89 protein-coding genes and 5 tRNA genes are annotated in these 100,375 nt (G+C 31.2%); 48 read left to right on the forward strand and 46 right to left on the reverse strand.

All coding sequences use genetic code 11. The features are described 5' to 3' along the window. Positions 1-238: 238 nt before the first annotated feature. The 9 genes from C8N26_RS12715 to C8N26_RS12760 all read left to right on the forward strand — a co-directional run bounded on the left by C8N26_RS12715 (position 239) and on the right by C8N26_RS12760 (position 9,474). Positions 239-925: a hypothetical protein gene (locus tag C8N26_RS12715; protein ID WP_120187591.1), complete on the forward strand. Its 687-nt coding sequence runs from the start codon at positions 239-241 to the stop codon at positions 923-925. 129 nt (positions 926-1,054) lie between these two features. Further along, entirely contained in the window at positions 1,055-1,711 is a 657-nt protein-coding gene (locus C8N26_RS12720; RefSeq protein WP_120187592.1) for a peptidase associated/transthyretin-like domain-containing protein, read from the forward strand. A 118-nt stretch (positions 1,712-1,829) separates the two neighbouring features. Continuing rightward, positions 1,830-2,390: a helix-turn-helix domain-containing protein gene (locus tag C8N26_RS12725; RefSeq protein WP_120187593.1), complete on the forward strand. Its 561-nt coding sequence runs from the start codon at positions 1,830-1,832 to the stop codon at positions 2,388-2,390. Between the two features lie 86 nt (positions 2,391-2,476). After that, entirely contained in the window at positions 2,477-4,891 is a 2,415-nt protein-coding gene (locus tag C8N26_RS12730; protein ID WP_120187594.1) for a heavy metal translocating P-type ATPase, read from the forward strand. A 156-nt stretch (positions 4,892-5,047) separates the two neighbouring features. Continuing rightward, positions 5,048-5,269: a heavy-metal-associated domain-containing protein gene (locus C8N26_RS12735; RefSeq protein ID WP_099214139.1), complete on the forward strand. Its 222-nt coding sequence runs from the start codon at positions 5,048-5,050 to the stop codon at positions 5,267-5,269. Between the two features lie 793 nt (positions 5,270-6,062). Further along, positions 6,063-6,587 (forward strand): TetR/AcrR family transcriptional regulator, encoded by a 525-nt coding sequence (locus C8N26_RS12745; RefSeq protein WP_120187596.1) that lies wholly within the window; start codon positions 6,063-6,065, stop codon positions 6,585-6,587. A gap of 7 nt (positions 6,588-6,594) precedes the next feature. Beyond that, on the forward strand, positions 6,595-7,005 hold the full coding sequence (locus C8N26_RS12750; protein WP_120187597.1) for a nuclear transport factor 2 family protein: 411 nt from the start codon (positions 6,595-6,597) through the stop codon (positions 7,003-7,005). A gap of 240 nt (positions 7,006-7,245) precedes the next feature. Then, complete coding sequence (locus C8N26_RS12755) at positions 7,246-7,833, forward strand: aspartyl/asparaginyl beta-hydroxylase domain-containing protein (RefSeq protein ID WP_028892818.1); 588 nt, start codon at positions 7,246-7,248, stop codon at positions 7,831-7,833. 78 nt (positions 7,834-7,911) lie between these two features. Beyond that, positions 7,912-9,474, forward strand: a complete 1,563-nt coding sequence (locus C8N26_RS12760; protein WP_120187598.1) for a hypothetical protein — start codon at positions 7,912-7,914, stop codon at positions 9,472-9,474. 71 nt (positions 9,475-9,545) lie between these two features. Here C8N26_RS12760 and trxB read toward each other — a convergent pair whose 3' ends face one another. Further along, positions 9,546-10,484 carry a thioredoxin-disulfide reductase gene (trxB, locus tag C8N26_RS12765; RefSeq protein ID WP_120187599.1) on the reverse strand — a complete coding sequence of 313 codons (939 nt, stop codon included), beginning with the start codon at positions 10,482-10,484 and terminating at the stop codon, positions 9,546-9,548. Positions 10,485-10,648: 164 nt separating this feature from the next. On the opposite strand from trxB, the gene C8N26_RS12770 reads away from it, so the two are divergent. From C8N26_RS12770 to C8N26_RS12785, 4 genes are all read left to right on the forward strand, one after another. Then, positions 10,649-10,723: transfer RNA gene (locus C8N26_RS12770), tRNA-Pro, on the forward strand. Between the two features lie 127 nt (positions 10,724-10,850). Then, entirely contained in the window at positions 10,851-11,714 is an 864-nt protein-coding gene (locus C8N26_RS12775; protein WP_120187600.1) for an AraC family transcriptional regulator, read from the forward strand. A gap of 84 nt (positions 11,715-11,798) precedes the next feature. After that, positions 11,799-12,431 (forward strand): class I SAM-dependent methyltransferase, encoded by a 633-nt coding sequence (locus tag C8N26_RS12780; protein WP_120187601.1) that lies wholly within the window; start codon positions 11,799-11,801, stop codon positions 12,429-12,431. A 203-nt stretch (positions 12,432-12,634) separates the two neighbouring features. Further along, the gene (locus C8N26_RS12785; RefSeq protein ID WP_120187602.1) at positions 12,635-14,302 is read left to right on the forward strand and encodes a helix-turn-helix domain-containing protein; all 1,668 of its coding nucleotides are present in this window, start codon (positions 12,635-12,637) and stop codon (positions 14,300-14,302) included. Between the two features lie 139 nt (positions 14,303-14,441). On the opposite strand, the gene C8N26_RS12790 is transcribed toward C8N26_RS12785, so the two are convergent. The 5 genes from C8N26_RS12790 to C8N26_RS12810 form a co-directional block, all read right to left on the reverse strand. After that, positions 14,442-14,828, reverse strand: a complete 387-nt coding sequence (locus C8N26_RS12790; protein WP_028892815.1) for a hypothetical protein — start codon at positions 14,826-14,828, stop codon at positions 14,442-14,444. A 15-nt stretch (positions 14,829-14,843) separates the two neighbouring features. Beyond that, the gene (locus tag C8N26_RS12795) at positions 14,844-15,263 is read right to left on the reverse strand and encodes a GreA/GreB family elongation factor (RefSeq protein WP_028892814.1); all 420 of its coding nucleotides are present in this window, start codon (positions 15,261-15,263) and stop codon (positions 14,844-14,846) included. Between the two features lie 12 nt (positions 15,264-15,275). Then, on the reverse strand, positions 15,276-16,577 hold the full coding sequence (locus C8N26_RS12800; RefSeq protein ID WP_028892813.1) for a Glu/Leu/Phe/Val family dehydrogenase: 1,302 nt from the start codon (positions 16,575-16,577) through the stop codon (positions 15,276-15,278). A gap of 497 nt (positions 16,578-17,074) precedes the next feature. Next, entirely contained in the window at positions 17,075-18,400 is a 1,326-nt protein-coding gene (locus C8N26_RS12805) for a sigma-54-dependent transcriptional regulator (protein ID WP_120187603.1), read from the reverse strand. A gap of 5 nt (positions 18,401-18,405) precedes the next feature. Then, the gene (locus tag C8N26_RS12810) at positions 18,406-19,503 is read right to left on the reverse strand and encodes a sensor histidine kinase (protein ID WP_028892810.1); all 1,098 of its coding nucleotides are present in this window, start codon (positions 19,501-19,503) and stop codon (positions 18,406-18,408) included. Between the two features lie 111 nt (positions 19,504-19,614). Between C8N26_RS12810 and C8N26_RS12815 the strand changes: the two genes are divergently transcribed. From C8N26_RS12815 to C8N26_RS12830, 3 genes are all read left to right on the forward strand, one after another. Further along, a complete protein-coding gene (locus C8N26_RS12815; protein WP_120187604.1) occupies positions 19,615-20,226 on the forward strand; it encodes a DUF4230 domain-containing protein in 612 nt (203 codons plus the stop codon). Between the two features lie 249 nt (positions 20,227-20,475). Then, complete coding sequence (locus C8N26_RS12825; RefSeq protein ID WP_120187605.1) at positions 20,476-20,841, forward strand: MmcQ/YjbR family DNA-binding protein; 366 nt, start codon at positions 20,476-20,478, stop codon at positions 20,839-20,841. A 6-nt stretch (positions 20,842-20,847) separates the two neighbouring features. Further along, entirely contained in the window at positions 20,848-21,396 is a 549-nt protein-coding gene (locus C8N26_RS12830; RefSeq protein ID WP_120187606.1) for a 5-formyltetrahydrofolate cyclo-ligase, read from the forward strand. Between the two features lie 45 nt (positions 21,397-21,441). On the opposite strand, the gene rho is transcribed toward C8N26_RS12830, so the two are convergent. Continuing rightward, positions 21,442-23,055 (reverse strand): transcription termination factor Rho, encoded by a 1,614-nt coding sequence (rho, locus tag C8N26_RS12835; RefSeq protein WP_120187607.1) that lies wholly within the window; start codon positions 23,053-23,055, stop codon positions 21,442-21,444. A 201-nt stretch (positions 23,056-23,256) separates the two neighbouring features. On the opposite strand from rho, the gene C8N26_RS12840 reads away from it, so the two are divergent. From C8N26_RS12840 to C8N26_RS12855, 4 genes are all read left to right on the forward strand, one after another. Beyond that, positions 23,257-23,694, forward strand: a complete 438-nt coding sequence (locus tag C8N26_RS12840; RefSeq protein WP_120187608.1) for a DUF4293 domain-containing protein — start codon at positions 23,257-23,259, stop codon at positions 23,692-23,694. A gap of 217 nt (positions 23,695-23,911) precedes the next feature. Next, positions 23,912-24,565, forward strand: a complete 654-nt coding sequence (locus tag C8N26_RS12845) for a response regulator (protein WP_028892803.1) — start codon at positions 23,912-23,914, stop codon at positions 24,563-24,565. Between the two features lie 270 nt (positions 24,566-24,835). Next, positions 24,836-25,516, forward strand: coding sequence for a hypothetical protein (locus tag C8N26_RS12850; protein ID WP_120187609.1), 681 nt, complete (start codon positions 24,836-24,838; stop codon positions 25,514-25,516). 14 nt (positions 25,517-25,530) lie between these two features. After that, a complete protein-coding gene (locus tag C8N26_RS12855; protein ID WP_120187610.1) occupies positions 25,531-27,327 on the forward strand; it encodes a tetratricopeptide repeat-containing sensor histidine kinase in 1,797 nt (598 codons plus the stop codon). Here the strand turns inward: C8N26_RS12855 and C8N26_RS12860 are convergent. Further along, entirely contained in the window at positions 27,310-27,807 is a 498-nt protein-coding gene (locus C8N26_RS12860) for a metallophosphoesterase family protein (protein ID WP_120187611.1), read from the reverse strand. The two genes, C8N26_RS12855 and C8N26_RS12860, sit on opposite strands and share 18 nt — an antisense overlap. A gap of 281 nt (positions 27,808-28,088) precedes the next feature. Here C8N26_RS12860 and truA point away from each other — a divergent pair, with 281 nt between their 5' ends. The 3 genes from truA to C8N26_RS12875 all read left to right on the forward strand — a co-directional run bounded on the left by truA (position 28,089) and on the right by C8N26_RS12875 (position 31,126). Next, positions 28,089-28,823 (forward strand): tRNA pseudouridine(38-40) synthase TruA, encoded by a 735-nt coding sequence (gene truA, locus C8N26_RS12865; protein ID WP_120187612.1) that lies wholly within the window; start codon positions 28,089-28,091, stop codon positions 28,821-28,823. Continuing rightward, on the forward strand, positions 28,823-30,589 hold the full coding sequence (locus C8N26_RS12870) for an ABC transporter ATP-binding protein (protein ID WP_120187613.1): 1,767 nt from the start codon (positions 28,823-28,825) through the stop codon (positions 30,587-30,589). The genes truA and C8N26_RS12870 overlap by 1 nt, the downstream gene beginning before the upstream one ends. A 69-nt stretch (positions 30,590-30,658) precedes the next feature. Then, complete coding sequence (locus tag C8N26_RS12875; RefSeq protein WP_051435924.1) at positions 30,659-31,126, forward strand: hypothetical protein; 468 nt, start codon at positions 30,659-30,661, stop codon at positions 31,124-31,126. A 54-nt stretch (positions 31,127-31,180) separates the two neighbouring features. On the opposite strand, the gene cdaA is transcribed toward C8N26_RS12875, so the two are convergent. Together cdaA and folP are read right to left on the reverse strand one after the other, a co-directional pair. Beyond that, positions 31,181-31,963, reverse strand: coding sequence for a diadenylate cyclase CdaA (gene cdaA, locus C8N26_RS12880; RefSeq protein WP_120187614.1), 783 nt, complete (start codon positions 31,961-31,963; stop codon positions 31,181-31,183). A gap of 61 nt (positions 31,964-32,024) precedes the next feature. After that, positions 32,025-32,843, reverse strand: a complete 819-nt coding sequence (gene folP / locus C8N26_RS12885; protein ID WP_120187615.1) for a dihydropteroate synthase — start codon at positions 32,841-32,843, stop codon at positions 32,025-32,027. A gap of 80 nt (positions 32,844-32,923) precedes the next feature. On the opposite strand from folP, the gene C8N26_RS12890 reads away from it, so the two are divergent. From C8N26_RS12890 to C8N26_RS12905, 4 genes are all read left to right on the forward strand, one after another. Next, on the forward strand, positions 32,924-33,469 hold the full coding sequence (locus tag C8N26_RS12890) for a DUF1599 domain-containing protein (RefSeq protein ID WP_120187616.1): 546 nt from the start codon (positions 32,924-32,926) through the stop codon (positions 33,467-33,469). 18 nt (positions 33,470-33,487) lie between these two features. Next, a complete protein-coding gene (locus C8N26_RS12895; RefSeq protein WP_120187617.1) occupies positions 33,488-34,459 on the forward strand; it encodes a DoxX family protein in 972 nt (323 codons plus the stop codon). A gap of 139 nt (positions 34,460-34,598) precedes the next feature. Beyond that, a complete protein-coding gene (gene crcB / locus C8N26_RS12900; protein ID WP_120187618.1) occupies positions 34,599-34,991 on the forward strand; it encodes a fluoride efflux transporter CrcB in 393 nt (130 codons plus the stop codon). Positions 34,992-35,061: 70 nt separating this feature from the next. Further along, complete coding sequence (locus C8N26_RS12905) at positions 35,062-35,766, forward strand: crotonase/enoyl-CoA hydratase family protein (protein WP_120187619.1); 705 nt, start codon at positions 35,062-35,064, stop codon at positions 35,764-35,766. 34 nt (positions 35,767-35,800) lie between these two features. Here C8N26_RS12905 and C8N26_RS12910 read toward each other — a convergent pair whose 3' ends face one another. After that, on the reverse strand, positions 35,801-36,409 hold the full coding sequence (locus C8N26_RS12910; protein WP_120187620.1) for a DUF1684 domain-containing protein: 609 nt from the start codon (positions 36,407-36,409) through the stop codon (positions 35,801-35,803). 361 nt (positions 36,410-36,770) lie between these two features. On the opposite strand from C8N26_RS12910, the gene C8N26_RS12915 reads away from it, so the two are divergent. The 11 genes from C8N26_RS12915 to C8N26_RS12965 all read left to right on the forward strand — a co-directional run bounded on the left by C8N26_RS12915 (position 36,771) and on the right by C8N26_RS12965 (position 47,507). Next, complete coding sequence (locus tag C8N26_RS12915; RefSeq protein WP_028892791.1) at positions 36,771-37,001, forward strand: hypothetical protein; 231 nt, start codon at positions 36,771-36,773, stop codon at positions 36,999-37,001. A 147-nt stretch (positions 37,002-37,148) separates the two neighbouring features. Beyond that, positions 37,149-37,223 (forward strand) — tRNA-Pro (locus C8N26_RS12920). A 151-nt stretch (positions 37,224-37,374) separates the two neighbouring features. Then, positions 37,375-37,448 (forward strand) — tRNA-Thr (locus C8N26_RS12925). A gap of 98 nt (positions 37,449-37,546) precedes the next feature. Beyond that, positions 37,547-38,152 (forward strand): uridine kinase, encoded by a 606-nt coding sequence (gene udk, locus C8N26_RS12930; protein WP_120187665.1) that lies wholly within the window; start codon positions 37,547-37,549, stop codon positions 38,150-38,152. Between the two features lies 1 nt (position 38,153). Next, on the forward strand, positions 38,154-38,477 hold the full coding sequence (locus tag C8N26_RS12935) for an FtsB family cell division protein (protein WP_028892789.1): 324 nt from the start codon (positions 38,154-38,156) through the stop codon (positions 38,475-38,477). Continuing rightward, a complete protein-coding gene (locus C8N26_RS12940; RefSeq protein WP_120187621.1) occupies positions 38,470-39,816 on the forward strand; it encodes a methylmalonyl-CoA mutase subunit beta in 1,347 nt (448 codons plus the stop codon). Before C8N26_RS12935 ends, C8N26_RS12940 begins: the two co-directional genes overlap by 8 nt. Further along, the gene (gene scpA, locus C8N26_RS12945) at positions 39,809-41,872 is read left to right on the forward strand and encodes a methylmalonyl-CoA mutase (RefSeq protein ID WP_120187622.1); all 2,064 of its coding nucleotides are present in this window, start codon (positions 39,809-39,811) and stop codon (positions 41,870-41,872) included. The genes C8N26_RS12940 and scpA overlap by 8 nt, the downstream gene beginning before the upstream one ends. A 5-nt stretch (positions 41,873-41,877) precedes the next feature. Next, the gene (locus C8N26_RS12950) at positions 41,878-42,756 is read left to right on the forward strand and encodes a phosphatidylserine decarboxylase (RefSeq protein ID WP_120187623.1); all 879 of its coding nucleotides are present in this window, start codon (positions 41,878-41,880) and stop codon (positions 42,754-42,756) included. A gap of 105 nt (positions 42,757-42,861) precedes the next feature. Next, positions 42,862-46,008: a cytochrome c biogenesis protein CcsA gene (gene ccsA, locus C8N26_RS12955; RefSeq protein WP_120187624.1), complete on the forward strand. Its 3,147-nt coding sequence runs from the start codon at positions 42,862-42,864 to the stop codon at positions 46,006-46,008. A gap of 61 nt (positions 46,009-46,069) precedes the next feature. Beyond that, positions 46,070-46,585, forward strand: coding sequence for a DUF2892 domain-containing protein (locus C8N26_RS12960; protein ID WP_120187625.1), 516 nt, complete (start codon positions 46,070-46,072; stop codon positions 46,583-46,585). A 70-nt stretch (positions 46,586-46,655) separates the two neighbouring features. Beyond that, positions 46,656-47,507, forward strand: a complete 852-nt coding sequence (locus C8N26_RS12965; RefSeq protein ID WP_120187626.1) for an N-acetylglucosamine kinase — start codon at positions 46,656-46,658, stop codon at positions 47,505-47,507. Here C8N26_RS12965 and C8N26_RS12970 read toward each other — a convergent pair. Together C8N26_RS12970 and gldJ are read right to left on the reverse strand one after the other, a co-directional pair. Continuing rightward, positions 47,504-48,757 carry a UDP-N-acetylmuramoyl-tripeptide--D-alanyl-D-alanine ligase gene (locus tag C8N26_RS12970; RefSeq protein WP_120187627.1) on the reverse strand — a complete coding sequence of 418 codons (1,254 nt, stop codon included), beginning with the start codon at positions 48,755-48,757 and terminating at the stop codon, positions 47,504-47,506. The two genes, C8N26_RS12965 and C8N26_RS12970, sit on opposite strands and share 4 nt — an antisense overlap. A 63-nt stretch (positions 48,758-48,820) precedes the next feature. After that, a complete protein-coding gene (gldJ, locus tag C8N26_RS12975) occupies positions 48,821-50,524 on the reverse strand; it encodes a gliding motility lipoprotein GldJ (RefSeq protein ID WP_028892777.1) in 1,704 nt (567 codons plus the stop codon). A 360-nt stretch (positions 50,525-50,884) separates the two neighbouring features. Here gldJ and porV point away from each other — a divergent pair, with 360 nt between their 5' ends. The 5 genes from porV (at position 50,885) to C8N26_RS13000 (ending at position 57,260) form a co-directional block, all read left to right on the forward strand. Next, a complete protein-coding gene (porV, locus tag C8N26_RS12980) occupies positions 50,885-51,985 on the forward strand; it encodes a type IX secretion system outer membrane channel protein PorV (RefSeq protein ID WP_028892776.1) in 1,101 nt (366 codons plus the stop codon). Positions 51,986-52,066: 81 nt separating this feature from the next. Next, positions 52,067-52,549: a cytidine deaminase gene (gene cdd / locus C8N26_RS12985; RefSeq protein ID WP_120187628.1), complete on the forward strand. Its 483-nt coding sequence runs from the start codon at positions 52,067-52,069 to the stop codon at positions 52,547-52,549. 173 nt (positions 52,550-52,722) lie between these two features. Beyond that, positions 52,723-53,787, forward strand: coding sequence for a 3-oxoacyl-ACP synthase III family protein (locus C8N26_RS12990; protein WP_028892774.1), 1,065 nt, complete (start codon positions 52,723-52,725; stop codon positions 53,785-53,787). A 71-nt stretch (positions 53,788-53,858) separates the two neighbouring features. After that, a complete protein-coding gene (gene guaA, locus C8N26_RS12995) occupies positions 53,859-55,394 on the forward strand; it encodes a glutamine-hydrolyzing GMP synthase (protein ID WP_120187629.1) in 1,536 nt (511 codons plus the stop codon). Positions 55,395-55,427: 33 nt separating this feature from the next. Next, positions 55,428-57,260, forward strand: a complete 1,833-nt coding sequence (locus C8N26_RS13000; protein WP_120187630.1) for an amino acid ABC transporter substrate-binding protein — start codon at positions 55,428-55,430, stop codon at positions 57,258-57,260. A 142-nt stretch (positions 57,261-57,402) separates the two neighbouring features. Here C8N26_RS13000 and rfbB read toward each other — a convergent pair whose 3' ends face one another. The 30 genes from rfbB to C8N26_RS13155 form a co-directional block, all read right to left on the reverse strand. Continuing rightward, complete coding sequence (gene rfbB, locus C8N26_RS13005; RefSeq protein WP_120187631.1) at positions 57,403-58,449, reverse strand: dTDP-glucose 4,6-dehydratase; 1,047 nt, start codon at positions 58,447-58,449, stop codon at positions 57,403-57,405. Position 58,450: 1 nt separating this feature from the next. After that, positions 58,451-59,320 (reverse strand): dTDP-4-dehydrorhamnose reductase, encoded by an 870-nt coding sequence (rfbD, locus tag C8N26_RS13010; RefSeq protein WP_120187632.1) that lies wholly within the window; start codon positions 59,318-59,320, stop codon positions 58,451-58,453. A gap of 6 nt (positions 59,321-59,326) precedes the next feature. Next, positions 59,327-59,878, reverse strand: a complete 552-nt coding sequence (rfbC, locus tag C8N26_RS13015; RefSeq protein WP_120187633.1) for a dTDP-4-dehydrorhamnose 3,5-epimerase — start codon at positions 59,876-59,878, stop codon at positions 59,327-59,329. A 4-nt stretch (positions 59,879-59,882) separates the two neighbouring features. Beyond that, entirely contained in the window at positions 59,883-60,755 is an 873-nt protein-coding gene (gene rfbA / locus C8N26_RS13020; RefSeq protein ID WP_120187634.1) for a glucose-1-phosphate thymidylyltransferase RfbA, read from the reverse strand. 982 nt (positions 60,756-61,737) lie between these two features. Continuing rightward, on the reverse strand, positions 61,738-62,748 hold the full coding sequence (gene galE / locus C8N26_RS13030) for a UDP-glucose 4-epimerase GalE (protein WP_120187636.1): 1,011 nt from the start codon (positions 62,746-62,748) through the stop codon (positions 61,738-61,740). Between the two features lie 39 nt (positions 62,749-62,787). Then, positions 62,788-63,720 (reverse strand): sugar transferase, encoded by a 933-nt coding sequence (locus C8N26_RS13035; RefSeq protein WP_120187637.1) that lies wholly within the window; start codon positions 63,718-63,720, stop codon positions 62,788-62,790. A 174-nt stretch (positions 63,721-63,894) separates the two neighbouring features. After that, entirely contained in the window at positions 63,895-64,758 is an 864-nt protein-coding gene (locus C8N26_RS13040) for a glycosyltransferase (RefSeq protein WP_211327811.1), read from the reverse strand. Between the two features lie 627 nt (positions 64,759-65,385). After that, a complete protein-coding gene (locus tag C8N26_RS13045) occupies positions 65,386-66,588 on the reverse strand; it encodes a glycosyltransferase (RefSeq protein ID WP_170141657.1) in 1,203 nt (400 codons plus the stop codon). Between the two features lies 1 nt (position 66,589). After that, the gene (locus C8N26_RS13050) at positions 66,590-67,549 is read right to left on the reverse strand and encodes a glycosyltransferase family 52 (RefSeq protein ID WP_120187639.1); all 960 of its coding nucleotides are present in this window, start codon (positions 67,547-67,549) and stop codon (positions 66,590-66,592) included. 2 nt (positions 67,550-67,551) lie between these two features. Next, on the reverse strand, positions 67,552-68,550 hold the full coding sequence (locus tag C8N26_RS13055) for an EpsG family protein (protein ID WP_120187640.1): 999 nt from the start codon (positions 68,548-68,550) through the stop codon (positions 67,552-67,554). Next, positions 68,547-69,236: an acylneuraminate cytidylyltransferase family protein gene (locus C8N26_RS13060; protein ID WP_120187641.1), complete on the reverse strand. Its 690-nt coding sequence runs from the start codon at positions 69,234-69,236 to the stop codon at positions 68,547-68,549. Before C8N26_RS13060 ends, C8N26_RS13055 begins: the two co-directional genes overlap by 4 nt. Further along, a complete protein-coding gene (gene neuC, locus C8N26_RS13065) occupies positions 69,233-70,360 on the reverse strand; it encodes a UDP-N-acetylglucosamine 2-epimerase (RefSeq protein WP_120187642.1) in 1,128 nt (375 codons plus the stop codon). The genes C8N26_RS13060 and neuC overlap by 4 nt, the downstream gene beginning before the upstream one ends. Continuing rightward, a complete protein-coding gene (locus C8N26_RS13070) occupies positions 70,353-71,396 on the reverse strand; it encodes an N-acetylneuraminate synthase family protein (RefSeq protein ID WP_120187643.1) in 1,044 nt (347 codons plus the stop codon). The genes neuC and C8N26_RS13070 overlap by 8 nt, the downstream gene beginning before the upstream one ends. A 12-nt stretch (positions 71,397-71,408) precedes the next feature. Beyond that, positions 71,409-72,896 carry an asparagine synthetase B family protein gene (locus tag C8N26_RS13075; protein ID WP_120187644.1) on the reverse strand — a complete coding sequence of 496 codons (1,488 nt, stop codon included), beginning with the start codon at positions 72,894-72,896 and terminating at the stop codon, positions 71,409-71,411. Further along, on the reverse strand, positions 72,896-74,131 hold the full coding sequence (locus C8N26_RS13080; RefSeq protein WP_170141658.1) for an oligosaccharide flippase family protein: 1,236 nt from the start codon (positions 74,129-74,131) through the stop codon (positions 72,896-72,898). The genes C8N26_RS13075 and C8N26_RS13080 overlap by 1 nt, the downstream gene beginning before the upstream one ends. Positions 74,132-74,262: 131 nt before the next feature. Further along, on the reverse strand, positions 74,263-75,366 hold the full coding sequence (locus C8N26_RS13085) for a Wzz/FepE/Etk N-terminal domain-containing protein (RefSeq protein WP_120187646.1): 1,104 nt from the start codon (positions 75,364-75,366) through the stop codon (positions 74,263-74,265). A gap of 12 nt (positions 75,367-75,378) precedes the next feature. Next, positions 75,379-77,730, reverse strand: a complete 2,352-nt coding sequence (locus tag C8N26_RS13090) for an SLBB domain-containing protein (protein ID WP_170141659.1) — start codon at positions 77,728-77,730, stop codon at positions 75,379-75,381. 94 nt (positions 77,731-77,824) lie between these two features. Further along, positions 77,825-78,841: an NAD-dependent epimerase gene (locus C8N26_RS13095; protein ID WP_120187648.1), complete on the reverse strand. Its 1,017-nt coding sequence runs from the start codon at positions 78,839-78,841 to the stop codon at positions 77,825-77,827. Next, positions 78,841-80,166 carry a UDP-glucose dehydrogenase family protein gene (locus C8N26_RS13100; protein ID WP_120187649.1) on the reverse strand — a complete coding sequence of 442 codons (1,326 nt, stop codon included), beginning with the start codon at positions 80,164-80,166 and terminating at the stop codon, positions 78,841-78,843. The genes C8N26_RS13095 and C8N26_RS13100 overlap by 1 nt, the downstream gene beginning before the upstream one ends. 11 nt (positions 80,167-80,177) lie before the next feature. Next, positions 80,178-81,110, reverse strand: a complete 933-nt coding sequence (locus C8N26_RS13105; protein ID WP_120187650.1) for a Gfo/Idh/MocA family oxidoreductase — start codon at positions 81,108-81,110, stop codon at positions 80,178-80,180. After that, positions 81,110-82,390 (reverse strand): nucleotide sugar dehydrogenase, encoded by a 1,281-nt coding sequence (locus C8N26_RS13110; protein WP_120187651.1) that lies wholly within the window; start codon positions 82,388-82,390, stop codon positions 81,110-81,112. Before C8N26_RS13110 ends, C8N26_RS13105 begins: the two co-directional genes overlap by 1 nt. 106 nt (positions 82,391-82,496) lie before the next feature. Then, a tRNA-Val gene (locus C8N26_RS13115) sits at positions 82,497-82,571 on the reverse strand. A 28-nt stretch (positions 82,572-82,599) separates the two neighbouring features. After that, a tRNA-Val gene (locus C8N26_RS13120) sits at positions 82,600-82,674 on the reverse strand. A 70-nt stretch (positions 82,675-82,744) separates the two neighbouring features. Further along, a complete protein-coding gene (locus C8N26_RS13125; protein WP_120187652.1) occupies positions 82,745-83,953 on the reverse strand; it encodes a bifunctional folylpolyglutamate synthase/dihydrofolate synthase in 1,209 nt (402 codons plus the stop codon). A gap of 23 nt (positions 83,954-83,976) precedes the next feature. Then, a complete protein-coding gene (locus C8N26_RS13130; RefSeq protein WP_120187653.1) occupies positions 83,977-84,795 on the reverse strand; it encodes an energy transducer TonB in 819 nt (272 codons plus the stop codon). Then, a complete protein-coding gene (locus tag C8N26_RS13135; RefSeq protein WP_028892747.1) occupies positions 84,796-85,188 on the reverse strand; it encodes an ExbD/TolR family protein in 393 nt (130 codons plus the stop codon). Further along, the gene (locus C8N26_RS13140; RefSeq protein ID WP_028892746.1) at positions 85,188-85,874 is read right to left on the reverse strand and encodes a MotA/TolQ/ExbB proton channel family protein; all 687 of its coding nucleotides are present in this window, start codon (positions 85,872-85,874) and stop codon (positions 85,188-85,190) included. Before C8N26_RS13140 ends, C8N26_RS13135 begins: the two co-directional genes overlap by 1 nt. 112 nt (positions 85,875-85,986) lie before the next feature. Further along, a complete protein-coding gene (gene nhaB, locus C8N26_RS13145; RefSeq protein WP_120187654.1) occupies positions 85,987-87,462 on the reverse strand; it encodes a sodium/proton antiporter NhaB in 1,476 nt (491 codons plus the stop codon). Between the two features lie 18 nt (positions 87,463-87,480). Continuing rightward, positions 87,481-88,707 carry a Glu/Leu/Phe/Val dehydrogenase dimerization domain-containing protein gene (locus C8N26_RS13150; protein ID WP_120187655.1) on the reverse strand — a complete coding sequence of 409 codons (1,227 nt, stop codon included), beginning with the start codon at positions 88,705-88,707 and terminating at the stop codon, positions 87,481-87,483. Between the two features lie 182 nt (positions 88,708-88,889). Beyond that, positions 88,890-89,954 carry an anhydro-N-acetylmuramic acid kinase gene (locus C8N26_RS13155; protein WP_120187656.1) on the reverse strand — a complete coding sequence of 355 codons (1,065 nt, stop codon included), beginning with the start codon at positions 89,952-89,954 and terminating at the stop codon, positions 88,890-88,892. Between the two features lie 94 nt (positions 89,955-90,048). Here C8N26_RS13155 and C8N26_RS13160 point away from each other — a divergent pair, with 94 nt between their 5' ends. Then, positions 90,049-91,191: an acyl-CoA dehydrogenase gene (locus C8N26_RS13160; RefSeq protein WP_120187657.1), complete on the forward strand. Its 1,143-nt coding sequence runs from the start codon at positions 90,049-90,051 to the stop codon at positions 91,189-91,191. A 49-nt stretch (positions 91,192-91,240) separates the two neighbouring features. Here C8N26_RS13160 and C8N26_RS13165 read toward each other — a convergent pair whose 3' ends face one another. The 3 genes from C8N26_RS13165 to C8N26_RS13175 all read right to left on the reverse strand — a co-directional run bounded on the left by C8N26_RS13165 (position 91,241) and on the right by C8N26_RS13175 (position 94,389). After that, the gene (locus tag C8N26_RS13165; RefSeq protein ID WP_120187658.1) at positions 91,241-92,029 is read right to left on the reverse strand and encodes a tRNA pseudouridine synthase A; all 789 of its coding nucleotides are present in this window, start codon (positions 92,027-92,029) and stop codon (positions 91,241-91,243) included. 112 nt (positions 92,030-92,141) lie between these two features. Then, entirely contained in the window at positions 92,142-93,641 is a 1,500-nt protein-coding gene (locus C8N26_RS13170; protein ID WP_120187659.1) for a sensor histidine kinase, read from the reverse strand. Positions 93,642-93,648: 7 nt separating this feature from the next. Continuing rightward, positions 93,649-94,389, reverse strand: a complete 741-nt coding sequence (locus C8N26_RS13175; RefSeq protein WP_120187660.1) for a LytR/AlgR family response regulator transcription factor — start codon at positions 94,387-94,389, stop codon at positions 93,649-93,651. Between the two features lie 369 nt (positions 94,390-94,758). On the opposite strand from C8N26_RS13175, the gene C8N26_RS13180 reads away from it, so the two are divergent. Genes C8N26_RS13180 through C8N26_RS13195 form a run of 4 tightly spaced genes read left to right on the forward strand, consistent with a single transcriptional unit; the run spans position 94,759 to position 100,230 of the window. After that, positions 94,759-97,833: a thiol-activated cytolysin family protein gene (locus C8N26_RS13180; RefSeq protein ID WP_120187661.1), complete on the forward strand. Its 3,075-nt coding sequence runs from the start codon at positions 94,759-94,761 to the stop codon at positions 97,831-97,833. A gap of 13 nt (positions 97,834-97,846) precedes the next feature. Then, positions 97,847-98,719 carry a DUF4412 domain-containing protein gene (locus C8N26_RS13185; protein ID WP_170141660.1) on the forward strand — a complete coding sequence of 291 codons (873 nt, stop codon included), beginning with the start codon at positions 97,847-97,849 and terminating at the stop codon, positions 98,717-98,719. 12 nt (positions 98,720-98,731) lie between these two features. Further along, positions 98,732-99,622 (forward strand): hypothetical protein, encoded by an 891-nt coding sequence (locus C8N26_RS13190; protein WP_147418512.1) that lies wholly within the window; start codon positions 98,732-98,734, stop codon positions 99,620-99,622. An 11-nt stretch (positions 99,623-99,633) separates the two neighbouring features. Further along, positions 99,634-100,230: a hypothetical protein gene (locus tag C8N26_RS13195; protein ID WP_120187664.1), complete on the forward strand. Its 597-nt coding sequence runs from the start codon at positions 99,634-99,636 to the stop codon at positions 100,228-100,230. The last annotated feature ends 145 nt before the right edge of the window (positions 100,231-100,375 follow it).

The raw sequence follows: 100,375 nt of genomic DNA on the forward strand, positions 1-100,375 counted from the left end.
TGACGAAATCTAGGTTTCAACGTATAACATAACCTTACTCTACGCTTTTTTCTTTCTGATTTATATTACTAAATTTAAACAATTGCTAACTTAAGCCGTATAAAATTAATTGCTAGTAAAAGCCATTTTACGAAAGTCCTCGCGGACTTTCTATCTGTGATTTATTTGCCAACTTTAGTGCTTAAAACACGCAACTAATCTTATACAACAACGTTAGGCAACATTAAAACCAAACATTATGAACTGTTACAACTGCGGAATTGAATTGACAGACGAAACTAACCACGTTGAACATATTCCTGCCAAGAATTTATTTAGCACATATCCGCCAGAATACAAAGTTAATTTATTGACAGTTCCTGCTTGTTATGATTGCAACATTGGACTTTATTCGAAAATTGACCAAGAAATAAGAGATGCTGTTGGAGTTTTAAATGAAAATGATGATTTGAAAAATGAAATGACGGCTAAAGCTGTGCGTTCAATAATGAGAAAAAGTAATTGGAAAGAAAGAGTTTTCAGTATTGATGAGGGAAAATCATTTGAAGTTAGTTTCAGTTATAATGACATTGAAAAATTACACGTTAAAAATTTCAAAGGATTATTTTATGCTAAATATGGACAACAAATATCAGATGAATATCAAATTAGAATAATTGCAGAAGGAGACGAAGAAAACGAAAAACTACAAAAGGTAAATGGATATTTTCGAGAATTTATTGACTACGAAACGGATTGGAGCCATATTGGACATCCCACTGTTTTTAAATATAAACTTAAGGCTATGATTCCTGGAGAAGATGATATGTTTTATGACGGAGAAAATATTGAAGACGCTATTGGATTTGTATGTACAATGGAATATCACGGAGCTTTGAAACCACTTGTTATTGCTCAATCGAATGAGTTTATTACTGAAAAATAACGTTGCCTAACACCGGCTATAAATAATTGCTTGTTCTCGCCTACTTCTGAAAAACAGTAGTTTTCTTATTCAGTTCGTATTCATTAAATTAGAGCTTTAAAAACACAACTAATTTTATACGAATACGTTATGTATCTTTCTAAATACCAAACACTAAAACACTATTTAGGAGCACTTTTTTTAATGCTAATTGTAACTTCCTGTAAAGGGCAAACACAAACAAACATAGAAAGAAATGTGGGTGGAGGTTGCCAAGACTGTAAGGCTTTATTGGATTATAAAATGCTTAATATAAATCCTAAGTCAGTTGACACCCTGCCTGGTTTTCATGAAAATGAACCAAAACTAAAAATAACGGGTACTGCATTTAAAAAAGACGGAAAAACACCGGCTAAAAATGTTATACTCTACATTTATCACACAGACAGAAATGGAATTTACCAACCCAGTGACAAACCTGTAGGTTCGGAAAAAAGACACGGACAATATAGAAACTGGCTAAAAACAGGTAACGATGGAAAATTTACTTTTTACACATTCAGGCCAGCATCTTACCCAAATACACAAGAACCAGAGCACATTCATATTTATGTAAAAGAGCCCAATACCGTACCTTATTATATTGACAGCTATCAATTTGAAAGCGACCCTGCTCTTACTGAAGAAAAAAAGCAATCAGAAAAAAACAGAGGTGGTTCTGGAATCATACAACTTAAAAAAGAAGATGGTATTTGGACTGCCAACAGAGATTTAATTTTAGGATTGAATATTCCTGATTATGAGTAAAAAATCATCAATGATTACCTATTCTCCCTTACTTCAAAAACAATAAAACCTAAAAAATAAAACTACTGTATTCTCTTAGAACTGTATCTTTACAAAAAATAGAAGCAAGAAAAATACGATGACTCTTTTTATCAAAAACATGGTTTGCAATCGCTGTATTATGGTAATTCAAAATGAATTAGACAAACTAGGTGTGGGTGTAAAGAATATTAAATTAGGTGAAGTTACACTTGAAAAAGAGCTTACTTCCGAAGAAAGAGAACATTTAAACAAAACCTTACTTAGCTTAGGGTTTGAGATTATTGACGATAAAAAAAGTCGCATTATTGAAAAGATTAAAAACCTAATCATCAACTTAGTGCATCATCAAGACAGTGAAACAAAAATCAATTTATCTGAATTATTAAGCAACAAACTACATCACGATTACAACTACCTATCTAACCTTTTTTCTGAAGTAGAAGGCACTACTATTGAAAAGTATTTTATTGCCCAAAAAATAGAAAAGGTAAAAGAGTTACTTGTTTACGATGAATTATCGTTGAGTGAAATTGCTTTCCGTTTGCACTATTCAAGCGTAGCATATTTAAGCAATCAGTTTAAAAAAGTAACAGGATTAACCCCGAGTCACTTCAAAAAAATCCGTAAAGACAAACGCACTCCGTTAGACGAGGTGTAAATCTTATAAATCAATTACAAAATTCCACAATAAATTTTCTTTAACTTATAGCCAACTTTGTAGTATACAAATTCATACAAGAAAAAATGGCAACAAATAATAAAGATATCATTTACCTACCCTTAGAAGGTGTGGAAAGTGAACACTGTGCTTTAATCGTTGAAAAAGGCTTAGCACATGTTGAAGGAATTGAAACCCATAAAGTAGAACTAAACAACCGAAGAGCTGCTATTACAGTTAGTAACGAAGAAGTTCTTGCTAATGCCGTTACTACTATAAAAGATTTGGGGTACGGTGTTACTACTGTTAAAAAAGTTTTTCCAGTATTAGGTATGACCTGCGCCTCTTGTGCAGGAAGCGCTGAAAGTATTGTTAGCTTTGAACCAGGCGTAGTAAATGCTTCAGTAAATTTTGCTAGCGGAAACTTAACGGTAGAATACCTTCCTAATATGACCAATGCTACAAAACTGCAAAAAGCTGTACAAGGTGCGGGTTATGATTTGTTAATTGAAGACGAAACCAAACAGCAAGAAACCTTAGAAGCAATTCACGAAAAGAAATTCAACCAATTAAAAACTAAAACCATTTGGTCGGTAATACTCTCGTTACCTGTGGTTATTATTGGTATGTTTTTTATGAATATGCCCTATGCAAACCCTATAATGTGGGCCTTCACTACCCCAGTGTTGCTATGGTTTGGTAAAGACTTTTTTATCAATGCATGGAAACAAGCCAAACATCGTTCTGCAAATATGGATACCCTAGTAGCCTTAAGTACGGGTATAGCTTATATATTTAGTGTATTTAACATGTTATTTCCTAAGTTTTGGGAATCTAGAGGATTAGAAGCACATGTATATTTTGAGGCTGCTTCAGTTATTATTGCATTTATTCTTTTAGGAAAATTATTGGAAGAAAAAGCTAAAGGAAATACCTCATCTGCCATTAAAAAATTGATGGGTTTACAACCTAAAACAGTTGTTGTGATACAACCTGACGGAACGGAAAAGCAAACTGCTATTGAAGAAGTGAACGTAGGTGATATTATTCTTGTAAAACCAGGAGAAAAAATTGCGGTAGATGGTATGGTTACTACAGGAAGCTCGTATGTAGATGAAAGCATGTTAAGTGGTGAACCTGTTCCTGTACTAAAAGAAGAAAATGAAAAAGTATTTGCAGGAACCATTAATCAGAAAGGAAGTTTTCAATTTAAAGCTGTTAAAGTTGGAAAAGAAACCATGCTTGCTCAGATTATTAAAATGGTACAAGATGCACAAGGTAGTAAGGCTCCTGTACAAAAATTAGTCGATAAAATCGCCAGTATTTTCGTACCTGTAGTTATGAGTATTGCTGTTATTACATTTATTATATGGTTTGTTTTAGGTGGAGATAATGGAGTTATTCAAGGATTATTAGCTGGTATTACGGTACTGGTTATTGCATGCCCTTGTGCTTTAGGACTTGCTACCCCTACTGCTATTATGGTGGGTGTGGGTAAAGGTGCTGAAAACGGTATTTTAATTAAAGATGCTGAAAGCCTTGAATCTGCTAAAAAAGTAAACGCTATTATTTTAGACAAAACAGGAACTATTACCGAAGGAAAACCTGAAGTTACAGGTATATCTTGGCTACGTAATGATGATACTACTAAAAACATACTTTTAAGTATTGAGAAAAAATCTGAACACCCATTAGCAGAAGCTGTTGTAAAGTTTTTAGGAGATACTGCCACTACTCCACTAACAAATTTCGACAGTATTACAGGTAAAGGTGCTAAGGCTGATTATAATGAGGAAACCTTTTTTGTGGGTAATAAAAAGTTATTGGCTGAAAATAAGGTTACCATAGCGGAAGAACTTTTAAAACAGGCTAATGAATGGAGCAAACAAGCCAAAACAGTTATTTGGTTTGCTAATAATAAGGAAGCACTTTCTGTACTTGCTATTTCAGATAAAATAAAAGAGACCTCAGTACAAGCTATTAAGGAGCTACAGGCTATGGATATTGAGTTATATATGCTTACAGGTGATAACGAAGCTACTGCAAAATCTATCGCTGAAGAAACAGGTATTCAACATTATAAAGCTGAAGTATTACCACAACATAAAGCCGATTTTGTAAAAGAATTACAACAACAAGGAAAAACTGTTGCTATGGTAGGTGATGGTATTAACGATAGTACTGCGTTGGCTACTGCTGATGTTAGTATTGCCATGGGAAAAGGTAGTGATATTGCAATGGATGTTGCTAAAATGACCATTATATCATCCGATCTAAGTAAAATTCCGCAAGCCATAAAACTATCAAAACAAACGGTGGCTACCATTAAACAAAACCTATTTTGGGCATTTATTTATAACCTTATTGGTATTCCTATTGCAGCTGGTATTTTATATCCAATTAATGGTTTCTTATTAAATCCTATGATTGCTGGTGCAGCTATGGCTATGAGTAGTGTTAGTGTGGTTAGCAATAGCTTACGATTAAAGTGGAAAAAGTAACAAGTATTTCTGCACTAGTTAGTGTCGGAATATTTCAAACCTTACTTAGTAAATAAATCTGTAAATCTCATAAATCAATCTTTAAATTGTACAACAAAAAATAACGGTGTTGTGCTGAAATTTGTAGTATTCAATAACAAATAAATTTTTAATATAATGGAAAGTAATAAAGAACTAAAATTTAAAACTAACCTTAACTGTGGAGGATGTGTATCAAAAGTACAAGCTGATTTAGATAATGCTGAAGGTATTTGCCATTGGAATGTAGATACTAATTTTGATGATAAAATTCTTACTGTAAGTTCTAAAGGAATTACTGCGGATGAAGTAATTGCTATTGTAAAAAGTAAAGGTTTTAAAGCAGAGCCTTTAGTATAAAAAGCATTTATAATATTATGATGCGCTAAAGAACATCATAACTATTTCACAAGCTGTTAGCGTAACTTTCTTATAATTTTATACATAAATACACTCTTCCTTGGAGTGTATTTTTCTTTTATATTTGAAAGAATAAAATTGCAAAAACTACTTCGTTATTCTACTATAAAAAGAAATATATTAGTAAGTTTTTTTCTTTATAAACTAGTTACATATATTTTAGAGAATCTTTGAATGTTTTTAATTAATCATGAAACAATTAAAATTTATATATAATCCAAAAATTACTTCAATTCTAATAATTGGAATTTGTTTAACAGGAATTTTATTAGGAAATTATATACAAATTTTCCGGGTTTCAAATTATAGATGGGCTTATCAATATGGTAATTACCTTAATTTTGTTATGGTTTTAAGCTCTGTTGGATGGTCTTTCTTTCATCCTCTAATAATTTTATCTGATCGAAAATCTCAGAATAAAACAAAATGGAAAGAACAATTTATATGGAGTTTAGTTGGATTCATACCATTCTTATATTTTTTAATCGGAATAATTATTTCTTCTATTAAAAAAAAAAATTGAGTAAAACACATAATCTTATGATATATAGGTTTTACTTAAGATTCTGTGACATTTCTGATGAATCTTATTTACCGTTAAACTTATAACAACTAATTTTTTAGAGTTGACACTCTATTAAACTTTATTTCATTCAAATCTTAAAATGTTAAAAATACATACAGACTTGTCTGTTCTTTATTTGTTCTATAACTTTGTCAAAAAATAAGAAATATGAGCAATCCTAAAGAACGAATATTAGAAACCGTTTCATACCTATTTCATCAACAGGGTTATAATAGTACAGGAATCAATCAAGTTATTAAAGAAGCTAAGGTTGCAAAAGCTAGTTTTTACCAGCATTTTAAATCTAAAGATGCTTTATGTATTGAATTCTTAAACAACAGGCACGAGTATTGGTTTAAGGAGCTTTTTAAATTCACTTCAAAAGGTAAAAACTCAAAAGATAAAATACTACTCGCTTTCGATTTTGTAATTCACATGAACACAAAAGAGAATTTTAGAGGCTGTAGTTTTCTTAATATTTTATCAGAGATTTCTAAAGAACAAGAAGCTATTTTAACTGTTATTCAACTACACAAAAAAGAGTTAAACTCATTTTTTTTACAACTAACCAATAATGATTTATTAGCTACTCATGTATACTTACTTTTTGAAAGCTCTATCATAGAAAGTCAACTGTTTAAATCAAACGAAATAATAGAAAAATCTAAAACAATTATAAACGAAATATTATAACATATTTATGGAACAAAAACACCCGCTTCCACCATTTACACTTGAAACAGCGAAACAAAAAATTCAAATGGCTGAAGATGCTTGGAATTCTCAAAACCCTGAAAAGATAGCATTAGCTTACACTATTGATAGTGAATGGAGAAATAGAGACACCTTTGTAAATGGTAGAGAAGAAATTATTGGTTTCTTGGCTAAAAAATGGCATAATGAACTTAATTATAAACTAAAAAAAGACTATTGGTCACATAGTGAAAACAGAATTGCTGTACGCTTTGAATATGAATATCAAAACAAAGAAGGAAAATGGTTTAGAGCTTATGGCAATGAAAATTGGGAGTTTGACGAAAACGGATTAATGAAAAAAAGATATGCGAGTATTAATGATCTTGAAATAGAAGAGCACGACACCTATCTTTAAAACACTTATTTAGCTTAATTATAACAGCGACTTTGATACTCTTTCATAGTCGCTGTTGTATTTATTAGAATACAAGGTTAGAGAATTAAACTTACAATAAAACTCATTGTGACCTATAAAATCTACTTTCATAAATTAAAGCAAAAAAACTACCTTTATCTAATTACATCTTCTACGAAGAATATGTAAGATATATAGCGTCACCAAACACTAACCAAAACTTTTTATTAATTAATTTCTATGGAAACAACTAACATTACTACCGATCGAATTAAATTACCTTTTAATTTTGATGTTGTTAAAATGCTTGAAGAAACTAAAATTTTACAATCAGGTAATTTTGAATACTATGATGTAATTCCTTTACGGTCACCTGCTCATTTAGTAGATACATCATTACCTTTTCCTCCTCCTGCTGAAGATTATGCAGATGGTTCATGGACGGATTGGTTAGACACCTCAGCTTTAAATAAATCTCCTTACTTAACCAGTATTGTTAACTTTTTTAAAGAACATACAACTGTAAACCTTGTCAGACTGCTTAGGTTAGCCCCACATGCTACCGTTAAAGAACATACCGACCCTACTTTAGGTTTGGAGATTGAAAAATCAGTGATTCGTCTTACCATTCCTATTCTTAATAATGAAAATGTAACTTTCTACTTGAATAATACTCCTGTATTAATGAAACCTGGAGAATGTTGGTATATGCGTCTTACCGATCCTCATAAAGTTATAAACAACGGCAATGAAGAAAGAATAAACCTAACTATTGATATAATTCCTAATGACTGGATTAAACAAGTTATTAAAGAAAGTGAATCATAATTGTGTGTTTTTCTCCTTCTAGTTCTTAATTATTACTTCTTAATCTTATTATTTTTGTAAGATTATTTAATTAACTTAATGATGTTTAAAAAAATTGCTTTAAAAATTATACTATTGTATACAGTTATTGGCGTAGCTCAACGAAAAGTACAGATTGATTTTTCTCCTAAACTGAATAAAAAATACGAATATAGTACACACACCCACAGTAAGGTGTCTTCCCAAAAAATTACTACTAAAATAAAAAATACCATTTTATTTTCTAAAGAGAAAGAAAGCTATAAAGTACTACAAGAATTTACCGATGTTCAATTAATTGAGGGTGATGATCTTCTTTTCTTTCTAAATCAACCTGCTGACTCCGTTAGAGACTACAAAACTTATTCCCTAAAAAAGTTTTTAACTGAAAAAAAACTTTCCTTTAAACTTGATAATAATGGAAACATTATTCAAAATAATAATGATACTTTCTTTGAAGAAACTCCTTTTTTAAAAAGAAGAGAAAAAAAGTTTTTTAAAGAATTTCTTAATAACTCTAGTCTTAATACTTTCAATTACTTTTCTGGTAAAACTTTCACTGTAGGCGAGTCTTTTACGATAAAAACTATTAATCAATATCATTTTGATAAAAATCAATCGGTTCAAGCAAAATTATTAGCTGTAGTTGATAATAAGGCCATTTTTAAACTCTATTCTGAACCTTATACATTGGCTGAAAATGAAAATAAAGATTCTAATGAAATGGTGGGTATCTTTGTAATTAACACTAAAGATGGTATGCCTTTACAAATGAGACTGTTTTTAAAGAATCATTCTCTAATTCTTAGGTTAAAAGGAGAACCTGAAGTTGACGTCGTTCAATTAAGAAAATCACATCTTTCTAGTGGAGATTACGAAATTACTAAGGTCCCTGAATTGTTAAAAAAAACTAACCGAGATTCTTTAATAACCTTTTACAGTAAAATCCTTTTTGATTCAAAGAAAACAGCAAAAACTACCTTGCAAAACTTGCAACCTCTTAGCTTAAACTATACTAAAAACTGTATTCAACTTAACTTGAATACGTATACTAATTCTGCGCCTGTATTTATTAAAATAAAAAATATAAGAGCCTATAATTCTTCAAAAGAATTGATTCTTGAACAAAATGTTCATTTAGATTTTAATCTTACTAATTATGAAGACTCTTCTATAAAAGAGCTTCCTATTGGTTACGAACTTTGCAAACTCCCCATTTCTTTTTTAGAAGTTGACATAGAATTACTAGCTCCTTATGGTGATACACAAATAATTTCTTTAACCCGTAAAAACAGTAAAAAGTACGATATCGTACAATGGAACGACAAAGACATTCAAACTCGAAATTTTGGTGATTTTCACATGTTTTATGATGAACATAAAAATATAGTTCCTATTAAGAAAATTATAGTTAAGGGCTATTCCTCTTCGCTTCCATTTTTAAAAGACACTAAAGAGCGAGAAATGCTACTTCTTTACTATAATTTATTAGATAATAGTGTTGATAATAGAGGATTCCATTTATACTTTGACAAAGAGATAAAATATATAGACAAAATAGCGCCCAAAGGAGAATTTAAAGTTTCTAAAACCATAAAATTATCTGTTAAACAAGAAGAATAAAAAATGGTATTTTTCCATAAAAAAAAGAGCTCTTAAATTAAGAGCTCTTTTTTTTTCTTTTTTACTAGTTTTTATGCTAACGCACCTAAATAACGTTCTGCATCTAACGCAGCCATACAACCTGTACCTGCTGCTGTTACAGCTTGACGGTACTCTTTATCTTGGACGTCACCAGCAGCAAAAACTCCTGGTAAATTCGTTTTTGTAGACTTTCCTTTAGTAATTAAATATCCTGTTTCATCCATATCTAACACTCCTTTAAATAATTCTGTGTTAGGTTTGTGTCCGATGGCAACAAACACTCCTGTTACAGGAATCTCAGTTTTCTCTCCTGTTTCATTGTTTACAGCACGAACACCTTCAACAACATTTTCTCCTAAAACTTCATCTATTTCAGTATTATACATTACTGTAATGTTTTCTGTTTTATTTACACGGTGCTGCATTGCCTTTGAAGCACGCATATGATCTTTACGTACTAACATAGTTACTTTACTACAAATATTCGCTAAATACGTTGCCTCTTCAGCAGCAGTATCTCCTGCTCCAACTACAACAACTTCTTGTCCTTTATAAAAGAAACCGTCACAAGTAGCACAAGCCGAAACCCCACCACCTATTAAACGTTGTTCACTTTCTAATCCTAAATATTTAGCAGTAGCCCCTGTAGAGATAATTACTGTTTGCGCTTCGATCTCTGTTGATTCATCTACGGTTACCTTATGAACGCCTCCTTCTTTATCAGAGAACTCTACTTTAGTCACCATTCCAAAACGAACATCAGTTCCAAAACGCTCTGCTTGACTTTTTAAATCTTCCATCATTGCTGTACCATCAGTTCCTTTAGGGTATCCTGGAAAGTTATCAACTTCAGTTGTAGTTGTTAACTGACCTCCCATTTGCATTCCTGTATACATAACTGGTTTCATATCTGCTCTTGCTGCATAAATTGCTGCAGTATATCCTGCAGGACCAGATCCAATAATTAAACATTTAATTTTTTCTGCCATTATCTTGAATTTTTGAAGTTACAAATGTAATTTTTTTTTATTTCTAGTTATCTGCTTTTAAATATATTTTAACTATCGTCTTATAAAATCAAATTATTTAATAAATATTTCATTTTTTTATTTGTTGTTTGCTTTTTTTTTCTACATTTGCAGTCCCAATTATTCGGGGTGTAGCGTAGCCCGGTCATCGCGCCTGCTTTGGGAGCAGGAGGTCGCAGGTTCGAATCCTGCCACCCCGACGAAAATCCTGTAAGTCTTATGATTTACAGGATTTTTTATTTGACTAATTATTCTTTTTACTAAGCTTATTTTTCTTCTTCCTATTTTCTAATTAATTTCACGCAGTTTTAGTTCCATCATTATACCATGAAAGCCATACCTGTAAGACATTTAAAAGCTTCTCAAAAAGAGCCAAACCTATCTGGTGATTTTATGATTAAAAGCCTTCTAGAACTTCTTAACGGGAAAAATATGGTTCATAAACTTCATAGACACGATTTTTTCTTCTTTTTGGCTTTGAAAAAAGGTACAGGAAATCACGAAATAGATTTTGTTAATTATGATGTTACCGATTATACTATTTTTATAATCCGACCTGGTCAAGTTCACAAATTAGATTTAGACAGTAATTGTGAAGGCTACATGATTCAGTTTAATACTGAATTTTACTATTCAATTCAAAAAGAGTTAAATTCTTTGTTGCAAAAAGCAAGTGCTATTAATTATTATCAATTAAAAAAAGATGATTTTTTAAAATTAAATCTATTACTAACATCTATTTTCACCGAATATAAAAACAAAGCTCTAGCATATAAAGAAGTTATAAAATCTAATCTTCATATTCTTTTTATAGAATTGATAAGGTTAAAAAACACCAACAACAAAACACTCAATACCAAAGACTTATATATTCAAGAGCGTCTTGAAGAGTTTTTGCATTCATTAGAAACTAATATTATAAAAATTAAGCAAGTGTCTCAATATGCAGACATGCTAAACTTATCTAACTATCAATTAAATACAATAACCAAACAAACTTTAGGTAAAACTGCATCCCAGCTTATTAACGAACAAATTATATTAGAATCTAAAAGATACCTTTTAGCATCTTCCAATCAAATAAATCAAATAGCATATCATTTAGGCTATGAAGATGTTTCTTATTTTATACGTTTTTTTAAGAAACATACTGGTTACTCTCCTGAAGCTTTTAGAAAAAAGCTAAAATAAGTACAACACTATTTTGCATTTATCCTATCATTGAGGCTTGAACTCAATATACTTTTACATCGTATAAATTAAATTAAAAACACGATGAAAAAAAGCGATTTAAAGTATATAGATTTTTGGAATGAAAGATATCAAGACCTTAACTTTGCCTATGGTAAAGAACCAAACTTATTTTTTAAAAAAGAGCTTCAAAAATTAAAAACAGGATCAATTTTATTACCTGCCGACGGAGAAGGTAGAAATGGTGTGTATGCTTCAAAATTAGGTTGGGATGTTACTGCCACAGATTTAAGTACTGAAGGAAAAAGTAAAGCTCTAAAGTTAGCCAACGAGTTTGATACAAATTTAAAATATGTTGTAGGTGATATACAAGACCTTGAATTTCCTAAAGAATCTTTTGATGTTATTGGTTTAATCTACGCACATTTTACAGCTTGGAAAATTTCTGCAATTCATCAAAAATTAGTTACACTTCTTAAATCTGGAGGATACATCATATTCGAAGCGTTCAGTAAAAATCATTTAAAGTATCAGACTGACAATCCAAAAATAGGTGGACCAAAGGATATAAATATGCTTTTTTCCATAGAACAAATACAACAAGATTTTACTGGATTTGAAATTCAAACTTTAGAAGAAAAAGAAGTCTTTTTAAATGAAGGAAACTCCCATAACGGCAAAGGAAGTGTGATTCGCTTTATAGGTAAAAAACTCTAGACAATGGTGAAAAAGTTGCTAGCTGTAGTTTTTGTATTTTCATTAATGTTAAGCTTATTATACAAAGTTGATTTTAGAAAGAAAAAGAAACCATTTAGTTTACTATAATTTTTAGAAAAATAAACACAAACACCTTACATTTGTGTTTATTTTTTTTTACAATTACTCACTAGAAATAGTTCTAATAATAATACTTAATTAGTATGATAATTAATTCCCTTATCTCAAAACTAAAAACTGTATATTACTTTATTTTCTGTGTATTATCACTTTCTTCTTTTATTATCCAAGCTCAAGAGAATCAACCTTCACCTAACAACACCATAGCTAATATTGATTTAGCTAAAAAAAAGTGTAACTATTACCTAAACCTCTCTCGAAAAGCCTATAATGAAGCTAATATTGAAGATTTTAAAAAATATAACGACTCTATTTTATTAATTACTCAAAATTCTGAAGAGTTAAAAGGTTTAGAAATAAAATCTATTATAAATCATGGTATCTACTATAATGTTACTGATTCCTATGAAAAAGCTCTTATAGAGTTCCTCAAAGCTCTTGATTTTAATAAATCTAACTTCAACAACGAAGTTACTGAAATAAATATACTAGTTAATCTTGCTAATGTTTACAGTCAAATAGACAAGCCTGATAAAGTAATTACTTACATGGAAAAAGTACTTGCTTTAGTTGAAAAAAATAATGTATCAGATATTATTAAACTAGCGGCATACAACGGACTAGGTAATAGCTATACTAAAAAAGAAAATTACGAGAAAGCATTAACCTATTTACATAAAATGAAAACCTTAGCTGAAAGTATAAACAATGTTCAAGCTGTTAATACCGCTCTTGATAATATTGGATATTCTTATATTCAACAAGAAAAGTGGGATGAGGTAATTAAAACAGCAGAAGAATCCTTGACTTACTCTGAAAAAAATGGATTAGCTAAAAGACCTGTTGCTCTCCTTAACTTGGGAATGTCTTACGTTAAAAAACAAGAAGCTAAAAAAGCCATACCTCTATTAAATGAAGTTGTAGTAATCGCTACTAATAGAAAAGATCTTGAACTAGAAAAAGAAGCTCACCTACACTTAGCTAAGGCTTATGAGTTATTAGGGAATTTTAAAAACTCTCATAAAGAACAGAAAAGTTATGCTGAAATAATGAAGATTTTATTAAAAGAACAGTCAAATGCAGCCCTTCTTGATTTAAAACATGATTCCGATACAGAAAAAAAGGACATTGAGTCTAAATTAGATTCTCTTACTCATATAGATAATAAAAAAAGTAAAATACTTATAGGCAGTGGAGTTTCTATTATTTTTTTAAGTACTTTATTGTTTTTCTACATACGAAGAAAAAAGACTATTGAAGCTGATCGTGAATACTTTAAAAAAACAAACATATTACTTAAGGATGAAAATAAAGCTTTAAAAACAAAAATGACTGAATTTGCTGTTAAAAAACAACAAAACTCTAAAACTATACAATATAAAAACTCTTCTTTAACAGAAAAAGATAAAAACTACTACATGAAGCTTATTCTTGATTATATGGAAAAAAATAAACCTTTCCTAGATTTTGATATTAATCAATCTGAATTAGCCTCTCAGCTTTCAATGAGCAAACACCACCTCTCTGAAGTTTTAAACATTTGTTTTGATCAAAACTTTTACCAATTCATTAATCTTTACAGAGTAAATGAAGCTCAAAAAATAATGAAAAATCATGACTACAAAGATTATAAAATATTAGCTATTGCTTATGAAGCTGGTTTTAAAAGTAAAACTTCTTTTAATCGCGTTTTCAAAAACCATACTAAACTTACCCCTTCAGAATTTAGGAAACAGCTATTAAAGCCTTAGACTTGTAAGTTATCAAATTATTATACTTATATTTTTTGTTAATTAAAATTTCTGTGGTAAAAACAGAAACCTTGGGATTCTCATCCCAAGGTTTATCAACTAAATCTACTAATCTAACAAACTTGCTTTCACAAGTATGTTATTCTTTTCTTAGAGCCTCTTCAAACAACTTATCTTTTAGTTGTTGGTAAGCCTCTAAATTATCTTTATAATTTTCTCGTAATCTATCATACTCTCCTAAATATGCCATATCACATTGAATGTCATCACATTCTGCAACATTAGTATACGTGATTGAATATGGTAGCACTTTTTCGTAAAGCTCTTTGTTTAATTTTTTTCTTTCAGAGAAAAGTTCTTGTATTCCTGCTGGTATACTTTTTTCTCCTAAAGAGTTTGCATATAAACTTAAAAGGTTATCAATCTCTCTATCTATATACTGTAGTTGATCTACCCATCCTTTTAGTTCTACATGATTGTACTTGTGTACTACATCTATATCGCTATCGTGATTATTAAGTGTCATAACTTTTATAGTATTTTAAATTATGGAATTGATATTTTCACTTCCTACTTCTTGAGTAACCTTTAAGATTTTAACTTCCTTATTTCCTCCTGGAAACTCCCAATGAACAACATCGTTTAATGCATATCCAAATAGGGCTATTCCGATTGGAGTTAATATAGAAACCTTATTATTTTTTAGGTCTTTCTCTGTTGGTTTTACAATCTTTATAGTTTTTTCCCAAACATCACCAGAAGCTACAGTAACCGTACTGTTTAAGCGTACTACATCATCTAACATTTCTTCTTCATCTAAAATGATTGCTGTTTTTAATTCTTCAGCAAACTTTATTAATGATTTTTGAACTTGATGACCTTCAGAATGCTCTGAAACATTTAGTAAACTCTTAATATATACGTACTCTTTTTTCTCTAAAATTAAACTTCCGTGCTTCATTTGTAATACTCTTTATGGGAAAATTCCACGTTGAACATAAGCCTTTTCTATTCGTTGAATAGCTATACAATATGCTGCTTTACGCATATCAATTCCTTCTAACTTAGCGTAATCAGAAACTTTTGTATATGACTCTTTTAACTTCTTATCTAATCTTTCAATTACTTCTTCCATGTTCCATAATTCACCGTTACGGTTTTGAAGCCACTCAAAGTAACTTGTAATAACTCCTCCTGAATTACATAAAATATCTGGAATAATTGTCACCCCTTTTTCTAAAAGGATTTTCTCTCCTTCAACATTTATTGGACCGTTTGCTCCCTCAGCTATTAAGTTAGCTTTTATTAAGTGAGCATTTCCCTCAGTAATTTGATTTCCTAAAGCTGCTGGAATACAAATATCACAATCAAGTGCAAAGAAATCTTCCTTTTCCATAGCCTCAGACTCTGGGTAACCAACTAAGCTCCCGTTGTTAGCTTTTGTATAGTTGAAAAGATCTTCTACTTTAATTCCGTTACCATTCTTAATACTTCCATAAGCATCTTGAACTCCTATCATTTTAGCTCCTTCTTTTTCTAAGAAATAAGCTGCCCAGTATCCTACGTTTCCAAATCCTTGAACAATAAAAGTTTTACCTTCTAAAGTTTCATTATTTTCTTCTATCCAAAATTTGATAGTTAAGAAAACACCGTAACCAGTAGCTCTATCTCTTCCTTCAAGACCTCCACTACCTATTGGCTTTCCTGTAACTACGTGTTGGTTCATTGAACGCGCAGCAGGAGCTTTAGTACTCATATACGTATCAGCCATCCACGCCATTGTTTGCGCGTTTGTATTAACATCTGGCGCAGGAATATCGTGCTCTGGCCCAATGTTGTCTCCTAAAGCAAATGTGAAACGTCTAGTGATACGCTCTAATTCATCTTTAGAGTATTTAGAAGGATCTAATTGTATACCTCCTTTACCTCCTCCGTATGGTAAACCTGCTAATGAAGTTTTCCAAGTCATCCACATAGCTAAAGCTCTAGCTGCATCGATATCTACCGTTGGGTGGTAACGTAAACCTCCTTTATAAGGTCCTAGTGCATTGTTGTGTTGTACACGGTATCCTTGAAAAATTTCAACGTCTCCGTTATCCATTTTTACAGGAAAGTTAACAATGACTTCGTTATTAGTAATACTTAATATTTTACGAATATTTGGGTGTAACCCTATTTGGTCTGATGCACTATTGAATTGCTCTAGTACATTATCAACCATACCTCTAGCATTTTTAGGCTTCGCTGGTACTTTTAACTCTTTTGTTAATGTCATCTCTTTTGTATTTGAGTTCGATTCTCTATCTGAAATTTCACTTTTTGTATTCTTCATACATTCATAATTTAGTAAGTCTGTTTTTTAAGGCTGCTAAAGTAAAAAAACTGTTATTGAGTCTTTAACTTATTTTTTTTGTTTTTTACACTAATTCTACCTCTTTTTCAGTCATTACCTCTTTCTGAATATCTTCTTTGCATTCTACCTCATTATATTCACTACATGACCAAACTTTTTCTTTTGATTTGGTCAATACACATGTGTTTAAATATGCACACGAGGGACAAATATTGAAAGGATTTGCATTCATAAAATTGTTTCGTTTAATTTCTGTTCCATTAAAGGCAAATGATATGCCGTTAAATGTGCCAAAAAACACAAAAAAGCAAAAATCCCTTTAAAATAAAGGGATTGAGATGTTCGATGAAATTTATGATAAAATTTATACTGGGGAATTTTTCCTCGGGTGAGTAAAAAATCTCCATGAAGTTAACTTCTTATTCTTTGAGTTTTTCTCGTAAAGTTTTTCGATCAATTTGAAGAATTTTAGCTGCCTGTGTTTTATTATTATTAGTGGCATTTAAAACATGTTGTATATGTCGTTTCTCCATCTCTTTCAACGAAATTAATCCTTCTTCAGAAAAATTAACGTTATATTTTAATGAATCTGGCAAATGCTCTACCTCTACCACTCTATCACACATAATTACCGCACGCTGTATAATGTTTTCTAACTCTCTAATATTACCTGGCCAATCATAACGCATTAAAACATCTAGGGCTTTCGGACTCATTTTTACAAATCTATCCTTATACTCAACTCCATATTTAAAAAGAAACTTTTCTGCCAACATTGAAATATCTTCTTTTCGTTCTCTTAATGGAGGTACTTCTATCTCAACTACTGTTAACCTATAAAACAAGTCTTCTCTGAAAGAACCTTCTTGAATCATTTCTTTTAAATTATTATTTGTTGCTGCAATGATCCTAACATCAACTTTCTCGGCTTTTTGCGCCCCTACTTTTACCACCTCTTTTTCCTGAAGTGCTCTTAACAATTTAGCCTGTACATTTAATGAGGCATTCCCTATTTCATCTAAAAAAATAGTTCCCCCATTTGCCGCCTGAAAAAAACCATCTCTATTTTTATCTGCTCCTGTAAAAGCTCCTTTTACATACCCAAACAATTCAGACTCTAACAAGTTCTCTGGAATTGCCCCGCAATTCACTGCTATATAAGGTTCTTTTGAAAACTTCCCTTCATAATGTATTGCGCGAGCCACCAGCTCTTTACCTGTCCCGCTTTCTCCCCTAACAGAAACAGTTGCTTTGTTATTTTTAACACGATCGATAATCTGAAATATTTCATTAATTTTTTCAGAAGCTCCTATCATGTCTCCATAAAAATCTTTGTGTTCTTTTTTTTGTGTATTAGAATCTTGTACTGTTTTCGATTTTTTAAGAGCATCATCCATCGCATCTTTTAACTCACTTTTTGTAAAAGGCTTAGTTAAATAAGCTACCACTCCAGATTTAATCGCTTCAAGAGAGTCTTGTACAGAAGGATATCCTGTTACAATAAGTTTAGGCAATTTAGGATAATGTTCAGAAACAAACTTTACAAGTTCGAAACCATCTACCTCTGGCATTTTTAAATCAGTAATTAATAAATCTATTGATGTATCTCTTAAAATCGCCACTGCTTCTTTCACTGAAACAGCCTTATAGGTGTGGTAATTCCAAGATTGTAAATGCCTGTGCAACAATTCTAGAATATGAATATCATCATCTACTATAAGTATATTTTCTTTTTTTAGTTGCATTTCTTCTATTTTGGTAACCTCACTTCAAAGATAGCACCTTTTTCGATGCCATTTTTAGCTGTTATGGTTCCTTTATGACTTGATACAATTCCATGCACAACACTCAAGCCTAAACCAGTGCCTTCTCCCGTTGGCTTTGTAGTAAAGAAAGGTTGAAATACTTTTTCTAGAGCTTCTTGTGTAAGTCCTTTCCCTTCATCAGAAATTCTAAGAACTACTTCTTTATCTGTTTGAAATGTTTCTATAACAACCAACCCGTTTTTAGGCGAAAAATAAATTGCATTTATTGTAAGGTTAAAAATTATTTGTGTTAATTGTACTGTATCTGCTCGTAATAACAATTCTTCATCTTCAACTTTTACAATATACTTAACTCCATGTTTTCTAAATGTAGCGTCTAATAAATCTATAGCATCTTTTATACTAGGAACTATATTTACTTGTTTCATTTCATTTGGCATTTCACAAGCAAAATACATTAACTTTTTAACTACCTCTCTAGAGAAAATAGCGCTTTGAATAATTTTTTCTACATCTTCTAATGCCTTGTTATTTCCTTTTAAATCTGCTTTCAACAATTCTGAAAAACCTAAAATATTAGCCAAAGGGGTATTTAATTCATGAGCTATACCTGCTGTTAATTCTCCTAAAATAGATAATCGATCTGCGTGCTCCATCTTACGCCTCATCGATAGCTCATTTTTCTTTATCTCTATTCGTTCTAAAAGTCCCCCAATTTTTATAGCTACCGAATCAAATAATTCTTGCTCTTCTTTTAAATATAAATTTTCTTTAAACTCTTTTCCTTTGATATAAGCCTCGATTTTACCTTTTGGTAAATTAAACACAGGAATATTACTCGAAATAATACAAATACTACCCTCTACCTTCTTATCTTCTATAACATCACCTTCTATTTCAATAACCACCTCCGTATTTTCAGGAAATTGAAGTGCTTTTTTTAAACTATAGGCTATTGCTTTTAAAGTAATATCTATCTGCTCAAGATCTGCACTTATTATTAAAGAAGTTACTTTATAAAGACATGTTAACTCTTTAATACGTTCGTGTAATTCTGCTTCTGTAGTACTGGATACTCTCATCTATTTTTTAAGATTTTATTAAAACAACTATAAAACAATAGCCGTATAAAAATACAAAATTACTACCCAAGAGACATTCAACACTAATTCTTTTTATGTAAATTCGTTGTTATGGAATTACTATTTTTAGGTTTAGCAGGAGGCGCTATCATCTCCTATTACATTTTTAAAAAATTCACCTCAGTAAAAAGAAAAAATTTAACCGAAAAACAATCAGTAGTATTGTTAGATAAAATTAAGAAAGTATCTAAATTAATTACTGTTGAAGGAGAGTTTGCTGAGATTTATCATCACGAAAACACCAAAGAGAAGTTTTTAGGACTTGTTACTAGCAAGAAAAAAGCCATTATTTTAATCAATGCCAAAGTACATATTGGTTTTGATTTCAGGAAAATAAAAATGCATACGGATACTAAGAAGAAAGTATTAGTTCTTTCTGAATTTCCGCAACCTGAAGTTTTTTCGATAGAACCTAACTTACGTTTTTATGATATTCAAAACGGATTACTTAACAAGTTTAATTCAGAAGATTTAACCGAAGTAAACAAGGAAGCGAAAGAACATATTCTTCAAAAAATACCTGAAAGCAACTTAATGCAAACCGCCAACAAAGAAGCTTTAGAAGCTGTTACTTTAATGCAAAATTTAGTGGAAACTATTGGATGGAAACTAGATTATTCTGCTTTAGAAATACCTGAAGTTGAACAAAATTTGATTAATTAAATTATATATGAATTATTCTAAGACCTTAAAACTGACATTGCTTTCTTTAATTTCATGGCTATTATATTTTTGGATAGAAAATGCAAAAATTATTGAAAACTTTTCAGATAAACTAGATCGAGTTTATTCAACAAGGGGTTTAGGAATTTTGATTTTCATGTATTTAGGAAAATATTTCTTATTTCTTTTAGCAGTGATATCGATTATATTTCTTTTTAAAGTTTTTTTAACTAAAAAAACTATTAACTAATGCACATAGAAAATTACCGAGAATATTGCTTACAAAAAAAAGGTGTAACTGAACACTTCCCTTTTGATGATAATGTATTAGTTTTTAAAGTAATGAATAAAATGTTCGCTTTATCGGGTTTAGATAGTTGGGAACAACAAGAGCCTAAGGTTAATTTAAAATGTGATCCTGAACGTGCTTTAGAATTAAGAGCTGAGTATGAAAGTATTAATCCAGGATTTCACATGAGTAAGAAACATTGGAATACAGTTACTTTAAACAATGATGTTTCTGATACTTTTGCTTATGAGCTAATTGATCATTCCTACGAACTTATAGTGAAAGGACTAACAAAAAAACTGCAAGAAGAACTAAAATCAATGTAATTAAACATGCTGAAATCAGAACTTAGAAAACTATATAAACAAAAAAGAAATGCTCTTACAATAACTGAAAAAGAAAAATTACAAGAGAGTATTTACCAACAAATATTCGAGTTAGAAACTGATAATATTAGTACTGTACATTTGTTTTTATCCATGCGAAAGTTTAATGAAATAGACACACTTCCAATTATCAATTTCTTTAGAGAAAAAGGAAAAAGAATTATTGTAAGTCGCTGTAATTTTGAAGATGACACCCTTTCTCATTTCTATTTCGACAAAGACACACAATTAGAACTCAATAAATTTGGAGTACCTGAACCAGTTAATGCAGAAGAAGCAAATGTAAAAGATATCGACTTGGTTTTTGTACCTATGTTAATTTCTGATGAGGAAAACTATCGAGTTGGTTACGGTAAAGGGTTTTATGATCGATTTTTATCAGAATGTAGAGAAGACACTCAAACTATCGGACTCAACTTCTTTTCTCCTATCAAAAAGATAAAAGATACCCATGAATTTGATGTCCCACTAAATTCTGTGATATATCCAAAATAAAAAATCCCGCTCTTAGCGGGATTTTTTATTTTATATAACTAACGATTATCCATTCATTGAAATTAGGAACTCATCGTTATTTAATGATCTTTTAATTCTGTCTTGAATAAACTCCATTGCTTCAATAGGGTTCATATCTGCTAAATACTTACGTAATACCCACATACGTTGTACTGTCTTTTCATCTAATAATAAATCATCACGACGTGTACTCGATTTAATTAAATCAATAGCAGGATAAATTCTACGATTGGCAATATTACGTTCTAATTGTAACTCCATGTTACCTGTTCCTTTGAATTCTTCAAAGATAACTTCATCCATTTTCGAACCAGTTTCGGTAAGTGCAGTAGCAATAATAGTTAACGAACCACCATTTTCAATGTTACGAGCTGCACCAAAGAAACGTTTTGGTTTATGTAATGCATTCGCATCGATACCTCCTGATAAAATTTTACCAGATGCAGGAGCAACTGTGTTATAGGCTCTTGCTAAACGAGTAATTGAATCTAACAAAATCACAACATCGTGTCCACATTCTACTAAACGTTTTGCTTTTTCTAAAACAATATTAGCTACACGAACATGTTTATCAGCTGGCTCATCAAAAGTAGACGCTACAACTTCACCACGCACACTACGTTGCATATCGGTAACTTCTTCAGGACGCTCATCAATTAATAAAACAATTTGATAAACTTCTGGATGATTTGCTGCTATTGCATTAGCTACATCCTTTAACAACATTGTTTTACCTGTTTTAGGCTGTGCTACAATCATACCACGTTGTCCTTTACCTATTGGAGAAAACAAATCGATGATTCTTGTAGAAAGAGAACTTCCTTTTTCTGCTAAGTTGAATTTTTCATCAGCAAAAAGTGGAGTTAAATGTTCAAAAGACACTCTATCTCTTACTATATTCGGATTTAATCCATTGATTTTTGATACTCTAATTAACGGAAAGTATTTTTCACCTTCTTTTGGTGGACGTACATTACCACGAACAGTATCTCCTGTTTTTAACCCAAATAATTTAATTTGAGATTGAGATACGTAAATATCATCAGGTGATGATAAATAGTTATAGTCAGAAGAACGTAAGAAACCATATCCGTCAGGCATCATTTCTAACACACCTTCACTTTCAATAATTCCATCAAATTCAAAATCAGGATCACGATACTTGTTTCCACTTTTATGATGCTGTTTAGATGTATTTTGATTTTGATTTTGGTTCTTATTACTCTTATTACCTCTATTTTGGTTTTTAGTATGTTGTTTTTGAGGTTGCTGTTGTTTTTTATCCTCATTAGACTGACTTTGTGGATACTGTTTTTTGTCTTCAACCTTTTTTACGGGGTTATTAACTACAGTCTCAGTCTTTTCTACCTCTTCTTTAGCCTCTACCTTTTTTACAGGATTATTATCTTGCTGTTGCTTTGAAGTATCTCTAGGGGCATCATCTTTAGCTATTCTTTTTCTTTTAGGTTTTTCTGCCTTTGGCTTAGCTTCATTAGCACTTGCTTCGGCTTGCGCATCTAAAATTTTATATACTAAATCTAATTTCTTTAACTGACTAAACTTAGTTAATCCTATAGTTTTGGCAATAACCTGTAAATCAGCTAATTTTTTAGTTTTTAATTCCGAAATTTCGAACATTCGTTAAATAGTTAAGTTACTTAAAATTCTCTGTGTGTAAAGAATTGATTTTGTATTAAGTTTTGTTTTGAGTGCTAATTATATAGGGGCTATATAATAATCTTGTGCGGTTACATACAAGGCAAATATATACAAATATTTTAACTTCTAATATTTCTTTTTAAAAAAAGAAGTATTACATTTGCTTCCCGATAAAAAATTATGATACAAAGAATACAATCTATATACTTATTAGTTGCTGGAATTATTTCTGGAGGCTTAACTCTATTAGTTAACCTTTGGAGTACTTCTAATGCAAACTTACCAGTATTTATTCTAGATTTATTTTCGAGCAATTCTTTACTTGAAAAATCAATTCCTGTATTATTTTTTTCTTCCGCATTAATATCAATTGTAGCTATCTTTTTATTTAATAATCGTCAGTTACAATTTGTAATTAATCGCTTAAACATATTGATAAACCTTTTTTTATTAGGAATATTGATATATTTATCACAAACGTTATCTGGAGAAGCTTCGGTTTCTGAGAAAGGTATTGGGATGTTCTTTCCTGTCATTGTTATTTTGCTTTTATTTTTAGCAAATAGAGCCATTAAGAAGGATGAAGATCTTGTAAAATCTGTTGATAGATTACGATAAGCCTAACATCTTAGTATATTTAGTGCGAAAAAACCGAGATTTAAATCTCGGTTTTTTATTTTTGAAAAACTCTGTATTTACTTAGCCTTTAAACTAAAATGTTAAAGAAATGTTAAAGAAAACTCAGGGTTATCCCTATATTCAAAATGAAACAAATAGGGATACTGTGTATTGCACACACTTGTTTTATACTATAGATTTGTAACTGTAAACGACCATGAATTACAAGATTAAAGTTCACATAGCAGATGACCACAAGATATTAATAGACGGAGTCATTGCTTTATTAAATACTGAAGATGACATTGAAGTTGAAGGATTCTCTTTAACAGGAAGGCAAGTCGTTAATTGGTCCTCAAACAATACAGCTGATGTATTAGTTTTAGACATTAACATGCCAGAAATGGATGGTATAGAAGTTTTAAAAACGTTTAAAAAGCGTAACACAAAAGTTAAAACTATCATACTCTCTAGTTTAAGCGACCCTAAACTTGTACAAGAAATGATAGCATTAGGAGCTAATGGTTTTGTAGATAAAAGTCGTGCTAATGAACAAATAATTGATGCCATAAAAGTTGTTCACAACGGCATACAATACATTAGTGAAGACATAAAAGTAAAACTATTAGACTTATATGCTACAGATGCAAAAGAAATTGAAGAGCCAAAATTTATCCAAGAAGATTTAACAGAGCGAGAAATTGCTGTATTAAAATTAATTGCGGAAGAAAAAAGCTCTTATGAGATTGCCGAAAAATTAAATGTTAGCTTAAAAACAGTAGAAACATATAGAAGTAATTTATATAAAAAATTAAAAGTAAAAAACGTAGTAGGTTTAGCGATGTATGCTGTGAGAAACAAAATAGTGTAAAGATATTATCAACCCTTCAATTTTTCTTTAGTCCCCCAGATTAAGAAGAAGCCCCCCGAGTCTATACATTATCATACATCGCTTAACAACTACTACAAATGAAAACAATAGCGATGTACGCGTTATTAAACATAGTATAGAAAACCCCTTCATTTTGTTTTCTTTTATATCCCCTAAGAGATATGATCCCCCGTCTCTTAATACCTATCCTAAGTACATCGCTATTTTATAAAACATTAACATAAAATAGTATAATTTATAAATTTAGTCATGAAAAAAATCACTCCTTATTTCCTTGCTTTAAGTTTAAGTTTTTTATTTGCATCTTGTTCATCAAACGAAACAGAGGTGGTTGAAGGTACTCCTGAAAACTTATTACAATCGTATACTCTTAAAAGAGACGCTACTGGTGCTTACTCTATTGATTTTAACACAACTAATAATACAGATGTGACCACTGTAACTAATGCAGATAATTCAAAAGAAATTATATTAGCTGAGGTTGCTCAAAAAACAGCCACTAAACATAGTAATGATTTCTCAATAGAAAACGATCAGTTAAAAATCGGTTTTTTAGAAGCTAACAGAGGGAGAACAACTAAAATATATGTTGAAGACGATAATATCACCTTCGCAAAAGGAGTCACCGAGTTTTTAAATTCTTATAGCATTACAGCAAATGGAGATGGAACATATCAATTAAACTTTACAGTTAATGATAATGTAATTACTGATTTTGTTTACAATGAAAATATAGAAACTTATGAAGTACATTTGTCAAATGGAGAAACTCAACAAAAAATATTTTCTAGACAACTAGAAAAAAACTCTAGTAAAACTTTAAACATTAATTTTGTTAACCATAAACAACTGTTAAACAAAGGAGAAAGTATTGAAAGCCTAGTCACTACAAGGCCTATTATAATTCTTGACGACCCTACTATTCTCTAAATAATTTTTATCAAATGGCTTATAAGCTTTCTATTATTTTTATTTTTTCTTTTTCACACCTCTTCTTTTACCCTAATGAATCCGTTAAAGAAAAAGAAGAAGTGTACTTTCAAAAAGATAAAGACTCTATTTTGAAGTCTAAATATAATTATTGCTACAAGCTTTATAAAAGTGAAGATTATGCAAAGGCTCTTCAAGAAACTCTAAAATTCCTTGAACATGTTAAAAATCAAGAACATAATGAATATATAACTTCTTCTCATATACTTATTGCTAAAATATTCTCTAGTTTTAATAATAATGAAAAAGCCATTTATCATTTTAAAAAGGCCTTACAAACAATAGACTCAAAAAAAAACATAGATAAACTAAACTCAATAAACTTAAGTTTTGATTATGCTGAAATCCTTTTAGGTTTAGGAACTAAATACCAGCTAATAAAAAAAATAGACAGCGCTGAATACTTTTATAATAAAATAGCTTCTATAAACTCCCTAAACCCCAAAATTCAATCTATTAGAGCCAAATCTTATAATAACCTTGCTGGTATATACATTGATAAGTCCGATTTTAAAACAGCTAAAAACTATACTGAAAAAGCAATTGAAATACATCAAAAAACAAACAACAAAGTATCTGAAGCTTCTTCTTTAAATAATTTAGCTAGTATTTACCTTTTAGAAAAAAACTACCTAAAAGCAAAACAGACATACTTTGAGGGTATTAGGTTAATTGAAAAGAATGATAATTACAAAGCCATAAAGTTTAAAAAAGATTTATATTTAAACATAGCATATATATTATACCTTGAAAAAGATTATAAAGCTTATGATTACCAAGAAAAATCTTACATCATTAAAGATAGTTTAAGAGATAAAGAATTTAGAGCTGTGATGGAACAAATTTATGTTCAACATAAAGTAGACATTCAAAAAGAAAAAGCAAACTTAATTAAAGAACAACGTAAATTAGAGGAAGCTCAAGAAGCCAAAACTTCGTTGCTTTTTGGAACTCTGAGTTTCTTAGTTTTAATTGTTTCAGGAGTAATCATCTACAACTATAAATTACGTCAAAAAAACCTTCACCTCAAACTATCTGAAAGCAAACTTATTCAGCAACAAAGCATTGAAAAATTAAAATCTGAAGCACAAATAAAAATATTAAACGCTACAATAGATGGGAAGGAGACCGAACGCAAACTCATAGCAGAAATACTACACGATAATGTTAGCGCTTTACTATCTTCTGCTAACATGCATTTAACAGCTACCAAGAAACAATTCAATGGGGATACTCCTCAAGAAATTGATAAAACTCAAGCTATCATTTCTGAGGCCTCGCAAAAAGTAAGAGACTTATCACACAACCTAGTATCGTCTATCTTATTAAAGTTTGGATTAGAATACGCTATTAAAGACGTTACTAAGAAATATTCTAATAGCCAACTTAAGTTTGAAGTTTCTGCTCAAAATATCAATCGATATAATCAAGAATTTGAAATAAAAATATTTAATGTTATTCAGGAACTTATTAACAACATTTTAAAGCATAGTAAAGCTCAACATGCCGAAATAATATTGAAAGAGGAAGAGGATCAACTAACCGTTCTCGTTAAAGATGATGGGGTAGGTTTTTCTACCTCATCTTCTTCTTTTTCAGATGGTATTGGTCTAAATCAAATTGAGGCAAGAATTCACATCATGAGTGGGAAATTAACTATTAATTCAAAAGAAAATATTGGAACTTCTATTTATATTTCTGTACCTATTTTAAAACAACAAAAAAACTTTAAATTAACTTCTGTTAGCTAGTTCAATTATTTCCATTTTTTTTATTTCTCCTTTATCTATTTCAAAGCGAAGCATCGTTCTAACCTTATGGAAACCATGTTTTCCCGCTGCTCCAGGGTTTAGGTGAAGTAAATTCAGTTTTTCATCATACTGAACTTTTAAAATATGCGAATGTCCACAAATAAATAATTTAGGAGGGTTTCTTTTTAATTCTTCCTGAACTCTATAATTATATTTATTAGGATACCCTCCAATATGTGTAATCCAAACTGACACCCCCTCAATTAAAAATCTATTATCTAGCGGGAACTCTGCTCTAGCATTATTATCATCGATATTTCCATAAACTGCCCTTAGTGGTTTAATATCTTTTATCATATCAGTAACGTGCAAATCACCAATATCACCTGCATGCCAAACTTCATCCGCTTGCTTTACAAACTTTAAAATTTGAGCATCAATAAAACTATGTGTATCTGAAAGGAGCAAAATTTTCTTCATCAAGACAAAACTAATGAATTACAAACTAAAAAAATCCATAATTAAACATTATGGATTCTTTAGAATAAGGGGTAATTAATGAAAGGGGAATTCACTATTATTTAGATAATGAAATTTATGAGGGACTTCATTATTGTATTTTCGAAGGGAACAAAATTAAGACAAGTGTCCAAACAATCTATTAACATATGTTAATAAAACTCAAAAACATTATTTAATCTTTAGTATTTAACTTTTCAAGTCAGAATTTCATAATTTAGCTCTTTAAAATTTTTACATATTTGAGGTACTTTATTCAGTTAGCATACAACGGAAAAAATTATCATGGTTGGCAGATACAACCACATGCAATTTCGGTTCAAGAAGTAATAAACAAGGCTATTAGCACTATTTTACGACAAGAAATCAACATTGTTGGTGCTGGTAGAACAGATGCAGGTGTGCACGCTTCGCAAATGTTTGCTCATTTTGATGTTACATCACCTTTAAATGATGATTTCACTTACAAACTCAATGCTATTTTACCCGATGACGTGGTAATATTTAACACCTTACTGGTGCACAAAGATGCTCATGCTCGTTTTGATGCTAATAGTAGAAACTATGAGTATAAAATATGGTTAGGTAGAAATCCGTTTTTACTAGAAACTAGTTGGCAGTTGCATCATCAACAATTAAACATTGAGTTGATGAATAAAGCTGCTGCTATTTTATATGAATACGAAGATTTTGAGTGTTTCTCAAAAGTAAAAACAGATGTTAACACATTTAATTGCACAGTAACCAATGCTGAGTGGATAAAAAAAGGTAACGAACTTACTTTTCATATTAGTGCTAATCGTTTTTTAAGAAACATGGTTCGCGCCATAGTAGGCACATTAATTGATGTTGGCCTTGAAAAAATTACTATTGATGATTTTAAAAAAATTATTGAAAGTAAAAACAGAAGTAAAGCTGGTGCTTCAGCTCCAGCAAAAGGTTTATTTTTAACAGCAGTAACATACGACTATATATAGTGAGTAAAGCAACAGGAAAAGCATTTGATATTAAAATTTTTGCACGACTAATGAGTTTTGCAAAAAAATACCGCCTACGTTTTATCGTTGCTGCGGCTTCAACAGTATTATTAGCAGGGTTTTCAGTTCTTACCCCTGTAATTTTAATGACTGCAATCGATGATTTTACAACAACTAAAAACGCGACAACACTATTGTATTTTACAATAGCCATGATCATTGTTTTATTAATTCAAGTCCTATTTCAGTTTAGCTTTATTTATAATGCCAATTGGGTAGGACAACATATCATAAGAGATATAAGAGCCAAAACTTTTAGAAAAATTCTAGAATTTAAAATGAGTTATTTTGACAACTCATCTGTAGGTAAACTAGTAACTCGGGTAGTTTCTGACATAGAAACCATTTCAAACTTTTTCACCCAGGGGGTTTTTATGATAGTAAGTGATATTTTATTAATGCTTATTGTAATAGCTGTAATGTTTTATAAAAACTGGCAGCTTGCTTTAATTGCTCTTGCTACCTTACCTGTGCTAATTTATGCTACTAAATTATTTCAAATTGCCATAAAATCTACCTTTCAAGATGTACGTAATCAAGTAGCTAATCTTAATAGTTTTGTGCAAGAAAGAGTTACAGGAATGAAAATTGTGCAGCTTTTTAATAGAGAACAAATTGAGTACAAAAACTTTATTGACATTAACAATAAACACAAAAAGGCACATATTAAAACTGTTTGGTACTACTCTATTTTCTTTCCTATTGCAGAAATACTTTCTTCAATAGCTATCGGATTAATTGTTTGGTATGGTGGACTACAAGTTATAGAAGATAGTACTGTTAGCCTAGGTGCTATTATCGGTTTTATAAAAATGGCTCAAATGCTTTTTAGACCGTTACGACAAATAGCAGACAAATTCAATCAATTACAAATGGGAATTGTTGCTGGTGAACGTGTTTTTAACGTAATTGACACAGACAGTTCAATAGATAAAAACGGAACTATTATAGCAGAAAACGTTAAAGGAAATATCAGTTTTAAAAATGTACATTTTAGTTATATAAAAGGAGAAGAAATTTTAAAAGGAATCAGCTTTAATGTAGAAAAAGGGCAAACCGTAGCTATTGTTGGTGCTACAGGCGCTGGTAAATCAACTATTATAAACCTTATTAGTCGTTTTTATGAAATTGATAGCGGAGTTATTGCTATTGATAATATTCCTGTTCAAGATTATGAGATTTCTTCTTTACGACAAAAAGTAGCCGTAGTATTACAAGATGTCTTTTTATTTTCAGACACTATTTTAAATAACATTACCCTACGAAACGAAAACATCTCTTTAGATCAAGTTCAAAAAGCAGCTAAACAAATAGGGATTCATGACTTTATTATGAGTTTACCTAATAACTATCACTACAACGTAAAAGAACGCGGAGGTATGCTTTCGTCTGGTCAACGTCAATTAATTGCTTTTTTACGTGCCTATGTTAGCAACCCAAGTATCTTAATTTTAGATGAAGCTACTTCTTCTGTTGATGCCCACTCTGAACAAATGATCCAATATGCTACTGATGAGATTACAAAAAACAGAACTTCAATAGTAATTGCACACCGTTTAGCAACCATTAAAAAGGCTGATATTATTATAGTTATGGATAAAGGTCGTATAGTTGAAAAAGGAAATCATACAGAATTATTAAAAAAACATGAGGGTTATTATAAGAATTTGTATGAAAAACAGTTTAATAGTGAAACAGTGATGTAAATAAATTTGTTTACATCAATCAAAATATTACATTTGTTATTCAATCTAAAAACTAAAAATCAATAAACGATGAAAAAAGTAATTTTATCAGTATTTGTAGTTGGTGCTTTATTAGCTACCTCTTGTAAAAACACTAAAGAAGATGCTAAAGACGCTACTAAAGATGCTGTTGAAGCTGTAGAAAATGCTACTGAAGAAGCTACAGACGCTGCTACTAAAGCAGTAGAAGAAACTACTGAAGCTGCTACTGAAGCAACAGAAGAGGCTGCTGAAGCAGTAAAATCTGCAATTGAAGGTATCGAAATTCCTGAATTTGAAGATCCTAAAGTAGGTGAGTATTTACAAACTTATTCTCAATACGCTAAAGATTATATCGAAGCTAAAGGTGATGTTGTTAAAAATACTGAATTAGCTAAAAAAGGTGTTGAATTAGCTACTCAAGCTAAAGAGATCGTTGCTAACTTAGATGAAGCTGCTGCTGAAAAATTCAATAGCGTTATGACTGCTATTCAATCTAAAATGGCTCCTGCTCAATAATTTTTTGACACGGAATACAATAAAAAAAGGCTCGCAATTTGCGAGCTTTTTTATTTATGCCATTACATCTTTTTCTAGTTTTTTATGAAGTTCTTCGAGTGATTTATACAATACAAACTCTCCATCTTTAATATACGAAATTTCACCTGTTTCTTCTGAGACCAGCAAACAAATTGCATCTGTTTTTTCAGAAACTCCAATCGCAGCACGATGACGTAAACCAAAACGTGCAGGTATTTTTGCACTGTCAGAAACTGGTAAAATCACGCGAGTTGCAATAATGTAGTTATCTCTAATAATTGTCGCTCCATCATGTAGCGGACTATTCTTATAAAAAATACTTTCAATTATAGCTTCATTTACTAAAGCATTCATTTTATCACCAGTATTCACTAAAAAATCAAGATTATTTGTTTTTTCTATTACTAATAATGCTCCTGTTTGCGTTCTAGACAAGTTAGTGCAAGCTCTTAATATAGTTTCTATATCTATTTCTGAATGAATCTCAGATTTTAAAAATTTTAATTGATTTAAAAAACCTCTTTTAGCAGAAAAATTGGTAGTTCCTATCATTAATAAAAACTTCCTGATTTCTTGTTGAAATACAATAATCAGCGCGATTACCCCTCCTGAAAGTAAATACCCCAAAATACCACTTAACATCTCCATGTTTAGAGCTTGAGTAACTTTCCATATTAAAAAGATAAAAGCTATTCCAACTACAATATTAATTGCTACCGTTCCTTTTAATAATTTATAGATATAAAAAAGTAGCATAGCTACTAAAAAAATATCTAGCACATCCAAAAACGAAAAGTCGATAAAATCTAGGTTCATTAATTTTCTTGAAGTTTTTTAATGTTTAAAATAATCTAAACAAGTAAATGTAAGCATTTTATTATAACTGATTTACAATCGTTACAGCCTCAACTGCTTCTTTTACATCATGTACTCTTAAAATATGCGTTCCGTTTAACAAAGCGATAGTGTTGGCTACCGTAGTTGCATTTAAAGCTTCTTGAGCCGAAGTCCCTAATATTTTATACAACATCGATTTTCTTGAAACTCCTGTTAAAATAGGAGCATCTAAATTTTTAAATAATGATAAGTTTTTAAGCAATTCATAATTTTGATCAACAGTTTTTCCAAAACCAAAACCTACATCAATAATTACATCATTTACTTTTAATTGACGAAGTTTAAAAAGCTGTTCTGCAAAAAAAGAAATTACTTCAGTAACTACATTTTCATACTGCGGATTTTGCTGCATATTTTGTGGTGTACCTTGCATGTGCATCATTATATACGGTACTTGCAATTTTGCCACAGTTTCAAACATTCTCTCATCCATCTTTCCTCCAGAAATATCATTTATTATTGCAGCTCCGGCATTAATAGACTCTTCTACTACCCTGCTCCTAAAGGAATCAATTGAAATAAAAATTTCAGGAAAGTTTTTCACCAACAACTCAACCACAGGCAACATTCTTTGCAATTCTTCTTCTTCAGAAATATGCTTCGCTCCCGGTCTTGAAGAATACGCTCCAACATCAATAAAAGTAGCTCCTTCATTCAACATCTTTTCTGTTTGAGTTAAAAAATCATGTTTATTTTTATACTTTCCTCCATCAAAAAAAGAATCAGGAGTTACATTTAAAATCCCCATAACCTTAGGTGTCGTTAAATCTACCAAGGTTCCTTTACAATTAATTGTCATTACACTAAATTTCTAAGTAAAAATAAATGAAAAGCTTGTAATATTTACTATTTTTGGTCGAATACTTTTAAATAGGAAAGATGCAAGACACCTCAAAACAGTATGATACTGTAGTTGAAGAATGTAAAAGTTTATTTATCAAAAAAATGAGCGATTATGGTAGTGCTTGGAGGATTTTAAGACTCCCATCACTAACCGATCAAATATTTATTAAAGCACAACGCATTCGTCAATTACAAGAAAATACTGAACGAAAAGTTGATGAAGGAGAAAAATCAGAGTTTATTGGCATTATCAATTATTCTGTAATGGCATTAATTCAAATAGAATTAGGCGTTGTTGAACAACCTGATTTAACTACAGATCAAGCAACTGAATTATATAACAAACACATAAAAATCACCAAAGAGTTAATGGAAAATAAAAACCACGACTATGGTGAAGCATGGAGAGACATGAGAGTTTCATCGCTAACTGATTTAATTCTACAAAAACTACTTCGTGTAAAACAAATTGAAGACAATCAAGGTAAAACTTTAGTTTCTGAAGGAATTGATGCTAATTATCAAGATATGATTAATTATGCTATTTTTGCCATGATTCACCTTTCTGAATCAGAAAATTAACCTAAAACAACCCCTAATATGATTTTAAAATTATTGACTCATATTTCAAGAGTACTAGTAGGATTACTATTTATCTATTCTGGATTTGTAAAATTGGTAGACCCTATTGGATCTCAATACAAGTTTGAAGAATATTTTAGTGCTGGTGTACTAAACTTAGAGTTCTTAATACCATTTGCTTTACCTTTTTCTATCCTTTTAATTGTTACCGAATTAGTTTTAGGTATTATGCTTTTAGTTGGTTACAAAGCAAAATTCACCGTTTGGAGTTTATTTGGTATTAACCTTATATTTTTATTTTTAACTTGGTATTCTTACACTTATAACAAGGTTACTGATTGTGGTTGCTTTGGAGATGCTTTAAAACTTACACCAAAAGAAACGTTTTACAAAAATGTTGTGTTTATGGTATTTATTATAATCCTAATTTTAGGAGTTAAACACATAAAACCTTTCATTTCTAGTAAAATTGCTTCCATAACAACTTTCACTTCAGTTTTTTTATCACTTCTAGTAACGTATTACGTACTACAACACTTACCGATTATTGATTTCAGGGCTTATTCTGTAGGAACTGATATTGCTGAAGGAATGAAGTACCAAGAAGGAAGCGATGACATCCCTCCTATTCATGATTTTATGATTGAAACTGACGAAGGCGATAAATTAGAAGAAATGCTAGCTAAAGAAAAAGCAATGCTAATCGTTATGTCTAATTTTGATAAAACTGAGGAAGAAGGAATTTCAAAAGTTTCAGAAGTAGCAAAACAAGCTAGCGAACAAGGTTATGAAGTTTATGTATTAACTGCTTCTTATATTGAAGATTTAGCAGCTACCCAACAAAAATATGGGCTACCATACACTTTCGGATTCTGTGATGAAACTGCCTTAAAAACTGTTATCAGAGCCAACCCTGGTATCTTAACTGTTAAAAATGGAATAATTACTGGAAAGTGGAACTGGACAGACGCTGATGATGTAGAACTATAAACCGCTACATAATTTATATATAAGCAAAACCTCACAAATTTGTGAGGTTTTCTTATTTTAGCACATACAGAAAACCGATTAGAACTACTTTAAAGTTCTCTTACAGGTTATTATCAAGCTTTAATTTAGAAATATTTTTGTGAAACAATTTTTATTAGTTTTTTTAGGCGGCGGAATAGGAAGCGTATTACGATACATCATTGGAAAAGCATTAAACAGCTCACAAACAGGAATTCCTTACGGAACTTTTACTGCTAACATTTTAGGAAGCCTACTTATCGGAATTATTTTAGGATTAGCTGCTAAAAACCAAACTTTAACACAAAACCACACTTTATTATTAGCTACTGGTTTTTGTGGTGGTTTTACCACTTTTTCAACCTTTGCTTACGAAAACCATGTCTTCTTAAAATCAGGTGATTTTAGCAGTTTTGCTCTATACACTATTGCTAGTTTTATTATTGGTTTTTTGGCTGTTTTTGCAGGAATTTTCTTAGTAAGTTACCTTTGGGGAAACCCACAAAATCTTTAATTAAAAACATTTAAATTGAAGAATTACTCTAAAAAACAACCCTCAATCATCAAAAAAATTCACTTAACAAATGAACGAAATTATACAATACACCTCGGCAGATAACCATGTAATGATAACAATTACAAACGGTAAAGCCAATGCAATTTCTCATGAAGTAATTGACGCTTTAAATACTGCCTTTGATAACGCCGAAAAAGAAGAAAAACCAGTAATCTTAACTGGGCTACCAGGAATTTTCTCTGCTGGTTACGACTTGAAAAGCATGACACAGTCTGCTGATTCTGCTTTAGAATTAGTTACCAAAGGTTCGCAATTATCGCACAGAATGTTATCTTTTCCTTACCCTATAATTGCTGCTTGTTCAGGACACGCTGTTGCTAAGGGTGCTTTTTTACTTCTTTCTGTAGATTACAGATTAGGTATTGAAGGAGATTTTAAAATTGGATTGAACGAGGTTATGATTGGAATGACCATGCACAATGCAGGTATCGAAATTGCTAAAGCTCGTCTTTCTCCTATTTATTTTGAGAGAAGCGTAAGTTGTTCGGAAATATACAATCCGAAAGAAGCTGTTACTGCAGGATTTTTAGATAAAATCGTTCCACAAGAACACTTACTACCCACCGCTTTTAAAATTGCTGAAATGTTTACCAAGCTAAACAAAAAAGCACATAAAGAAACAAAATTAAAGGTTAGAAAACCCTATTTAGATTTACTAGCTAAAGCTATTGAACAAGACACTAAAGAAGGGTTAACCCCTCCTTCAAAATAAAAAAATCCTGCGCTTGCAGGATTTTTTTTATTGATTACGGTTTTTTATAAGCCATTACTCCAGCTTTAATTTCTATGTCTAAATAATTCTCTTGAGGAGTAATAGGACACGAATAACGATCGCTGTACGCACAATACGGGTTATACGCTTTATTAAAGTCAATTATAACGGTTCCGTCTTTCTTTATATCTGTGGTGTATACATCTATATAACGTCCTCCTTTATAAGAAGTGTTACCATTCGTGTTATCTAAAAATGGTAAAAATAAATGATTAATATATTCAGGGTCAGGGTTTATATCTTGATAAATAGCTAGCTCAAAATCTTTTCCATCTATAGAAAAAGATAACACTCCATATTTTCTATACAATACTACTCTATCTGTTGTTGTAGGAAAATTAAAAACAGGCGCATCTGGTAATAACTCCAATTTAGCATTTACAGTATATTCATCATCAATCGGAAAAAAATCTAACCCTTTAAACTCTTTTAATCCTTTTTTTGTTAAAGGTGATTTTGAAGCATCTTTAAATTTGGTATTCATTTCTATCTGGAAATCAGACTCTCCTAAAACTGCTCTTTTTCCCTGACTCTTGCATGACAAAAACACAAAAGCAAAAACTATTAAAATTATTTTTTTCATTTTGTAATTATTTTTTCTAACATAAACAAAAATACTGTATTCTCACTAAAACACTACAATTCCTTAACAAATCATTAAATGAATAGTCAAAAATTGTTAATATTCTGCTAATAATTTGACATAACAAATAAAAACTACTATATTTATCTTTATAGATTATGTCTATAATTGATATAAAAAGATTTTTGGGCTCTATAAGAAAAATTTATAAACCTATAAAGTAAATTGATAAGTTTACCTATAGTAAACATAAAGTTTCTTCTAAATTTGTCGCCCCAGTTATTTTAGGGGTTATTTTTTTAACCAAATCAATTACCAGACAAACCTAAAAGAAAATTTTAAATTAAAATTGGTAGATTTTATGAAATCAGAATTAATCAATAAGGCAGAAGAGTTTGAAAACAGAAAATTCAAATTTGTGACTACTAGCGATAGAATTTTAGCTGCTAGAGAAGCAAAAGCTCTAATTTTAGAGATTAACGAGGTATACAAAAAAACAAAAGACACTACGTTAATGGACATCATGAAACGTTTAACAGCTGTAAAACAACGAATTGAAAAACGTTTAAAAGGTAAACCTTTAACTGCCTAAACAATAAACAGTGTTTTAACGCGTTAACAATATATACATAAGAATTGTAGTTATATTAACTACTACTCTCATTATAATATTTATTCTTGATAAAGTTCTAAGTAAATTTACTTAGAACTTTTTCTTTTTAAATATATTTGTACTCATCGGGATGTAGCTTAGTCCGGTTAAAGTGCTGGTCTGGGGGACCAGAGATCGGTGGTTCGAATCCACTCATCCCGACTTCTTATTTTTTTCTTCACTTTTTTTTACCCCAAAACAAACTAACTTTCAAACACTTAAAAAAAACATCAAAAAAAAGTCACCTAAAAAATAAAAAAAGTTTTTGCAGTATCAAAAAACGTTATATATTTGCCACGCTTTAAAGGAAAACGCCGATGTAGCTCAGCTGGCTAGAGCAGCTGATTTGTAATCAGCAGGTCGTGGGTTCGAGTCCCTCCATCGGCTCAAAAGTCAAAAGCGCTAACAAAAGTTAGCGCTTTTTTTATGCGCTTATTTTACTAAATTTGTCATAACTCTATTTTTACAAAGATTTAATGAAAAACATATTTGTTATTGGTATTGCAGGAGGAACAGGAAGTGGAAAAACTACTGTAGTAAATCAAATTATTAATGAGCTCCCTGCTGATGAAGTATGTGTTATCTCTCAAGACTCTTACTACAAGCAAACTGATAGCCTTACTTACGAAGAACGTACCAAAATAAACTTCGATCATCCAAGAGCCATTGATTTCGAACTAATGGTTCAACACTTAACTGAGTTAAAAAATGGAGAGATTATTGAACAACCAGTATATTCGTTTGTAGCACATAACAGAACTAAAGACACCATAAAAACACATCCTAGAAAGGTTATTATTATTGAAGGAATTTTAATCTTTAATAGCGAAGATCTTCGTAACTTGTGTGACATTAAAGTTTTTGTACATGCTGATGCAGACGAACGTTTAATTAGGCGAGTTAGAAGAGATATTAAAGAGCGTGGTAGAGATGTTAATGAAGTTTTAAACCGTTACCAAACTACCTTAAAACCAATGCATCAACAATTTATTGAACCCACAAAAAATTACGCTGATATTATTATACCAAATGATCGATATAATACTGTAGCTATTGATATTGTAAGAACCGTAATTAACGATCGCTTATAACATGAATTTCAAATCAATTAAAAACAAACCATCCTTTAAAATCGCCACTAATATTTACGTAATTATACTTACTGTATTTGTAGTTTGGATGCTTTTTTTTGACGAAAATTCGTACCTTACACATAGAGAGTTTAATTCCGAAATTAAGGAACTGAAAAGCTGGATTGAGTATCATGAAAAGAAAATCAAAAAAGACAAGCAAACGATACAACAACTTCAAGACTCTCTTCAACTAGAACGCTACGCTAGAGAAAAATATTTAATGAAGAAAGATGATGAAGATATTTATATTATTGAATTTGACACCATAAAAAGTAATGAGTGATTATTTATTTGAAGATTTTAACGGAGTTAACCCCGCTGAATGGAAACAACAAATACAAGTAGACCTTAAAGGAGCCGATTATAACGAAACCTTATTATGGAAAACAGAAGAAGGAATTACTGTAAAACCTTTTTATACTAAAGAAGACAGAACAAACACAAAGGTCAATATCCCTAAAGAAGGTTTCAATATTTGTCAGTCAATTTTTATTAACGACGAAGAAAAGGCAAATACGTTTGCTATTGATTCACTTCAAAGAGGTGCTTCGTCAATCCAATTTTTAGCTAAAAAAGAGTTTGATTACAAAATATTATTAAAAGGAATTGACACAGAAAATATCACAATCTATTTTTCATTAGATTTCTTATCCTCAGACTTTATTAAAGATGTATCCTCTTTTATAAACTCTGAAAAATGTTACTTTAATACAGATATTATTGGTCATTTAGCAAGTTCAGGAAACTGGTATTCAAACCTTAAAAGTGACCACGATCAACTTGAAGAAATAGTAAACAATTCACAAAATGCTATTTGCGTTAATACTTCAATTTATCAAAATGCTGGAGCAACAATTACACAGCAACTAGCTTATGCTTTAGCACATGCTAACGAATACTTAAATCACTTCGGAAGCTCAGTTGCAAACAACATTCATTTCAATTTTGCTGTAGGTAGCAATTACTTTTTTGAAATTGCCAAACTAAGAGCTTTTAGAATTTTATGGGATTCTTTATTAAGCGAATACAACACCAAAGCTACTGCTCATATTTTTGCTCAACCAAGTTTACGAAACAAAACCATATACGACTATAATGTAAACATGCTTCGTACAACTTCTGAATGTATGAGCGCTATTTTAGGAGGAGCAAATACAGTTAGTAATAATTCATACGATAAAATATTCCATCAACCGAATGAATTTGGTGAGCGCATTTCAAGAAATCAGTTGTTAATTTTACAACAAGAAAGCCAGCTTGCTGAAGCACAAAACATTGCAGATGGAACATATTATATTGAAACCATCACTCAACAACTCGCACAAAAAGCACTTGAAGTTTTCAAACAAATAGAACAAGGTGGTGGCTTTTTAAAACAACTGAAAGAAGGCGTTATTCAACGAAAAATAAAAGAATCCGCTAAAAAAGAACAAGACTTATTTGATTCTGGAAAACTAGTATTACTAGGCACCAACAAAATCCAGAATGAAAATGATAAAATGAAACAAGACCTAGAAGTTTCTCCCTTCTTAGAGGTACGTAACGAAAAAACCTTGATTCAACCAATTATTCAAAAACGATTAGCTGAAAAGCTTGAACAAGAACGTTTAAAAAATGAGTAGAAAAGATATATCAAACATACAATTACCTAAAAAACAAGCAGCAGTAAACAACTCTTTCAAACATGAAGATTTTGTTGCTGGTATTGCTCCAAACTTACGCGGCCCCTACTCTACCATGTATGTTCGTAGACCTTGGACAATTCGTCAATATGCAGGTTTTTCTACAGCAGAAGAAAGTAATGCTTTTTACCGTAGAAATTTAGCTGCGGGGCAAAAAGGATTATCAGTTGCTTTTGATTTAGCTACACACCGAGGGTACGACTCAGACCATGAACGTGTACAAGGTGATGTTGGAAAAGCTGGGGTTGCTATTGATTCTGTTGAAGACATGAAGGTCTTGTTCGATCAAATTCCACTAGATAAAATGTCGGTTTCCATGACCATGAACGGAGCCGTTTTACCAATTTTGGCATTTTATATTGTAGCAGCCGAAGAACAAGGTGTAGCTCCTGAATTATTATCAGGAACTATTCAAAATGATATATTAAAAGAGTTTATGGTGCGTAACACTTACATTTACCCACCTACTCCATCAATGAAAATTATTGCTGATATTTTTAGATATACTTCTGAAAATATGCCTAGGTTTAATTCAATTTCTATTTCTGGGTACCACATGCAAGAAGCTGGTGCTACAGCAGAAATTGAATTAGCATACACTTTAGCTGACGGATTAGAATACATAAAAAAAGGATTGGAAGCAGGAATGGATATCGACACCTTTGCTCCTCGCCTATCTTTTTTCTGGGCTATCGGAATGAATCATTTTATGGAAATTGCCAAAATGCGTGCAGGTAGAATGTTATGGGCTAAATTAGTAAAGCAATTCAACCCTAAAAACCCAAAATCGCTAGCATTAAGAACTCACTGCCAAACTAGTGGATGGAGTTTAACTGAGCAAGATCCTTTTAACAATGTAGCCCGCACCGCAATTGAAGCTATGGCTGCTGCCTTTGGCGGTACACAAAGTTTACATACCAATGCTTTAGATGAAGCAATTGCCTTACCTACCGATTTTTCAGCACGTATTGCTCGTAACACACAAATATATTTACAACAAGAAACCCATATTACAAAAACGGTTGATCCTTGGGCGGGTAGTTATCATGTAGAAAAACTTACCGAAGAAATTGCAAACAAAGCTTGGGAGCTAATTCAAGAAGTTGAAGAATTAGGAGGAATGACCAAAGCTATTGAAAAAGGGATTCCTAAAATGCGTATCGAAGAAGCTGCTGCGATAAAACAAGCCAAAATTGACAGTAGTCAAGATATAATTGTTGGTGTTAATAAATATCAGCTAGAACAAGAAGACCCTTTACATATTTTAGAAGTTGATAACGAAGCCGTTCGTCAATCTCAAATTGATAGACTAAACGATTTAAAATCAAAAAGAAATCAAGCTGAAGTTGATAAAACATTGAGCGATTTAACTGAATCTGCTAAAACAGGTAAAGGAAATTTATTAGATTTAGCAGTAAAAGCTGCAAGAAACAGAGCCACATTAGGTGAAATTTCTGACGCCCTTGAAACTATTTTCGGACGTCATAAAGCAGTGCATAAAACCATATCTGGCGTGTATAGTAAAGAAATAAAAGATGACGAGTTATTTAAAAAGGCTACTGAACTAGCTGATAAATTTGCTGAGTTAGAAGGACGTCGTCCACGTATTATGATTGCTAAATTAGGACAAGATGGCCACGATCGTGGTGCTAAAGTAGTAGCTACAGGATATGCTGACTTAGGTTTTGATGTAGATATAGGCCCTTTATTCCAAACTCCGCAAGAAGCTACCAAACAGGCTATAGAAAATGATGTACATATTTTAGGTATCTCATCATTAGCTGCAGGACACAAAACCTTAGTTCCTCAAGTTATTGCTGAACTTAAAAAATATGGCCGTGAAGATATTATGGTTATTGTTGGTGGTGTAATTCCTGCACAAGACTACCAATTCTTGTTTGATGCTGGTGCTGTAGGTGTTTTTGGCCCTGGAACTAAAATTGCACAAGCTGCTATTGACATGTTAACTATTTTGATTGATAGTACTGAAGATTAACGGTTATGAAAATAAAATTCATTGATAGAAAAACAGGTAAAATAATTACCGAAACCCCTCCTGGTGAAGGGTACTTAAAATTGCTATACAACAATCCGTTTGGTAAAATGGCTTTATTGCTATTGGTTAAACGTAAATTTTTATCATCATGGTACGGTAAGCTCATGAACAAACCTAACTCTATTAACAAAATAAACAGTTTTGTTAGAGAGCTTCAAATTGACATGAACGAAGCTGAAAGACCTTCAGAAGATTATATTTCTTTTAATGATTTTTTCTATCGAAAATTAAAACCTGACGCTCGTCCTATTGAAGAAGGTTTTGTTTCTCCTGGTGATGGAAAAATGTTAGCATTTAAAAATATTTCAGATATTCAAAACTTCTTTGTTAAAGGACGAAAATTCACCTTAGAAGAATTTTTAGGCAACAAAGAACTAGCCACAAAGCATAAAGACGATTCTTTAATTATACTTCGATTGGCACCTAACGATTATCATCGTTACCACTTCCCTTACGATGGAATTCCTTCTGAAGTAACAAAAATTAAAGGACGTTATTTTTCAGTATCACCTTATGCTTTAGCTTCAAACTTTACCAAAGTATTTTGTGAAAACAAAAGAGAATTCTGCACTTTAAAAACACAGAATAAAGGAGATATTATCATTGCTCCAGTAGGCGCTACGATGGTTGGAAGTATTATTGAAACTTACACCCCAAATACAAAGGTTAAAAAAGGCGATGAGATGGGATATTTTGCTTTTGGAGGGTCTACTATTGTGTTATTAGTTGATAGCTCAAAAATCACTATTGACGAAGATATTTTAGCTAACACTAAAAACAAAATGGAAACCTTTGTTAAAATGGGAGAACAAATAGGAAAATAACCTACATAACTTTAACATTTTACATTTTAAAAATGATTAATTTCTTAGGGTGATTAGAGCTTTAATCCGTAAATTTGCGTCGTTTTATACTTAGCAGATTTACTGATGAAAAAAATCTTAGACACCCTCTACTCTACCCGTTTAATGGCCATATTATTTTTTGCTTTTGCCATTGCCATGGGAGTTGCCACTTTTATTGAAAATGACTACGGAACACAAACCTCAAAAGCATTAGTGTATAACACTTGGTGGTTTGAGTTAATCATGGTATTTTTTGTAATCAACTTTTTTGGAAACATTTTCAGGTACCGATTATATAAAAAAGAAAAGTGGGCTGTATTATTATTTCATGTGTCTTTCCTTTTAATTTTAATTGGAGCAGGTATTACAAGATACATCAGTTATGAAGGTTTAATGGTTATTGATGAAGGAGAAACCACTAATCAATTCTATTCAGAACACACTTATTTAAATGTGATTATTGATAATAGCGAGTTTCAAAAAACTACCGCTAATAAATTACTACTCTCTGCATGGGGCAAAAACTCAGCTACTTTTACAGAAAACTTCAAACCTCAAAAAGATGGAAAAAATCATGAAGTTACTTTTAATTTAGTTGATTATATTCCTTGGTCTGAGACTAAAATGATACCCGATGAAAACGGAACAGAACACTTGTTTTTTGTTGAGAGCTCTGATGGAACTAGACATGAACACTATGTTAAAAAGGGTACTATAGAAAACATTCATAATATTTTAGTTGGTTTTGAAGCTGAAGATAGAAACGCTGCCTCAATTAACTTCTTCTATGAAGATGGTAGTTTAAAAATGACTTCAAAAAATGATGGTGATTGGCTTAGAATGGCTGATCAAAAAAAGGGATTAATAGTTAAAGATAGCACACAACACTTCCAGTTTTTAACACTTCATAACATAAATGGATTACAATTCGTTGTTCCAAAATCACCTGAAAAAGGAGAAATTAAAACGGTAAGAGGTAAAAAAGACGATCAAAAGTACGACACCGTTATTTTTGATATTACTACTAATGGAGAAACTGAACGTGTAGAGTTTTATGGAGGTAAATTTAACGTGGCTAATCAGCAAGAATTTAGCGTTGGTGGTTTAAACTTCAGAGCTTGGTATGGTTCTAAATTATTACAAACTCCTTTTAGTATAAAATTAAATGACTTTCAGTTAGAAAAGTACCCTGGTTCAGAAAGTGCTGCTGCCTATGCTAGTGAAGTTACAGTAATTTCTCCTGAAGAAACTTTTGATTATAGAATTTACATGAACCATATTTTAGATTATAAAGGGTATAAATTCTTCCAATCTAGCTATAAAATCGAAGGTGAACACGAACAAACACATCTATCAGTAAACCACGATTTTTGGGGAACTTGGATTACTTATATCGGTTACTTTTTATTATTCTTTGGTATGACTGCTATATTATTTGTAAAAGGAACTCGTTTTTATGACTTAAAACAATCACTAGTTAAAATCCGTAATAAAAAAGCCAAATTATCAGTAATCGCTTTATTTATTTCTTTAGCTGGTTTTAGTCAACACAAACAACATGAACCTAAACAAATTACTGAAGCTCAAATTGATTCTATTTTAATCGCAAACAAAGTAAACAACAAACACGCTGATTTATTCAGTTCTTTAGTTATTCAAGATGCTGGAGGACGTATGAAGCCTGCTCATACTTTTGCTTCGGAATTAGTTAGAAAAGTAGCACATGTCGATAAATTTAAAGACATGGATCCTAGCCAAATTTTACTATCTATTACAGAAAACCCAATGCTTTGGTTAAATGTTCCTTTTGTGTATCTAGAAAAAGGAAACACACAAATTAGAGAAATTTTAGGTCTTCCAGAAGACACAGAATATGCTCGTTTTATTGATTTTTACAATCCTGACGGTTCTTCTAAAATTAGTAAGCTTGTTGTTGAAGCTGAAAAGAAAAGAATTCAAAATAAATTTGAACAAGACGCTATTAAAATTGAAAGAAGAGTTTGGTTATTATCGCAAGCCTTAGGAGGCGGTATTTTACGTATTTACCCAATCCCTAACGACGAAAACAACAAATGGGTTTCGCAACCAGAAACACTACAAGCTAATTTTAAAGGAACAGACTCTGTTTTTGTGCGTCAGTCATTACCTGTATACTTACAGTTGTTACAAGCTTCAAAAAAATCGGGAGATTATACTGAAACCAACAAGGTTTTAGAGGGAATTAAGAAATTCCAACAAAAATTTGGTTCAGAAGTAATTCCTTCTAAAGACAAAATCAATTTAGAAATAGCTTACAACAAACTAAATATTTTTGTAAAGCTTTCTAAATATTACGGATATGCAAGTTTACTTTTAATTGTATTTGTTTTCTTTCAAATTTTCAACAACAAACCATGGATTAGTAGTGTTGTGAAAGCATTGATAGGTGTTGTAATTTTCTTATTTATTTTTCATCTATTAGGATTAACAGCTAGATGGTACATTAGTGGTAATGCTCCATGGAGTAATGCTTATGAGTCTATTATTTTTGTTGGATTAGCAACTATGTTGTTTGGATTAATCTTAGGAAAAAAATCTTCATTAACAATTGCAGCATCAACATTTTTAGTCTCAATAATTTTAGCTTTTGCTCACCAAAACTGGTTAGATCCTGAAATTGCCAACTTACAACCAGTATTAAACTCTTGGTGGTTATATGTACACGTTTCTATAATTGTTGCCGCTTACGGACCTTTCTTTTTGGGAATGATTCTTGGAATATTTGCTTTATTCTTAATCATTTTCACAAACAAAAAGAATAAAAAGAAAATGGATTTACACATTAAAGAGTTAACAATTATCAATGAAATGGCGTTGACTGTTGGATTGGTAATGTTTACTATAGGTAACTTTTTAGGAGGAATGTGGGCAAATGAAAGTTGGGGACGTTATTGGGGCTGGGACCCTAAGGAGACTTGGGCTTTAGTTTCTATAATGATATATTCTTTTGTATTGCACATGCGATTAATACCTGGTTTACGAGGAAGATATACATTTAACTTAGCTTCTATCATTGCTATTGCTTCTATTATGATGACTTATTTTGGGGTAAACTTCTACTTATCAGGACTGCATTCATACGCTAGTGGAGATAAAGTAATTACTCCAACATCTGTATATTATTCTGTAGCATTTGTAGCCATTTTAGGAATTGCCGCTTGGATAAAAAACAAAAAGTATTACAAGAAATAAGTTGACAGTTTTTCTGTTAAAAAAATGTATTTTTGCAAACCGACAAAAAGAAAAAACAATTATGTTCAATAAAAATATAAAATTAGCTCTAGCTACATTAATAACTGTATGGTCTGTATATGAATTTACCCAAGGGCATATAATGAATGGAATATCAATACTTCTACTTGCTGGACTATTTATTTTATTTTACTTCAAAAACGAATTTATTCTTTTAGCTTTTTTACAGCTACGTAAACAAAACTTTCCAGGGGCTCAAAAATGGCTAGGATATATTAAAAATCCTTCAGCAGCATTAACTAGAAAACAAGAAGGTTACTACAACTACTTACACGGAATTATGTTATCTCAAACGAACATAACTCAAGCTGAAAAGTATTTAAAGAAAGCTGTTAAATTAGGTTTAGCTATGGATCATGATTTAGCCATGGCTAAATTACAGTTAGCAGGAATAGCAATGACTAAACGTAGAAAAAGAGAAGCTACAAATTTAATGGCTGAAGCTAAAAAACTAGACAAGCATGGAATGCTTAAAGAGCAAATGCAAATGATGAAACAACAAATGAAGAAGATTTAATATTTCTTCGTTTTTTTGAGGTTTTTCTAATCTTATTTAATCATATATTTAGCTTATAAAAGTATAAAGAATGATTTTAATTGCGGATGGCGGCTCTACAAAAGCTGATTGGATTGCTCTTAATGACCACAAAAAAGAAGTTTTTAGAACTACTTCTTTAGGTTTAAACCCTTCTGTACTCACAAAAGAAGAAATGCTTCGTACAATAAACAATACAGAAGAATTACTTTCAATACAAAACGAGGTACAACAAATCCATTTCTATGGAGCAGGTTGTGGTAGCCCTAAAGCTGCTGAAAATTTACAACAAGTTTTAAAATCAATTTTTGAAAAAGCTACTGTTTTTGTTTCTGAAGATACTTTGGCTGCTGTATATGCTAGTTCTGGAAATAACCCTAGCATTGTGTGTATTTTAGGAACAGGCTCAAATAGCTGTTATTTTGATGGAAAAAAAATGACTACTACAGCTCCTTCTCTTGGTTACACTCTTATGGATGAAGCTAGCGGTAATTACTTCGGAAAACAACTCCTTCGTGACTATTACTATAAAAAAATGCCTAAAAAAATAGCTACAGCATTTGAAAGTTCTTTTGAATTGGATACGGATATCGTAAAAATGAACTTGTACAGAAAACCAAACGCTAATATGTATCTAGCTTCTTTTGCCCGTTTTATGTTTGAACATAAAGAAGAAAAATACATCAGAAAAATGATAAAAAAAGGATTACAAGATTTCTTTTATTATAGAGTTCTTCCTTTTAAGAAAGACATAAAGACACCTATTTACTTCATTGGGTCAGTTGCTTACTATTTCAGAGATATTTTAGAGAAAGTAGCTGCTAAAAACAATCTAGTTATTACTGATGTTATCCAACGCCCAATCGATAATTTAGTAGAATTTCATAGGAACAACAACTTTTAACAAAACTCAACTACTCTTTCAAGAGCCATTCCTCTTGATCCTTTTACTAAAATTGTACTTTTATTTATAGGGTTAAACTTCAGATACTCTGCTAACTCTGTAAAGTTTTTAAACTTTTTGAATTCAGTTGTAGTTTTGTAAAAGTTTTCTCCTACTAAAAACACGCTGTTGAAATTAAATTCCTGAACTATATCTGCAATCTTTTGATGTTCTTTTGAACTGTACTCTCCTAATTCAAACATATCACCTATAATAATTGTTTTATGAGCTGATTTAAGTGCTTCAAAACTCTCTAAAGCAGCCTTCATACTTGTTGGATTTGCATTGTAAGCATCTAAAATTATCGTGTTTCTTTCCGTCTTTATAACTTGTGATCTATTATTCGACGGAATATAGTTTTCAATTGCTTCTTTAATTTGTTCTGGAGTAACTTTAAAATAATTACCTATTGTAATAGCTGCAGAAATATTTGCAAAATTATATACTCCTATTAAATTACTTGTTATTATTTTTTCTTGATAAGAAAATCTAACTAACGGATCAGCATCTAAATACTTAATATCATTGCTAAACCATACACTATCCATACCTTTAGTATGCTCTATTTGTTTAGCATCATTAGGATTGACTATTACTTTTTTGTTATGTTTTCTAAGATATTCATACAGCTCAGATTTTGCTTTTACCACGCCTTCAAGCGAACCAAACCCTTCTAAGTGTGCGCTTCCAAAATTAGTTATATACCCATAATCAGGTCCTGCGATTTCAGATAAAAAAGCTATTTCTTTATGGTGATTGGCTCCCATTTCTACGATACCAATTTCAGTATCTCTATTCATTGACAATAAAGTCAATGGAACACCAATATGATTATTTAAATTTCCTACGGTAGCAGTTGTCTTATACTTTGTTGAAAGCACAGCATTGATTAGTTCTTTGGTTGTCGTTTTACCATTACTTCCTGTCAACGCTATAATAGGCAATCCTAATTGATTACGATGGTAATTTGCTAGCTTTTGCAGCGTTTCTAAAACATTATCTACCAAGATAGTTTTTTCAGAAGTATTGTAAGCTTCTTCATCTACTACAGCATAACTCGCTCCGTTGTCTATCGCTTCTTCAGCAAACTTATTTCCATTAAAATTTTCTCCTTTTAGGGCAAAGAAAATCGTGTTTTGTCTAATGTTTCTGGTATCAGTATCAACTAATCCGTGAATGCTATATAACTGATATAAATCTTCTATCTTCATCTTGTAAAAATAAAAAAACCTCATTGAGATTCAATGAGGTTTTTTCTATAATTAAAACTGTAATTATTTTACTTTATCTGGTGTTGCAGTCTTTCTTTTGTTTAACACCATTGGTCCCATTTTATCAGTAGCACATCTAAATCCGATGTAATTAGTTGCCATATACTCTGGGAAGTATCTTCTTTGTGCAGGATCTAACCAATATTCTCTATCAGCCCAAGAACCTCCTTTATACACTCTAGATTTATCACTAATTAACGTAGTTCTTCTCTTATCGTCATATTTGTAATTCTCTATAGCATTTCCTAAAGAATCTACTTCAGCTTCTGGTTTTTGAGGAGAGTTATACATTCTAGACGAACGATCTAACTGATCCTTATCTAATCCGTAGAACTTAGAAGAGGCTTGGTCTCCATCACCTAAACTAGAGTTATTCGCTAAGTTATAGTTTCTTCTCATGTACGTATCTTCCTTAGTAATTGGAATATACTTCACACTTCCTGGTAAATCTTTTGCTACAATTCTACCATTTTCTAAAGTATCGTACTCCACTTCTCCGTCTCCAACGATCACAACTTTACCATCTTCGTTGATTAACTTTTTCGTGAAAATATTTCCTCTAAAATAGTTAAAGTCATTTGCTTCTGAATCGATAATTGGTCTGTATACATCCTCTACCCATTCAGCAACGTTACCCGACATATCGTATAAACCAAATGCATTAGGTGGATAACTTCTTACTGCGTTAGGAATATCAGAACCATCACTACTCCATCCAGCAATACCACTATAGTCTCCTTTTCCTTGTTTAAAGTTTGCTAACTGATCTCCTCTTCTACGCTTATCTCTATCACGTGTATACTTTCCACTCCAAGCATATTTTTTTCTACCTCTAATGTTGTTATACTCACGGTTTTCAAAAATAGCTTTTGCTGCGTATTCCCATTCAACTTCTGTAGGAAGTCTAAATTTCTGTGCTAAAATACCATCTGAAGAAGTTACTTGTCTTCCTGTAAACGATCCTTTCGCTGGTTTTGGTTCTCCTTTAACTCTTGGTACAGGAATACCTTTTTTATAAATAGTCGAATCACCATCAAAAATTGCATATGGATCCGTTAAATACGTATCGGTATCAAAATTATTTTGTCCTTTAAAACTTAATGAATCGTCTTTAAAGATGTTTTTAATTACACCTTTATCCATTAAAATCTTTAAGTTTAATGCATTTGTACGCCACTTACAGTATTTATTAGCTTGAATCCAGCTAACACCAACCACAGGATATTCTGCATACGATGGGTGACGTAAGTAACTCTCCGATAATAAGTTTGTATTTCCTAAACCTTTTCTCCAAACTAAGGTGTCTGGTAAAATAGAAGGATAAATATTTTTAAACTGTGGATCTTCTGGAGGGAACACATCTTTAGTATATTGCATAAATAAACCATATTCTGCATTAGTTACCTCTACTTCATCCATATAAAAAGAACGTACGTGCATTTTTTGAGGGGTCGTGTTCCAATCAAACATTACGTCATCTTGTACTAGTCCCATAGTAAAGGTACCACCTTCAATATGAACCATTCCAGGGGGAACATTTTTACCTTCTTTGTACTTCCCTTTTAAATAACCACCATAACTAGGATCATTAAAGTTCCAACCAGTTAGAGAGGATTTACTTGAACCACTTCCTCCATTACTCTTACAAGAAGTAATCAGCAAGCCAGTGATCGCCAATAAACTAAATAATTTTAACGTACTTTTCATGTATTTTAAACTGTTTTTTAAGGGTGTCGCAATTTACAATATTTCTAATTTCTTACAACTAATTTAACTACAAATTCTCTTTTTGCAACCTTAACCTTGCTAGATTACAAACGATACATTTTACACTTTAGTATTACGAATCTAAGAAAAAGATTAAAATAACCACCTTATAAAATTTATTATTTCTAACATTATAAGAAGTAAATTAGAAACAACTATATAATATATTCTTTGTCTTATCGTTTATGTAATACAGAAAAGTAATCCAAAATAGTCAATTTAAACCCTAAGTATACATAAAACCCCGATAATCCTTCAATTAAAATTATATATTTGCTAAACAATTAATCAAATTTTTACATGAAAAAATTATCGATCGTATTATTTTTTGTGTGCTTTACCCTTCAAAACAAAGTACAAGCCCAAAATGAAACATCAATAAACACAACGGCAATGCCATTTTTATTGATTACACCCGATGCTCGTGCTGGTGGTATGGGAGACATTGGTGTTGCAACATCTTCTGATGCTTTTGCAATTTTTCACAACCCTGCAAAAACTGCTTTTAATCAAAATAGAATTAGCGTTGGTGTTAACTACACTCCTTGGCTTAGAAACCTTACTGACGATATTTTTGTTGGTGGAGGCTCATACGTTAATAGATACAGTGAGAAATCTGCTTGGGGTATAGACTTAAAATATTTTTCTCTAGGAGAAGTAGCGTTATATGATCTAGGAGGTATTTCTAATGGTACAGAAAAACCAAACGAGCTAGCTATTACGGGAATTTATTCCTTAAAACTGAGCGAAACCTTCTCAATGGGTATTGGTTTAAAATATGTACACTCTAATTATAAAATTAGAAGTAATGATTCTAGTATAGATGCTGTTAACTCTTTTGCTGTTGATGTTTCTGGTTATTATCAATCAAAAGAAGCTAACTACGGAAGTTTTAACGGTCGTTACCGCTTAGGATTTAACATTGCCAACATTGGGCCTAAAGTAGAGTATACTCCTGGTGTTCCTAACTTTATTCCAACCAATGCTAAAATTGGTGGTGGATTCGATTTTATTTTTGATGATATGAATATTTTCGGATTGAATTTAGAATTCACAAAACTATTGGTTCCTTCTAACCCCGATTCAGATAGAGGCTGGTTTGAAGGAATGTTTACTTCTTTAGGAGATAGAAGTTTTGAGGAAGAGTTACAAGAAACCACTTGGGCTTTAGGTGCTGAATATTTATACAATAATTCTTTTGCTTTAAGAACTGGATATTTCCATGAGAGCCCTAAAAAAGGACAACGTCAGTACTTTACTTTAGGAGCTGGTTTTGCTACCAAGGCATTTAATATTGACTTATCTTACTTAATCAATACCGCAGAAGTAAACAACCCATTAGAAAACACCTTACGCTTTTCTCTTTCTTTTGATTTAGGAGAGCTTTATGAAATTTATTAAAACTCATATTTTTTTTATAAATTCGTGTCAGAATATAAAAGCAGTCTAACCGACTGCTTTTTTTTGACTAATTTATTCATTATGAAGAAAATTAATGTAACCACCTCCGCTATTGTTTTTGATAATATTTCTCAATTATCACCCGAAGACGCTTTTTTACTTGAAAAAGCAGTTGAAGCTAGACAAAAAGCCTATGCCCCTTACTCAAAATTTAATGTAGGCGCTGCAATATTACTTGATAATGGAGAAGTTGTTTTAGGAAATAATCAAGAAAGTGCTGCTTATCCTTCTGGCATGTGTGCCGAACGTGTGGCTATTTGGAAAGCTGGCTCTGAATATCCAACCATGAAAGTGCTAAAAATAGCTATTACAGCTTCTTCTGAAAACTCTAAGGTTGATAAACCTGTTGGCCCTTGTGGTGCTTGTCGCCAAACATTATCAGAATATGAAATCAATCAAAAACAACCGATTGAAATCCTATTTATGGGAGAAGTTGGACAAATTGTAAAAACAGAGTCGTTACTTTCATTATTACCATTTTCTTTTGACAGCTCTTATTTATAAAGTACCTAAACATCAAAATCATAAAAAAGGTGATTGCTAATTTCTAAAAAAATAATTTAACCTCCTTTTTTTAAGAATCTAACAAATCTTTAAAATTGACTGTAAATAAAAAGGTTATTGTCAATAAAAATGTTTTATTTGTAATTACTCAATCCTAAAAATCATTTACTTTAATGAAACTATCAGTAATTACAGGAACAGGTTCCTTCATTCCATCTATCAAAAAAGAGAATGCAAACTTTAATAATCATGTATTTTTAAATGCAGACGGAACCTCTTTTGATAACCCCAACCCTATAATTATTGAAAAATTTAAATCCATTACCGGTATTGAAGAGCGTCGTTATGCAAAAGAAGAATATAAAGCTTCCGATTTAGGTTATTTTGCAGCAAAAAAAGCTATTGAAGATGCTAATATTAATCCAGAGGAGTTAGATTATATCATTTTTGCACATAATTTTGGTGATGTAAAAAAGGATGCTATTCAAAGTGATATTCTTCCAAGCTTAGCCACTCGTGTAAAGTATTTACTCCAAATTGAAAATCCAAATTGTGTAGCTTACGATATTTTATTTGGATGTCCTGGTTGGATTGAGGGAGTTATTCAAGCACAAGCTTTTATCAAAGCAGGAATCGCAAAAAAATGTTTGGTTATTGGTGGAGAAACTTTGTCGAGAGTAGTTGACATCAATGACCGTGACTCTATGATTTATAGCGACGGTGCAGGTGCTTGTATTGTAGAAGCTACTGACAAAAACGACAGTGGAATTTTAAGTCACGCTTCACAAACTTTTACTAAAGATGAAGCTTATTATTTATTCTTCGGAAACTCAAACGATAAAAGCAAAGACAAAGACGTTCGTTATATTAAAATGCACGGACGAAAAATTTACGAATTTGCCTTAACCAACGTTCCTAAAGCTATGCAAACTGCTTTAGACAAAAGCGGAGTTTCTATTGATGATGTTAAAAAAGTTTTCATTCATCAAGCAAATGAAAAAATGGATGAAGCTATTATCAAACGCTTTTATCGCTTATATAAAAAACCTATTCCAGAAGGAGTAATGCCTATGAGCATTCATAAATTAGGAAATAGTTCTGTAGCAACCGTCCCCACCCTACTCGATTTAGTTTTAAAAGGAAACATTGAAAACCAAGAAGTAAATAAAGGTGATGTAATTATTCTTGCTTCTGTCGGAGCAGGTATGAATATTAACGCAATTGTTTACAAGTATTAAAGTTTCTTAAATAGGAAGAATTTCTTGTTAAATATTCTCGCAAATCTAAAATGTAAGTACTATTTTTGCGCATGCAACAACACAACGTACTTATATTAGATTTCGGATCGCAATACACGCAGTTAATTGCGCGCCGCGTAAGAGAATTGAATATCTATTGTGAAATTCACCCTTACAACAAAATACCACAAAACTTAAACGATTTTAAAGCTGTAATCCTTTCTGGAAGTCCATCATCGGTTCGTTCAGAAGAAGCTCCACATCCAGATTTATCTGAAATTAGAGGTAAAAAACCTTTATTAGCGGTATGCTACGGAGCGCAATACTTAGCGCATTTTTCTGGTGGATTGGTAGCTCCTTCAAATACTCGTGAGTATGGTAGAGCCAATTTATCTTTCATTAAAGAAGATGAAGAGTTTTTTAAAGGAATTTCTCAAGGAAGTCAAGTTTGGATGAGTCATTCAGACACTATCAAAGAATTACCTACTGGAGGGACCTTATTAGCAAGCACGCACGATGTTGAAAATGCGGCTTATAAGATTGAAGGTGAAACTACCTATGCAATACAATTTCATCCAGAAGTATATCATTCTACTGACGGTAAACAATTATTACAAAACTTTTTAGTTACTATAGCTGGAGTTGCTCAAACTTGGACACCAGATTCGTTTGTTGACGAAACCGTTGCTGAGTTAAAAGCAAAGATAGGTGATGATAAAGTTGTTTTAGGATTATCTGGTGGTGTAGACTCTACCGTAGCTGCTGTTCTATTACACAAAGCTATCGGAAGCAATTTACATTGTATTTTCGTAAACAACGGATTGTTACGTAAAAATGAATTTACCGATGTATTAAAGCAATACGAAGGTATGGGATTAAACGTTAAAGGTGTAGATGCTTCGGCACGCTTTTTGGGCGAATTAGCTGGATTAAGTGACCCTGAAGCGAAGCGTAAAGCCATTGGTAAAGTTTTTATCGATGTTTTTGACGATGAAGCACACCAAATAGAAGATGCCAAATGGCTAGCACAAGGAACGATTTATCCGGATGTAATTGAATCAGTTTCTGTAAATGGTGGTCCTTCAGCAACTATTAAAAGTCACCATAACGTAGGTGGTTTACCAGATTTCATGAAGTTGAAAGTAGTAGAACCTTTACGTATGATTTTTAAAGACGAAGTACGTCGTGTAGGTGCTTCTATGGGAATTGATAAAGAATTATTAGGTCGTCACCCTTTCCCAGGTCCTGGTTTAGCTATCAGAATCTTAGGTGACATCACTGCTGAAAAAGTTCGTATTTTACAAGAAGTCGATGCAGTGTTCATCAACGGATTAAAAGAAAGCGGACTGTACGATAAAGTATGGCAAGCAGGTGCTATTTTATTGCCAGTAAACTCTGTTGGGGTTATGGGTGATGAGCGAACTTACGAAAAGGTAGTTGCTTTAAGAGCAGTTGAAAGTACCGATGGTATGACGGCTGATTGGGTAAATTTACCTTATGAGTTTTTACAAAAAACGTCAAATAAAATAATAAATAATGTAAAAGGTGTGAATAGAGTTGTGTATGACATCAGTTCTAAACCACCAGCAACAATTGAATGGGAATAACCCTCAATTAAATTAAAAATAAAAAAAGAGTAGATGAAGAAATTACAGTTTTTACTATTAGTTTGTATTTTAACTTTCACCGTTTCTTGCGGACAGCAAAAACGTTATGTATCGTATAAAGTTCAAGAAGGTGAAACCATGCGTGATATTGCTGATCGTTTGGATATGAAAACAAAAGATTTACTACGTTTAAATCCTGATGTTAGCAGACGTCCTGAAGCCAATACGGTAATTGTTATTCCTAATCCTAAACTTAAAAACAGTACTTCTACATCTACTCCTTCTTCAGAAAAAGAAAACGAAACGATAACTTCTGACGCTATTAACGAAGAAATTACTCCTGAAACAAAAGAAGATGACACTGTTTTTCAGCAAACCATTGTAGAGTATGAAACTCATGAAGTTCAAAAAGGAGAAACCGTATACCGAATTACCAAACAATACGGAATTACTAAAGATGATTTAATTAAGTACAACCCTGAATACACTAATATTGAAAGTAATAATTTGAGTATCGGTCAAGTACTAAAAGTTAAAGAAATTAAAAAAACAATTACTATTGACAAGGAAGAGGTTTTAGAAAAGTTTTTAACCCACACAGTTAAAAGCAAAGAAACCATGTATAGTTTAACTCGTTTTTACAACGTTTCAAAAGAAGATATTTTACGTTTAAATCCCGAATATCCTGATTTAGCAGATAACAAGCTATCAATAGGTCAGTTATTAAAAATAAAACCTATTGAAGAAGTAAACGAAGCTGAAAATTATACTTTTTACAAAGATTCTATAGAAGAAGACACATCTATAAATTTAGCGATTTTACTACCTTTTAGAGCTGATGAGTATGTAGAAAAATCAAGCAAAGATATTTTTGAAAAAAATCAATTAGCTAATATGGTAACTGATTTTTATATGGGTGCAGAAATTGCTATTGATTCTATCAAAAAACAAGGAGTAAACGTACATGTAAATGTTTTTGATACTGGTAATAGAGGAAAAAACATCGATGTTATTTTAAACGAAAATAAATTAGAAAATACCGATGTTGTTATAGGTCCTTTCTATTCAGACAAAGCTGAAGTTGTTGCAAAAGGAGTAAATGTTCCTGTTATTTTTCCTCACTATTCTAATAACCAAGAAAAATTTACCTCTTCTAAATTGGTAAAAACAGCACCTGAAAAAAGTAGGTATGCAGACTATTTAGCTTCTTATTTAAAAGACAGTTATAAAGACCAAGAAATTTTTGTAGTTGGTGATGACAAGAGTGAATCTAATCGTTTGGTTTCTAAAATTGTTTCTGAGTTAAAACGACATGATAGCATCAATAACATCAATATCTTAAAACCTGAAAAAGGATATATTAAGAGAGAACGTTTTACAAGAAAAATGTCTTCCAAAAGGCATAATTGGGTAATTATTGCTTCTGATGATAATGTTGTGGTTGCTGACGCTTTAAATAGCATGATTGGTTTACCTGATGAAATTAATGTTCAAGTGTTTTCTCCAAACAAAGGGGATGCTTATTATCGAATTGACAATAATAAACTTGCTACTATTAATTTCACCTATGTTTCTGATACTTTTACTGACGAAGACGCTATAGAAACAAAAACGTTTACTGAAAAATATTTATTAAAAAACAACACCATTCCTTCTGATTATGCTATTAAAGGATTTGATATTACATATGATATATTAATGCGTTTAGCTTCTGGTGAAAATCTTGACAACACCTTTAAAAAAGGAGTTTCTTTACGCGTTGAAAGCAAATTTGATTACCATAAAAAAATATTTGGAAGCGGCAGTAATAATGGTTTATTTGTGATTAAATACAACAAAGACCTTAGCTTAAGTAGATTGAGATAAACTTAAGATTATACTAAATAAAAAACCGAAACTAATTAGTTTCGGTTTTTTATTTACTGGTTGTTTTATAAGTAGGTCAACTTATCTTCAAAATACACTCTGTATCTCCGTTAGCTATTACGTTCTTAAAACCATCTTTTTATTACTCATACATTTGTTGATAGTACTTTTGATACTCACCACTGGTAACATTTTTTACCCAATCTTCATTTTCTAAATACCATTTTACAGTTTTTTCTATTCCTTCTTCAAATTGTAAAGAGGGTTCCCAACCCAACTCATTCTTCAATTTTGAAGAATCTATAGCGTAACGGTAATCATGTCCTGCTCTATCTGTTACATACGTTATTAGCTTCTCTGAAGTTCCTTCTTCTCTTCCTAAAAACTTGTCTACGGTTTTTATCAACACCTTTATTAAATCTATATTCTTCCATTCGTTGAATCCTCCAATATTGTAAGTATCACCTAATTTTCCTTTATGAAAAATTACATCAATTGCTCTAGCATGATCGTTTACAAACAACCAGTCTCTTACATTATCTCCTTTTCCATACACAGGTAATGCTTTGTTGTTACAAATATTATTAATAAACAACGGAATTAACTTTTCTGGAAATTGATATGAACCATAATTATTTGAACAGTTTGAAATTACAACTGGCAAACCATATGTATCATGAAAAGCTCTTACAAAATGATCTGACGAAGCCTTTGAAGCTGAATAAGGAGAATGTGGATCATACGCAGTGGTTTCTAAAAAGAAACCTTCATCACCTAAAGAACCGTAAACCTCATCAGTAGACACATGATAAAATAATTTACCTTCAAAATTGCCTCCCCAATAGTTTTTAGCTGCCTGTAATAAACTCAAGGTTCCCATTACATTCGTTCTTGCAAAAGAGAAAGGATCTTTTATCGAACGATCTACATGTGATTCAGCCGCTAAATGAATTACCCCGTCTATCTTGTATTTTGAAAAAATATCGGCCACAGTATCATAATCACAAATATCTGCCTTGATAAACGTATAATTTGGTTTACCTTCAATATCTTTTAAATTCTCAAGGTTTCCTGCATATGTAAGAATATCTAAGTTGATGATATTATACTCAGGATAGTTATTTACGAACAATCTAATCACATGTGACCCAATAAAACCTGCTCCTCCTGTAACTACTATGTTTTTCATCTTACTTTTCTTTTTTAATATTCAATATACATTTTTTTAAAGAGTCTCTCCAATAAGGAATGTTTATGGTAAAATCGCTTTTAATTTTTTGCTTGTTCAAAACTGAATAATGTGGTCGTTTAGCCAGTGTTTTATAATCTTTAGCTTCTATTGGGTTAATTACACATGATATGTTACCAAACTCCATAATTGCTTTTGCAAAATCATACCATGAAGCAACACCTTCATTTGAAAAATGATATATTTTTGAATCTCTATCTATCTTCCGATTTAAAGAAATAATATGCAAACAAACTTTCGCCAAATCTCTAGCATAGGTTGGTGTTCCTATTTGATCATAAATAACACCAAGTGATTCCTTCTCTTCTCCTAACCTCATCATCGTTTTCACAAAATTATTTCCATAAGAGGAATATACCCAAGAAGTTCTAATTACTATAGCTTCAATAAGTGAAGACTCTACAATCTCTTCACCTCTTCTTTTAGTATTGCCATACACTCCTAAAGGAGCTACGTTGTCTTCTTCTTTATAAGGCAAAAAACTTTCCCCATTAAATACATAATCCGTAGAAATATGAATTAATTTCCCTCCTCTACTTTTTATTGAGTTAACTAAATTTTCAACTCCAAAAACATTTACCTTTTCAGCCTCTTCAAGAGCCTCTTCAGCTTCATCTACGTTAGTATATGCTGCACAATTGATAACTCTATCAATCTTATTTTTTTCTATATAATTAGCAACAAGATCAGCATTCGTAATATCTAAGCTTTTTGAGTCTTCAAAAAAGAACTTAAAACTAGTATAGTTTAAAGACAATTCTTTTATTTCTGAACCTAGTTGCCCACTAGCTCCTGTAACTAATATATTCATTATTGCTTATATAAAAGGATTTTCTAACTCTTCTAACATTGGTAACTTTTGGTCTTTTTCAGATAACCTTACCTCACTTTCACTAATAGTCCAATCGATATTTAACATACTGTCGTTCCAAGCAATTCCAGCATCATATTCAGGAGCATACCGATTATCTACTTTGTACGAAAAAATAGCTTCATCAGACACTACCACAAAACCATGGGCAAAGCCTCTAGGCACGAATAATTGTCTTTTATTCTCTTCTGACAGTTCTACAACGACATACTTTCCATAGGTAGGTGATTTTTTTCTGATATCAACCGCAACATCTAACACTTTTCCTTTGATACACCTCACTAACTTTGCTTGAGTATACGGTGGTTTTTGAAAATGCAATCCTCTCAATACACCAAAAGAAGATTTTGATTCATTATCCTGCACAAAATTTATCTTTCCAATATTTTCTTCAAACTCTTTTTGGTTATAAGACTCAAAAAAATAACCTCTATAGTCACCAAACACTTTTGGTTCAATGATGACTACTTCTGGAATAGCTGTTTTTATAAAATTCATTCTTTTATTTTACAAGATTTAAAAGATATTGTCCGTAATTATTTTTCTTTAATGGCTCTGCTAATCTTTTTATTTGTGCTTCATCTATATACCCCATACGTAATGCTATTTCCTCTAAACAAGCTACTTTTAATCCTTGACGCTTTTCAATGGTTTCTATAAACTGACCTGCTTCCATTAACGAATCATGTGTTCCTGTATCTAACCAAGCAAAACCTCTTCCCATTAATTCTACTTTTAACTGCTCCTTTTCTAAATAATGTTGATTTACAGATGTGATTTCTAATTCTCCTCTTTGGGAAGGCTTTACATTTTTAGCCACTTGAATTACGTCATTTGGATAAAAATACAGCCCTACAACAGCATAGTTTGACTGAGGATTGTTTGGTTTTTCTATGATTGAAATCGCATTTCCTTGCGTATCAAAATCTACCACACCATAACGTTCAGGATCATTAACATAATACCCAAATACTGTTGCTTTGTTTTCTTGATCTACATTTAACCTAGCACTTTCTAACATCTTTGTTAAGCCATGACCATAAAAGATATTGTCTCCTAACACTAAACACACATTATCATCCCCTATAAATTCTTCTCCTATTATAAAAGCTTGTGCTAGTCCGTCTGGTGAAGGTTGTTCAGCATAACTCAACTGAATTCCTATATCAGTACCATCTCCTAGTAATTTTTGAAAACTTGGTAAATCATTAGGTGTAGAAATGATTAAAACTTCTCTAATTCCTGCCAACATTAATACCGATAAAGGATAATAAATCATTGGTTTATCGTATATCGGAAGTAATTGTTTAGATACTCCTTTTGTGATAGGATATAAGCGTGTACCTGACCCACCTGCTAGTATGATACCTTTCATATAGTAACTTTTAAATCGTTTGCTAATTTATAGAAAAAATAAAGCATTAGCAGTTTTGATGTTTTAATTTTTAATTTTGAGTGAGTGATTCAAACAAAGTGGTGAAGAATTTCAAAAACCTTTAGTTCGATATAAAATTTGCTACGATTAACCTAAAGATTTCTCTCTACGGTCGAAATGACGTGATTTTCTTTTATGTTGTTCATTTTTCCATTGATGAAAAAAGGAACCAAAAAAATCTAGACTTATTTTCCTTTTTTTGAATTCTACGTTGTATTCAGTATTCGAATCCAGACCGTAAACTCTTTGGATTCTCTTGTACTCCATAACCTTGAATTCTACTAAAAGGAAAATAGGTCGGGTTGGTTTTGCGTTCTTATGCATGAGATTGCTTCTCCCGAAGTGTCGGGATCGCAATGACGTGATTTTCTTTTATGTTGTTCATTTTTCCATTGATGAAAAAAGGAACCAAAAAAATCTAGACTTATTTTCCTTTTTTTGAATTCTACGTTGTATTCAGTATTCGAATCCAGACCGTAAACTCTTTGGATTCTCTTATACTTCATAACCTTGAATTCTACTAAAACGAAAATAGGTCGGGTTTGTTTTTTCGTTCTTATTCGTGTGGTTGCTTCTCCCGAAGTGTCGGGGTCGCAATAACAGTTTTTTATTTTTATCCTCCATTCATTTTTTGCTTGTCTAAAAAACGAATCAAAAAAGGATACTTTTTCAATATGATTTTTTGCTGTGCAGAACCGTACGCAAAACTTCGCGGTGTTTCACGACTGAATCTCGAAGCTTTTGCATACTATTCTTTGAAAAAGGGGATTTCTCCTTGCAGTCGAAATGACAAATAAAACATCATTTCGAACTGAGTTGTAACGAATACGAGAAATCTTATTAAAAGGAGTAACTCACGATTTTAAGATTTAACTACGCTGAACTTAAAGATTTCTCCCTACAGTCGCAATGACGTTTTAAATTATGATTGTTTCTGTTGCCATTTCCACGCGGAAAGCAAGGCTTCTTCTAGTGTTTCTTCTGGTTTCCAACCTAGCACTTCATTTGCTTTGGTAGTATCAGCGTACGCTGCTGTAATATCTCCTTTTCTTCTCTCAGCAATTTTATAATTTAACGACTGTTGCGTCACATTTTCAAAGGAATGAATAATTTCCATTACAGAGCTTCCCTTTCCTGTTCCTACATTGAAAAATTCAAAATTCTCTTTATTTTGTTTGTCTAACAAACGTTGTAAAGCTTTCACATGCGCTTTTGCTAAATCAACCACATGGATATAATCACGAATTGCAGTACCATCTGGAGTTGGATAATCATCTCCAAAAACTGCTAGTTCTTCTCTAATTCCTGCCGCTGTTTGTGTGATAAATGGAATCAAATTTTGTGGTATACTTAAAGGCAACTCTCCTATTTTAACAGATTTGTGTGCTCCTATAGGATTGAAATATCGTAAAGCTATGGCATTCATATTATATGCCTTACAACTATCTTTTATAATTTCTTCTCCTATCTGTTTTGTATTACCATAAGGAGATTCAGCAATCTTTACTGGAGCGTCTTCTGTAATAGGTAACTCGTCTGCTTGTCCATAAACCGTACATGATGAGCTAAAAATAAAATGATCAATATTCCTATTTTTCATTTCTTGTAACAGATAAACTAAGGCGTTGATATTATTCTCGTAATAATCCAATGGCTTTTGAACACTTTCTCCTACAGCCTTAAAAGCAGCAAAATGTATTACTCCATCAATTGTACTATCATTAAAAAAGCTACGTACTGCTTTTTTATCTCGTAAGTCTATCTGATAAAAGTCTGGTTTAATATTGGATATTTTAGTAATTTGTTCTAATACATCTATTTTAGAATTAGATAAATCATCGATAATCACTACCTCAAAACCTGAGTTTTGTAACTCTACTACGACATGAGATCCTATAAAGCCTAAACCGCCTGTTACTAGTATTTTTTTCATTTCTTAATCTTGATGTTATAACTACTTTTTAGAAACTATTTAATGACTATTCATTGTGAAAACAATCTTTATAGTCTTTAATAAAATTTTAACATCTAATTTCCAAGAATACCTTTTGATATAAAACAAATCATATTCCAATTTTTTAAGACTTTCTTCAGGAGTTGCTTTAGGTAAGTGTATTTGTGCCCAACCAGAAACACCAGGTCGTATCATATGCCTTAAATTAAAAAATGGATTTTCTTGACTATACTCCTCTACATATTTTGGTTGTTCTGGTCTTGGTCCTATCAAACTCATGTCACCTTTTAAAATATTATATAACTGAGGTAACTCATCTATTTTAGAGAATCGCAAAAATTTACCCACTGGAGTAATTCTATTATCGTTAGCCACCGTATACCCTCCATTGTTTGTCTTCATGGTTCGTATTTTATAAATTTTGAAAGGCTTCCCTCCTCTACCTACTCTTATTTGAGAGTAAAACATCGTTCCTCTTGAAGTAAGCTTGGTAAAAAAACAACCAATTATTGTTAATGGTAACGCAATAGGAAAAAGAATTAGGAAAAATAAAATATCAAATCCTCTTTTAAAGAATAATAATCTACGTTTACGTCTTAAACTAAAAATCTCATCAGAAAAATATTGATTGTCCTGTGTTTTTATAATTGGTACTCTTTTATTTATACATTCATAAAAGTCTTCAGAATCGTGAATTTCAACACCTGATAACCTCAATTTTATTAATTCATTAACTTGTTTCTTAGAAAGTTCATTTAATTGTGAATTTTCAAAAACTACAACTTTTATATCGTTTTCCTTTATATAGTTTGTGAATGTTTTTTCTGACGGCTCTAATTCTTTATAAAAGACAATTTCATATTTATCTGCAATTTTACTACTAGACAACAGTTTGTCTAGTGACTTGCTAACATTAACAAACAGACATTTTTCCTTTTTTCTTTTTATCATTATTTCATATTAAAAAGTGAACACTTAAGAATAGAAGTATTAAATCTCTAATATGTAATCACCTTTTCAGTTCACTACGCAATATTAAGAATTTTTTAAGAATTTTTAGCTTCTAAGCTATATAAAGACTCTTTTCTCGTTTTCAACTTTGAACAAAGCTAATTTATTACCAAATTATTTTTTTTTAATACTACTTTTTTTTCTAAAAATAGTATTGTAAACTATAGAAATAATTGCTGATGGGAGTAATCTTCCTGGTGGTTTCAGAGAAATATATTTTATAAAATCATAATTATTAAAGAACCTGATTTTTCTAGAAAATGTTGCAAACTTTACTTCATTAACTGCATACTTTATCCCTCTTCTTTTCTTTATCATCTGATTTCCATTTTGGACTCTAAAACTAAGTAAAACAGAATCTAAATTATGAAAAACACATCCATTATTTAATAATTTTACCCAAAGTAAATAGTCTTCCCAAAAAAGAATATCACTAGTATATCCTCCTACTTCTAATATTTTAGACTTTTTATATGTTACCGTTGGATGGTTAATTGGGTTTCTAAACTTTGCAAAACTTAAAATTTTATCATGTTCAAAAGGTAACATTCTAAACTGACCTAAATCTCCTGGAACCTCTTCAAACTCCTCTATCATTCCTCCTAAAACATCTACATCTGGATTACTTTTAAAAAAAGAAACCTGTTTTTCAAATCTATATGGCGTTGCTATATCATCAGTATCCATTCTAGCAATTAGTTCATAACTACACTCTTTTATTCCTTCATTTAAAGCATAGCCCAGTCCCATATTTTTTTTCAAAACAATAATTTTAAGAATACCTTTAAGGTTCTGCTTAAATTTATCAATAACATCATCTAACTCTTTGGTCAATGGTCCATCTTTAACTAAAACTATTTCATCTGGTTTAAGTGTTTGTTCTAAATATATACTATTTAGTGCTGATTTTAGAAACTCAGGCTTTTCCTTTATATATACCGATAATAATACTGAGAATTTATTTTCTTCCTTTATCACTATTCTTTTAATTTTTGAAAATATTTTATACTATAAATAATTGTAATGTACACAAATAGTTTTTCATTATTTTTCTTAATTCCTCTATAAGGATTTTTTCTTGAGTACACTTTATCATTTCTTCTTTTCCTACTATCATTTCTATCAGATATTTGTTTTTGTAATACAAACTTTATTATATCTACACTTTAGTCGTGGCTTTTTTACATTTCCTACTTATATCAGTTAATAAAAACTCTATTTAAAAAACTCTATTTAAAAAACTCTTTACCTTCAATATGGAAAGTATTAAAATAGCCTTTTAATTTCTCAAAAACTTCCATTTTTCCAAAAAGTAGGATATACAACACCTATAGTTCCTCAATAAAAACAATTCATTTAGATAACTTATGAGTAAGTAATTTATCCATTTTTAAAAAGTGTAACATCATCCCTCATTAAATAAATCTATATCTGAACCAATTAAATCTAATTTATTTTCTTTATAATTTTTAGTTAACGAACGAGAATAAATCTAGTTCTTTTCTTTTGATATTTTAATATTATGTTTAACAAAATGAATTTGATAATTCTTAAGATATATTTTTCTATAAAAATTACACTTTTCATTTAAAGCGATTATACTTATTATATCAATTCCCACTTTTTAATTACATTTTTGTATGTGAATCTTTCTAAGTTTCCTTTATTAATCTCAATATTTTTTTCTAAAATTAATTCCATTTTTTCTCTAACTTTTTCTACAATCGTCTCATCTGAATTACTTATTGGAACTAATAACTCTTCCAATTCATCAATTAGAATTTCTTTTGGACCAGTAGGACAGTCAACACTAATTGTTGGTGTCTCGCAAATCAATGATTCTATTAATACCCTGGGAAGACCTTCTGACTCTGAAGTCATAACTAAAGCTTTGGCTTTTGACATGTATTTATATGGATTGTCCGTTGACCCTATAAATACCACTCGTTCACTAATATTTAACTGCCTAACCAATAATTTTAAATCTTTTTCTTTGTCTCCTTGCCCAACCAATAAAAGTTTGATGCTCTTATTTTTTATTTGAGAATAAGCTCTAATCGTTAAATCAATTCTCTTTCTTTGGTTTAATCCTCCTACTGAAACAAAAAAACTATCTTTTTCAAAATCTATTTTCTCTTTTGATTTTCTAATGATTGCATCAATATCAAAAGGATTATAGATAGTGACAAGCTTTGTATTAATTTGATCTATAAAATGTTTCATTTCATCAGTAGTTTCTTCAGAAACACCTATGCATGTTACATTTTTATAATAATACTTTAAAGGTAGTATATATGCTGTAATCCTATTTTGGTAAACATTAACAGGCGAGTTTCTTAAACTCATAAAAACTTTTTCAACCCTATTTTTGTAGTAAAATATGTGTTCTAGATAACTATACATATTACTAGAGATTACCCTATCAATATTTTTATTTTGTAAAAATATTTTCATGTGATAGTTTTTAACAGGAAATTGTACCAAATTAAACAAATACCTTAGCCATATCAACAAAAACCTTATAAGATTGATATTTAAGACCTTATTCTTAAATTGTTGTTTCTTACTAAGGAAAGTATTTGACAAATTCTGATCTTCAAAATTGTTATACTTGAGCTTTTTTATACCTTTCAGTGTAATCACATATAGGTTAATATTGTCAGGAATTTTATATCTTACAATCTCTTTTTCTAGTATAATATTTACATTATGCCCTTGATCGTTAAGCCCTTTAGCAATATTTAAAATTGATTTACTTCCCCCTGTTAAATCTAAAATATGAGTATGGAACAGATATGTTTTTTTCATTTTAAAACCTCTTTGTTTCTGCATCAATTACCCCAAATCTCTTTTCTAAGAAATCAACCCCAAATGTACCTAAAAAAACTTTTTCTTTAGCGTTAATATGATACACTGCTGTAGAAAATAAAGTAATTGCAGAATTAAAAAATACACCTCCTATAGCATAAACTTCCATAGGTATATTTTTATCTATTATCTCAGCTGCCTCAAAAAATGACTTATAGTCAGTTTTTTCTCTGGGATGTGGTTTAATAAATATCTGCACTGTAGTGTCTACATCTAAACTGTCAACCACTCTTTTATACAAACCTACTTTTTCATCCTCACTACAAAGGTTATCTTCACTTAAAGGCTGAGTTATGAGTAAAACATTTTTTTTATTTAATTTAATAGGTTTTATTCTAAAAAAATCCAATAATTGAACCTTATAATTACTATTTGTAATTAAGACCAGTTCTACTTTATCTTTTATGATATCGGGTATTTTATCTACTCCTGTTAAGAATATTTTCTTACACTTAGAATTTACCCCATACGGATCCTTTATTATTAATTTATAAAAAGAGTTATTGTTTTTTTGTCTAAAAACATAATTAACTAAGCCATCTTCAATTAAACTATATTTGTTAACAGTTAAAAAGTCCGCTAGAAAGATATGATCTACTCCGTAGAAATTAATGTTCTTATTTTTTATTATTAATACCAATCTAATTGAAAAATATTTAAGTTTATAGATTAGGTATTCAAAAAGTTTTAAAAACATATTACTTGAAAGCTTTGATACTATTAACTTATTTGAAAACTTTTTCATTATTTCTTCTGAAATAGAATCTGTTGTTATTAATAGTGTAGAATTATAATCAATTTCCCCACAAGCAGCAATATAGACCAAAAAGTGATATGGTGTAACTGCTACTAAAACAGTCTTTATTTTGTTTTTTAAGATTTTGTTTATAAGTTTAATCATTATTAATCTAATAATACATTTTTATAAGGAAAAATACTATAAATATTATTAGATAACGAATATAAAAATATTACGAAATAGTAAAGTATCAGAGTATTTCCCAATACAATTCTATTAAATCTATTTTTAATATATTTTTCACTAAAGATATATGAATAAAAAATTATTTGGAAGAAGAGAAAAAAATAAGATATTCTAAAAAATATTGGTGTATAAATAGCTATAAAAGATATAATCAAACCAAGCAAAACCATATTTGATATAAAATTAAAAAACTCATCATCCTTCTTTTTAATAAATAAATAAATTATAATAAACCATATAAAATCTAAAAGAAACCTAAAACCTGTTGTTCTACTTTGCAAATATTCATATCCTGCATAATTTTCAAACTTACCAGGCAAAAATAAAAATAGGCTTCGCATAATATTATCAAAAACACCTATTAGTGACAATACGTATATACTAGATAGTACTCCAATAATAATATATAAATTAAATCTTTTTTTAGGTATAAAATACATTACAAGCATAGGAAAAAAAGAAGCATAATGAGAGAACACTCCGAGTAACCCTGCAAAGCTAGCTTTTAGATAATTCTTATGAAAAAAGTATATTGCGAAAACAAAAATAAATGGCATAGCTAAAGATTGCCTTGTAATATTAAACTGCACAAGATAAACATTTGTCAACAAAACGTAGAAAACCAAGCTTATAAACGGCTTCGGTGAAAACTTAAATATACCGTAAATCGCAATAATATTAGCCATCAATGCAACATATAGATTTCCATCTGCGTATTGTTCAGCCATTTTATACAAAAAGAAAAACAAAGGCTCGAAATAGAATTCATATTTGTTTTCCGAAATGTAGTTAAATATATAGGAATAACTATTGTAATCAGCGCCAGACTTTAAACGATAGCCAGAAATGAGACTTAAAATAAATATTATAGGTGTTCCTACGACAAAAAAATTGAATGTATATCTTTTAATTTTCATTGCACCTTCAAAAGTCTCAAAAAAGCTTTTATTCTATCCAAATCTTCCATAGTATCTATGTCTAAACTCTTTTCTACACTCATTTCAAATGATATTGTCTTATCAGTGAATAATTGTTTTGACTTAAGAAAATCTTCTACTTTTACTATGTATATAGCGCCATTAGGCATATATACTATTGGTAAATCTTGCCTTCTCATAAAAGGATAATCGTTATTTGATACTCCTTCAAGATATCCTTTTTTATTATTTTTAAAAGCTTTTAGAATTTTATTATCTATTGTTTTTGTACTGATTAAAGCTGTTGCAGCTTTTTCTTTTAATTTTTCTATAGCACTATCAATATCAGCTGCATCTCTAAGCGGAGATGTAGGTTGAAGTAATAAAAGATAGTTATATTTATTTATATCTTCAATACTATTCAACACATGTTCAATGACTGGCTCTGATGGCGTTGTATCAAGTGCAAGTTCTTTTGGTCTTTTTAAAATTTCTGAACCATTTTTTTTTGCAATATCCAAGATATTATCATCTTCACTTGACACAACTGTTTTCGTTATATATTTTGACTTTAAGCTTGCTTCAATAGTCCAAGCAATAAGTGGCTTACCTGCTAAATCAATAATGTTTTTACCTGGTAAACCTTTTGAACCACCTCTAGCTGGTATGATTGATATTATTTTCATGACAAATCTCTAAACTGTTTCTGATTTGATATTTTCCAAAAATTTTCTTTTTGTAAAAGTTCAAAAAACTTTTTATCACTATTTCCATCCCCAAAATCTACATCTTTTTCTACCCTCCCTACTCTCAATGCTTGTTCTATAGCTTTATCAATATCTTTTTCAATAAAATCAATTGATACAATGGTATTTGATTTAACTCGATTATTTTGTCTATTACCTATGTTAATTGTAGGAATATTATAATATGGAGCCTCTCTTACACCTGCGCTTGAATTACCTATAATAAATTGAGCATTTTTTAATAATACCAAAAAATATTCAAACCTTAAAGACGGAAATACTTTAAACCTTTTATTATCAGATATTCTTTCATACTCATTTAAAATAATGTCTGACCCCATATCATTATTTGGATAAATTACCACATAATTTAAATTACTTCTAATTAAACTATCAATTAAAACTTTTACATGAGTTTTTAATTTATCTGTTTCAGTAGTTACCGGATGAAACATAACAATTGCAAAATTTTCAAAATCTATATCATAATAATTTTGCACAAATTCTATAGACGGTAAGTCTTTGGAGCTCATTACATCTAAATCGGGACTACCTATGTTAAAAATAGATTGCGAATCTTCACCCATCTGAATAAGTCTTTTCTTCGCTTCTTCATTTGATGTTAAATGGATGTGCGAAAGTTTAGATACTGAGTGCCTTATTAGTTCATCAATAGTACCAGATATTTCACCTCCCTCAATATGAGCAACTAAAATATTATTTAAACTACCAACTATTGCTCCTGCCATAGCTTCTATTCTATCTCCATGTATTACAATTAAATCAGGTTTTAATTCAGATATATAATGAGAAAATCCTTCAATTGTTTTCGCTAGATTTCTATCCATATGATCAATATCATCGTGATTGATAAATGGATAAATATTTTTGAATCCTGATTTTTCAATTTCTAAAATAGTTTTTCCATATTTTGATACCATATGCATTCCTGTCACAAAAATATGTACTTCAAAAAAATCTGACTCTTGAGTTATTCTAATCAAAGATTTCAGTTTTCCAAAATCAGCCCTAGTTCCTGAAAGGAAAATAATTTTTTTACTCATTTATAATATCTTTCCAATCTATATGTTCATCACTTTCTATATCTCTACTTACTGTTTTTCCAAGTAAATCTTCAAAATACTCAGCTCTAATTGATCCAGTTCCTGGTCGTTTTACCCAAATATTTTCTTTTGTAAGTCTTTCTCCTTTTTTAATTGATTTTATTGTAACAACTGTAGCAAAAGCGAAATCAATTGTTACTTGTTCTTCCTTACTTGCCTCTTTTTTACCTCCTCTCATAAGTGCAATTTCACTACTTCCATAAATTAACTCTTGCAAGGCGATTGGATCCATCGAATTTATAATATCTGGCCCAGGACGTTCCATTTTATCAGTAAAGTGTCTTTCTAATATAGAAGCACCAAGTGCTGTTGCAGCAAAGCAAGCTCTGTTTGATGTAGTATGATCGGAAAGTCCCACTATAGCATTTGGAAACTCTTTTTGTAGCTCTTGCATAGCTCCAAGTCTAACCAAATGAACAGGTGTAGGATAAAGGTTTGTTGTGTGTAAAAGCGCATAAGGTACATTATATTTTTCAAGAATATCTACTGTTTTTCTAACAGAGTCAATATCATTCATACCTGTACTAACTATCATCGGTTTTCCAAAAGCCGCTATATGCTCTATGAGTGGATAATTATTACATTCTCCTGAACCTATTTTATACGAACTTACCCCCATTCTTTCAAGCCTGTTTGCAGCAGCTCTTGAAAAAGGAGTGCTTATAAAAATCATGCCTTTGGATTCTACATAATTTTTTAATTTAATTTCATCTTCTTCATTTAGAGAACACCTTTCCATAATATCGTATATGGATACTGAAGCATTTCCAGGGATAACCTTTTTCGCCTCTTTACTCATTTCATCTTCAACCACATGTGTCTGATGCTTAATAACCTCAGCACCAGCTCTCCAAGCAGCATCTACCATTTCAAAAGCTGTTGTTAAACTTCCTTCATGATTAATTCCTATTTCAACAATTACCAAAGGTGGATGATTTAATCCTATCTTTCTATTTTCAATTTGTATTTCTTTCATTTTAACTATTCCTTAATTTATGTATTTATTATTATTGAGCCAACCAGAAACCAAATAAAGTCTATAAATACAGTTTCTACTCATACTACCTTTACTAGTATGCAAGTTCTTATTCTTTTCAATTCTTCGTAAAAACTTACTAATATTTTTTTTATCCCAGTAATTGCACTCTAGAATTTCTTTTTTCATCCAATCCAAATTATTTAAAAGAATGCTTCCTGAATCATAACTAAATCCTAGTTTCCCTATGGCATCACTGTCTAGTGATATCTCTTTTTTTAAAATATCTCTCAATATTAATTTATTCTTAAATAGTTTTCTGTCAAATAAATACTTCTCAGGCATTTTAGAAAAATACTTAGCTACTTTCTTATTTGAAAAAGGTAATATTAAATTTGAATCAATAGTGTGGGCAAAATTCCTTGCCTTTCGTATATGAATTTCAGCAGCAGTAATCGTTGTAAGAAGATCTGTTTTACTATCAAATAAATCCCATTTTTCCCTTTTTTTAAATTCAGTACTCCAGTGAGTATATACATTTTCACATTTATGATATATTGACTTACTATCCTTATAACTCAATCCTGACATGCCAAACCATTCAGGAGGTGTTCTTAAAAATTTCATCATAAAACTTTCTGAGTTTACAAAACTTCTAAGAACCGAAAGGTAAGAGGTATACTTTGATATTGGCAAAATTTTCACATCTCTTTTACTTGGAGGAGTCATCATATATGTATCATTACCTCCGCCATCAATTATATTTGACTTTTTTAATTGATGTATTTGTTCTGTGTATAATGGATAAGCCAATGTTACGTTATCAGTTGATGGAAATGGAGAGTTTTTAAAAAAATTTATAATGCTTTCTTTATGTTTATCTCCTAACACATCAACTTCATGAAGTACTTGATGCTTAAACCCTAATTTCTTTGCTATGGAATTTGATATCTCACTTTCATCTTTATTTCCTTTTGATTTATGAGTAATCAATGTTACATTATCTTGATATCCTGCTTTTGCTAATGCTAAGGCAATGGTGTTACTATCTTTACCTGCACTATGGAATAAAAAAGTATCTTTTTCTTCATCAATTCTAGATATCGTAGCATCTGCAATCAAATCAAATATAAGTTCCTCGTCTATATTTAATTCTTTTAGTCTGTTTTCATTCTTGAAAGGAAAAACATGATTAAATTCAATACTTATCTTATCGTCTTTGGTAAATATTCTTGCGCTATCTCCAACCCCTAATATGAATATATTTTCATAAATAGTATGTGGGGGAGGAACTACACCACTTTGAAGCAAGAAAGACAACCCTTTTTCTGAAACTTTCAATGGTTTTTCAATTCTACTATCCTCTAGTAGCTCTAGAATGTCATCACTATATAACAGTTTATTTTTGACCTTATCTAAATAGATATATAAAGGGAATTCACCCGCAAGATCAGTTTTTAACTCTTGAATATCAGCTTTAATATTATATAACTTAATCATTATTTATACTTTGTTTTAAAATAAACTAATCCAGCTAATACCCCTCTTGTAGATATTAACGTGATACTTGCACCAATTGCAGAGAAAAATGGCACTAATGTAGTTGATAATAGGAAACCAAATAAAGAACCAGTGATAATAATTTTCTTGTACAAAGAATCTTGTTTTTCAACCAATAGCTTGTTAACTCCATAAGTCTGTAATATTGCCATAAAGAAAGGACTAAACGCCAGGATATAAATATAAACTAAACTATTGTAAGCTTTTGTTCCAAATATAAAGGGGACTAAGTAATATGTAGTTGAGTAAGCAAAAAAACTTAATACAGCACCACCTAAGATAGTAACTTTTGCGACCTTTTTAAAATTTCTATTATTCTTATTTAAGTACGGAAAAGTTATATTTCTTACTATGTAAATCAGTCTATTGAACACATCTATTACTTTAGTCGCTAATGAATAATATCCTACGATTTCCATTGTTGCAAAAAAACCCAATAATATATTTGAAAAATTACTATACAGATTTGGTATAAACTCTGTAATAAATATATTTAACCCATCTTTTAAAACTCGTCTTATTTTATTAAAAGATTGAAATGAAAATTTAATATCGTATTTTTTCTTTACAAAATGAATTGAGAAAATTCCTATCAATATCATACCTCCTCCATTCATTAAGGGTTGCAATAAGTAGTCATCTGGTGATGATATAAAAATGAATATACCTAATGTAAAAAACAACCTTGCACCCAAACTAAAATAACTTATATATTTCATTTCTTCTATACCTTGAAAAAACCAAGTGGGCAATAATGCATTTCCTATGACTAGTAAAAATGATAAATAAAACAACTGCCAATCATTATTAAATTTATCAAAAATCACTATCAATAAAGATAGTAAGAAGAAACTAACTAAAAGTAGGAATAATTTAGCAGTAAGAACAGTGGCAAAAATTTCTTGAATTTTTTGCTTACTCCCTATATTTTTAGATATATCTCTAGTAGCTGATAGATTAAACCCATATTCTACTAATATATTAAAGAAAAAAAGTGTTGATGTTGAGAATGCAACCAACCCAAACTTTTCAGCACCCAAAACTCTAAAAAGATAAGGCATAGTCAACAAAGGTAATATATAGTCAGCACCTTGTAGTATTGATAATGAGAAAAAATTAGACAACAATCGTTTTCTTTCTTCAGTGCCAACTATGTTTTTTATTCTTTTTATCACAATAGTGTTTTGTATTAATTTTTATAAAACTCCCCGGAATTTTATAACTAAGTAACAGTTTATTCAAGACACAAATAAAATGTAATAATCGTTATTTTAAACTTCCATATATTTTTGTTTAATCGATCCTACTAGTGATATAAATACTTTTGTTTTGCTTTAATTTCTTTAATCCAATTTTTCACCACTACTACACCGACTCCTACAGCTATTCCTAGAAAAAAAAATATAAATAAAATCATTAATCTTCTAGGTTTTGATTTTTCTACAGGTACAATCACAGGTTCTATCACAGTAAAAACTGGGGTGTTTTCTTTTACTTTAATTTTTTGAGTTTCTAATTGCTTTGCTAACTCTGAATACAAATTAAACGCTAAATTATACTCCGATTCTATTCTTCTAAGGTACGATTGAGAACGTGAGGTAATCAACCCTTGGTTTCTATCTTTATAACTAGCTAAAGTGGCTTGCTTTTTTTCAAAATCTAATTTTAGCTCACTGTATCGTTGCTGAATAAAATTAAGCTCTTGCTCTGCTTTTTCTATCTTAAATTTTGTGATAGCTTCTTGTAAAATCACCTGTACTTTTTTGGTCATTTGAGCAGCTGCTAATGCTTCTGGCATTGAAAATGATATTTTAACAAAACCTTCTTTTTCATTATTTTCAATTACCAACTGTTCTTGTATTTTCTTAAATAATTTGCTTTCTTTTTTAGTAATTCTATATATTGAATCGTTACCAGCTTCTGTTATGGTTTCATTATCACTTTTAAAAAATGTAATAATCTTCCCTGGTAAACCTATTGTATATTCTTTAATAGCTTTTAGTAAATTAAACTTTGTGTAACTAACATAGTATTCTTGATAAGTAACTACCTTTTCAACATTTGAGAATTTTAATGGTGTTTTTAAAAGTTCTCTTTGAAAAGTTACACTTTGCACTATTTTCGGATATAAAGTAGGAGGTATACTTTCAGTACTACCTCCTCCACCTAAATTAATTCCTGCCATGGCTGCTAACCCCCCTAAATTACCTCCAACTTTTGAATCACTCGTTTGAGGCACTAAAGTAGTAAAAGCCGTATATTCCTTAGCTGAAAAAACAGCTATAAACACCCCTAACAATCCAAAAACTATTAAGAATTTAACAACTATTTTTCGTCCCTCCCAGATAGTTTTAAATATCTCTAATAAATTTATTTCATCATTAGAAGTATATTTAGTTTTACTTTCCATAGTTTGTTAAAGTTATTTCTCTGTTAACGTTTTAACCAGTACCCCTAAAGTTGCTAAGCCAGTAGTTATAGCTATTACCTGTTGAGTTGTAACTTTATTTGTTACCTCAGGCTTTTTAGGGATTAAAATAACTGCGCCTGGTTTTACATCTGGATATGATTTAAAGAACAAAAACTTTTTTGTTGTTCTAATATCTCCATTTGCATACACTATATATGCTCTGCTCTTTTTTGCACTTTCTGAAAAACCTCCAGAGTTTTCAATATAATGTTTGAATGATTTCCCTTTTTCATATCTCACCAATGATGGTGACAATACCTCTCCTTCAACCTTTACGGTTTGTCTTTCAGAAGGGATAAATAACTCGTCTCCTTCTTCTAAAATTATATCATACTTTGATTTTTTCCCTCCTGAGGCTAATATTTTTTGTAACTCTATCCCTATTTTAAAATCTTTTTTCTTTTGCATACGTTCTTCAACATTGCTGGCTAACGAATCTCTTTGGGCAAAGTCAGCTATAAAGTCTGATTGCTTTTCATCTTCCTCTTCATTGTTCTTTCTTGTTAAAAAAGCACCTTCTACATACGCATATTTTGTTAAACCTCCAGCTTGTTCAATTAAATCAGAAATTCTTTGATTTTTTTGACCGATTGAATACTCTCCTTCAAAATTAACTTCTCCTGTAATAGTTACTCTTTTTTGTTCAGTATACCCTTTTAAGTATCTTACAGAAACAATATCAAACGGTTTTAACACAAAATTATCTAAATGATCAGTACCTAGATTTTTACTTGCACTTAAATCAAAATTTTCACTAACCGTTTCAAAACTTCCGTCTTTCAATCTTCTAGATACATCAATCATACTTGCATCCGCTCCATCTTTCAATCCTCCCGCCAATACTATTAAATCCTCAACACGCATTCCTTTCATATAGTCAAACTCTCCTTCTTTATTCACTGCTCCATTAATAGTAATAAACTCTTTCTCTTTTAATTCTTCTTTTGTAAAAATGTAAATACTATCACTTTCTTTTAAGAGTATATGCTCTTTATTTTCCATTGCTTTTCTCGGAGAGAAAGATAATGTTTCCTTATCACTCTTATCATATGTTCTTACAATGATCCCTCTATCTAAAAAGGCTTCTTTGGTTACCCCTTCAGCTTTTAGCAACAAGTTAGAGGCTGTCATTCCTTCTTTATATTCGTAGTTACCAGGCTGAAAAACAGCTCCTCCAACACTTACTCTATTCAAGAACTCATCTACTATTTCATTTACTTTGATATAATCTCCATCTTTTATTTTCACTGAATCAAAATTATCTTGTGAAATCTCCACAATCTCTTTTTGAACCCCTTTAATTCTCTCTATGACAATTTTTTGTTTATACGCATTTGAGGTGAAGCCACTACTATAATTTAATAAATCTTTTACACTTTCTTCGGATTTCATCTCAAAAATACCTGGCCTTTTAATAGCACCTTCAATAGTAACCTTACTTTCATAAGGTCTTACTATTATCACATCCTGATCTTGAACCGTTATATTTCCTTCTTCTGAACCATTAACTAGAAACTGATAAAAGTCAAAATCAGCCTCCTTCACTCCTCTCCTAAAAAGCTGAATTCTTCTAAAAGTACCATTCCTTGTTGGACCTCCTGCTGCATATAACGCATTTAACACTGTGGATAAAGCACTAATTGAATATGATCCTGGCACCTTTACTTCTCCTACAATATTTACTTGAACGTTTCTTACTTCTTTTATAGAAACAGCAATATTAACTTTATTATAACTACTAGAAGAAGCTCCTATTCCTGCATAGATCCTTTTCAAGTAATTTTTTATTTTAGATTTTGCAGCACTAACAGGCAAACCTATTAATTGAATATAGCCAACACCTTCTACATTTATAGCTCCTTGTTTGTTTACTTTTTTCTCATAATTTACCTCTGCAGCTCCCCAAAGATCAATTGAAATTACATCTCCCGCTCCTATTATGTAATTCTCTGGTGTAGCTATATTTAAATTTGGTGTAAACGAAATATTTGGGTTATTAAAAAATCCATATCCGAAGAGTTCTTCTTTATTCTCTTCATTATTTTCTTCTCCTGTCAATCCAAAAAGAAGTTGAGTACTGTCAGCTTCTTCCAAACTATCTTCTTGACTCTCCTTCTCTTTGTTTAGTGGTTTACTTTTAAGTCTTTCTATCCTTTCTCTAAGCTTTTGAGCTTGTAATTCGGACATTCCTCTAGTTTTTGCTATTGCTAAAGCCTGATCTAAAGTGTATCCTTCTTGTTTTATTTTTTTCCAATATTTAACTACTTGATCGTCAGATAAATCATCAACTTGTATTTGACTCATTTGATTCTGAATATTTTGGGCTTGTCCCTCAATACTAGCTAACACCAAAAAAGTGGCTAGAAATATTTGCAGTAAAACTCTTTTAAATAACATTTTAACTTTCAATGTAAAAATCTTTAAACCAATTAATAAATTCTTTTATTCCTGTACTTAAGCTTGTATTAGGACTATAATTATAATCTTTAATTAACCCATCAACATTTGCCCAAGTTTTTTTAACGTCTCCCATCTGCATAGGCAGCATCTCTTTTGTAGCTTCTTTCCCTAAACTTGTTTCCATCTGCGTTATAAAATCTAACAATTTCACAGAGTCGTTATTACCTATGTTGTATATTTTATATAGTCCTCTCTCTTCAACAGATTTTTCTATAACTCTCTTAACCCCTTCCACAATATCATCTATATAGGTAAAGTCACGCTCCATATCTCCGTTGTTAAACACTTTGATTGGACGATTATTTGAAATTGCATCAGCAAATAATATCGGCGCCATATCAGGTCTTCCCCATGGTCCGTATACCGTAAAAAAACGTAATCCTGTTGTTGGTATTTTATATAAATGACTATAGGTATGTGCCATTAGTTCATTACTCTTTTTGGTCGCAGCATACAAACTCACAGGATTATCTACTATATCTTCTTCTGAAAAAGGTACCTTTTTATTCATTCCATAAACACTTGAGCTACTTGCATATACCAAATGCTTAATCTCATGATGTCTGCAACATTCTAAAATATTCAGGAAACCAACAATGTTACTTTGAATATAAACATTTGGGTTTTCAATACTATAACGAACTCCTGCTTGCGCTGCTAGATTGCAAACCACTTCAAAGTTTTCAGTAGCAAACAGTTGAAATAACTCTTCTTTATCTTCTAGGTTTAGTCTAACAAACTTGAAGTTTCTATTTATCGAACTAATCGTTTCTTTATAAAACACCTCAGCATCCTCTCTACCAATCCCTAACTCTTTTAATCGAGCATACTTTAAATTGACATCGTAATAATCGTTGATATTATCAACTCCGACAACTGTGTGTCCTTCTGCTAACAATCTTTCACTTAAATGAAACCCGATAAAACCTGCTGCCCCTGTAACTAAAATTTTCATTAGTTTTTTCCTATTTGATAATATTCAAACCCTCTTTCCTCCAAATTATAACTGTTGTACTGATTTCTTCCATCGAAAACAACAGGAGTTTTTAATTGTTTTTCAATTTCAGAAAAGTCTGGAGAACGGAATTCTTTCCATTCTGTCAATAATATCAATGCATCAGCCTCAGCTAACACTTCGTATTTTGCATTTTTATACGCTATATTCTCAACATCTTTTAAATAAAAATGCTGTGCTTCTTCCATGGCTTTCGGATCGTACGCTTGTACTTTTGCCCCTCTCTTCACCAACTCTTTTATCACATAAATTGCTGGAGCCTCACGCATATCATCAGTTCCTGGTTTGAATGCCAATCCCCACAAACCAAAAGTCTTCCCTCTTAAATCTTCTCCAAATCTTTTAATGACTTTCTCAGCAATTACAAACTTCTGACGGTTGTTAACCTCTTCAACTGAACTGATAAGTTGTGCTTCATAACCGTTTTCTTCAGCTATTTTCTTTAACGCTTTTACATCCTTCGGAAAACAAGAACCTCCGTAACCAGCTCCTGGATAAATAAAGCTATACCCTATTCTTGAGTCTGAACCAATTCCTGCTCGTACATTATTTACATCCGCTCCTACTCGTTCACAAATATTCGCCATTTCATTCATAAAGGAAATCTTCGTTGCTAACATTGCATTGGCAGCATATTTGGTCATTTCCGCAGAACGTACATCCATAGCTATAAATCGGTCATTTGTCATCGTAAAAGGAGTGTACAACTGACGCATTTTTTCAAAAGCATACTCAGATTCTGCCCCAATTACCACTCTATCTGGCTTCATAAAATCGTTAATAGCATCGCCTTCTTTTAAAAATTCAGGATTTGAAACCACATCGAATTCAATCGCTACATTTCTTTTATCTAACTCTGCTTGTATTGTTGCTTTTACTTTATCAGCTGTTCCTACAGGTACGGTAGATTTATCTACCACTATCAAACGGTGATTCATCTTTTGACCAATCTCTTTCGCTACTGCCAACACATATTGTAAATCAGCTGAACCATCTTCTCCCATAGGGGTTCCCACCGCTATAAAAACAATTTCCGCTTCTTCAATAGCTTCTTCTAACTTTGTAGTAAAGAATAAATTCTGCTTCTCTACGTTTTTCAACACCATTTTTTCCAACCCTGGTTCGTAGATGGGAATGATTCCTTTATGTAGTTTATTTATTTTCTCTTGATCGATATCTACACAAGTTACTTTATTTCCCATTTCTGAAAAACAAGTCCCTGATACCAATCCTACATAGCCTGTTCCGATAACAATTAATTTCATCTATTTATATTTTATAAAAACAAATGTTTCTCTCCTATATTCACCAACTCTACATTTCGAATGTCATGCACAATTTCTATCGATTGTCTTGCTTCTTGTAAACCAAAGCCGTTTCCTTTTAAAATCTCTTGGTAGCTTGTAGTATGTAAGTCTGTAAACCCTGAGCTAAACTCAATTTCTTCTCCGTTTACGGTAATAGACCGATAAGTGCGCTGTCCTTTTTCTTTAACTTGTTTTGGCAAAGTTGTTTCATCAATTGATAAAAACCAACGAACACGTGCTTTTTCAAACTCTAAATAGCCTGACGCTTTGTGTTTTTCTCTAAGATGTACTTTATTTTCTTGTGTATTTCCAAAAATCCAAGATAACATATCAAAAAAATGCACCCCGATATTGGTTGCTATTCCTCCTGATTTACTCTCGTCACCTTTCCAAGAAATATCATACCAATTTCCTCGAGAAGTGATATAGGTTAAATCTACGTCATACTTTTCTTTCTTGTTTTCTTTTTCAATTTTATTTTTTAAAGCAATAATGCTTGGATGCAATCGTAATTGCAATATCGTATTGATTCTATTCCCTGTTTCTTTTTCAATCGCTTCTAAGGCATCTACATTCCATGGATTTAACACCAACGGTTTTTCACAAATCGCATCTGCTCCTCTACGTAATGCCATACGGATATGAGAATCGTGTAGGTAGTTAGGAGTACAAATACTTACATAATCCAACTGAACATTTTGTTGGCGTTTTAACTTTTCAATATGACGATCAAAACGTTCAAACTCAACAAAAAATTCAGCTTTAGGAAAATAACTATCCATAATCCCCACACTATCATTTTTATCCAATGCAGCTAACAAGACATTGTTTGTATCTTTAATTGCTTTTAAATGACGTGGAGCTATATACCCTGCTGCTCCTATGAGTGCAAAATTCTTCACTATAAACTTTTATCTACTATTTTTTTTGGCAATATTCCTTTCACATCATACACCACAGACTCTTCCTTTTTTAAAGAAATAATATTTAACTCTTTATATTCATTATGTGCTACTGTTAACACAATAGCATCATACTTTTCTATTGGTAATTCCTTTGTTGATTGCAATCCATATTCTTTTTCAACCTCATCAACATTTGCCCATGGATCATAAATTATCACATTTGCTCCATACTCTTTTAATGAACGAACGACATCCACCACTTTGGTATTGCGAACATCTGGGCAATTCTCTTTAAACGTAATCCCCAACACTAAGACATCGGCATTTTTTATTTTGATATCACGACTTATCATTAACTTGATTACTTGAGAAGCCACATACTCTCCCATTCCATCATTCATTCTTCTACCTGCTAAAATTATACCAGGATGGTATCCTAATTCTTCAGCTCTCTGCACCAAATAATATGGATCTACTCCTATACAATGCCCTCCTACTAGCCCTGGTTTAAATGGTAAAAAGTTCCATTTGGTTCCTGCGGCTTCTAAAACTTCTTGAGTATCAATATTCATAAAACCAAAAATCTTTGCTAATTCATTTACAAAAGCAATGTTAATATCTCGTTGAGAGTTTTCTATCACTTTTGAAGCTTCCGCCACTTTAATACTGGAAACCAAATGAGTACCCGCTGTTACCACCGAACCATATAATTTATCTACAAACTTAGCAATTTGAGGAGTAGAACCTGAAGTCACTTTTAAAATATTCTCAATGGTATTCTTTTTATCTCCTGGATTAATTCGTTCAGGAGAATACCCAGCAAAAAAGCCTTTGTTAAACTCTAATCCAGAAGTTTTTTCTAATACTGGAACACAAACTTCTTCTGTTACCCCAGGATATACTGTTGATTCATAAATAACAACGTCCCCTTCTTTTAACACACCTCCAACAGTTTTGCTCGCATTAATCAAAGGTTTTAATACAGCTCTGTTATTTTTATCTACTGGCGTAGGAACTGTTATTATAAAAGTAGTACACTTTTTGATCTCTTCTACTTCAGATGTACAGAATAGTCCATTCTCTTCATCTCTCTCTGTCTTTAAAACAGACAACAACTCTTCTTTTTCTAATTCCTTTGTAACATCAATACCTTCATTGAGTTTTTGTACTCTCTCTTTATTGATATCAAATCCGACTACAGAATATTTTGTAGCAAACAACCTCGCTAATGGTAATCCAACATACCCTAATCCGATTATTGCAATTTTATTATTCATTATAATAGCCTATATTATTTTTTAAGTTCACAAAACTACAAAAAACATCATTAAGAAAAGGCTATATAACAAAAAAGTCTCATCAAATCAATGATGAGACTTTTAGTGGGCGCGAAGGGATTCGAACCCCTGACCCCTTGGGTGTAAACCAAGTGCTCTGAACCAACTGAGCTACGCGCCCGTTTGCAATTAAATCTTTGTAAGAGTTGTGGGCGCGAAGGGATTCGAACCCCTGACCCCTTGGGTGTAAACCAAGTGCTCTGAACCAACTGAGCTACGCGCCCTTACTTGTTAATTGCGGATGCAAATATATAACAGTTTTAGAGATTGACAATAACTTTTTTCACTTTTTTTCTATAAAATTTCTGCTACTACAAATGTGCTACCACCAATGTAAATCACATCCTCTTTAGCCGCATTTTCTTTTGACTTTTCAAGTGCTTGACTTACAGAACAAAACACCTTACCTACCAATCCGAATTCCTTCGCTTGTTCTTTTAATTCATCTGCTGACAAGCCACGAGGAATATTTGGTTTACAGAAATAATACATCGCATTTTTTGGAAACATGGGTAAAATTTCACTCAAATTCTTATCTGAAACAACTCCTAACACCATATGCAATTGCTTATAATTTTCCTTTTTTAGTTGTTTCAATGTATAAAATAACCCTTCTTTATTATGTGCTGTATCGCAAATAACCTTCGGATTGTTCTGTAACACCTGCCAACGACCTTTTAAATTAGTGTTTTTTACAACGTTCAACAATCCGTTTTTTATATTTTCTTCTGATATTGAAAATCCTTTTAATCGCTGAATGGCAGTTACAGCTGTCGTTACATTATTCTTCTGGTAGTCTCCTAATAAATCTGTCGTATAGTTTTTAGGATTATCTGAAGCAAAAACTATAGGCGCTTTACATTCTTCCGCTTTAGCGGTAAAAACACTTTCCGTTTCTTTTTGGTGCTCACCAATAACCACTGGAACTCCATATTTAATGATTCCTGCTTTTTCAAATGCTATTTCTGGTAAGGTTTCCCCTAAAAACTGCGTATGATCTAATCCGATATTCGTAATTACAGAAACTTCGGGTGTAATTATATTAGTTGAATCTAATCTTCCTCCTAAGCCTACTTCAATAACTGCAATATCTACATTTTGATTTGCAAATTCTTTAAACGCCATTCCTACCGTCATTTCAAAAAATGACAAGCCTTGATTTTCTAGAAAGTTTTTATTTTTTTCTATAAACTCGATTACCGCTTCTCTTGAAATCTCTTCTCCGTTAACACGAATACGTTCTGTAAAGTTTTTTAAATGTGGTGAAGTATACAATCCAACCTTATAACCTGCTTCTTGTAATATAGAAGCAACCATATGACTGGTAGACCCTTTACCATTCGTTCCTCCTACATGAATTGTTTTAAACTTTTTTTGCGGGTTATCAAGTTCATCACATAAAGCAATAATATTGGTTAAGTCTTTTTTAAATGCTGTTTTCCCTTGACGTTGGTACATTGGCAACTGAGCAAACATCCAGTCTAATATTTCTTGGTAGGTCATTTTAATATTTTAGTCTAAAAAACTTATTTTGAAAGAGAAAACTTGTAGATTATAGTTCCTCTTTGTTTTGACGGAGCGTTTCCATCAGCATTCCATTTGGTTTTGAGTGCCGCTTTTTTTGCCGCTTCTGCTAAGCATCCCGCCGAGTTTGTAGTTCCTCTAGCTCCAGGAGTTGCTTTTATTACTTTTCCATTCCTATCTACCTCGATGCTTACCACTACAGTTCCTTCCTCTTGGCAATTAGGTTTTTCAATAGGTTTAGATAGAGCTTTTCTTCCTGCTAGATTATAATTTCCACCAGAGCCACTTCCTGAATTTCCATAATATTTATCAGAATTTGGGTCTCCATTTTCGTTTCCTTTCACACCTGCTTGCTTATCATCTCCTTCACCAGTATTTGCTCCATCTTTAGATGTTCCGTTTAATAAACTATTTAATGCATCTGTAGTTTCTTTTGAAGGTTTAGGCTTCGGTTTTTCTTTTGGTTTTACTTCTTTAGGAGTTTCTTTTACCGCTTCCTTTTTCTCTACTTTTTTTTCAACTACAGGAACTTCTTCCGCAGTATCATCTGTAATAATTTCTTCTTTAATTGTTTCTTCAGGAACTTCATCTACCTTCTCTTCTGTTACCTCTTCCTGTTGAGGAGCCGCTTGCGCTTTTGTTTTTTCAACAGGCTCACCACTTCCTACTTCAGAGTTCCCAAAATTGATAGCCAATCCATATTCAATCGGTGGATCTAAATATTTCATTCCATAATTGAATATTCCAAACAATAACAGTATCAGAATAATTGCTGTTATCACTGCTGATTTACGTTTATGTTGGGTGTCTAAAACTGTCATTTATTTGCCTTTTACAGCTAAAATCATTTTTAGCTTGTTTTTATTAGCAATATCAATTACTTGCATTACATTTTTATATGGTACATTTTGATCGCCACGAATTACTACTGTTTTCTTTTTATCTGTTCCTACTTTTGCTAGTAATTCTTTTTCTAAATTTGTATTGCTTACCTTGGTTTTATCAATATAAAATGATGCATCGTTTGTTATAGTTACTGCTACCGAAGTTTGATTTTCAGTTTTCCCTCCTGCTTTAGGCAACAATACATCAATGGCACTTACTGTAACCAATGTTGATGTTAGCATAAAAAATATCAATAACAAAAAAACAATATCAGTCATTGACGACATATTGAAATTTGGATTGACCTTATTTCTTCCTCGTAAATTCATTATACCGGTTCGTTTAATAAATCTAAAAACTCAACAGACTTAGCTTCCATTTGATACACTACCTTATCAGTACGAACTACTAAATGATTGTATGCTATATATGCAATAATACCTACAATTAATCCCGCAACTGTAGTTGTCATTGCTGTATATAAGCCATCTGATAGCATTTTAATATCTATTTGTCCGCCTGAATTTGCTATTTCATGAATCGCAACAATCATTCCAATTACTGTACCTAAGAAACCTATCATTGGTGCAGCTCCTGCAATCGTTGCTAATACAGAAACATTTCTTTCTAATTGATACACTTCTAGTTTTCCTGCATTTTCAATAGCTGTATTAATATCTTCTAAAGGTTTTCCTATTCTAGAAATTCCTTTACCTATTAATCTTGCTGTAGGACTTGCAGTTGTATCACAAAGTGATTTAGCACTATCGATTCTACCATTCGTTACATGATCTCTAATTTGATCCATAAAATTTACATCAACTTTTGAGGCTGCTTTAATTGCAAAGAAACGCTCAAAATAAATGTAAAGAGCTACAGCTAATAATACAAATAATAAAGCTATGATGATTTGCCCTCCAACGCCTCCATCCATAATTAAATTATAGATTGATAATGTTTTTTCTTGTGGAACTTCTTCTAGTAACTCGGTTTGTTCTTGAAAATATGCTAACATTAATGTAATTTTTACGTGTTTAATTATTAACGAATGACTTCTTTTTTAATTGTTTAAAAAAATCCTGAACTTTAAAAAATTCAGGATTTTAAAAATGCTATTTTTTATTTATCTATCCTAATACAATCTTCACCATAAGATATCCTAAACCACCTAATACAATGGTATAAGGTAATGCCATTTTTACCATTCTTCCGTAAGATAAATTAATTAACGGCGCTAATGATGATGTTAATAAGAATAAGAAAGCTGCTTGTCCGTTTGGAGTCGCTACACTTGGTAAATTAGTACCTGTATTAATCGCAATTGCTAAATTTTCAAAATGTTCTTTTGAAATCGTTCCATGTTTAAATGCATCTTGTACTTCTCCAATATAAACTGTTGCTACAAAAACATTATCGCTAATTGCTGATAGTGCTCCGTTTGCGACATAGAAAAGACCTGGTTGAGATGCTGGATCTTGTTCTAAAGCCCAAGAAATAATAGGGGTAAATAAATGTTGATCGTGAATCATAGCCACGATTACAAAGAACACAACTAACAACCCTGTAAAAGGTAAAGCCTCTTCAAAGGCATGCCCTAATTGATGCTCATCTGTAATCCCCATAAAGGCTGTTTGCACTATAATTAAAGCTAGTCCTATGAAACCTACAGGTGCTAAATGTAATGCCAATCCTGCTATTAAAAACACCGCTGCTGTGCCTTGAATTATTAACCCATATTTTTCTTTATCGGTACGTTTAGCATCTTGTTCCTCAGTATACCTTTCAATAATTCTTGCTGCTACGTTTGGCAATTTTGCTCCAAAACCAAACCATCCCGTAGTTTCTAACAATATGGTAGTTAACATACCTGCAAATAGTACAGGCATAGTTATAGGCGCCATTCGTTGAAAGAATTCAATAAAATCCCAACCTAAACGTTCTCCTATCAACAAGTTTTGTGGCTCTCCTACCAATGTACAAACACCTCCTAATGCTGTACCTACTACTCCGTGCATGATTAAACTACGTAAAAAGCTACGAAACTGTTCTAAGGTTTCTCCACTTAACTCTTTTCTATCTAAAACTCCATCTTTGTCATAATCAGAAGAAGCACTCGAATGAATTTTATGGTACACTCCATAAAATCCTACCGCTACACTAATTAAAACGGCTGTAACCGTTAAGGCATCTAAAAATGCAGATAATACTGCCGCTAGAAACACAAACAATAAAGATAGTAATACCTTAGATTTAATTTTAGTAAACACCTTACTAAAAATGTACATTAGTAAAGGTTTCATAAAATAAATACCTGCAACCATGAACACTAATAACAAAATTACTTCTAAGTTTTGAGCTACTTCATGATATGCATTCTCTGGAGTTGTAAGTCCAAGTATTAATGCTTCTATCGCTATTAACCCTCCCGATTGCAATGGATAGCATTTTAATGCCATTGCTAGTGTAAAAATAAACTCAGCTATAAAAAGCCATGCAGTTATTGTCTTACCTAAGACAAAAAAAGAAAACACATTAAAGATTAAAAAACCAATTATGGTTAACTTAAACCATTTAGGGCTATTCCCTAAAAAATATTTAAACATACTTTTTGTATTTACAAACTATACTAGCTCTTTCAAAGCAATTTCAAAAGCGGTTTCGCTTATTTGAGTTTTTGCTGCACTTTTGGCATGCGTTCTTTGTAATGCTTTTTTTATTGTATTTGAAGTATCTTCAAAAATAGCTTGATCTGTCATTTCTACTCTTCTTTCCATAAAATAAGCAAATACTCTTGCCATACCACAGTTAGAAATGAAATCTGGAATTAGACTTACTTTTTTATCAGTATCTTCCATAATTGGCCCGAAGAAAATTTCTTTATCTGCAAATGGAACGTTTGCTCCACAAGAAATTACTTCTAAACCTGATTTTATCATACTATTAATTTGGTCTTGAGTAATTAACCTTGAAGCTGCACACGGTGCAAAAATTTCACATGGTAAGTTCCAAACACGCTCGTTTATTTCTTCAAAAGGAATCATATTTTCTGAAACTAAGGTATTACCGTCTTTATTTAAGAACATTTCTTGAATTTCTTCAAAAGAAAATCCTTCCTCTTTAATTACTCCACCAACACGATCAATAATCCCTACAACTTTAGCTCCCATTTGTGCTAAATAGTAAGCAGCTGCAGAACCTACATTACCAAAACCTTGAACAACGGCACGTTTACCTACTACAGTTCCTCCATAAATATCATAGTAATGGCGTACTGCTTCAGCAACCCCGTAACCTGTAATCATATCAGCAACAGTATATTTTCTTGTAATATCAGGAGATAAATTTTTATCTTCTAATACCTTAATAACTCCGTGACGTAACTGACCTATACGGTTAATTTTATCTGCTTCTGTAGGCTTGAAGTGTCCATTAAAAACCCCTTCTTGCGGATGCCAAACACCACTATCTTCAGTAATTGGAATTACTTCGTGGATTTCATCAACATTTAAATCTCCACCAGTTCCGTAGTAATTTTTCAATAATGGAGCTACCGCTTTATACCAACGCTCTAAAACACCCTTTTTTCTTGGATCTTGTGGATCAAAATTAATTCCTGATTTTGCTCCTCCAATAGCTGGACCTGATACTGTAAACTTCACTTCCATTGTTTTAGCAAGTGATGTTACCTCGTATTTATCTAACCCTTTACGCATACGTGTACCACCACCAGCAGCACCACCTCTTAACGAGTTTATAACTGTCCAACCTTCAGCTTCAGTTTCTGGATCTTTCCAATTAAACACTACTTCTGGTTGTTTTTCTTCGTATCTCTTAAGTAATTCTTTCATTGTTTAGTTTTGTTATAGATGATTTTCAACTTTATATAATTTCTTTTTCATTTTCAAAAAACCTCTGTAATTATTTTCCCCAAAGGGGAGCTAAAGTTGATTCATTTTAGTGTAGCTTTTGTTATTTAGTTGTTACCGAACAAATTTATTATAAAAAACAACATTACTCAAAATAGTTTATGTTATTTCTTGGGATAAAATATTTCACCTGAAGAGTGATCCTTTTTTGCGCCTGTTACTGATTGTAAACAATTTACTTTGTTTTGAACTTTTAACACCCCTAATAAAGCAAAAATGAGCGCTTCTTTATAATTGATAAGTTCTTTATCTGCTTGTTTGATTTTTGTTTTTGCATAAAATTCTATTCTCTTCATTAAAAACGTATTGAACGCTCCGCCTCCTGTAATTAAAATGGTAGTATTTTTCTTTACACTATTTCCTATTTGAACAGCAACATGCTCAGTAAAAGTTCTCAAAATTGTAGGAATATCGGTCTCATATTCATCTATTAAAGGAAAGATATTTTTCTGAACCCACTCTAACCCTAATGATTTAGGAGGAGTTTTTTTATAAAAAGAAAGTTGATTTAATCGCTCTAATAGTTCTACATTAATTGTTCCTTCAGAAGCTATTTTCCCTTCATTATCATACTCTAATCCTATAATGCGTGTATAATGATTCAAAACAATATTCACAGGACAAATATCAAAAGCAATCCTTTGATTATTTTTCTCATAAGAAATATTTGCAAATCCTCCTAAGTTTACACAGTATTCGTAATCAGCAAATAATAATCGATCTCCTATAGGCACCAAAGGCGCACCTTGACCTCCATATTGTACATCCTGAGTTCTAAAATCGCACACTACTTTTTGCTGAGTACGATTGGCTATAATTTGTCCATCTCCAATTTGTAGTGTAATTCCATTCTCTGGCTGATGTAAAATTGTATGTCCGTGCGATGCAACAAAGTCTAAATTGGTTATAGTATGTGTTTTAATAAAATTATTTAAAATTTCTCCTAATAACTCAGCATACTCAATATTTAACTCTTTTAAGTCTTTATCCTTGTAATTTATTGCTTCTTGTAATTTAGTTTTCCATTCTTTTGAATACGAAATGGTCTCTGCCTTTAAAATTTCAAAATCTTTATACAAAGAGTTATGCATTTTTATATAAGCTAAATCGACACCATCTAAAGAAGTTCCTGACATCAAACCGATGCAGTAAATATATTTTTCTTGCATGAAGTAAAAATAACAACTCTATTGAAAAATTGCTATTAAAAAAGTATCTTTGAGCACAATTTTTACGAATAATTTAATAAAATATAAAAACATAATGGATTTTAATCTTACAGAAGAGCATTTAATGATTCGTGATGCTGCACGTGATTTTGCTCAAACCGAATTATTGCCTGGAGTTATAGAAAGAGATGAAAAACAACAATTCCCTGACGAATTAGTACGTAAAATGGGTGAATTAGGTTTTATGGGGGTAATGGTAGATCCTAAATATGGAGGAAGTGGTATGGATGCTATTTCTTACGTATTAATTATGGAAGAATTATCAAAAATTGATGCTTCAGCTTCAGTAATGGTTTCTGTAAACAATTCATTAGTTTGTTACGGTTTAGAAGCTTATGGTTCTGAAGAGCAAAAACAAAAATACTTAACAAAATTAGCTACTGGTGAGCAAATTGGTGCTTTTTGTTTAAGTGAACCTGAAGCAGGTTCTGATGCTACTTCTCAAGCAACTACTGCTGAAGACAAAGGAGATTACTATTTATTAAACGGTACTAAAAACTGGATCACTAACGGTGGACGTGCAGATACTTATTTAGTAATTGCTCAAACTGATAGAGCTAAAGGTCATAGAGGAATTAATGCTTTTATCGTTGAAAAAGGTATGGAAGGTTTCCACGTTGGACCTAAAGAAGATAAATTAGGTATTCGTGGTTCTGATACACACACGTTACAATTTAACGATGTAAAAGTTCCAAAAGAAAACCGTATTGGAGAAGACGGATTCGGATTTAAGTTTGCAATGAAAACATTATCTGGAGGACGTATTGGTATTGCGGCTCAGGCTTTAGGTATTGCTTCTGGAGCATACGAATTAGCTTTAAAATATTCTAAAGAGCGTAAAGCTTTCGGAACTGAAATTTGCAACCACCAAGCTATCGCTTTCAAATTAGCTGATATGTATACTGAAATTGCTGCTGCTCGTCATTTAGTAATGGCTGCTGCTTGCAAGAAAGATGCTGGTGAAAACTACGACCGTGAAGGTGCTATGGCTAAGTTGTACGCTTCTAAAGTAGCAATGGAACAAACTGTTGAAGCTGTTCAAATTCATGGAGGTAACGGTTTCGTTAAAGAATACCATGTTGAGCGTTTAATGCGTGATGCAAAAATTACTCAGATTTACGAAGGAACTTCAGAAATTCAAAAAATTGTAATTTCAAGAAGTTTAATTAGAGACTAATTCTACTCTAAAATATAGTAAAAAAATAAAGCTTGTCGATCGACAAGCTTTATTTTTTGAATTCTACTTTATGCAAATGTAACCCTGAAGCTGGCGCGATAGTTTTCATAAAATCAATATTACTATTCTCTGGACTCAAACTTCTCTTGATAAACTCCAAATCATAATTTCCTTTACCTAATTCTGCTAAGGCACCCATAATCAAACGGATTTGGTTTCGTAAAAATCCGCTTCCTCTGATAATTAAAACATAACTTTTCTCAGGAAAAAAAGAAGCTGTTAACTCAGTGTTTTCTTCAATCTTACAAACATCAATTTCTCTTTCAACTTTTGTTTCAGGTGATGGTTTAGTACAATAATGTTTAAAATTATGATTCCCTTGAAACAATTGAGCTCCCTGTTTCATCAATTCTACATCCAACTCTTCTAAATACCCTGTTAAGAAAGCTGCGCAATAAGGATGATTCTTTTCTCCGTAAGAAAAATAATATCGATACTCTTTTGTTTTTGGATGTTGGATAATATTAAATGATTCATCGTGCAACTGTTCAACTGCTACTACACGAATATCAGAAGGAGAATTTCGATTGAAATCTTCCATAAAAAAAGGTTCATCTAATTTTTCGTCAATAAACAACTGAAAATAATAATCGGTTGATGATACTTTAGCATCTGTTCTCCCAACTCCCACTGATTTACAACGAATTCCTTTACACACGAATTTCAATGTTTTATCAACAAAAAAATGAACTGTTTTTAAATTTGGCTGCTTTTGCCAACCGTGTAAACGAAATCCTAAATATTGAAATCGAACTAAATAAGCATATTTATAATTCATTCTGAATTTTATTCATTTTGAGTTGTAAAATCACAACAAGTTGTTTTTTAATTGGCAAAACTACAGTTTTTAACAAAATAAATATGGCATGCATTTGAGTTATATTTTCAGCTTATCCCAAAGGGATTAGTATTGATACTTTTGTTCCTGTTGGTTTATTTTGGGTATACAAATCTGTAAAAATAATGTTGGATTTACTTTTACAATTTTTAGCGAAATGTTGTAGGCGTTCTTCAGTTAGTTTTATTCCTACAGAAGTACGTTTGTGTATTTTTTTTTCTTTAATTTCTCTTGATTTTACTCTTCCTATTCCATTATCTGTAATATCTATTTGTACTTGATTTTCATTCACTTTTAAAACCTGAACAGTTAATTTACGATTTCCTTTTTTTAATGCGAGTCCGTGCCAAATAGCATTTTCTATAAATGGCTGCGTGATTAAAGGAGGTACTTTTATAGCCGTTAAGTTTAACGATTCATCTACACTTAATGAAAAATCTACCGTATTATCTAGTCTTGTATTTTCTATACTCATGTATAACTCTAAAATTTCAAGCTCCTCTTGTAAAGAAGATTCTGTTTCTATCGTACTCGCTAAAATTTTCCGAATAAGTTTTGAGAATTTATTGAGATAAAAGACGGCTTCTTTTTTATCGTTATCAATAATATATCGTTTTATAGAGTTTAAGGAATTAAAGATAAAATGTGGATTCATTTGATTTCGTAATGTTGAAACCTTCAACTCAGCCAGCTCTTTATCGTACTGTATTTTAGCTGTTTCTAGTTTTTTAATTTCTGCTTGTTTGCTAAGAGCTTCCACATCTAATTCTAATTTTTTTTGAACCTTTTCTCGTAATTCTTCGTTTTCAGCATACTGTTTAAGTAGTTGCTGCTGCGATTCATTACGCTCTTCTAAAATTAACTTTTGTTTGTGTCCTAGTCCTAAAGAAAAAATAATATTCTCTACTATAAAACCTATATATAAAATACTATACGCTGCCTCAATACTTTGACCTTGTTTAATTAAGCTTAAATAGTACAGTAAAGAGGTTACCGAAGTTATAAAAAGTACCATTGAACCTATTATCATATAGTACTTTAGTTTACTTTTTGATTTAAAAAAAGGAATGTACATTACTATTCCTAAAATACTCATCGCAATTGTAAAGAGTAAATATCCTTTTTGTAAAATATCCCAATTTCCTCCTATAATTATAAAAACCATAAGTTTTAGAACACAGTAAATTATAATTACATACAACCATTTAAAACATCTTTTATACCATAAAGGCAGTTCTTTTTTTATATTTAAAAGCTTGAAAGCAAAAAATGCATAAATAAAATAATACATTTCAGTATATACTTCTGGATATTTTACTACTTCTGATATAGGTTGTAAAAATTCAAATAAAAAGCCTTCTCTGAGGTGTTGCAATTGAGAAAGAATAATAAAAAAAGTGTATCCACTATATAAAAGGTAAAGCTTGTCTTTATGCTGAAAATATAATAAAAAGTGGTAAACCGTTAGAATAAAAAGGACACCTAAAGTAAAAGTCAAGAAACCATTTTGATGTGGTTCACTTAAAAAATATGTTAAAGCAGATTCTTTCAAAGTAAGATTACGAATTTAATACTTGTAATAACTCATTTTTCTTTGCTCTAGAGATAGGAATTGTTTCACCAGTGGTTAACACCAAATACGGACCTTCATTTTTTACATATTCTTTTACATAATGTAAATTAACCAAATACGAATTATGAACCCTGAAGAAAGAATCGTTGGTTTGTGCTTCTACTTCTTTTAATTTTTTTGACAGCATCTCCATACTGTTCGTATTCAAGTGTACTTCTGTATAGCTTCCGTTCGACTTACAGTATATGATATCTTCAAAATTTACAAAAATGGTTTTCCCTAGTGTAGGTAGTGCTAAACGCGAAAACTTTTTCTCAGGCACATACGATTTAATTATGTTTTTTAGCTGATTACCTAAAACATTACGTTTCTGATTTTCTCGAACTCTATCTACCGCTTTTAGTAAATCTTCTGAATCAATTGGTTTTAATAAATAATCTACTGCATGTTCTTTAAAAGCTTTAATTGCATAATTATCGTAAGCTGAAGTAATAATTAAATCAAAATCTCTAAAAGTAAGTCTTTCTAAAAGTTGAAATCCATCCATTTCGGGCATTTCAATATCTAAAAAAACGCAATCGGGTTTTAGATAATTAATAGCTGAAATTGCTTCAACAGGATTGGTAAAAGTATCACATACTTCTATATCACTACAAAAGCTTTCTATCTCCCATTTCAAGTTTTTAACAGCGTTAAATTCATCGTCTATGATAATTGCCCGAATCATACTACTCCTTTATTTTCTTAAATATACTTATAATAACTCTTTATAAACCAATCCCTTTCATATTCAGTTATTTTCACCACACAAATACATACAAAGACCTCATATTCTGATTTTTAAATATTTTAAATTTGCTAAATACAGTTTACAAGTTCAATTTAACAAATTATAAAGTCTTTTATTGAACTTATAAAGTTAGCCAGTACTTCGGTATTCTTTTGAGCTATTTTTAAGTGTTATATCTCCTCTTATTTCCCTTTTTATGTACTAAAAAGCCAAAAATAGATGCTTTTGTTAGCCCCTTTATCATAATAAACTACAATCAATACAAAAATAATTTACGTGTTATACCGTAAATAAAGTCTACTAAAAATGAAAAAAGTAATAACAAACAGATTAATTTTCACTTTCTTATTAAGTTTATATACAAGTTTTGCAGGGTTTGCTCAAACCTATCAAGATAATCTAGCTAACGATTCCTATGGTGACTTTCCAAGTAATTGGGATGTCGTTACAGGTATGGCTACTGTAGAACAACAAGACGGTTACAAATTTATAAGTCTTAAGCACGGTAGTATTATTAAACCTATAATTAACAATCAAACCAACAACTACCTTAATGGTGATTTTATCATAGAGTTTGATGTTTTTTTTGGAAAAACTAGTTCTATTTATGGGCAACGTATTCCTGTGAGATTATGGGACGGAAAATATGGTTATAAACATAACGACATTCGTTACCAACCTTTCATTATAAAACGAAACGGGATATCAACTAGTTGGGCGCAACCACAACCAGGTAATGCCGAAAATTTCTATAAAGAGTTTTATACCCTAGAACCCGTTTGGCGTCATGTAACAATAGAATGTAAAATGGGCAAACTAAAAATACGCTTAGATGATAAGCTAATACTTAACCTTCCTAGATTTAAAATGCAGCCTACTATGGTTTCAATTGGTGGCGGTATTAACGACTCTAGTTACGATGCTAAAGTGGGCTTTGCTAACTTTACAATCGTCTCATCTACCAATGATATACAAATTGCAATGATTGTAGACCGAAAAACAAATAGAGTTTTAGATATTAATTCGGTATCAAATCTTCAAAAAATACCTAACTTAAAAAATGTCTATCCAAATACCAAAACCTTTTTAGGCACTATTTCAGGCAATCATGAATTAAGACCTGTTGAATTTTCAGATGTTAAAAAACCTCAATTTATTGATCTTAATACGTACGGAAACTATACACTACTCCCTGAGAAAAATGCTCAGATGATATTTGATTTTGAACATGAATACATTACAGAAAACTTAAGGTTTAATGAAGTACAACAACAAATTTTAAAAGCATCTGGTTCTACTCTTTCAGGCAATTACTTTGAAACCAAAACAACTTTTAACACACCTACAAAAGATATAATGCTAAGGAACGGACAATTGTATATACAACCTATAGGTATTGAGCCATTAACAACAGTTTCAACTAATGAAAATACAGGTAATAATTCTCATTTATTGCTATCAGGCAACCCAAGTGAAGAAACACAATCAACTTCAAACAACAATTCTAACTTATTAGAATTAAACCCTATTAATAATGATCCAAATACTCAATCAACAGAAACCCTAAAAGAATCAGCAAGTGAACATCAAGAAGAATTCAATCAAAACTCTGGAATTCAACAAGAATTCGAATTTGATAACGAAGAATATATAAGGCAACAAAGTTTAAAACGGATAGAGTTTGGTAATGCAGATAATGAAAATTATGGTTATTCTAAACTTGAGGTTATTGATATTACTTACCCTTTAAAAAACGTGAGTAATATTTTAGGCGAGCCAACCAAAGAAAAAGATGAAAAAAATAATACTGTTTGTGTTACTAAAACAATGGAATACAATTCTAATTCTAATTCTTTTTCAGAATTTGCTCTTAACGCTGCTCCTGATTGGATGATGCCTGGTGTTATTTTAAAGGCCAGAGATTATATTAAAGGAGAATATAATGTTTTTAAAAATGAGAGAAACCCAATAAAACTAAATATAACAGCATTTGGGGATGGATCTAGGTCTGTTGAAGTATCTCAACCCCACGATAACAGTAATATTCTTGAAGCTATAAACACCCTCGTAACAGGTGAAAATGATATATCAATGTTTGGTGCACCAGTCTACAAGGAGATACATTCCAAACAAGAATTTTCTTTTAAACTTATGGGGAAATATTCCAATAAGATTGCAGCTATACAAGCTGAACTAAATATTGATTTCAAAGAAAATTACCACTATTATTTATATGATCTAACACAACACATGTTTTCTATAGATTTAAATAGTTTTGATAAAACAAAAATTTTTATTTCAAACAAAGACATTAACTTTAACGACCTTATTTATATCTCAAGAGTAAACTACGGAAGAAAAGCCATAGTTGTAATAGAATCTAAATACAACCTAAAGGAAATAGCTGGTAGTTTAGAGGCTAAATTGAACACATTAGTACACAAGGCTAAACTAGAAACAGATATTTCCTATTTAAATGAAGAAAGTAATTTTAGTATAAAGGCATTACTTTACGGGGGTGATACCACAGCTGCGTTTAAATCAATTAATGCTTCAATAGCGCAAGAAAAAATTGTTTTAGGTGAATATCTTGAAACAGAATCCGATGTAGCAACTAATGCTAGGCCCATATCTTATGAGCTTAAAAACATGGCTGGTCAACCTTTGGGAGTAACCAGTATTTTAAAACAAACCGTAAGAACATGCTCTCCTTCAATTAACACTAATACTAAAATTAGAGTTACATTAACTGATTTATTGTGTATAAATAAAAGAGATAGAGGCTCTAATCCAGATGATTACGGTTTTCAACAATCAGTTGAATATCTAGTAAACAATAAAGAGAAAATTGCAGTTGAAAAAGATATTAAAACCTTTTCTAATGAAAATTGTAATAATATACTCCCTTATAATGAAAACCTTTTGATATGTGGTGACATAAATAATCAATTACATGTAGACGAAACCCTTACAAGGTTTAGCAATATTTCAAATTCATTAGTTTTTGAAATTACTCCAGATGAATTACAAAATCCAAATTCAAAATTTACAATTTATTCCTGGTTAAAGGAATATACAGATGATAAACCATTAGTTTTATTTAACGGAGAAACTACAGTTAACATTATAGAGGTATTAGCCGACCTTCTAATTTTAAGACAACAACAAGGAAATCAAATCTTGTTTGATAAAACATTTTATGATACTGGAGTGTACAGCCCTAGCGAAACAGTTTTTAAGGATTATGGTTTAGCTTGGACAACACTATGGCTTAAGAAAACGGATAGAAACGCTTTAGAAGGTCCTGTTGTGTTAGGACGCCCAAATTTAAATGACCGTCACCGCGGAGCTGCCTGGATACGATTTGAAATCATCAATTAAAAAACATAAAATCATGAAAACAAAACACATTTTAGCAATATTATTTTTTTTAAGTATCAGTTATTCAGCAGAAGCTCAATTTTTTAAAAAATTAAAGAAAAAAGCGCAACAAGCTGCAGAACGAACTATTCTTAAAAAAACTGATGAAGTAGTAAGTAAAAAAACAGAACAAGTAATAGATAGTGCTACAACAAGTAACCCATCTAAAAAAAACAAAAATAACAATGAAGGTTCAGCACCCCTAAATATATCTAAAATGTTTGGTGGTGGATTAGATGCAGTTCCTGATACTTATAAATTTTCATATGTATGTACTATGAAAGTAACTACAAATAAAGATGAGACCGAAATGAAATATTTATTAGAGCCCAATGAAAAATACTTTGGAAATAAAATGGAAGATGGTCAACAAAACAACATTACCGTTATAGATATGAATAACAAACTTATGGTTCTTTTTAGTGATAACGGAGAGCAAAAAACAGCTATGAATTTACCTATGAATAATAAAACAATGAGTAAATACCTAAAAAAAGCAGAACAAAAAGCAAATACTTTTAAAAGTGATGCCAAAGTAACTTCTATTCCTGGTAAAACAATATTAGGATATTATTGTAAAGGTTACAAAATAACCTCTAATGAAGGTGTCACAAAAATTTGGCTTACCGATAAAACTCCCGTTGGCTTCTTAGGTAGCATGAATAATATGAGTAATGTGCCTGACGGTATTTTACCTATTGGTAAAAACACCATGTTTATGGAAATGGATCACACATCAAATAACGGTAAGAAAAATGCTTTTAACATGGTGTGTACTGCAATAGATCAGCAGGATTTAAACATTAATAAGAGAGAGTATAGCTCACAAGGTTTTTCTAAAAACTAAAAACAAAGCATAATGAAAAAAATACTATCCATACTAGCAATTGTGTATTGCTTTAGTATACCACATACAATGAGTCAAATAAATCTTGATGACATTTTAGGAGCTGTAAAAGATGGCTTTGGAAAACCTGTAGAAACTACTGAAGAAAAAGATGATAAAAAAGTGGTAGATAATCTAAACAATAAAATAACTAAAAAATCAGACGATCCAAAACTTAAAATGTTAATGGATAATTTTTCTGAAGCTTTAAAAAAATTTTCCAATGAATCTAAAACAGGAAAGTGTTTACAAATCATGGGAGCCTACGCAGAAGTATTAGCCTATTGTGATATGAAAGCTGAAACTGAAACAGACCCTTGCAAAAAGAAAGATTGGTTAGGTATAGAATCTATGATACTTTTTGCGGGTACCGCTATTAACTATTGCCCACAAGAATTTTATGGATTATCTAATGATGGAAGTGTAGATGTTGATCTTCTTCTACAATATGAAGTAAAAATTGGAAATTACTTTTTTGGTACTTATAAAGAAATAAGAGATTATTTATACAAAACTAATGATATTGTTGAACATTATAATAAGAGTAGAGATCCTTCTTTAAGTAAAAAATGGTCTGACCTTACTATAGAAGAGCAAACACTTCTTACAAAGCATGCTGAAGATACAAGAAAATATGGCCTAGAAGAGTTCATACAAGAAGACCCTCACTTACAACTATTTAATACGTTTTTAAAAGCAAACAATCAATTAGGTTTATTAGATGGTTATAAAGGAGAAAACAGTATTTACCCTGAAATGTCAATTTTAGATTTAGTTGGTAAAATGTTCACCCCAGAATTTCAAATTAAAAAAACATTAGAAATAGCGAATGAAAATGGAAAGCTTAAATGTATACCTAAATAACAACTATACAAATGAAACCACAAAAAACATATTTTATCATACTGCTCTTATTCTTTATTTGGTCATGTAATACCAATAAAAAAGAAAGCAAAGAAATTCTTCAAGAAACTGTAAAAGCAGTAAAAAAAGCACCTAAGTCTAACGATTTTAGAGAGCGCTTAAAAACCACAGAACCTGCTACTGAAGCTCAACTTAAAAACTGGCTACCAGAAAATTTGGGTAATTTCAAAAGAGAAACCTTTACCACAAGCCGTATTTCGCAAAACAGTATTGCTTCTGCAGGAGCAATTTATAAAAACGATGAAAATCAAAAGCTCGAAATCACAATTGTAGATGGAGCAAGTAAAGATGGCTTATTAGCTATAAACACCCATTATATGGCTCAAAACATGAAAATTAATAGCAATAAAGCTTCTGGTTACGAAAAAACTTACGAACGGAACGGATTAAAAGTTTTAGAGACCTATGCAAAGAAAGATAATTTTTATAGAGTATTATTTTTATACGATATGCGCTTTGGTATAACTCTAAAAAGTTATAACTTAAGTAATGATGAACTTTGGAGCCTTATTGATAAGCTAGATAAAAGTGAACTCAACAACCTATAATTTATAGGTAAAACATTTTCAAAGAAAAGAATTTTCATTAAAATATAGAGCAAAAAAAAACCTCAATCTACTAAAAGATTGAGGTTTAAAAGAAAGGCAACGACCTACTCTCCCACCAGTGGCAGTACCATCGGCGCTAATGGGC

Origin of the sequence: Tenacibaculum lutimaris (genome assembly GCF_003610735.1) — a bacterium.
Lineage (GTDB): Bacteria > Bacteroidota > Bacteroidia > Flavobacteriales > Flavobacteriaceae > Polaribacter > Polaribacter lutimaris.

Excerpts from the sequence above, each read along its gene's own strand:
- C8N26_RS13180 (WP_120187661.1), top strand. The coding sequence starts at position 94,759 with ATGAAAAAAGTAATAACAAACAGATTAATTTTCACTTTCTTATTAAGT.
- C8N26_RS13130 (WP_120187653.1), bottom strand. The coding sequence starts at position 84,795 with ATGACAGTTTTAGACACCCAACATAAACGTAAATCAGCAGTGATAACA.
- C8N26_RS13045 (WP_170141657.1), bottom strand. The coding sequence starts at position 66,588 with ATGAAAAAAACATATCTGTTCCATACTCATATTTTAGATTTAACAGGG.
- neuC (WP_120187642.1), bottom strand. The coding sequence starts at position 70,360 with ATGAGTAAAAAAATTATTTTCCTTTCAGGAACTAGGGCTGATTTTGGA.
- scpA (WP_120187622.1), top strand. The coding sequence starts at position 39,809 with ATGAGTAGAAAAGATATATCAAACATACAATTACCTAAAAAACAAGCA.
- rfbA (WP_120187634.1), bottom strand. The coding sequence starts at position 60,755 with ATGAAAGGTATCATACTAGCAGGTGGGTCAGGTACACGCTTATATCCT.
- C8N26_RS12910 (WP_120187620.1), bottom strand. The coding sequence starts at position 36,409 with ATGAAAAAAATAATTTTAATAGTTTTTGCTTTTGTGTTTTTGTCATGC.
- C8N26_RS12745 (WP_120187596.1), top strand. The coding sequence starts at position 6,063 with ATGAGCAATCCTAAAGAACGAATATTAGAAACCGTTTCATACCTATTT.
- C8N26_RS12890 (WP_120187616.1), top strand. The coding sequence starts at position 32,924 with ATGCAAGACACCTCAAAACAGTATGATACTGTAGTTGAAGAATGTAAA.
- C8N26_RS13165 (WP_120187658.1), bottom strand. The coding sequence starts at position 92,029 with ATGAATTATAAATATGCTTATTTAGTTCGATTTCAATATTTAGGATTT.
- C8N26_RS12845 (WP_028892803.1), top strand. The coding sequence starts at position 23,912 with ATGAATTACAAGATTAAAGTTCACATAGCAGATGACCACAAGATATTA.
- guaA (WP_120187629.1), top strand. The coding sequence starts at position 53,859 with ATGCAACAACACAACGTACTTATATTAGATTTCGGATCGCAATACACG.
- C8N26_RS13085 (WP_120187646.1), bottom strand. The coding sequence starts at position 75,366 with ATGGAAAGTAAAACTAAATATACTTCTAATGATGAAATAAATTTATTA.
- gldJ (WP_028892777.1), bottom strand. The coding sequence starts at position 50,524 with ATGAAAAGTACGTTAAAATTATTTAGTTTATTGGCGATCACTGGCTTG.
- C8N26_RS12800 (WP_028892813.1), bottom strand. The coding sequence starts at position 16,577 with ATGACATTAACAAAAGAGTTAAAAGTACCAGCGAAGCCTAAAAATGCT.
- C8N26_RS12730 (WP_120187594.1), top strand. The coding sequence starts at position 2,477 with ATGGCAACAAATAATAAAGATATCATTTACCTACCCTTAGAAGGTGTG.
- C8N26_RS12935 (WP_028892789.1), top strand. The coding sequence starts at position 38,154 with ATGAATTTCAAATCAATTAAAAACAAACCATCCTTTAAAATCGCCACT.
- rfbB (WP_120187631.1), bottom strand. The coding sequence starts at position 58,449 with ATGAAAAACATAGTAGTTACAGGAGGAGCAGGTTTTATTGGGTCACAT.
- C8N26_RS12840 (WP_120187608.1), top strand. The coding sequence starts at position 23,257 with ATGATACAAAGAATACAATCTATATACTTATTAGTTGCTGGAATTATT.
- C8N26_RS12810 (WP_028892810.1), bottom strand. The coding sequence starts at position 19,503 with ATGAGAGTATCCAGTACTACAGAAGCAGAATTACACGAACGTATTAAA.
- C8N26_RS12970 (WP_120187627.1), bottom strand. The coding sequence starts at position 48,757 with ATGAAGATAGAAGATTTATATCAGTTATATAGCATTCACGGATTAGTT.
- C8N26_RS12715 (WP_120187591.1), top strand. The coding sequence starts at position 239 with ATGAACTGTTACAACTGCGGAATTGAATTGACAGACGAAACTAACCAC.
- C8N26_RS13140 (WP_028892746.1), bottom strand. The coding sequence starts at position 85,874 with ATGTTAGCATATTTTCAAGAACAAACCGAGTTACTAGAAGAAGTTCCA.
- C8N26_RS12755 (WP_028892818.1), top strand. The coding sequence starts at position 7,246 with ATGGAAACAACTAACATTACTACCGATCGAATTAAATTACCTTTTAAT.
- rfbC (WP_120187633.1), bottom strand. The coding sequence starts at position 59,878 with ATGAATTTTATAAAAACAGCTATTCCAGAAGTAGTCATCATTGAACCA.
- C8N26_RS12875 (WP_051435924.1), top strand. The coding sequence starts at position 30,659 with ATGAAAAAAGTAATTTTATCAGTATTTGTAGTTGGTGCTTTATTAGCT.
- C8N26_RS13055 (WP_120187640.1), bottom strand. The coding sequence starts at position 68,550 with ATGAAAATTAAAAGATATACATTCAATTTTTTTGTCGTAGGAACACCT.
- C8N26_RS13155 (WP_120187656.1), bottom strand. The coding sequence starts at position 89,954 with ATGCAAGAAAAATATATTTACTGCATCGGTTTGATGTCAGGAACTTCT.
- C8N26_RS13110 (WP_120187651.1), bottom strand. The coding sequence starts at position 82,390 with ATGAATAATAAAATTGCAATAATCGGATTAGGGTATGTTGGATTACCA.
- cdd (WP_120187628.1), top strand. The coding sequence starts at position 52,067 with ATGAAGAAAATTAATGTAACCACCTCCGCTATTGTTTTTGATAATATT.
- C8N26_RS12780 (WP_120187601.1), top strand. The coding sequence starts at position 11,799 with ATGAAAAAAAGCGATTTAAAGTATATAGATTTTTGGAATGAAAGATAT.
- C8N26_RS12795 (WP_028892814.1), bottom strand. The coding sequence starts at position 15,263 with ATGAAGCACGGAAGTTTAATTTTAGAGAAAAAAGAGTACGTATATATT.
- C8N26_RS12830 (WP_120187606.1), top strand. The coding sequence starts at position 20,848 with ATGCTGAAATCAGAACTTAGAAAACTATATAAACAAAAAAGAAATGCT.
- C8N26_RS12915 (WP_028892791.1), top strand. The coding sequence starts at position 36,771 with ATGAAATCAGAATTAATCAATAAGGCAGAAGAGTTTGAAAACAGAAAA.
- ccsA (WP_120187624.1), top strand. The coding sequence starts at position 42,862 with ATGAAAAAAATCTTAGACACCCTCTACTCTACCCGTTTAATGGCCATA.
- C8N26_RS13125 (WP_120187652.1), bottom strand. The coding sequence starts at position 83,953 with ATGACCTACCAAGAAATATTAGACTGGATGTTTGCTCAGTTGCCAATG.
- C8N26_RS12735 (WP_099214139.1), top strand. The coding sequence starts at position 5,048 with ATGGAAAGTAATAAAGAACTAAAATTTAAAACTAACCTTAACTGTGGA.
- C8N26_RS13135 (WP_028892747.1), bottom strand. The coding sequence starts at position 85,188 with ATGAATTTACGAGGAAGAAATAAGGTCAATCCAAATTTCAATATGTCG.
- C8N26_RS12720 (WP_120187592.1), top strand. The coding sequence starts at position 1,055 with ATGTATCTTTCTAAATACCAAACACTAAAACACTATTTAGGAGCACTT.
- C8N26_RS13090 (WP_170141659.1), bottom strand. The coding sequence starts at position 77,730 with ATGAGTCAAATACAAGTTGATGATTTATCTGACGATCAAGTAGTTAAA.
- cdaA (WP_120187614.1), bottom strand. The coding sequence starts at position 31,963 with ATGAACCTAGATTTTATCGACTTTTCGTTTTTGGATGTGCTAGATATT.
- C8N26_RS12805 (WP_120187603.1), bottom strand. The coding sequence starts at position 18,400 with ATGCAACTAAAAAAAGAAAATATACTTATAGTAGATGATGATATTCAT.
- rho (WP_120187607.1), bottom strand. The coding sequence starts at position 23,055 with ATGTTCGAAATTTCGGAATTAAAAACTAAAAAATTAGCTGATTTACAG.
- C8N26_RS13000 (WP_120187630.1), top strand. The coding sequence starts at position 55,428 with ATGAAGAAATTACAGTTTTTACTATTAGTTTGTATTTTAACTTTCACC.
- trxB (WP_120187599.1), bottom strand. The coding sequence starts at position 10,484 with ATGGCAGAAAAAATTAAATGTTTAATTATTGGATCTGGTCCTGCAGGA.
- C8N26_RS12855 (WP_120187610.1), top strand. The coding sequence starts at position 25,531 with ATGGCTTATAAGCTTTCTATTATTTTTATTTTTTCTTTTTCACACCTC.
- galE (WP_120187636.1), bottom strand. The coding sequence starts at position 62,748 with ATGAAAAAAATACTAGTAACAGGCGGTTTAGGCTTTATAGGATCTCAT.
- C8N26_RS12895 (WP_120187617.1), top strand. The coding sequence starts at position 33,488 with ATGATTTTAAAATTATTGACTCATATTTCAAGAGTACTAGTAGGATTA.
- C8N26_RS12960 (WP_120187625.1), top strand. The coding sequence starts at position 46,070 with ATGTTCAATAAAAATATAAAATTAGCTCTAGCTACATTAATAACTGTA.
- C8N26_RS13070 (WP_120187643.1), bottom strand. The coding sequence starts at position 71,396 with ATGAAAGAAATACAAATTGAAAATAGAAAGATAGGATTAAATCATCCA.
- nhaB (WP_120187654.1), bottom strand. The coding sequence starts at position 87,462 with ATGTTTAAATATTTTTTAGGGAATAGCCCTAAATGGTTTAAGTTAACC.
- C8N26_RS12850 (WP_120187609.1), top strand. The coding sequence starts at position 24,836 with ATGAAAAAAATCACTCCTTATTTCCTTGCTTTAAGTTTAAGTTTTTTA.
- C8N26_RS12905 (WP_120187619.1), top strand. The coding sequence starts at position 35,062 with ATGAACGAAATTATACAATACACCTCGGCAGATAACCATGTAATGATA.
- C8N26_RS12750 (WP_120187597.1), top strand. The coding sequence starts at position 6,595 with ATGGAACAAAAACACCCGCTTCCACCATTTACACTTGAAACAGCGAAA.
- C8N26_RS12825 (WP_120187605.1), top strand. The coding sequence starts at position 20,476 with ATGCACATAGAAAATTACCGAGAATATTGCTTACAAAAAAAAGGTGTA.
- C8N26_RS13035 (WP_120187637.1), bottom strand. The coding sequence starts at position 63,720 with ATGATAAAAAGAAAAAAGGAAAAATGTCTGTTTGTTAATGTTAGCAAG.
- C8N26_RS13185 (WP_170141660.1), top strand. The coding sequence starts at position 97,847 with ATGAAAACAAAACACATTTTAGCAATATTATTTTTTTTAAGTATCAGT.
- C8N26_RS12775 (WP_120187600.1), top strand. The coding sequence starts at position 10,851 with ATGAAAGCCATACCTGTAAGACATTTAAAAGCTTCTCAAAAAGAGCCA.
- C8N26_RS12990 (WP_028892774.1), top strand. The coding sequence starts at position 52,723 with ATGAAACTATCAGTAATTACAGGAACAGGTTCCTTCATTCCATCTATC.
- C8N26_RS12760 (WP_120187598.1), top strand. The coding sequence starts at position 7,912 with ATGATGTTTAAAAAAATTGCTTTAAAAATTATACTATTGTATACAGTT.
- porV (WP_028892776.1), top strand. The coding sequence starts at position 50,885 with ATGAAAAAATTATCGATCGTATTATTTTTTGTGTGCTTTACCCTTCAA.
- C8N26_RS13060 (WP_120187641.1), bottom strand. The coding sequence starts at position 69,236 with ATGAAAATAATATCAATCATACCAGCTAGAGGTGGTTCAAAAGGTTTA.
- C8N26_RS12785 (WP_120187602.1), top strand. The coding sequence starts at position 12,635 with ATGATAATTAATTCCCTTATCTCAAAACTAAAAACTGTATATTACTTT.
- C8N26_RS13150 (WP_120187655.1), bottom strand. The coding sequence starts at position 88,707 with ATGAAAGAATTACTTAAGAGATACGAAGAAAAACAACCAGAAGTAGTG.
- rfbD (WP_120187632.1), bottom strand. The coding sequence starts at position 59,320 with ATGAATATATTAGTTACAGGAGCTAGTGGGCAACTAGGTTCAGAAATA.
- C8N26_RS12940 (WP_120187621.1), top strand. The coding sequence starts at position 38,470 with ATGAGTGATTATTTATTTGAAGATTTTAACGGAGTTAACCCCGCTGAA.
- folP (WP_120187615.1), bottom strand. The coding sequence starts at position 32,843 with ATGACAATTAATTGTAAAGGAACCTTGGTAGATTTAACGACACCTAAG.
- C8N26_RS13190 (WP_147418512.1), top strand. The coding sequence starts at position 98,732 with ATGAAAAAAATACTATCCATACTAGCAATTGTGTATTGCTTTAGTATA.
- C8N26_RS12790 (WP_028892815.1), bottom strand. The coding sequence starts at position 14,828 with ATGACACTTAATAATCACGATAGCGATATAGATGTAGTACACAAGTAC.
- C8N26_RS13100 (WP_120187649.1), bottom strand. The coding sequence starts at position 80,166 with ATGAAATTAATTGTTATCGGAACAGGCTATGTAGGATTGGTATCAGGG.
- C8N26_RS12965 (WP_120187626.1), top strand. The coding sequence starts at position 46,656 with ATGATTTTAATTGCGGATGGCGGCTCTACAAAAGCTGATTGGATTGCT.
- C8N26_RS13175 (WP_120187660.1), bottom strand. The coding sequence starts at position 94,389 with ATGATTCGGGCAATTATCATAGACGATGAATTTAACGCTGTTAAAAAC.
- C8N26_RS12815 (WP_120187604.1), top strand. The coding sequence starts at position 19,615 with ATGGAATTACTATTTTTAGGTTTAGCAGGAGGCGCTATCATCTCCTAT.
- C8N26_RS13195 (WP_120187664.1), top strand. The coding sequence starts at position 99,634 with ATGAAACCACAAAAAACATATTTTATCATACTGCTCTTATTCTTTATT.
- C8N26_RS12725 (WP_120187593.1), top strand. The coding sequence starts at position 1,830 with ATGACTCTTTTTATCAAAAACATGGTTTGCAATCGCTGTATTATGGTA.
- C8N26_RS13050 (WP_120187639.1), bottom strand. The coding sequence starts at position 67,549 with ATGATTAAACTTATAAACAAAATCTTAAAAAACAAAATAAAGACTGTT.
- C8N26_RS12860 (WP_120187611.1), bottom strand. The coding sequence starts at position 27,807 with ATGAAGAAAATTTTGCTCCTTTCAGATACACATAGTTTTATTGATGCT.
- C8N26_RS13075 (WP_120187644.1), bottom strand. The coding sequence starts at position 72,896 with ATGATTAAGTTATATAATATTAAAGCTGATATTCAAGAGTTAAAAACT.
- C8N26_RS13095 (WP_120187648.1), bottom strand. The coding sequence starts at position 78,841 with ATGAAAATTTTAGTTACAGGGGCAGCAGGTTTTATCGGGTTTCATTTA.
- C8N26_RS12950 (WP_120187623.1), top strand. The coding sequence starts at position 41,878 with ATGAAAATAAAATTCATTGATAGAAAAACAGGTAAAATAATTACCGAA.
- C8N26_RS13160 (WP_120187657.1), top strand. The coding sequence starts at position 90,049 with ATGGATTTTAATCTTACAGAAGAGCATTTAATGATTCGTGATGCTGCA.